At 68.2% G+C, this 113,354-nt stretch carries 107 protein-coding genes, 1 tRNA gene and 4 pseudogenes (2 of these 112 cut by a window edge); 40 read left to right on the top strand and 72 right to left on the bottom strand.

Going from position 1 to position 113,354, the window contains the following annotated elements:
- Nucleotides 1-1,144, bottom strand: partial view of a 30S ribosomal protein S1 gene (gene rpsA, locus OHB12_RS35460; protein ID WP_327114764.1) — the 5' portion only. 323 nt of this gene lie to the left of the window's left edge; the window shows 1,144 of its 1,467 coding nt (coding positions 1-1,144); the start codon lies at nucleotides 1,142-1,144; the stop codon falls past the left edge of the window.
- A gap of 241 nt (nucleotides 1,145-1,385) precedes the next feature.
- On the opposite strand from rpsA, the gene OHB12_RS35455 reads away from it, so the two are divergent.
- Entirely contained in the window at nucleotides 1,386-2,231 is an 846-nt protein-coding gene (locus OHB12_RS35455; RefSeq protein ID WP_327114762.1) for a class I SAM-dependent methyltransferase, read from the top strand.
- 145 nt (nucleotides 2,232-2,376) lie between these two features.
- On the opposite strand, the gene OHB12_RS35450 is transcribed toward OHB12_RS35455, so the two are convergent.
- The 3 genes from OHB12_RS35450 to OHB12_RS35440 form a co-directional block, all read right to left on the bottom strand.
- Nucleotides 2,377-2,535 (bottom strand): toxin-antitoxin system HicB family antitoxin, encoded by a 159-nt coding sequence (locus tag OHB12_RS35450; protein ID WP_327114760.1) that lies wholly within the window; start codon nucleotides 2,533-2,535, stop codon nucleotides 2,377-2,379.
- An 11-nt stretch (nucleotides 2,536-2,546) separates the two neighbouring features.
- Nucleotides 2,547-3,431, bottom strand: a complete 885-nt coding sequence (locus OHB12_RS35445; protein WP_327114758.1) for an SPFH domain-containing protein — start codon at nucleotides 3,429-3,431, stop codon at nucleotides 2,547-2,549.
- 87 nt (nucleotides 3,432-3,518) lie between these two features.
- On the bottom strand, nucleotides 3,519-4,871 hold the full coding sequence (locus tag OHB12_RS35440) for an FAD-binding oxidoreductase (RefSeq protein ID WP_327114757.1): 1,353 nt from the start codon (nucleotides 4,869-4,871) through the stop codon (nucleotides 3,519-3,521).
- 70 nt (nucleotides 4,872-4,941) lie between these two features.
- Between OHB12_RS35440 and OHB12_RS35435 the strand changes: the two genes are divergently transcribed.
- Nucleotides 4,942-5,841, top strand: a complete 900-nt coding sequence (locus OHB12_RS35435) for a LysR family transcriptional regulator (RefSeq protein ID WP_327114756.1) — start codon at nucleotides 4,942-4,944, stop codon at nucleotides 5,839-5,841.
- A gap of 65 nt (nucleotides 5,842-5,906) precedes the next feature.
- Here the strand turns inward: OHB12_RS35435 and OHB12_RS35430 are convergent, their stop codons facing one another.
- The 4 genes and pseudogenes from OHB12_RS35430 to OHB12_RS36575 all read right to left on the bottom strand — a co-directional run.
- Nucleotides 5,907-6,659 (bottom strand): amino acid ABC transporter ATP-binding protein, encoded by a 753-nt coding sequence (locus tag OHB12_RS35430; protein ID WP_327121779.1) that lies wholly within the window; start codon nucleotides 6,657-6,659, stop codon nucleotides 5,907-5,909.
- Nucleotides 6,660-6,691: 32 nt separating this feature from the next.
- Nucleotides 6,692-7,651, bottom strand: a complete 960-nt coding sequence (locus tag OHB12_RS35425) for an amino acid ABC transporter permease (protein ID WP_327114755.1) — start codon at nucleotides 7,649-7,651, stop codon at nucleotides 6,692-6,694.
- 3 nt (nucleotides 7,652-7,654) lie between these two features.
- Nucleotides 7,655-8,518 carry an ABC transporter substrate-binding protein gene (locus tag OHB12_RS35420; protein ID WP_327121777.1) on the bottom strand — a complete coding sequence of 288 codons (864 nt, stop codon included), beginning with the start codon at nucleotides 8,516-8,518 and terminating at the stop codon, nucleotides 7,655-7,657.
- Nucleotides 8,519-8,865: 347 nt separating this feature from the next.
- Nucleotides 8,866-9,325 (bottom strand): annotated as a pseudogene (locus OHB12_RS36575) (isocitrate/isopropylmalate family dehydrogenase); the annotation flags it as partial.
- A gap of 63 nt (nucleotides 9,326-9,388) precedes the next feature.
- Here OHB12_RS36575 and OHB12_RS35405 point away from each other — a divergent pair.
- A complete protein-coding gene (locus OHB12_RS35405) occupies nucleotides 9,389-9,919 on the top strand; it encodes a 2'-5' RNA ligase family protein (RefSeq protein WP_327114753.1) in 531 nt (176 codons plus the stop codon).
- 48 nt (nucleotides 9,920-9,967) lie between these two features.
- Complete coding sequence (gene trxA / locus OHB12_RS35400) at nucleotides 9,968-10,336, top strand: thioredoxin (RefSeq protein WP_327114751.1); 369 nt, start codon at nucleotides 9,968-9,970, stop codon at nucleotides 10,334-10,336.
- A 159-nt stretch (nucleotides 10,337-10,495) separates the two neighbouring features.
- Here trxA and OHB12_RS35395 read toward each other — a convergent pair whose 3' ends face one another.
- Nucleotides 10,496-10,933, bottom strand: coding sequence for a 2-keto-3-deoxygluconate kinase (locus tag OHB12_RS35395; RefSeq protein WP_327114749.1), 438 nt, complete (start codon nucleotides 10,931-10,933; stop codon nucleotides 10,496-10,498).
- A gap of 422 nt (nucleotides 10,934-11,355) precedes the next feature.
- On the opposite strand from OHB12_RS35395, the gene OHB12_RS35390 reads away from it, so the two are divergent.
- Nucleotides 11,356-11,664 (top strand): DUF6191 domain-containing protein, encoded by a 309-nt coding sequence (locus OHB12_RS35390; RefSeq protein ID WP_327121775.1) that lies wholly within the window; start codon nucleotides 11,356-11,358, stop codon nucleotides 11,662-11,664.
- Nucleotides 11,665-11,738: 74 nt separating this feature from the next.
- Here the strand turns inward: OHB12_RS35390 and OHB12_RS35385 are convergent, their stop codons facing one another.
- The 9 genes and pseudogenes from OHB12_RS35385 to OHB12_RS35345 form a co-directional block, all read right to left on the bottom strand.
- A complete protein-coding gene (locus OHB12_RS35385) occupies nucleotides 11,739-12,233 on the bottom strand; it encodes a beta-class carbonic anhydrase (protein WP_327114748.1) in 495 nt (164 codons plus the stop codon).
- 173 nt (nucleotides 12,234-12,406) lie between these two features.
- Nucleotides 12,407-15,151 (bottom strand): DNA polymerase I, encoded by a 2,745-nt coding sequence (gene polA, locus OHB12_RS35380; RefSeq protein ID WP_327114746.1) that lies wholly within the window; start codon nucleotides 15,149-15,151, stop codon nucleotides 12,407-12,409.
- A 124-nt stretch (nucleotides 15,152-15,275) separates the two neighbouring features.
- A complete protein-coding gene (locus tag OHB12_RS35375) occupies nucleotides 15,276-16,952 on the bottom strand; it encodes a DUF885 domain-containing protein (RefSeq protein WP_327114744.1) in 1,677 nt (558 codons plus the stop codon).
- 50 nt (nucleotides 16,953-17,002) lie between these two features.
- On the bottom strand, nucleotides 17,003-17,698 hold the full coding sequence (locus OHB12_RS35370) for an ABC transporter ATP-binding protein (protein WP_327121773.1): 696 nt from the start codon (nucleotides 17,696-17,698) through the stop codon (nucleotides 17,003-17,005).
- Between the two features lie 183 nt (nucleotides 17,699-17,881).
- Nucleotides 17,882-18,835 (bottom strand): annotated as a pseudogene (locus tag OHB12_RS35365) (ABC transporter ATP-binding protein); the annotation flags it as partial.
- Nucleotides 18,832-20,244 (bottom strand): branched-chain amino acid ABC transporter permease, encoded by a 1,413-nt coding sequence (locus OHB12_RS35360; RefSeq protein ID WP_327114742.1) that lies wholly within the window; start codon nucleotides 20,242-20,244, stop codon nucleotides 18,832-18,834. The gene OHB12_RS35360 and the pseudogene OHB12_RS35365, both read right to left, overlap by 4 nt.
- On the bottom strand, nucleotides 20,241-21,278 hold the full coding sequence (locus OHB12_RS35355; protein WP_327114740.1) for a branched-chain amino acid ABC transporter permease: 1,038 nt from the start codon (nucleotides 21,276-21,278) through the stop codon (nucleotides 20,241-20,243). The genes OHB12_RS35360 and OHB12_RS35355 overlap by 4 nt, the downstream gene beginning before the upstream one ends.
- 84 nt (nucleotides 21,279-21,362) lie before the next feature.
- Entirely contained in the window at nucleotides 21,363-22,604 is a 1,242-nt protein-coding gene (locus OHB12_RS35350) for a branched-chain amino acid ABC transporter substrate-binding protein (RefSeq protein ID WP_327114737.1), read from the bottom strand.
- A 189-nt stretch (nucleotides 22,605-22,793) separates the two neighbouring features.
- Entirely contained in the window at nucleotides 22,794-23,411 is a 618-nt protein-coding gene (locus tag OHB12_RS35345; RefSeq protein ID WP_327114735.1) for an ANTAR domain-containing response regulator, read from the bottom strand.
- 220 nt (nucleotides 23,412-23,631) lie between these two features.
- Here OHB12_RS35345 and OHB12_RS35340 point away from each other — a divergent pair.
- Nucleotides 23,632-23,718: transfer RNA gene (locus OHB12_RS35340), tRNA-Leu, on the top strand.
- 231 nt (nucleotides 23,719-23,949) lie between these two features.
- Nucleotides 23,950-24,462: a monooxygenase family protein gene (locus tag OHB12_RS35335; RefSeq protein WP_327114734.1), complete on the top strand. Its 513-nt coding sequence runs from the start codon at nucleotides 23,950-23,952 to the stop codon at nucleotides 24,460-24,462.
- A gap of 187 nt (nucleotides 24,463-24,649) precedes the next feature.
- Here OHB12_RS35335 and OHB12_RS35330 read toward each other — a convergent pair whose 3' ends face one another.
- Nucleotides 24,650-24,910 (bottom strand): hypothetical protein, encoded by a 261-nt coding sequence (locus OHB12_RS35330; protein ID WP_327114732.1) that lies wholly within the window; start codon nucleotides 24,908-24,910, stop codon nucleotides 24,650-24,652.
- Nucleotides 24,911-25,022: 112 nt separating this feature from the next.
- On the opposite strand from OHB12_RS35330, the gene OHB12_RS35325 reads away from it, so the two are divergent.
- Nucleotides 25,023-25,442, top strand: coding sequence for a hypothetical protein (locus OHB12_RS35325; protein WP_327114730.1), 420 nt, complete (start codon nucleotides 25,023-25,025; stop codon nucleotides 25,440-25,442).
- Nucleotides 25,443-25,449: 7 nt separating this feature from the next.
- On the opposite strand, the gene OHB12_RS35320 is transcribed toward OHB12_RS35325, so the two are convergent.
- The 11 genes from OHB12_RS35320 to OHB12_RS35270 all read right to left on the bottom strand — a co-directional run bounded on the left by OHB12_RS35320 (nucleotide 25,450) and on the right by OHB12_RS35270 (nucleotide 37,234).
- On the bottom strand, nucleotides 25,450-26,277 hold the full coding sequence (locus tag OHB12_RS35320) for an acyl-CoA thioesterase (RefSeq protein WP_442800168.1): 828 nt from the start codon (nucleotides 26,275-26,277) through the stop codon (nucleotides 25,450-25,452).
- Between the two features lie 92 nt (nucleotides 26,278-26,369).
- The gene (gene pyk / locus OHB12_RS35315; protein WP_327114728.1) at nucleotides 26,370-27,788 is read right to left on the bottom strand and encodes a pyruvate kinase; all 1,419 of its coding nucleotides are present in this window, start codon (nucleotides 27,786-27,788) and stop codon (nucleotides 26,370-26,372) included.
- Between the two features lie 75 nt (nucleotides 27,789-27,863).
- The gene (locus OHB12_RS35310; RefSeq protein WP_327114726.1) at nucleotides 27,864-28,532 is read right to left on the bottom strand and encodes an amino acid ABC transporter permease; all 669 of its coding nucleotides are present in this window, start codon (nucleotides 28,530-28,532) and stop codon (nucleotides 27,864-27,866) included.
- Nucleotides 28,533-28,544: 12 nt separating this feature from the next.
- Nucleotides 28,545-29,297 (bottom strand): amino acid ABC transporter substrate-binding protein, encoded by a 753-nt coding sequence (locus OHB12_RS35305; protein WP_442799915.1) that lies wholly within the window; start codon nucleotides 29,295-29,297, stop codon nucleotides 28,545-28,547.
- 194 nt (nucleotides 29,298-29,491) lie between these two features.
- The gene (locus OHB12_RS35300) at nucleotides 29,492-30,037 is read right to left on the bottom strand and encodes a TM2 domain-containing protein (RefSeq protein ID WP_327114724.1); all 546 of its coding nucleotides are present in this window, start codon (nucleotides 30,035-30,037) and stop codon (nucleotides 29,492-29,494) included.
- Nucleotides 30,038-30,433: 396 nt separating this feature from the next.
- Nucleotides 30,434-31,549 (bottom strand): prolipoprotein diacylglyceryl transferase, encoded by a 1,116-nt coding sequence (lgt, locus tag OHB12_RS35295; protein WP_327114722.1) that lies wholly within the window; start codon nucleotides 31,547-31,549, stop codon nucleotides 30,434-30,436.
- A gap of 243 nt (nucleotides 31,550-31,792) precedes the next feature.
- Complete coding sequence (gene trpA / locus OHB12_RS35290; protein ID WP_327114719.1) at nucleotides 31,793-32,593, bottom strand: tryptophan synthase subunit alpha; 801 nt, start codon at nucleotides 32,591-32,593, stop codon at nucleotides 31,793-31,795.
- Nucleotides 32,590-33,864 carry a tryptophan synthase subunit beta gene (trpB, locus tag OHB12_RS35285; protein ID WP_327114717.1) on the bottom strand — a complete coding sequence of 425 codons (1,275 nt, stop codon included), beginning with the start codon at nucleotides 33,862-33,864 and terminating at the stop codon, nucleotides 32,590-32,592. The genes trpA and trpB overlap by 4 nt, the downstream gene beginning before the upstream one ends.
- Nucleotides 33,861-34,679, bottom strand: coding sequence for an indole-3-glycerol phosphate synthase TrpC (trpC, locus tag OHB12_RS35280; RefSeq protein WP_327114715.1), 819 nt, complete (start codon nucleotides 34,677-34,679; stop codon nucleotides 33,861-33,863). Before trpC ends, trpB begins: the two co-directional genes overlap by 4 nt.
- Nucleotides 34,680-34,862: 183 nt before the next feature.
- Complete coding sequence (locus OHB12_RS35275) at nucleotides 34,863-35,672, bottom strand: TIGR02234 family membrane protein (RefSeq protein WP_327114713.1); 810 nt, start codon at nucleotides 35,670-35,672, stop codon at nucleotides 34,863-34,865.
- A complete protein-coding gene (locus OHB12_RS35270) occupies nucleotides 35,669-37,234 on the bottom strand; it encodes an anthranilate synthase component I (protein WP_327114711.1) in 1,566 nt (521 codons plus the stop codon). Before OHB12_RS35270 ends, OHB12_RS35275 begins: the two co-directional genes overlap by 4 nt.
- A 267-nt stretch (nucleotides 37,235-37,501) precedes the next feature.
- On the opposite strand from OHB12_RS35270, the gene OHB12_RS35265 reads away from it, so the two are divergent.
- From OHB12_RS35265 to OHB12_RS35250, 4 genes are all read left to right on the top strand, one after another.
- Nucleotides 37,502-37,726: a hypothetical protein gene (locus tag OHB12_RS35265; RefSeq protein WP_327114709.1), complete on the top strand. Its 225-nt coding sequence runs from the start codon at nucleotides 37,502-37,504 to the stop codon at nucleotides 37,724-37,726.
- 171 nt (nucleotides 37,727-37,897) lie between these two features.
- Entirely contained in the window at nucleotides 37,898-38,353 is a 456-nt protein-coding gene (locus OHB12_RS35260; RefSeq protein ID WP_327121767.1) for a peroxiredoxin, read from the top strand.
- Nucleotides 38,354-38,417: 64 nt separating this feature from the next.
- The gene (locus tag OHB12_RS35255; protein ID WP_327114707.1) at nucleotides 38,418-39,005 is read left to right on the top strand and encodes a permease; all 588 of its coding nucleotides are present in this window, start codon (nucleotides 38,418-38,420) and stop codon (nucleotides 39,003-39,005) included.
- 200 nt (nucleotides 39,006-39,205) lie between these two features.
- Complete coding sequence (locus tag OHB12_RS35250; RefSeq protein WP_327121765.1) at nucleotides 39,206-39,658, top strand: MarR family winged helix-turn-helix transcriptional regulator; 453 nt, start codon at nucleotides 39,206-39,208, stop codon at nucleotides 39,656-39,658.
- A 10-nt stretch (nucleotides 39,659-39,668) separates the two neighbouring features.
- Here the strand turns inward: OHB12_RS35250 and hisI are convergent, their stop codons facing one another.
- The 5 genes from hisI to OHB12_RS35225 form a co-directional block, all read right to left on the bottom strand.
- On the bottom strand, nucleotides 39,669-40,016 hold the full coding sequence (hisI, locus tag OHB12_RS35245) for a phosphoribosyl-AMP cyclohydrolase (protein WP_327114705.1): 348 nt from the start codon (nucleotides 40,014-40,016) through the stop codon (nucleotides 39,669-39,671).
- Between the two features lie 165 nt (nucleotides 40,017-40,181).
- The gene (hisF, locus tag OHB12_RS35240; RefSeq protein WP_327114703.1) at nucleotides 40,182-40,955 is read right to left on the bottom strand and encodes an imidazole glycerol phosphate synthase subunit HisF; all 774 of its coding nucleotides are present in this window, start codon (nucleotides 40,953-40,955) and stop codon (nucleotides 40,182-40,184) included.
- 4 nt (nucleotides 40,956-40,959) lie between these two features.
- Complete coding sequence (locus OHB12_RS35235) at nucleotides 40,960-41,775, bottom strand: inositol monophosphatase family protein (RefSeq protein WP_327114701.1); 816 nt, start codon at nucleotides 41,773-41,775, stop codon at nucleotides 40,960-40,962.
- Nucleotides 41,772-42,503 carry a bifunctional 1-(5-phosphoribosyl)-5-((5-phosphoribosylamino)methylideneamino)imidazole-4-carboxamide isomerase/phosphoribosylanthranilate isomerase PriA gene (priA, locus tag OHB12_RS35230; protein WP_327114699.1) on the bottom strand — a complete coding sequence of 244 codons (732 nt, stop codon included), beginning with the start codon at nucleotides 42,501-42,503 and terminating at the stop codon, nucleotides 41,772-41,774. The genes OHB12_RS35235 and priA overlap by 4 nt, the downstream gene beginning before the upstream one ends.
- A gap of 9 nt (nucleotides 42,504-42,512) precedes the next feature.
- Nucleotides 42,513-42,683, bottom strand: a complete 171-nt coding sequence (locus OHB12_RS35225; protein ID WP_327114697.1) for a hypothetical protein — start codon at nucleotides 42,681-42,683, stop codon at nucleotides 42,513-42,515.
- Between the two features lie 80 nt (nucleotides 42,684-42,763).
- On the opposite strand from OHB12_RS35225, the gene OHB12_RS35220 reads away from it, so the two are divergent.
- Both OHB12_RS35220 and OHB12_RS35215 read left to right on the top strand, forming a co-directional pair.
- On the top strand, nucleotides 42,764-43,288 hold the full coding sequence (locus OHB12_RS35220; RefSeq protein WP_327114695.1) for a nuclear transport factor 2 family protein: 525 nt from the start codon (nucleotides 42,764-42,766) through the stop codon (nucleotides 43,286-43,288).
- 174 nt (nucleotides 43,289-43,462) lie between these two features.
- Nucleotides 43,463-43,924 carry a hypothetical protein gene (locus tag OHB12_RS35215; RefSeq protein ID WP_327114694.1) on the top strand — a complete coding sequence of 154 codons (462 nt, stop codon included), beginning with the start codon at nucleotides 43,463-43,465 and terminating at the stop codon, nucleotides 43,922-43,924.
- A gap of 38 nt (nucleotides 43,925-43,962) precedes the next feature.
- Here the strand turns inward: OHB12_RS35215 and hisH are convergent, their stop codons facing one another.
- The 5 genes from hisH to OHB12_RS35190 form a co-directional block, all read right to left on the bottom strand.
- Nucleotides 43,963-44,598 (bottom strand): imidazole glycerol phosphate synthase subunit HisH, encoded by a 636-nt coding sequence (gene hisH / locus OHB12_RS35210; RefSeq protein ID WP_327114692.1) that lies wholly within the window; start codon nucleotides 44,596-44,598, stop codon nucleotides 43,963-43,965.
- Nucleotides 44,599-44,745: 147 nt separating this feature from the next.
- On the bottom strand, nucleotides 44,746-45,360 hold the full coding sequence (gene hisB, locus OHB12_RS35205) for an imidazoleglycerol-phosphate dehydratase HisB (RefSeq protein WP_327114690.1): 615 nt from the start codon (nucleotides 45,358-45,360) through the stop codon (nucleotides 44,746-44,748).
- A 45-nt stretch (nucleotides 45,361-45,405) separates the two neighbouring features.
- Nucleotides 45,406-46,539 carry a histidinol-phosphate transaminase gene (locus OHB12_RS35200; protein WP_327114688.1) on the bottom strand — a complete coding sequence of 378 codons (1,134 nt, stop codon included), beginning with the start codon at nucleotides 46,537-46,539 and terminating at the stop codon, nucleotides 45,406-45,408.
- Nucleotides 46,536-47,873, bottom strand: coding sequence for a histidinol dehydrogenase (gene hisD / locus OHB12_RS35195; protein ID WP_327114686.1), 1,338 nt, complete (start codon nucleotides 47,871-47,873; stop codon nucleotides 46,536-46,538). Before hisD ends, OHB12_RS35200 begins: the two co-directional genes overlap by 4 nt.
- 322 nt (nucleotides 47,874-48,195) lie before the next feature.
- Nucleotides 48,196-49,716 carry a serine/threonine-protein kinase gene (locus tag OHB12_RS35190; protein ID WP_327121763.1) on the bottom strand — a complete coding sequence of 507 codons (1,521 nt, stop codon included), beginning with the start codon at nucleotides 49,714-49,716 and terminating at the stop codon, nucleotides 48,196-48,198.
- Between OHB12_RS35190 and OHB12_RS35185 the strand changes: the two genes are divergently transcribed.
- Nucleotides 49,636-49,815 carry a hypothetical protein gene (locus OHB12_RS35185; RefSeq protein ID WP_327121810.1) on the top strand — a complete coding sequence of 60 codons (180 nt, stop codon included), beginning with the start codon at nucleotides 49,636-49,638 and terminating at the stop codon, nucleotides 49,813-49,815. The genes OHB12_RS35190 and OHB12_RS35185 overlap by 81 nt on opposite strands.
- A gap of 90 nt (nucleotides 49,816-49,905) precedes the next feature.
- Here the strand turns inward: OHB12_RS35185 and OHB12_RS35180 are convergent, their stop codons facing one another.
- The 3 genes from OHB12_RS35180 to OHB12_RS35170 all read right to left on the bottom strand — a co-directional run bounded on the left by OHB12_RS35180 (nucleotide 49,906) and on the right by OHB12_RS35170 (nucleotide 53,688).
- The gene (locus OHB12_RS35180; protein ID WP_327114684.1) at nucleotides 49,906-51,657 is read right to left on the bottom strand and encodes a penicillin-binding transpeptidase domain-containing protein; all 1,752 of its coding nucleotides are present in this window, start codon (nucleotides 51,655-51,657) and stop codon (nucleotides 49,906-49,908) included.
- An 85-nt stretch (nucleotides 51,658-51,742) separates the two neighbouring features.
- Nucleotides 51,743-52,612 (bottom strand): arylamine N-acetyltransferase family protein, encoded by an 870-nt coding sequence (locus OHB12_RS35175; RefSeq protein WP_327114682.1) that lies wholly within the window; start codon nucleotides 52,610-52,612, stop codon nucleotides 51,743-51,745.
- A 74-nt stretch (nucleotides 52,613-52,686) separates the two neighbouring features.
- Entirely contained in the window at nucleotides 52,687-53,688 is a 1,002-nt protein-coding gene (locus OHB12_RS35170) for an alpha/beta hydrolase family protein (protein ID WP_327114680.1), read from the bottom strand.
- A gap of 83 nt (nucleotides 53,689-53,771) precedes the next feature.
- Here OHB12_RS35170 and OHB12_RS35165 point away from each other — a divergent pair, with 83 nt between their 5' ends.
- A complete protein-coding gene (locus tag OHB12_RS35165; RefSeq protein ID WP_327114677.1) occupies nucleotides 53,772-54,950 on the top strand; it encodes a winged helix DNA-binding domain-containing protein in 1,179 nt (392 codons plus the stop codon).
- A gap of 176 nt (nucleotides 54,951-55,126) precedes the next feature.
- Here the strand turns inward: OHB12_RS35165 and OHB12_RS35160 are convergent, their stop codons facing one another.
- The gene (locus tag OHB12_RS35160) at nucleotides 55,127-55,906 is read right to left on the bottom strand and encodes an RNA ligase family protein (protein WP_327114675.1); all 780 of its coding nucleotides are present in this window, start codon (nucleotides 55,904-55,906) and stop codon (nucleotides 55,127-55,129) included.
- Nucleotides 55,907-56,032: 126 nt separating this feature from the next.
- Nucleotides 56,033-57,754: a hypothetical protein gene (locus OHB12_RS35155; protein WP_327114673.1), complete on the bottom strand. Its 1,722-nt coding sequence runs from the start codon at nucleotides 57,752-57,754 to the stop codon at nucleotides 56,033-56,035.
- Nucleotides 57,755-58,235: 481 nt separating this feature from the next.
- Here OHB12_RS35155 and OHB12_RS35150 point away from each other — a divergent pair, with 481 nt between their 5' ends.
- The 3 genes from OHB12_RS35150 to OHB12_RS35140 are packed head-to-tail and all read left to right on the top strand — an operon-like array spanning nucleotide 58,236 to nucleotide 61,181.
- Nucleotides 58,236-59,099, top strand: a complete 864-nt coding sequence (locus tag OHB12_RS35150) for a carbohydrate ABC transporter permease (RefSeq protein WP_327114671.1) — start codon at nucleotides 58,236-58,238, stop codon at nucleotides 59,097-59,099.
- On the top strand, nucleotides 59,089-59,910 hold the full coding sequence (locus OHB12_RS35145; RefSeq protein WP_327114669.1) for a carbohydrate ABC transporter permease: 822 nt from the start codon (nucleotides 59,089-59,091) through the stop codon (nucleotides 59,908-59,910). Before OHB12_RS35150 ends, OHB12_RS35145 begins: the two co-directional genes overlap by 11 nt.
- Nucleotides 59,907-61,181, top strand: coding sequence for an ABC transporter substrate-binding protein (locus tag OHB12_RS35140; RefSeq protein ID WP_327114667.1), 1,275 nt, complete (start codon nucleotides 59,907-59,909; stop codon nucleotides 61,179-61,181). The genes OHB12_RS35145 and OHB12_RS35140 overlap by 4 nt, the downstream gene beginning before the upstream one ends.
- 194 nt (nucleotides 61,182-61,375) lie before the next feature.
- Here OHB12_RS35140 and nadC read toward each other — a convergent pair whose 3' ends face one another.
- From nadC to nadA, 3 genes are all read right to left on the bottom strand, one after another.
- Nucleotides 61,376-62,236 (bottom strand): carboxylating nicotinate-nucleotide diphosphorylase, encoded by an 861-nt coding sequence (nadC, locus tag OHB12_RS35135; RefSeq protein ID WP_327114665.1) that lies wholly within the window; start codon nucleotides 62,234-62,236, stop codon nucleotides 61,376-61,378.
- A gap of 70 nt (nucleotides 62,237-62,306) precedes the next feature.
- Nucleotides 62,307-63,878 (bottom strand): L-aspartate oxidase, encoded by a 1,572-nt coding sequence (locus OHB12_RS35130; protein ID WP_327121761.1) that lies wholly within the window; start codon nucleotides 63,876-63,878, stop codon nucleotides 62,307-62,309.
- 16 nt (nucleotides 63,879-63,894) lie between these two features.
- Nucleotides 63,895-64,968, bottom strand: coding sequence for a quinolinate synthase NadA (gene nadA / locus OHB12_RS35125; RefSeq protein ID WP_442799914.1), 1,074 nt, complete (start codon nucleotides 64,966-64,968; stop codon nucleotides 63,895-63,897).
- Between the two features lie 47 nt (nucleotides 64,969-65,015).
- Between nadA and OHB12_RS35120 the strand changes: the two genes are divergently transcribed.
- Nucleotides 65,016-65,774 (top strand): NUDIX hydrolase, encoded by a 759-nt coding sequence (locus OHB12_RS35120; RefSeq protein ID WP_327114661.1) that lies wholly within the window; start codon nucleotides 65,016-65,018, stop codon nucleotides 65,772-65,774.
- A gap of 94 nt (nucleotides 65,775-65,868) precedes the next feature.
- Here OHB12_RS35120 and OHB12_RS35115 read toward each other — a convergent pair whose 3' ends face one another.
- Together OHB12_RS35115 and OHB12_RS35110 are read right to left on the bottom strand one after the other, a co-directional pair.
- Nucleotides 65,869-66,048: a hypothetical protein gene (locus OHB12_RS35115; protein ID WP_327114659.1), complete on the bottom strand. Its 180-nt coding sequence runs from the start codon at nucleotides 66,046-66,048 to the stop codon at nucleotides 65,869-65,871.
- 151 nt (nucleotides 66,049-66,199) lie between these two features.
- Nucleotides 66,200-66,466: a hypothetical protein gene (locus OHB12_RS35110; protein ID WP_327114657.1), complete on the bottom strand. Its 267-nt coding sequence runs from the start codon at nucleotides 66,464-66,466 to the stop codon at nucleotides 66,200-66,202.
- 63 nt (nucleotides 66,467-66,529) lie between these two features.
- On the opposite strand from OHB12_RS35110, the gene OHB12_RS36570 reads away from it, so the two are divergent.
- On the top strand, nucleotides 66,530-66,658 hold the full coding sequence (locus OHB12_RS36570) for an Rv1535 domain-containing protein (protein ID WP_442800167.1): 129 nt from the start codon (nucleotides 66,530-66,532) through the stop codon (nucleotides 66,656-66,658).
- 29 nt (nucleotides 66,659-66,687) lie between these two features.
- Here OHB12_RS36570 and OHB12_RS35105 read toward each other — a convergent pair.
- The 6 genes and pseudogenes from OHB12_RS35105 to bioB form a co-directional block, all read right to left on the bottom strand.
- A pseudogene (locus OHB12_RS35105) lies at nucleotides 66,688-70,836 on the bottom strand (HAD-IC family P-type ATPase); the annotation flags it as partial.
- A 134-nt stretch (nucleotides 70,837-70,970) separates the two neighbouring features.
- Nucleotides 70,971-71,399, bottom strand: coding sequence for a hypothetical protein (locus tag OHB12_RS35100; RefSeq protein ID WP_327114653.1), 429 nt, complete (start codon nucleotides 71,397-71,399; stop codon nucleotides 70,971-70,973).
- Between the two features lie 312 nt (nucleotides 71,400-71,711).
- Nucleotides 71,712-72,245, bottom strand: coding sequence for a DUF1353 domain-containing protein (locus OHB12_RS35095; RefSeq protein ID WP_327114652.1), 534 nt, complete (start codon nucleotides 72,243-72,245; stop codon nucleotides 71,712-71,714).
- 92 nt (nucleotides 72,246-72,337) lie between these two features.
- Entirely contained in the window at nucleotides 72,338-73,000 is a 663-nt protein-coding gene (locus tag OHB12_RS35090) for a DUF2567 domain-containing protein (RefSeq protein ID WP_327114650.1), read from the bottom strand.
- A complete protein-coding gene (bsaP, locus tag OHB12_RS35085) occupies nucleotides 73,000-73,209 on the bottom strand; it encodes a biotin synthase auxiliary protein BsaP (RefSeq protein WP_442800166.1) in 210 nt (69 codons plus the stop codon). The genes OHB12_RS35090 and bsaP overlap by 1 nt, the downstream gene beginning before the upstream one ends.
- Nucleotides 73,210-73,259: 50 nt before the next feature.
- Nucleotides 73,260-74,273 carry a biotin synthase BioB gene (bioB, locus tag OHB12_RS35080; protein WP_327114648.1) on the bottom strand — a complete coding sequence of 338 codons (1,014 nt, stop codon included), beginning with the start codon at nucleotides 74,271-74,273 and terminating at the stop codon, nucleotides 73,260-73,262.
- 104 nt (nucleotides 74,274-74,377) lie between these two features.
- Here bioB and OHB12_RS35075 point away from each other — a divergent pair, with 104 nt between their 5' ends.
- Nucleotides 74,378-74,962, top strand: a complete 585-nt coding sequence (locus OHB12_RS35075) for a TetR/AcrR family transcriptional regulator C-terminal domain-containing protein (protein ID WP_327121757.1) — start codon at nucleotides 74,378-74,380, stop codon at nucleotides 74,960-74,962.
- A 131-nt stretch (nucleotides 74,963-75,093) separates the two neighbouring features.
- Here the strand turns inward: OHB12_RS35075 and OHB12_RS35070 are convergent, their stop codons facing one another.
- From OHB12_RS35070 to OHB12_RS35050, 5 genes are all read right to left on the bottom strand, one after another.
- Nucleotides 75,094-76,443 carry an LLM class flavin-dependent oxidoreductase gene (locus OHB12_RS35070; RefSeq protein WP_327114647.1) on the bottom strand — a complete coding sequence of 450 codons (1,350 nt, stop codon included), beginning with the start codon at nucleotides 76,441-76,443 and terminating at the stop codon, nucleotides 75,094-75,096.
- On the bottom strand, nucleotides 76,440-77,192 hold the full coding sequence (locus OHB12_RS35065) for an ABC transporter ATP-binding protein (RefSeq protein WP_327114645.1): 753 nt from the start codon (nucleotides 77,190-77,192) through the stop codon (nucleotides 76,440-76,442). Before OHB12_RS35065 ends, OHB12_RS35070 begins: the two co-directional genes overlap by 4 nt.
- On the bottom strand, nucleotides 77,168-78,031 hold the full coding sequence (locus OHB12_RS35060; RefSeq protein WP_327114643.1) for an ABC transporter permease: 864 nt from the start codon (nucleotides 78,029-78,031) through the stop codon (nucleotides 77,168-77,170). Before OHB12_RS35060 ends, OHB12_RS35065 begins: the two co-directional genes overlap by 25 nt.
- A complete protein-coding gene (locus OHB12_RS35055; RefSeq protein ID WP_327114641.1) occupies nucleotides 78,031-79,122 on the bottom strand; it encodes an ABC transporter substrate-binding protein in 1,092 nt (363 codons plus the stop codon). The genes OHB12_RS35060 and OHB12_RS35055 overlap by 1 nt, the downstream gene beginning before the upstream one ends.
- Nucleotides 79,123-79,188: 66 nt before the next feature.
- Nucleotides 79,189-80,352, bottom strand: a complete 1,164-nt coding sequence (locus tag OHB12_RS35050) for an alpha/beta hydrolase (protein ID WP_327114639.1) — start codon at nucleotides 80,350-80,352, stop codon at nucleotides 79,189-79,191.
- A gap of 169 nt (nucleotides 80,353-80,521) precedes the next feature.
- Here OHB12_RS35050 and bla point away from each other — a divergent pair, with 169 nt between their 5' ends.
- Nucleotides 80,522-81,451: a class A beta-lactamase gene (gene bla, locus OHB12_RS35045; RefSeq protein ID WP_327114637.1), complete on the top strand. Its 930-nt coding sequence runs from the start codon at nucleotides 80,522-80,524 to the stop codon at nucleotides 81,449-81,451.
- Between the two features lie 431 nt (nucleotides 81,452-81,882).
- Entirely contained in the window at nucleotides 81,883-83,115 is a 1,233-nt protein-coding gene (locus OHB12_RS35040; protein ID WP_327114635.1) for an MFS transporter, read from the top strand.
- A 907-nt stretch (nucleotides 83,116-84,022) separates the two neighbouring features.
- Here the strand turns inward: OHB12_RS35040 and bioD are convergent.
- The 3 genes from bioD to OHB12_RS35025 all read right to left on the bottom strand — a co-directional run bounded on the left by bioD (nucleotide 84,023) and on the right by OHB12_RS35025 (nucleotide 86,500).
- Nucleotides 84,023-84,697, bottom strand: a complete 675-nt coding sequence (gene bioD, locus OHB12_RS35035; protein WP_327114633.1) for a dethiobiotin synthase — start codon at nucleotides 84,695-84,697, stop codon at nucleotides 84,023-84,025.
- Between the two features lie 114 nt (nucleotides 84,698-84,811).
- The gene (locus tag OHB12_RS35030; RefSeq protein ID WP_327114631.1) at nucleotides 84,812-85,966 is read right to left on the bottom strand and encodes an 8-amino-7-oxononanoate synthase; all 1,155 of its coding nucleotides are present in this window, start codon (nucleotides 85,964-85,966) and stop codon (nucleotides 84,812-84,814) included.
- Nucleotides 85,967-86,017: 51 nt separating this feature from the next.
- The gene (locus tag OHB12_RS35025) at nucleotides 86,018-86,500 is read right to left on the bottom strand and encodes a MarR family winged helix-turn-helix transcriptional regulator (protein ID WP_327114629.1); all 483 of its coding nucleotides are present in this window, start codon (nucleotides 86,498-86,500) and stop codon (nucleotides 86,018-86,020) included.
- A gap of 61 nt (nucleotides 86,501-86,561) precedes the next feature.
- Here OHB12_RS35025 and OHB12_RS35020 point away from each other — a divergent pair, with 61 nt between their 5' ends.
- On the top strand, nucleotides 86,562-86,933 hold the full coding sequence (locus tag OHB12_RS35020; protein WP_327114627.1) for a cupin domain-containing protein: 372 nt from the start codon (nucleotides 86,562-86,564) through the stop codon (nucleotides 86,931-86,933).
- Nucleotides 86,934-86,946: 13 nt separating this feature from the next.
- On the opposite strand, the gene OHB12_RS35015 is transcribed toward OHB12_RS35020, so the two are convergent.
- Entirely contained in the window at nucleotides 86,947-88,224 is a 1,278-nt protein-coding gene (locus OHB12_RS35015) for an adenosylmethionine--8-amino-7-oxononanoate transaminase (RefSeq protein WP_327114623.1), read from the bottom strand.
- A 278-nt stretch (nucleotides 88,225-88,502) separates the two neighbouring features.
- Between OHB12_RS35015 and glgX the strand changes: the two genes are divergently transcribed.
- Both glgX and treY read left to right on the top strand, forming a co-directional pair.
- Nucleotides 88,503-90,623 (top strand): glycogen debranching protein GlgX, encoded by a 2,121-nt coding sequence (gene glgX, locus OHB12_RS35010; RefSeq protein ID WP_327114621.1) that lies wholly within the window; start codon nucleotides 88,503-88,505, stop codon nucleotides 90,621-90,623.
- Between the two features lie 11 nt (nucleotides 90,624-90,634).
- Nucleotides 90,635-93,067: a malto-oligosyltrehalose synthase gene (gene treY, locus OHB12_RS35005; RefSeq protein ID WP_327114619.1), complete on the top strand. Its 2,433-nt coding sequence runs from the start codon at nucleotides 90,635-90,637 to the stop codon at nucleotides 93,065-93,067.
- Here treY and OHB12_RS35000 read toward each other — a convergent pair.
- Both OHB12_RS35000 and OHB12_RS34995 read right to left on the bottom strand, forming a co-directional pair.
- Nucleotides 93,064-94,230: a DUF2235 domain-containing protein gene (locus tag OHB12_RS35000; RefSeq protein ID WP_327114617.1), complete on the bottom strand. Its 1,167-nt coding sequence runs from the start codon at nucleotides 94,228-94,230 to the stop codon at nucleotides 93,064-93,066. The genes treY and OHB12_RS35000 overlap by 4 nt on opposite strands.
- 491 nt (nucleotides 94,231-94,721) lie before the next feature.
- On the bottom strand, nucleotides 94,722-94,967 hold the full coding sequence (locus OHB12_RS34995; protein ID WP_327114615.1) for a hypothetical protein: 246 nt from the start codon (nucleotides 94,965-94,967) through the stop codon (nucleotides 94,722-94,724).
- A gap of 87 nt (nucleotides 94,968-95,054) precedes the next feature.
- Here OHB12_RS34995 and OHB12_RS34990 point away from each other — a divergent pair, with 87 nt between their 5' ends.
- Entirely contained in the window at nucleotides 95,055-95,489 is a 435-nt protein-coding gene (locus OHB12_RS34990; protein WP_327114613.1) for a nitroreductase family deazaflavin-dependent oxidoreductase, read from the top strand.
- Nucleotides 95,490-95,549: 60 nt separating this feature from the next.
- Complete coding sequence (gene ilvA, locus OHB12_RS34985) at nucleotides 95,550-96,905, top strand: threonine ammonia-lyase IlvA (RefSeq protein ID WP_327114611.1); 1,356 nt, start codon at nucleotides 95,550-95,552, stop codon at nucleotides 96,903-96,905.
- 107 nt (nucleotides 96,906-97,012) lie between these two features.
- Here ilvA and OHB12_RS34980 read toward each other — a convergent pair whose 3' ends face one another.
- On the bottom strand, nucleotides 97,013-98,257 hold the full coding sequence (locus tag OHB12_RS34980; protein ID WP_327114609.1) for a serine hydrolase domain-containing protein: 1,245 nt from the start codon (nucleotides 98,255-98,257) through the stop codon (nucleotides 97,013-97,015).
- 113 nt (nucleotides 98,258-98,370) lie between these two features.
- Complete coding sequence (gene treZ, locus OHB12_RS34975; protein WP_327114607.1) at nucleotides 98,371-100,110, bottom strand: malto-oligosyltrehalose trehalohydrolase; 1,740 nt, start codon at nucleotides 100,108-100,110, stop codon at nucleotides 98,371-98,373.
- Nucleotides 100,111-100,133: 23 nt separating this feature from the next.
- On the opposite strand from treZ, the pseudogene OHB12_RS34970 reads away from it, so the two are divergent.
- Nucleotides 100,134-100,214 (top strand): annotated as a pseudogene (locus tag OHB12_RS34970) (SAM-dependent methyltransferase); the annotation flags it as partial.
- A gap of 14 nt (nucleotides 100,215-100,228) precedes the next feature.
- Here OHB12_RS34970 and OHB12_RS34965 read toward each other — a convergent pair.
- Nucleotides 100,229-100,657: a DUF6223 family protein gene (locus tag OHB12_RS34965; protein WP_327114605.1), complete on the bottom strand. Its 429-nt coding sequence runs from the start codon at nucleotides 100,655-100,657 to the stop codon at nucleotides 100,229-100,231.
- A 260-nt stretch (nucleotides 100,658-100,917) separates the two neighbouring features.
- Here OHB12_RS34965 and OHB12_RS34960 point away from each other — a divergent pair, with 260 nt between their 5' ends.
- From OHB12_RS34960 to OHB12_RS34945, 4 genes are read left to right on the top strand one after another with little or no spacing between them, the layout of a single operon-like run.
- Complete coding sequence (locus tag OHB12_RS34960) at nucleotides 100,918-102,024, top strand: sensor histidine kinase (protein ID WP_327114603.1); 1,107 nt, start codon at nucleotides 100,918-100,920, stop codon at nucleotides 102,022-102,024.
- A complete protein-coding gene (locus OHB12_RS34955; RefSeq protein ID WP_327114601.1) occupies nucleotides 102,021-102,683 on the top strand; it encodes a response regulator transcription factor in 663 nt (220 codons plus the stop codon). Before OHB12_RS34960 ends, OHB12_RS34955 begins: the two co-directional genes overlap by 4 nt.
- Nucleotides 102,684-102,732: 49 nt before the next feature.
- Nucleotides 102,733-103,362: a hypothetical protein gene (locus tag OHB12_RS34950; RefSeq protein ID WP_327114599.1), complete on the top strand. Its 630-nt coding sequence runs from the start codon at nucleotides 102,733-102,735 to the stop codon at nucleotides 103,360-103,362.
- Nucleotides 103,326-103,634, top strand: coding sequence for a hypothetical protein (locus OHB12_RS34945; RefSeq protein WP_327114597.1), 309 nt, complete (start codon nucleotides 103,326-103,328; stop codon nucleotides 103,632-103,634). Before OHB12_RS34950 ends, OHB12_RS34945 begins: the two co-directional genes overlap by 37 nt.
- Before the next feature lie 40 nt (nucleotides 103,635-103,674).
- Here the strand turns inward: OHB12_RS34945 and OHB12_RS34940 are convergent, their stop codons facing one another.
- Nucleotides 103,675-104,970: a phthiocerol/phthiodiolone dimycocerosyl transferase family protein gene (locus tag OHB12_RS34940; protein ID WP_327114595.1), complete on the bottom strand. Its 1,296-nt coding sequence runs from the start codon at nucleotides 104,968-104,970 to the stop codon at nucleotides 103,675-103,677.
- Nucleotides 104,971-105,098: 128 nt separating this feature from the next.
- Here OHB12_RS34940 and OHB12_RS34935 point away from each other — a divergent pair, with 128 nt between their 5' ends.
- Nucleotides 105,099-105,647 carry a TetR/AcrR family transcriptional regulator gene (locus tag OHB12_RS34935; protein WP_327114593.1) on the top strand — a complete coding sequence of 183 codons (549 nt, stop codon included), beginning with the start codon at nucleotides 105,099-105,101 and terminating at the stop codon, nucleotides 105,645-105,647.
- Nucleotides 105,648-105,776: 129 nt separating this feature from the next.
- On the opposite strand, the gene dnaE is transcribed toward OHB12_RS34935, so the two are convergent.
- The gene (gene dnaE, locus OHB12_RS34930; protein ID WP_327114591.1) at nucleotides 105,777-109,325 is read right to left on the bottom strand and encodes a DNA polymerase III subunit alpha; all 3,549 of its coding nucleotides are present in this window, start codon (nucleotides 109,323-109,325) and stop codon (nucleotides 105,777-105,779) included.
- Nucleotides 109,326-109,751: 426 nt separating this feature from the next.
- On the opposite strand from dnaE, the gene OHB12_RS34925 reads away from it, so the two are divergent.
- The 5 genes from OHB12_RS34925 to OHB12_RS34905 form a co-directional block, all read left to right on the top strand.
- A complete protein-coding gene (locus OHB12_RS34925) occupies nucleotides 109,752-110,192 on the top strand; it encodes a hypothetical protein (RefSeq protein ID WP_327114589.1) in 441 nt (146 codons plus the stop codon).
- A gap of 145 nt (nucleotides 110,193-110,337) precedes the next feature.
- A complete protein-coding gene (locus OHB12_RS34920; protein WP_327114587.1) occupies nucleotides 110,338-111,528 on the top strand; it encodes a sensor histidine kinase in 1,191 nt (396 codons plus the stop codon).
- Nucleotides 111,529-111,613: 85 nt separating this feature from the next.
- Nucleotides 111,614-112,411 carry a LytR/AlgR family response regulator transcription factor gene (locus tag OHB12_RS34915; RefSeq protein ID WP_327114585.1) on the top strand — a complete coding sequence of 266 codons (798 nt, stop codon included), beginning with the start codon at nucleotides 111,614-111,616 and terminating at the stop codon, nucleotides 112,409-112,411.
- Complete coding sequence (locus tag OHB12_RS34910) at nucleotides 112,408-112,773, top strand: hypothetical protein (protein ID WP_327114583.1); 366 nt, start codon at nucleotides 112,408-112,410, stop codon at nucleotides 112,771-112,773. The genes OHB12_RS34915 and OHB12_RS34910 overlap by 4 nt, the downstream gene beginning before the upstream one ends.
- A gap of 135 nt (nucleotides 112,774-112,908) precedes the next feature.
- On the top strand, nucleotides 112,909-113,354 hold the 5' portion of the coding sequence (locus OHB12_RS34905; protein ID WP_327114581.1) for a sodium/solute symporter. It continues 1,309 nt past the right edge of the window; only the first 446 of its 1,755 coding nucleotides appear in the window; the start codon lies at nucleotides 112,909-112,911; its stop codon lies off the right edge, out of view.

Here is a 113,354-nt window from a genome sequence, read left to right as displayed (position 1 = left end):
TGTCGGCCATGCCGTACTTCGACGGGTCGAACTCGGCGTGGTAGTCCTCGTTGGCCTGCTTGAGGCTCAGCGAGATCCGACGACGCTCCAGGTCGATGTCGATGACCTTGACCATCGCATCGTCACCGACCGCGACAACCTGGTCCGGAACCTCCACGTGGCGCTCGGCCAGCTCGGAGATGTGCACCAGGCCCTCGATGCCCTCTTCGACGCGCACGAACGCACCGAACGGAACCAGCTTGGTGACCTTGCCCGGCACGATCTGGCCGATCGCGTGAGTACGGGCGAACTGACGCCACGGGTCTTCCTGGGTCGCCTTGAGCGACAGCGAAACCCGCTCGCGGTCCAGGTCGACGTCGAGCACCTCGACGGTGACCTCGTTGCCGACCTCGACAACTTCGGAGGGGTGGTCGATGTGCTTCCAGGACAGCTCGGAGACGTGCACCAGACCGTCGACGCCACCCAGGTCCACGAAGGCACCGAAGTTGACGATCGAGGAGACCACACCCTTGCGGACCTGGCCCTTCTGCAGCTGGTGCAGGAACTCGCTGCGCACCTCGGACTGGGTCTGCTCCAGCCAGGCGCGGCGGGACAGCACCACATTGTTGCGGTTCTTGTCCAGCTCGATGATCTTGGCCTCGATCTCCTTGCCGACGTACGGCTGGAGATCGCGGACGCGCCGCATCTCGACGAGCGAGGCGGGCAGGAAGCCGCGCAGGCCGATGTCGAGGATCAGGCCGCCCTTGACGACCTCGATGACGGTGCCCTTGACGGCCTCGTCCTTCTCCTTGAGCTCTTCGATGGTGCCCCACGCACGCTCGTACTGCGCCCGCTTCTTCGACAGGATCAGCCGGCCTTCCTTGTCCTCCTTGGTGAGAACAAGCGCCTCGACCTCATCACCCACGGAAACGACCTCGTTAGGGTCGACGTCGTGCTTGATGGAGAGCTCACGAGAGGGGATGACGCCTTCGGTCTTGTAACCGATGTCGAGCAGGACCTCGTCGCGGTCGACCTTGACGATGGTTCCTTCGACGATGTCGCCGTCGTTGAAGTACTTGATCGTGGCATCGATGGCGGCGAGGAAATCCTCGGCGGAGCCGATGTCGTTGACGGCTACCTGCGGCGAGGTGACGGTGGTGGGCATATGTCGGTTTGCTCCGGACGGATTGTGGTCGGTTGCGGACATTGGAACTTTCGGTACGCTGCGAACTCACCGCGAGGTGTGAAGACGGACACTTAGGAAGGTACCGCACGCAACTCGCGTGGAATGCAGCACGGGTCGAACTTCGGTACGGTTGTACGGAAGACACTCGCGCGTTCAGCGTACGCGACCTCGGTCCGGCCGGGCAAACCGGCAGTACCACCACGCCGATAGGCTGACGGGCGTGTCGGAAGATCGCCATGCGCAAGCCAATGCACTACTCGGGACGGCGGGCACGACCCGGACCAGGATCGGATCGGACGCCAGCCAGCTGGCCAGCCGACGCTGGTGGGATGCCGACGCCGCGCAATACCACGAGACGCACGCGGATTTCCTCGGCGTCGACTCACCCGGAGGCGAGTTCGTCTGGTGCCCAGAGGGCCTGCACGAGGGCGACATGCACTTGCTCGGCGACGTGGCGGGCAAGGTCATCCTGGAGATCGGCTGCGGTTCCGCGCCGTGCTCGCGCTGGCTTGCCGGACAGGGTGCGGTGCCGATCGGACTCGATCTATCCCGAAGCATGCTGGAACGCGGGAAGGCGGCGATGGCGCGCGGCGGGCCGCGGGTGCCGCTGGTGCAGGCGGGCGCCGAGGCCCTTCCGTTCGCCGACGCCTCCTTCGACCTCGCGTGCTCGGCGTTCGGCGCCATCCCGTTCGTCGCCGACTCGGCGCTGGTGATGCGGGAGGTGGTCCGGGTGCTGCGGCCCGGCGGGCGCTGGGTGTTCTCGGTGAATCACCCGATGCGCTGGATCTTCCCCGACGATCCCGGCCCGGCGGGCTTGACGGCCAAGATCCCCTATTTCGACCGCACCCCTTACGTCGAGGTCGACGACGAGGGCGTGCCGACCTACGTCGAGCACCACCGGACCATCGGCGATCGGGTTCGCGAGATCGTCGCGGCGGGCCTGCTACTGGAGGACATCGTCGAACCGGACTGGCCGGAATGGCTCGACCGCGAATGGGGGCAGTGGAGCCCCCTGCGTGGCGAGCTCTTCCCCGGCACCGCCATTTTCGTCACGGGGAAGCCGTGAGCGATGCGGGGTGATGCCGATCGGAAGCCGATCGACGAACCGGCACCGTCGGCCGCCCTGGAGCGGTGGCGCGCCCGGCTCGCGGCCCGCGGCCGGCCGATGTCGGCCGCGGGCCACGAGTTCGAGGCCTACCGCACGCTGCACCCTACTTCGAATTCGGTTTGCGCCCGGCCTGTTCCAGCGCCAGCCGCAGCGCGTACTCGATCTGCGCGTTGATGCTGCGCAGGTCGTCGGCCGCCCACTTCGCGATGGCGTCGTGGACGGCCGGGTCCAGGCGTAGCAGCAGTTTCTTGCGCTCAGCCATGGGCTGCCGCCTCAGGAGTAGAGCGAACCGGCGTTGACGACAGGCTGGGTCGGCCGGTCACCACACAGGACGACGAGCAGGTTCGACACCATCGACGCCTTGCGTTCCTCGTCCAATTCCACCATGCCCTCCCGGGTGAGCCGCTCCAGTGCGAGACCGACCATACCGACCGCGCCATCGACGATCTGGGTTCGCGCCGCGACGACCTGGGCGGGCTGCTGGCGGACCAGCATGGCCTGGGCGATCTCGGGCGCGTAGGCGAGGTGGGTGATCCTGGCCTCCAGCACCTCGATGCCCGCCATCTCGGTGCGTTCGCGCAGTTCGACGGTGAGCTCCTCGGCGATCTCGGCGCCGTCGCGCAGGCTGGTGCGGTCGGCGTCGTGCGCGTCGTACGGGTGTGTGGTGGCGAGATGGCGCACAGCCGCCTCGGACTGGGTCTCGACGTACACCTCATAGTCGTCGACGGCGAACGCGGCCTTGAAGCTGTCCACCACTCGGTAGACGACCACGGCGGCGATCTCGACCGGGTTGCCGTCGGCGTCGTTGACCTTGAGCTTCTGGGTCTCGAAGTTACGCACGCGCAGCGAGATGCTCTTGCGGTCGGTCAGCGGGATCACCGAGAAGAACCCGGGCTCGCTCACCGAGCCGACGTACCGTCCGAAGAACTGGACCACCTTGGCCTCGTTCGGGTTCACCACGGTCAGACCGGTCGCGAGCAACAGCAACACGACCACGACGACCGTCGCGAGCACCGCGCCGATCACGGCGGGCACGTTGCCGTTCCTGGCTCCCGCGGCGAAGCCGAGCACGGCACCACCGCCGAACAGGACGGTGAGCACGAGCCACCCCAGCAGCACCACGAAGCCGTTGACGCGGAAAGCAGATCGAAACTGCATGACATCCTCCCAATATCAGAGTGATATCAGAAGGATAGCATCTCGGTCGCAGCGCCACACCAGGGTGCGACGGCGCGGTGCCCGTGCTCACCCTGCGGCGGGCCGGATGTTGCGGTTGAACCGGAACAGGTTGCGCGGGTCGTACTTCGCCTTGATCGCGGCCAGGCGCGCGTAGGTGCCGGGCAGGTAGCCCGCGCGGGTCTGCGCCTCGTCGGCATCGGCACCCGCGCCGTAGAGGAAGTTGAGACTGTGGCCGAGGGTCCACGCAGCCAGCGCGGCACGGACTCGAGCCTGCGCCGCAGTGCCTTCGGGCCCGGTGATGACCCGCACGATGTACGCGGCGTCGCGGTGGTCCACCGCGATGCCGACATCGCCCGACCGGGCCAGCGCACCGCCGAGATGGCGGACGTCGACCACCGCGTCGACGCCGGACTCCGGACCCGCGGCGGCCAGCAAGGCGGCGGCCACCTCCTCGGTGAACGCGCCGAGCAGCGCGTTGGTGGCCTCGTAGGCATGCGGGTGGTCGGGGTCGCTATGGATGGTGTGCGACTCGGTGTATGGCATCGCGCGCAAGTCGTCTTTCAGCCGTTCTCCGACGGCCCGCAGCGGCGCGACCAGGCGCTCACCCTCCTCGGAAGAGCCGTTGAAGGCGATCCGGAACGACGCCACATAACGGCCGCGGAGCGGCGCGGGGACCTGCGGGATGTCCGGAAAGGTGAGCATGGTGACCGTCGAGGTCAGTTCCTCCGGCACGGTCGCGGTCCACTGCCGCCAGGCGTCCAGTGCCCGCTCGATCAGCGGCGTGTCGAACACCAGCTGTCCGCCGTACACCATTGCGACCGACAACAATTCGACCTCGAGCGCGGTGACGACACCGAAGTTTCCTCCACTGCCGAGCACGGCGCCGAACAGCTCGTCACCGGGTACCAGCCTGCGCATCCGGCCGTCGGCGGTGACCAGCTCGATCGCCCGCACCCGCTCGGCCGCGTAGCCGAATTGACGCGCGAGCAGCCCGACACCGCCGCCGAGCAGATAGCCCACCACACCGACCGAGGGCGACGAACCGTTCAGCGGTGCCAACCCGTGTTCGGCCGCCGCCTCGACCAGCGCGCCCGCGCGCACTCCGGCACCGACGTGCGCGATACGAGTCGCCGGGTCGACCCGGAGGCCGGTCATCCGACGCGTGCTGATCAGCACTCCCCCATCGGCCGCGACCGACAGCCCGTGCCCGGTCGCCTGCACGGCGATCGGAAGGTCGTGGCGCGCGGCGTATTCCACGGCGGCACGGACGTCCTCGGCGTGCACAGCCCCGACGATCAGGGCGGGCCGGTGCGCATAGGCGGTCTGAAAACCGGCGATCTCTTCGTCGTAGCCCGGGTCGCCAGGGCGGAACACAGGGCCGGTGAAAGTGTCGATGGCCTGTACGGCGTTGTTTCCCATGCCTCGACGATGCTCCATCCGAAACAAGAAGTACAACAGATAGTTCTTCTGGAATCTATAATCAACAGTTATGGAACTGCGGCAGCTTCGCTATTTCGTGACGGTCGCGGAGGAGGCAAACTTCACCCGCGCCGCCGCCCGGCTACATCTTGCCCAGCCGGGGCTGAGCGCGCAGATCCGCCGGCTCGAACGCGAGCTCGGCCAGCCGCTGTTCGACCGCGGCGGTCGCACGGTGACGCTGACCGAAGTCGGCGCCGAAGTCCTACCCCATGCGCGGGCGGCGCTGGACGCGACCGAGCGCATGACCCAGACCGTGGACGAATTCACCGGCCTGCTGCGCGGACAGGTCCGGGTCGGCCTCATCTCGGGAGCGGCGGTCGACGAATTCGATGTCGCCGCAGTGCTCGCCGATTTCCACGACGACCATCCCCAGGTCGGCATCAGCCTCACCGAAGACACGTCCGAGCGGATGCTCGCCGCCCTCGCCAGAGGCGAACTGGATGTCGCGCTGATCGGATTGACCGGCGCGGAAATGGAACCCGGCATCGGCATCGATGTGGTGCTGGAGACACCGGTGGTCGCGGCAGTCGCGGCGACCGACACAACCTTCGATGCCCAGGTCCCGCTCACCGCGCTGCGCGATCGGCCCCTGATCTGTCTGCCCGCGGGCGCCGGAATTCACGGCATCTTCTCTCGCGCCTGTGCCGCAGCGGGATTCGAGCCGAGCATCGCGTACGAGGCGGCTGCGCCTCCGCTTTTGCTGCGCCTGGCCGCGCACGGGCTCGGCGTCGCCGTGGTGCCCGAACTCACCGCGCGTGAGGCGGCGGCCTTCGGAGTGCGGACGCTGCGTATCGTCGAGCCGGAGCTGCGTGGGCGCCTCGCCCTTGCCTGGCGCACCGACCGTCCCAGCGGCCCCGCCGCCAAGGTGCTGCTCGGCCAGCTACGAATCGGCTTGCACGCCAAGGCGTGACACCAACGCGGTCGGATGGCGGCACCGGTACTCGCCAAGTGCCATCCGACTACGTTCTTCCGGTGTCAGAGCAGTCGGGAGAGGAACGCCTTGGTACGTTCGTGTCGCGGGGCGGCCAGCACTTCGCGGGGCGGACCCGCCTCCACGACCACGCCGCCGTCCATGAACACCAGCTGGTCGGCGACCTCGCGGGCGAATCCCATCTCGTGGGTCACCACCACCATCGTCATGCCCGATTGCGCGAGTTCCCGCATGACGGTGAGCACCTCGCCGACCAGCTCCGGGTCCAGCGCGGAGGTCGGTTCGTCGAAGAGCATGAGCTTCGGATCCATGGCCAGCGCACGGGCGATGGCCACGCGTTGCTGCTGGCCGCCGGACAGCTGCGCCGGGTAGGCACCCGCTTTCTCCGCCAAGCCGACTCGGTCGAGCAGCTCCCGCGCCCTGGTCACCGCGTCCGCCTTACGGATCTTCTTGACCTGGGTGGGGGCCTCGATCACGTTCTCCAACGCCGTCCGATGCGGGAAGAGATTGAAATGCTGGAATACCATGCCGATTTCGCGGCGCTGCTTGGCGGCGTCGCGTGGGTGCAGCTCGTAGAGCTTGCCGTTCTTCTCCCGGTAGCCGACGATCTCGCCGTCGACGTACAACCGGCCCGCGTTCACCTGCTCCAGGTGGTTGACGCAGCGCAGGAAGGTGGACTTGCCGGAGCCGGAGGGCCCGATGACACACAGCACTTCGCCGCGGCCCACCTCGAGCGAGACGCCCTTGAGCACCTGCAGCGCACCGAAGTTCTTACAGACCCGGTCCGCGACGATCATCGGAGGGGGCGTGGTCTTCTCGATGTCGACGCTCATTTCGCCTTCACCACCTGCTGGGCGTCGGCGAGCTCCTGCAGCTGCCTGGCGGTCAGCTGCCGCGAGACGCCGCGCGAGTAGTAGCGCTCCAGATAGAACTGCCCGACCATCAGCACGCTGGTGATGGCCAGGTACCAGGTAGCGGTGACCAGCAGCAGCGGAATCGGCTGGAAGTTCACGCCGTAGATGTCGCGTGCCCGGCCGTAGAGGTCGGTGGACAAGGGGATGGCGGTGACCAGCGAGGTGGTCTTCAACATGCCGATCAGCTCGTTGCCGGTCGGGGGGATGATCACGCGCATGGCCTGCGGTAGCACGGTCCTGCGCATGGTCTGGCCCCAGGACATGCCGAGCGCGATGGACGCCTCGCGCTGCCCCTCACCGACGGAATTGATTCCGGCCCGGACAATTTCGGCCATGTAGGCGGCCTCGTTGAGGCCGAGACCGATCACGGCGAAGGTGAACGCGGCCTGCAAGCCCTGCACATCGAGCTGGAAGAACTGCGGCCCGAACGGAATACCGAGATCGATCTGGCGGTACAACGAGGGGAATAGTCCCCAGAACACCAACTGCACGAAAACCGGTGTGCCGCGGAAGATCCAGAGGTACACCCACGCCGAAGCCCGCAACACCGGGTTCGGCGACAGACGCATCACGGCGAGCGCCGTGCCGAGCACGACCGCGATGGCCATCGCGAGCACGGTCAACTCCAGCGTGACGATGGCGCCCGAGGTGATCCTGCGGTCGAACAGGTACCTCGAGTAGGTATCCCAGCGATACGCCGGGTTCGTCGCTGCGCCGTAGACGAACAGCGCCACCAAGACCAGGATGACCGCCGCTGTTATCCAGCGACCGGGTCTGCGCAACGGAACCGCTTTGATCGGCTCCGGCTCCCGCGTCGCGTCCGCCCCGCCGGCCCCTGATTCGCCAGGCGTCGGGCGAGTGTCGTTCGTCGCCATCGATCAGCTCACGGCGCCGTTGATGACGGACGTTGTGATCGCGCCTTCCTGGACACCCCAGTTCTTCGTGATCTCGAGATACTTGCCGTTGTCCATCAGGTGCTGGACCGCCTTCTGCAGCACGGCGGCCAGCGGCGCGCCCTTGGCGACCGCCCAACCGTAGGGTGCGGAATCGAACACGGGGCCCGCGTTCTGGATCTTGCCGTCGCTCTGCTTGATCGCGTACGCCGTCACCGGGGAGTCGGCCGACATGGCGTCGACCTGACCGAGCATCAGCGCGTTGGTCGCGCCGCTCTGTTCGTCGAACGGCTTGATGTCGATGGCGGGCTTGCCCTCCGCGACGCACTTGGCGCTCTTGGCGGGCACCTCGTCGGTGTGCTCCACCGTGGTGGCCTGCACCGCGACCTTCTGACCGCAGGCGTTGTCCGGGTCGACCTGCTTGCCCTTCTGCTGGGCCCATTGGACCCCCGCGTTGAAGTAGGTGGTGAAGTCCACCTGCTGCTCGCGTTCCTTCGAGTCGGTGATCGACGACATGCCCACGTCGTAGGTACCAGCCTGAATCGCCGGGATGATCTTCTCGAACGCCGACTCGACGTACTCGGCCTGCACACCGAGCACGGAGGCGATCGCATCCATCAGGTCCACGTCGAACCCGACGATCCGGCCGCTGGCGTCCTTGTATTCGTTGGGCTGGTAGGGGATGTTCACGCCGACGACGATCTTGCCGGACTGTTTGATCTTGTCGGGGAGCTGCGCCGCGATCTCGTCGACCTTGTCCACCTGCACCTTGGCCGCCGTAGGCCCGGACTCCTCGGTGTTCGTGGTACAGCCCGTCAGCACCAGCGCGCCCGCAGCGAGCACACCCATCACCCGCAGGGCGCGCCTGCCAAGTACCGATCGATCAGACACAGCAGCCCTCCACATTTCGGATATACGAAACCAGGGTGTCACCACCCGTTGGCAATCTAAGCGACCGAGGCGCTTTTTGCTGGACAGTAACGGAAGAGAAACACGAAGTCGTGGCAAACCCCTGGTGCCCGCGTGCGGTACGCCGCGGGAACACCCTACCTCGTCAGGCCTTGACCTGCAGTTTCGAGATGCAGCCCATCCGATGCGTCGGTCTCGGATAACCGCCATAGGACAGAGTCGTGCCGGCCGATGGGATGGAATCCAGCCGGGAGGTTTGCGGGATGGGGTGTTCTAGTTATCTCCGGAGCGGCCGGGTTCGCGCGATTGTGGCCGACTAGCGACGGTGCGGCGCCGTGCACTACCTGCGCCATGGCCTTGATCGCCGAGCAGTTCAGCGAGGCGGCCAAGCCGAGCGATCCACTCAACTCCCCCGCCAGGTCGGACAAGATTTGACTTCCTCCGGTTCACGCGCTCCACCGGCATTTTCCCCCCTCAGGGAACCGGAACGACGGTGGCCAGCGGCGAGACGACCGCCACGACACCCGCCAGGACCACTCGGGTAACCACGCCGACCGACATCGCGATGTCCGGGGTCGGCCGGAACTCCCTGACCCGGCGAACATCTTGCGGCCGGCGTCGAAGCCCTCGCTGTTCTCGCACGATTACCAGGTCGGTGTACGGCGTGGCCGCGTGCACGCCCGCGAATGCCCGCGCCGGACGGATGTTGGCGTAGAGGCCGAATCGCTTGCGGACTGCGCCGCCTGGCGCGACGGCGGCACGCCGGAACCGACCCGCGGGCACGACGGATGCGGCTACCTTTTGGAGACCATGGTGCAGTCGGTCGAACTACTCCTCGATGAGGCCGCCGACGCGGAGATCCGCCGTCAGTGGCGGTTGCTCGCGGAGGCGGGCCTTCCGAGCCAGGCCGCGAACACCGCCGAATCGAACCGCCCGCACATCACCGCCGCGGTGGCCAGGCAGATCTGGCCGCGCATCGAGCGGGCGCTGGACGAGCAGATCTTCCCGCCGATCCCGGTGCGGCTCGGCGGGCTACTTGTGTTCGGTGCGCGCCATCCGATCCTGGTGCGGATGGTGGTGCCCTCCGAGCCGCTGCTCGCGCTACATCGGCGGATCTTCCACGCGATCTCGCCATGCCCCGGCATTCCGGGCAACGTCCATCCGGACGCATGGACCCCGCACATCACGCTGGCCAGGCGGGTACCCGCGCCCCAGCTCGGCGAGGCGATTCACGCCGTCGCGCGCGATCGCGATTTTCCCGCCACCGTGCTGGGTATCCGTCGGTGGGACGGCGAACAGCGGCGCGAGTGGCGGATCGGTCGTGGCGGCCGTGGAAGATAACGAAAGCAGCCCGCGTTACAGCTGGCACACCGAATACGAGAGGACGTCATGGCCACCCAGACCCTGACCCAGCAGAACTTCGATGAGATCGTCACCGGAAACGACGTGGTACTCGTCGATTTCTGGGCCGATTGGTGCGGTCCGTGCAAGAGCTTCGCACCGACCTTTGAGGCATCCTCCGACAAGCACCCCGACGTGGTGCACGGAAAGGTCGACACCGAATCCGAGCAGGGCCTCGCGGCGGCCGCCAACATCCGCTCCATCCCGACCATCATGGCCTTCCGGGAGGGTGTGCTGGTGTTCGCGCAGCCCGGCGCGCTGCCGCCCGCCGCGCTCGAGGACCTGGTCACTCAGGTCAAGTCGCTGGACATGGACGACGTGCGCAAGCAACTCGCCGAGCAGCAGGCCGAAAAGTAGCTTCGCGGCGGCGCCGGAAATCCTTGCGCCGCAGTGGAACCGAGTCGGGCACGGACGCGGATGCCCTACGGCACAAGCCGTACCCGGGCCCGACTCATGTCTCGACGCCAACAGCAAGCGCCGCGGGCGTTTCGCGGGCCCCACGCACCGCGGCCTATATCACTGAGCGCCGAGCAAGTTGACGCCCGCGATCATGGCACGGACCGTCGATTCAGCGCCGTCGTCGGCGAGCGCCGCACCCCAGCCGCGCCTGCCATCGCACTCGCACTGCACGAACGTAGCGGTGCCTTCGGCGGTGCGCCGCTGGTGAAACTGCAGGATCTCCACTGGGTAGCCCTCCTCATAGAGAGCCGAGGTCATCGCCGCGACCGGGCTGCCGGTGGCGATGACAGTCTTCGGATAGCCACCGAATTCCAGCGTCGCGGTGAACTCGGCGGTGCGGCTACCCGCGGGAGACCAGTCGCCGAGCCGAATCGGACCGCCGTGGTCGCAGTAGCGACTGTGGAACTCCGCCGAGGTCAGACCAGTGCATTCAGCGCGAAGGCCCTTCGGTGCGGCGGTATGGAACGTGTCTGTATCCAGAGTCAGGATGGTCATTGAAAGTAGGTCTTCCCGAAGAATGTCGCGGTTCAGTTGACAGAGGGGACCAGCACTAACAAGTCGAACAGCCCGCAGCGAGGGGCCGGCCCGAATCAGACCCCGCTACGGCGGGCTACTACGAGGAGTCGCCGCCACGTCACCATCGCGGTGAGCGGATCTAGCCCGGCGCCGGCCCCGGGCTCGGAGGCGGTAGCCTGCGAAACCACAGAGGGCCCGGTGAGCGACGCCATCGGCTCAACGCTGTCGCGGTCTGCGACATGGAGCGCTGCGCTACGGCGGGCGGCGGGATTCGGCACGCGCTTGAGAATAGGGACATCGCGCCGCGATGGCAACTACATTCTGCGCCCGATTTGTCTACTGGCGAGTATCGTTCGCGCAGTTCAGGCGACCGCGGGACTGCGAAGGTACTGTCAGTGGACATGGGTCTCCTCGCCATGACCATCCCTGGCCTGTCCATCCTGCTCATCGGGCTCGCCTTTGTCGAAGTCACCTGGAACAAGCTCACCGGAAGCCGCGTTCTGCCCTGGACCCGCAAACGATCGGGCCGCCCGGTCTCGGCCGTGGGCTTCGAGGAGGTGACGGCGGTATTCCAGGGTTCGAAGCAGCACGAGTTCGAGCAGCGGATGACGACACTGATGCACAAGGAAGACAAGTCCGACGGCGCGCCGCCACGTGACGAGGTGGATCTCACCTCTGGTTCGGCGCGCCTGGTCCGGCATCAGCCGTAGCGAAACATCGCACATGGCAGCGAGTTCCGGGCGCCTCCACCCGGAACCCGCTCTCGCACTGTGGTGTTCGTCGCTCAGCGGGCGATGACCTCGTTCAGCTTGCCTGTGGCGACATCGAAGACGAAGCCGCGGATCGAGGCCTTATGCGGCACGAATGGGCTGGACACGATGCGCGCGATCGACTGGCGCACATCGGTTTCCGGGTCCGCGAACGCCTCTGCCGACCACTCCGGCTCGAGCCCGGTCTCCTGCTCGATGGCGGCCTTGAAATCATCGTCGGTGAAGGTGAGCATGCCGCAATCGGTGTGGTGAATCAGAATGATCTCCCGGGTGCCGAGCAGCCGCTGACTGATGGCCAGCGAGCGGATCTCGTCGGCGGTGACCACGCCGCCCGCGTTGCGAATGACGTGCGCCTCGCCCTCGGCGAGGCCGAGCACGTCGTAGACGTTGATCCGCGCGTCCATACACGCCACCACGGCGACGCCCTTCGAGGGCGGCAGCGGCAGCGGGCCTTGGAAGGTACTCGCGTAGGCCGCGTTGTTCTCCAGGTACTGATCGGTGACAGTCATCGGCAATCCCTCCGCTTGGCATGCATGCCTCTCTACATGTGACGTGCCTCACGGTAGGTGGTCGAGCATAGCGGGACACGGGTCATGCTCATCGTGATTCGTTTACTGGCGCGGCGGTCTCGACGAGGCGGACCGGTCCGATCGGATCCGGCCTGCCGCGTTGATCGATGGGCTCAGTGCGCGGCGGCGTCCCAGCTGCGGCCGACACCGACGGAGACCTCGAGCGGCACCGACAGGCTGATCGCCGAGGACATCTGCTCGCGCGCCAGCGCCTCGAGCGTCTCCCGCTCCCCCTCGGCGACCTCGAACAGCAATTCGTCGTGGATCTGCAGCAGCATTCTGGAGCGCAGTCCGGCGGCCCGGATCGCGTTGTGCACGTTGATCATCGCGACCTTGATGATGTCGGCCGCAGTGCCCTGGATCGGGGCGTTGAGCGCCATCCGGTCAGCCGACTCGCGGCGCTGCCGGTTGCCCGAGTCCAGGTCGGGCAGATAGCGGCGGCGCCCGAACAGCGTCTCGGTGTAGCCGACCTTGCGCGCCTGCTCGACCACCTCGTACAGGTAGTCGCGGATCCGGCCGAAGCGGTCGAAGTAGACATCCATCTGCTCCTTCGCCTCGGTGTTGCTGATCTTCAGTTGCGCGGAGAGTCCGTAGGAGCTCAGACCGTAGGCGAGGCCGTAGGACATCGCCTTGATCCGGCGGCGCAGCTCCGGGCCGACCTCGGCGATCGGGATGTCGAACGCCTTCGACGCGACGAAGCTGTGCAAATCCTCGCCGGAGTTGAACGCCTCGATCAGGCCCGCGTCGCCGGACAGGTGCGCCATGATGCGCATCTCGATCTGGCTGTAATCGGCGGTCATCAGCGACTGGTAGCCGGAGCCGACGACGAAGGTGTCGCGGATCTGCCTGCCGGTGTCGGTGCGGATCGGGATGTTCTGCAGATTCGGCTCGGTCGAGGACAAGCGACCGGTGGCGGCGATCGTCTGATTGAACGTGGTGTGGATGCGGCCGTCGTCGGCGACGCATTTGAGCAGGCCGTCGACGGTGACCTTCAACCGGGTGGCGTCGCGGTGCGCGAGCAGATGTTCCAGGAACGGGTGCTCGGTCTTCTCGAACAACGACTCCAGCGCGTCCGCGTCGGTGGTGTACCCGGTCTTGGTGCGCTTGGTCTTCGGCATGTCCAGCTCGTCGAACAGCACCACCTGCAGCTGCTTGGGCGAGCCGAGATTGATCTGCTTGCCGATCACTTCGTAGGCCGCGTCGGCGGCCTCGTTGACCCGGTCGGCGAACTGGCGCTGCAGTGTCTGGAGTTGCTCGGTGTCCACCGCGATGCCCGCGTCCTCCAGTGTGGACAGCACGCCGAGCAACGGCAGCTCCATCTCGGCGAGCAGCGGCGTGGATTCGATCTTGCGCAGCTCCTCGTCGAGCGCGTCGGCGAGATCCGCGACCGCGCGGGCGCGCAGCATCTGCGCCCGCGCCAGCTCGGCGTCGACGGTGTCCTCGTCGTCGAGCAGCGACAGCTGTGGGGTCTCATCGGTTTCGGCGCGCAGCTCCCGATGCAGATAGCGCAGCGAAAGGTCGTCGAGGTTGAAGGTGCGCTGGCCCGGACGGACCAGGTAGGCGGCCAGCGCTGTGTCGCTGGTCAGGCCGCCGAGAGTCCAGCCGCGCCCGCGTAGGGCGTGCACGGCGGCCTTGGCCTCGTGCAGCGCCTTGGGCACGGCCGGATCGGCCAGCCAGGTGCCCAGCGCGGCCTCGTCTTCCGGGGTGAGCACGGTGACGTCGATATAGCCGCTCTCGCCGTCGCCCGCCGCGATCGCGAGCGCACGCGCGTCACCATGTCCGGGCGTGCCGGCGCCGATGATCGAGACACCATGGCGCACACCAGGTTTCGCGTGGTCGGCGAGCCAGGCGGCGACCGCGCCGATCTCCAGCGCGCCGCCACTGATCTCGAAACCGGCGTCGGCCTCGGGCGCCGGCGGGGCCAGCGTCTCGAACAGCCGGTCGCGCAGCACGCGGAATTCGAGGTCGTCGAACAGCTGGTGGATTTTGCCGCGGTCCCACGGCGCCTGCGCCAGCTGGTCGGGCGTGTAGGGCAGCGGCATGTCACGGATCAGCTCCGTCAGCTGCCGGTTGAGCACCACGCTGCTCAGGTTGGCGCGCAGCGCGTCGCCGACCTTGCCCTTCACCTCGTCGACCTTGTCGACCAGCGTGTTCAGATCACCGTACTCGCGGATCCACTTGGCGGCGGTCTTCTCACCCACGCCGGGGATGCCGGGCAGGTTGTCGCTCGGGTCGCCGCGCAGCGCCGCGTAGTCCGGGTACTGGTTCGGGGTGAGGCCGTATTTGGCCATCACCTCCTCGGGGGTGAACCGGGTGAGGTCGGAGACGCCCTTGCGCGGGTACAGCACGGTGACGTTGTCGTCGACCAGCTGGATCGAGTCCCGGTCACCGGTGACGATGAGCACCCGGAAGCCCTCGGCCACCGCCCGGGTGGTGAGCGTGGCGATGATGTCGTCGGCCTCGAAGCCGTCGATCGCCATCACCGGGATGCCCAGCGCCCCGAGCACGTCCTTGGTCAGCTCGACCTGCCCGCGGAACTCGTCCGGCGTGGTGCTGCGGTTGGCCTTGTACTCCGGGTATGCCTCGGCGCGGAAGGTCTGGCGCGACACGTCGAACGCGGCGGCGACGTGCGTCGGTTTCTCGTCGCGCAGCAGGTTGATCAGCATCGCGGTAAAGCCGTACACCGCGTTGGTGGTCTGCCCGGTGACCGTCTTGAAGTTCTCCGCCGGTAGCGCGAAAAACGCGCGATAGGCGATTGAATGCCCATCCAGCAACAGCAGCGTCGGCTGGTCACCCGACGCGGGATCGCTGGAGCCGGAGGCGGGGGCGGGACGCGAAGCGGTCGTGGGTGAACTCACGCCCCAGAGTCTAAGGACCGCCACCGACACGGCGGTACGGCGACACCCACCAGCCACACGCCGCTGTGGGGAAGGACCGCACACGCGGAAGCGTGCCCAGAATCGACGGCGCGCGTGGCGCCGCTCACAACATCGCGACCAGCTCGCGCAGGACGGGCAGGCTCACCGACCCCGACCCGAGCACCACATCGTGGAATGACTTGATGTCGAAGTCCGCGCCGAGCCGTTCGGTAGCCGCCACCCGCTGGCGCCGGATCTCCAGCTGGCCGACCTTGTAGGCAACCGCCTGCCCCGGCATCGCGATGTAGCGGTCCACCTCCACGGTGATCTCGCCGAGCCCGACCGGCGCGTTGGCCACCATGAAGTCGATAGCCTGCTGCCTGCTCCAACCCTTCACGTGCAAACCGGTGTCGACCACGAGACGGCACGAGCGCCAGGAGTCTCCCGCCAGCATGCCGAGGCGTCCGAGATCGTCCTCGTACAAACCCATCTCGTCGGCCAGCCGCTCGGTGTAGAGCGCCCACCCTTCGACAAACGCGGTGTTGGCGAACGATTGGCGCTGGAAGCGTGGCAGGTGGTCGAGCTCGTTCGCGATGGTGAGCTGGAGGTGGTGGCCGGGAATCGCCTCGTGGTAGGCCACCGACGCCGTCTCGTAGCGGCCGCGGCCGGTGGGATGGTGCTGGTTGACGAAGTAGGTGCCCGGCCGCGACCCGTCGGCGGCGGGCGGGAAGTAGTACGCCGCCGGCGAATCCGCGGCGAGGAACTCGGGTACCGGCACGATGTCGCAGGATTCCTTCGGCAGCCGGCCGAACCAGTTGTCCATCTCGGCCGTGGCCAGCGACAGCGCCCTGCGCGCGTCGAACATGATCTGCTCGGCGTCGGCATAGCACAGCTCGGGATCGTCACGCAGCCTGGCGAACACCTGGCCGAGGTCCCCGGTGCCGAACAGTCGCGCGCCGACGGTGGCGTACTCTTCGCGCAGCTTCGCCAGCTCGGCGAGGCCGAGTTCGTGGATCTCCTCGGCGCCGAGGTCGGGCAGCGTGGTGTGGTGGCGCAGCAGCCGCCCGTAGATGTCCTCGCCGTCGGCGCCGAGCCAGCACAGCCCTGGCTTGTCGTCGGGGCGGCTCACGGGCAGCAGCTCGTCGTACAGCGCGTCGCGGTAGACCTGGAACGCGGGCCGGATGACATCTCGTGACACCTCGGCCAATTCAGCGCGCCAGTCGGCCTCGCCATCCCAGCCTTCCGGTCCCGCGAAGGTGACGAACGGGTCGGCGGTGTGGTCGGAGGCCAGGTAGCCGTCGAGCTGGTTCAGCGAGCGCTCGATGGTGATCCGCGCGGGTGTGCGTCCTGCCGCCAGACCCGATCGGAACCGATCCACGGCCTGCCCGAGCAGGTCACCGAACTGCCGGTAGCGCCGCACCAGCGCCAGTGCGTTCTCCGGCCGGGGTGCGTTGATCTGCGGCGCCACCATCAGCATCAAAGCGTGCACGCCGTTCATCTGGTCGGACGCCAACTCCACCGGCCGCCACTCCAGGTGCTCCACCGCGCCGCTCAGCTCGGTGCGCAGCAGGCTGCGGGTGATGCGGTCGGTGCGGCCCAACCGGTCGGCGTCGAGGGCATCGACCGCGTGCAGCAGGTCGCGCCAGGTCGACAGCAGCCGCTGCTCCGCCTCGACGGACAGATCCTCGATCCGGTCGTCGAATCGGCGGTCGCCGAGCAGGGTCGCTTCGCTCGGCGCCGCCTCGAGCACGCTGTCCCAGTACCGCTCGGCCAGGCCCATCAGCTCGTCATGACCATCCATGATCACGATCATGCCTCGAGCAAGGCCGCGCGGCACCGAGGTTCGCAGCCCTACCCGACGCCGAGGTAGGCCGACTTGACGGCGGGATCGGTGAGCAGTTCGCGGCCACCGCCGGTCTTGGTGACCGCACCGGTCTCCATGATGTAGGCACGGTGGCTGCGGACCAGCGCCTGCTGCGCGTTCTGCTCGACCAGCAGCACGGTGGTGCCCTGCTGGTTGATCTCACTGATGATCCGGAAGATCTGCTGGATCACCATGGGTGCCAGGCCCATCGACGGCTCGTCGAGCAGCAGCAGCCGCGGCCGGGCCATCAGTGCACGGGCGATGGCCAGCATCTGCTGCTCGCCGCCGGAGAGCGTGCCGCCGACCTGTTTGCGCCGCTCGCGCAGCCGCGGAAACAGATCGAACACCCATTCGAGCGTCCGGTCGTACTCGGCCTTCTGCTTGAAACCCCGTCCGTAGCAACCCATATCGAGGTTCTCCTGCACCGTCATGCCGGGGAAGACACCCCGGCCCTCCGGCGCCTGGATCAGCCCGTGGGTCACCCGCTCGTGCGCCTTCATCTGGGTGATGTCGCGGCCCTCGAACAGGATTCGGCCGCGCGTCAACGGCAGCAGCCCGGACATCGCGCGCATGGTCGTCGTCTTGCCCGCGCCGTTGGCACCGAGCAGGGTGACCAGCTCGCCCTCAGCCACCCTCAGCGAGATCCCGTGCAGCGCTTGGATTCTGCCGTAGTTGACGACCATGCCCTCTACCTCGAGCAGCGGGGCGTCCGCACCGGCGTCGCGCTCGTCCGGTTTGCGGAACACGCCGGCCCGCGGGCGCGGCTCCGCGGCCGTCGGCGGCATGCCCGTGGCCTCGTCCGGCCGGGGCGCCGCTCCCACAGCGGGCGCGCCCTGCTCTTCGCTCGCCTCCCTGCCGGATTCGATGACCTCGGTGTCCGGGACACCGAGGTACGCCGCGATCACGGCCGGATTGTCCCGGATGTACGCGGGCAGCCCGTCGGCAATCTTGCGGCCGAACTCCAACACCACGATCCGGTCGGTCACGCCCATGACGAGCCGCATGTCGTGCTCGATCAGCAGCACCGTGAACCCGTCGTCGCGGATCTTGCGGATCAGGTCCATGAGCGCGGACTTCTCGCTCGGGTTGAACCCGGCCGCCGGCTCGTCGAGGCACAGCAGTTTCGGCTCGGTGGCGAGCGCGCGGGCGATCTCCAGCCTGCGCTGATCGCCGTAGGATAGATTGCGGGCTTTCTCCACCGCCCGCGGCGCGATGCCGACGAACTCCAGCAGCGCCATGCCGCGCTCGATCGCGTCGCGTTCTTCGCGCCGATGCCGCGGTGTGCGCAACGCCGCACCGGGCACCGAGGTCTTGTGCCTGGCGTCGGTACCGACCACAACGTTCTCCAGCGCGGTCATCTCACCGAACAGCCGCACGTTCTGGAACGTGCGCGCGATGCCGAGCCGGGTGATCGTGTTGCGCTTGGTCTTCGTCAGCGGCTTGCCGTCGAAGTACACCAGTCCCGACGCGGGCTGGTAGATACCGGTGATCGCATTGAAGCAGGTGGTCTTGCCCGCGCCGTTGGGTCCGATCAGGCCGAGGATCTCGCCACGGCGGATCTCGAAACTGACGTCGTCCAGTGCGGTGAGGCCGCCGAACTTCACCGTGAGGCCGTCCGTCCGCAGCAGCGGAGCACCGACGGCGGTCTCGATCTCCCGACGCGGCGCGACGACTTCCGCGACGGTCTCGGCATCGGCCAGACCAGGGACCACGGCGGTCACGTCGACCGTGCCCGCGCTCTCCACCTCCGGCTCGGCCGCGTAGCCCGCTGCCATATCCTCGTTGTCGAACAGCGCGTCACCCGCGCCAGGCCCGGTCATCGTCCCGCTCCGATCGGCTCGCTCGGGACCGGTCTGCGTACGGCCTGGTACACCTGCCTGCCGTAGGTGAGCAGCTTCTGCCGCACCGGGAACAGACCCTGCGGACGCAGAATCATCATCACCACCAACGCGAGTCCGAAGTACAGATACTTGAGGTCACCCAGCGACTGCGCACCGCCCTTGCGGAACAACAGCACGCTACCGAGCAGCAGCAGCGCCAGCACGCCGGTGACCACCATGCCGGTGATCACCCCTCGTCGCGGCCACCCGCCGAGCCGGTCGCCCAGCAGCTTCCAGCCCGCGAACAAGGCGACGAACACCACGGCGTCGATGATCAGCAGGAGATACCCGGTCGACTCGTTGCTCACCAGATTCACCGACTGCAACCGCGCGGGCAGATAGGCGATGACGAATGCGCCGAAGATCACCCCGAGTTTGTTGCCCTGGCCACCGATGACCACCGCGCACAGAAACAGCATCGAGTTGATGATGTTGAATCCGGTCGGGTTGATGAACTGCACCTGACCGGCATAGATCGCGCCGGACATGCCGCCGACCGCGGCGCCGATCATGAAGGCCCACAGCTTGAACTTGAACGTCGGAACGCCCATGATCTCGGCCGCGTCCTCGTCCTCGCGGATGGCGACCCAGGCGCGGCCGACCCGGCTCCGTTCCAGGTTGCCGACCAGCAGCAGCACGAGGATCACCAGAACCATGCCGAACCAATACCAGTAGGTGCCGTAGCTGGCGCGATCCAGGATGTTCGCACTGTCCGGGTTGCCGCTGTTGCCGCCGGAGAACACGCCTTCCGGCTTGCTCGCGGACGCGCCGACGTGCGGATAGGCCACGCCGGACAGGCCGAGGCTACCGTTGGTGAGCTCGGTGAGGTTGTCGGCGAGCAGCCGGACGATCTCACCGAAGCCCAGCGTCACGATCGCCAGGTAGTCACCGCGCAGGCGCAGCGTCGGCGAACCGAGGATCAGACCCGAGACCGCGGTCACCGCGACCGCGATCGGCAGGCACGCCAGCCATGCCCACTTCGGATCCAGCCAGCCGCCATCGGTCTGATTCCACGGACTGTTGGGGCTGGTGAGCAGGCCGACGGTGTAGGCGCCGACGGCGTAGAAACCGACATAGCCGAGGTCGAGCAGGCCAGCCTGCCCGACCACTACATTCAGGCCAATGGCCAGCAACGCGTACATCGCCACCTGAGCCATCACCAGACCGAAGTTGTAGGACGGGGTATCCAACAGCGGCGGAGGGAACAGCGGGAGCAGCGCGAGCAGAAAGAGGATCGGGACGCCGACGCCCCACTGCGCGGGCCTGCTGAGACCATCCCACCAGGTACGGAGCGTGTCGCCGAGGCCGTGTCGCCCGGGTTCCGGCGCGGTCTTGGTCGTGTCGGTCATGCGCGTGCCCTTCCGAGACTCTCGCCGAGGATGCCGGTCGGGCGAACCATCAGCACCAGGACGAGCACCACGAACGCGACCACATCTCGCCACTCGGTGCCGAACAGGATCTGGCCGTACTGCTCGACCACGCCGAGCACGAGACCGCCGAGCAGCGCGCCGCGCAGGTTGCCGATTCCGCCGAGCACCGCAGCGCTGAACGCCTTGATGCCGAGAATGAACCCGCCGGAGTAGATGACCCCGTTCGGGATTTTGAGTGTGTACAGCATCGCCGCCGCTCCTGCGAGCACGCCGCCGATGAGAAAGGTCAGCATGATGACCCGCTCCCGCGACACGCCCATCAGCGTCGCGGTGTCCGGGTCCTGGGCCACGGCGCGGATGCCGCGACCGAACTTGGTCCGATTGATCAGAACCTCGGTGACGATCGCGAGCACCACCGCCGCGATCACGATGAGCAGCATGATGTTGGTGACGTCCGCGCCACCGAAGCTGAACTGCACAGTCGGCTCGACGAGCCGAATCGTCTGTTGCGCGTTGGTGCCACCGAGATCGGGATCGATCTTCGGCAGCACGAAGTGCACCAGTTCCTGGAGCACGAACGACATGCCGATCGCGGTGATCAGAAAGCTCAGCGGTTTGGCACTCCGCCTGCGCAACGGGCGATAGGCCACCCGCTCCAATCCGACGGCCGCACCGCCGGATATCGCCATACCCACGATCATCGCCAGCCCGAGATATATGACGGTCAACACGACACCCTGGGTATAGACATCGGGACTGGCGACGAATCCGAAGATCATCAACCCGATCAATTGCCCGAACAATCCGAGCATGAATATCTCCGAGTGGGCGAAATTGATCAGCCGCAATACGCCGTAGACCAAGGTGTAGCCAACGGCGACCAAGGCATAGATAGCGCCGTAGGTCACTCCGTCGACGGTCAGTCGCCAGAAACTATCGATCAACCCTTGATAGTTGAAGTCGATCGAGCCGCCGACGAGTTGTACTGTGTCGGCCAATGCCATTGAATTCATTCGTTTTCTGCCCTCATCCATCGGCCCACCGAACAACAGCACGTATGGGGATTCGCCCCATACGTGCTGTGTCGGAATTCGGGGCTACTTGACCTCGTACACCCAGATCAGTGCGTTCGACAGCTCACCGTTCGGGTCCCACCTGTACTGACGCGCGAGGCCGGCACCGTCGTACGTCCGCACATACTCGAGCAGATCGGGGCGGGTCACCTTGCCGCTGTCGATGCCCTTGGACAGGATCGTGGTCAGGTCGTAGGCCTCGACCGAGTAGACGCCCGGCGCCTGACCGTTGGGCGCCTCGTAGTCCTTGGCGAACTCCTCCGGCGCAGGACCACACGGGCACGACAGCTTCGCGCCCTTGGCCGCACTACCCGCCTGTGCGACGAACTGCGGGTCGTTGGTGCCGTCAGCGGAGACGAAGACCGCCTTCACACCGCCGGACTTCAGCTGCTGGGCCAGCGGGGCGGCCTCGGAGTAGTAGCCGGAGTAGAAGATGGCGTCCGGATTCGCGCCCGCCACCTTCGTGACCGTCGCGGAGAAGTCCTTGTCGCCCTTCTTGATGCTGGCGGCGCAGGCCGGGTCAGCGGCGGAGCCGAGTCCCTCGGTGATCGACCTCGCCAGCCCGGTGCCGTAGTCGGTGTTGTCCTGGATGACGCAGACCTTCTTGTAGCCCTCGGTGTTGACCAGGTACTTCGCCACCGAAGGGCCCTGCACGTCATCATTGGCCAGACCGCGGAAGAAGCTGGTCCAGCCGTTCTGGGTCAGCGTCGCGTTGGTCGCCGACGCGGTAACCGAGACCAGGCCCGCGTCGCTGAGGATCTTTCCGGTCGCCTTCGTCTCCCCGGAGAACCCGGGACCGACCAGGCCGACGATCGACTTGTCGTTGACGATCTGCGGGATCACCTGGGTGGCCTTCTGCGGGTCACCCTCGGTGTCGAACTGCTTCAGCTCGACCTTGCACCCAGGGTTCGCCTTGTTGTGCTGGTCGAGGGCGAGCTTGACGCCGTTCACGATATTGATGCCGAGCGCGGCATCCGGGCCGGTCAGCGCGCCCGCCATGGCGATGGCCGTGCCGGGGGCGCAAGTCGCCTTGCCGTCGCCTGCGGGATCGGCTGCCTTGGCCGTGTCAGCCTTCGGCACTTCCTTGCCCTGCTGGTCGACCTGCATGACCGGCTGGATGGACAGACCGCCCGAACCATTGCTGCCCGACGAATCCGAACTACTGCTCGTGGATTTGTCGCTACAGCCTGTCAGCACCAGCGCGGCGGCAGCGCCGATGACCAGAACACTTCGCGTCGTACGACTCCGGCATGTCGAACTAAGCACGTTTCACCTCTAAGTTCTGTGCTCCCCCGGGATCACCGAGGAGGCCGACCACGTCAGCCCGGTCAGAACATAGCGTTGGTACGTTATTTCCGCATCACATTCGCATCATGCGCGGGACATCGTGTCGAACTCTTGTTCACGATCGTGTTTCGTCCGAGTAAATTCTTCGGCCGATGCCACAAGCCGATGTCACTTGGGAGTCAGATTCTCCAACACGACCTCGGCGACGGCCTTCATCGTCGTCCGCCGATCCATTGCCGTGCGCTGAATCCACTTGAACGCCTGTGGTTCCGAAAGGCCTTGGGTCTGCATCAGAACACCCTTGGCACGCTCCACCAGCTTGCGCGTCTCCAGCCGATCGGCCAGATTCGCCACCTCGCTCTCCAGCGCCGTGATCTCGTGGAAGCGGCTCGCCGCCAATTCGATGGCAGGCACCAGATCCGATTTCGTGAACGGTTTCACCAAGTAGGCCATCGCACCCGCGTCGCGCGCCCGCTCCACCAGATCCCGCTGACTGAACGCGGTCAGAATGACCACAGGGGCAACACGTTTCGACGCGATCTCCGCCGCCGCATCGATACCGTCCCGGCGCGGCATCTTCACATCCATGATGACCAGATCCGGCCGGTGCTCCACCGCGAGATCGACCGCCTGCTGGCCATCGCCCGCCTCGCCGACGACCTGATAACCCTCTTCGGTGAGCATCTCGACCAGATCCATGCGAATGAGCGCCTCGTCCTCGGCGACGACGACCCGCTTCGCCCCGGCGCCCCGCTTCGTGCCGGCGCCCCCAGCTGCTGTGCTCATAGGTAGACCCCTCTGGTTCCGATGCCTGTCCCGACACACCGTGAGACCGCTGTCGCACCACACGACCAACGGCCGGCCATCAGGCTGTCGAGTGATGTAAAGAGTACCTTTCACTTCGGCACAGAACGCATATACCCTGCGCAAACCGCGCCCCTCGCGCTGCCGAAGACAGCCCATTCGCTTCCGGAGCGCAGTACCCGCTATAGTTGCCACCCGGTGCGCCGAGTTGGCGGAACTGGCAGACGCGACGGTCTCAAAAACCGTTGTCCGAAAGGACGTGTGGGTTCGAGTCCCACACTCGGCACCAAGGTAGAACGCGGGTTTTATGATTTCGCCCATGCGCACGCAGACCGCAGCTGCCCGGACTCCCGCGTCCATCGCATCGGCCACGGCGTCGGGATCGCGGCAGGGATTCGTTCGTTGTCTTCGCAGGCGGCCGCGAGGGGTGGACCAGCTCCTCGTCCCTCATCGAACCGTTTCGGCGGCTGGATCGTTGTTCCGCGTAGGGTGAGCGGTAGACCCCCGGCGGAGGTATGCGATGAGGGTGAACAGGACGACTGTCGATCTGTCCGACTATCCAGAACTGGTCGTCATCTACCTGGGGATGCGGGTCAGACGACCACGGGGCATGCTGCGACTGCTCGGACTCGGGCCCAAACTGTATCGCTCACATCAGGATCGACCGGACGGACTGCTTCTGCACGAAGACGTCGTCTGGTCGCTGTTCCCACCACACTGGGGGGCTCGGCAGTACTGGCGCGACCTCGACAGTCTCGAAGCATGGACCCGCTCGGCGCCGCACCGGGACTGGTGGCGGCGGTTCCTGCACGACTCCGGCGGCACCGGATTCTGGCACGAGGCATACTTCGCGCGCGGCGGAATCGACGCCATGTACGACGACATGGACACCCCGACCGGGCTTGCCCGATTCGCGCCTGTGATCGCCTCGCGCGGGCGGGCGTTCTCGACCCGGGGACGCGTCGAGGACAAACCCGCCAAGGTCGCGCCCGTGGTGCCCGAATCCGCACTGTACGACAACGAATCCGAGTAGTCCCGCAGTCACGACAAAGGAACTGCGGCAACTCCACAGTGACGTAAGCCACAGGCCATAGGGCCGCAGGGGCGCCTTTCGACCAGGCCATCGAGCTGGGCTTCGGTGCGGGGCCGCGCACCTTCACGCTGCTGGAAGCGCAGCGGATCGCCCACGTCACTGGCGCACGCACGATCGGCGAGCTGCATCAAGCGCGCAACGACCTGTCGCTGGTCGGCCGAGAGAACATCGCCGACCTGGTCGGGTTGTCGGCGCTGGTTTCTGCGAGGTCGGCGACAGTATCGCCGAGGCGCTCATCCCGCTGCTGCTGGCGCTCGGTTCGCACGAGCAGCCCCGTCCGCGGAATGACGACCGTTCCGGGCTGGTGATCCGGCCCGGTGCGGCGCCCGCGCCGCCAGCGGCCTTTCTCGCCGCGCAGCGCACGCGCTGACCCGCGCTCGGACGCCATCGAAAACACCAGGCAGCACCCCGGCTGCATTTAGTTCCTGCCCCGAGGGTTTACACTGCCCGCGGACAACAACTTCCACCGTTGATGGTTCGACACACGACAGGAATCAGACATGCCGAAACGAATTTCGGATGTTTCGCTCCATGTTTATGTGACACCGCAGACACTCGAACGTGTCGTCGAGACCGTTCGCGAGGTGGTGGACGACCACCTCGCCGAGCGTGACGTGTTCGCCTGGCGCTTCACCCTGCCGGTCGACACCGACGACCCGGCCCACGTGGCCCTCGAAACCCACTGGCGCGAAGTACATCTCGACCGAGTGCCGGAAACCCGGTTCACCTACGAGATCGCACTCAGCCTCGTCGGCGCGCCCGACGAACTGACCGACGACGACGTGGCCGCGCTGGAACGGCAATTGCTGCACGGAATCCACGCCGTCGCGCGGACCGAGCCCGGACAGAAGATCCCGGTCTCGATCCGCGCCTCGCAACGCACCGACGTGGATCTCGACATCGATCTCGAACTGCTGTAGCGGGAACCTACTCCGCCGATTCCCGCCTGCGCACGGGGAAGTGGCGGATGAGCCCCTCCTGCACCGTAGTGGCGAGCAGGTCGCCGCTGCGGGAGTAGAAACGTCCGGTCGCCAGTCCGCGGGAGCCCGCGGCCACAGGAGACTCGGTGGCATACAGCGCCCACTCGTCGAAACGGAAGGGGCGGTGGAACCAAATCGAGTGGTTGATCGTCGCCGCCACGATCCGGTCCAGTCCCCAGGAGAGTCCGTGCGTGGTGATGATCGAGTCCAGCACCGTGGTGTCGGATGAATAGCCGAGCGCGGCAACGTGAATCAGCGGGTCGTCAGGCAATCGGCCGTCCGCGCGCATCCACACCCGGTTGTGGTTGAGCCGCTCCCCCGTGCCCTTCAGGATCCACGCCGGGTCGTTGGTGTAGCGCATGTCGATCGGGTGCGGCGCATTGACGAACATCTCCAGCTTGTCCTCCAAGCCTTCGAAGCTCTCCTCCACTCGCGGCAACGTCTCCGGATCGGGCACGTCCGGCTGCGCGTGCGCGTGTTCGAGTCCCTTGCCCCACTCCTGGAACGCGGCGAGCATGACGAACAGCTCGTTCCCGTCCTGGCTTGCGGTGACTGTCCGGTTGGCGAACGCGCGGCCGTCCCGGTGGCGGTCCACCCGGTACTCGATCGGCTTCTTCACGTCGCCGCCCCGCACGAAATGCGCGTTGACGGCATGCACCGGACGGTCACCGACCGTCCGGCCCGCCGCCATGATCGCCTGCGAGACGAGCTGGCCGCCGAAGGTCCGGCTCCACACCTTCGCGGGGTGCTGACCGACGAACACGTCCTCGTCCATCTGCTCCAGATCGAGCAGGCCGAGCAGCACGTCCAGGTCGGAGCCCTCCGCGGGCGCCTCCTCGATGCCGACGCTACTTAGGGAAGCAGTCACTAATGGTCCTCCTCGCCGATGCGGTGCACGTGGATCAAGTTGGTGGAGCCGACGGTACCGGGCGGGGACCCGGCCACGATGACCACCAGGTCACCCTTTTGGTATCGCTCCATCGACAGCAGTGCTACATCCACCTGGTGGATCATGGCGTCGGTGCTGTTCACCGTCGGCACGATGAAAGTCTCCGTGCCCCAGGTAAGCGCCAGTTGGCTGCGCACTTCCGGCAGTGGCGTGAACGCCAGCAGCGGCAACGGGGTGTGCAACCGCGCGAGGCGGCGCACTGTGTCGCCCGACTGGGTGAAGGCGACCAGCGCCTTGGCATTGAGCCGCTCACCGATGTCGCGGGCGGCGTAGGAGATCACGCCACGCTTGGTGCGCGGCACGTGGGTCAGCGGGGGCACCTGGGTCGACTCGGTCTCCACCGCGTGCACGATGCGCGCCATGGTGCGCACCGTCTCGATCGGGTACTTGCCCACCGAGGTCTCGCCTGACAGCATCACCGCGTCGGCGCCGTCGAGCACCGCGTTCGCCACGTCCGATGCCTCGGCGCGGGTCGGGCGGGAGTTCTCGATCATCGACTCCAGCATCTGGGTGGCCACGATGACCGGCTTGGCGTTCTCGCGGGCCATCTGGATGGCGCGCTTCTGCACGATCGGCACCTGCTCGAGCGGCAGCTCGACGCCGAGGTCTCCGCGGGCGACCATCACCGCGTCGAAGGCCAGCACCACGGCCTCCAGGTTGTCGATCGCCTCCGGCTTCTCCAGCTTGGCGATCACCGGCACCCGGCGGCCCACCCGGTCCATCACGTCGTGCACCAGCTCGACGTCGGACGGGGACCGCACGAACGACAGCGCGATGAAGTCGACGCCCAGCTTGAGCGCGAACTCCAGGTCCTCGATGTCCTTCTCCGACAGCGCGGGCACCGACACGTCCATACCGGGCAGCGAGACGCCCTTGTTGTTCGAGACCGGACCGCCCTCGGTCACCCGGCACACCACGTCGTTGCCCTCGACCCCGGTGACGGTGACCCCGACCTTGCCGTCGTCGACCAGCAGCCGGTCGCCGGGCTTGGCGTCCTTGGCCAGCTCCTTGTAGGTGGTGGAGACCCGGTCGTGGGTCCCTTCGACGTCGTCGACGGTGATGCGGACCTCTTCACCCGTCGCCCAGACGGTCTTGCCCTCGATGAAGCGGCCGAGGCGAATCTTCGGCCCCTGCAGGTCGGCAAGAATGCCCACCGCTCTGCCGAGGTGGTCAGAGGCCTGACGCACCTTCTTGTAGTTCTCGGCATGGTCCGAGTGTTCGCCATGGCTGAAGTTCAGCCGAGCCACGTCCATACCGCTCTCGACGAGTTCGCGGATACGGTCCTCGGTGGCAGTGGCCGGGCCGAGCGTGCACACAATCTTCGTCCGTCGCATCACGGGTAGAGCCTAGTCCCGCCTGATACCTGGGTCGTCGCCCGGCCATGGTGAAAGCTTGATGAAAAATATGAACTATCATCGCGCGACGTGGCGGGCAAGCCGAGTTTCCAGCCGGGTCTGCCCGAATCCGAGGACCAGGCAGATGACCCAGTAGTAGATCGCCGCGACGCCGTACAGCGCGAAGAAGTCGAAGGTCGGCGCGGCCGCCAGCTGCGCGACCCGTAGTAGCTCGGTCACCAGGATGGTCGAGGCCAGCGAGGTGTCCTTCACTAACGAGATGAGTGTGTTGGACAGCGGCGGCACCGCGATCCGCGACGCCTGCGGCAGGATGATCAGCCGCATCATCATCGGGTACGACATACCCAGCGCCTTGGCCGCTTCCCACTGCCCGTCCGCGACACTGAGAATGGCGGCGCGCACCACCTCGGCCGCGTAGCCGCCGACGTTGAGGCTGAACGCGATCACCGCCGCAGGGAACGGGTCGATCACGATGTCGAACTGCGGCAGCGCGTAGAACACGATGAACAGCTGCACCAGCAGCGGCGTGCCGCGAATGATCGAGATATAGAAGCGGGCCGCCGCCGACAACGGCCACATCGGCGACATCCTGGCCAGCGCGACGAACAGCGCGATCACCAGGCCGATGGCGAAGCTGATCGCGGTCAGCGGAATGGTCTTGGTGACCGTGGCCTGCAGCATCGGCCACAGGTTGTGCCAGATGAGATCTCTCGTGGCGGCGTCCATGAACGGTGTCGGCTACCGGCTGACGTCGGTGCCGAAGTACTTCTCGGAGATCTTCGCCAGGGTGCCATCGGCGCGCAGCTCGTCGAGCGCCTTGTCCACGTCGGCGATCAGCGCGTCGTCCTTGCGGGCAGCGAAGGCCTGCCGGCTCACCGCTCCGGTCTTGCCCGCGACCTTCATGCTGGTGTCGCCGGTCTTCTTGGCGTACTCGGCGACGGCGAGGTTGTCGTTGACGGTGGCGTCGACACGGCCGTTCTTCAGCAGCTGGATGGCCTGCACGAAGCCCTCCACGGCTTCGACCTTCGCACCCGCGTCGGTGGCGACCTTGCTCCAGTTGCTCGTGGCCGACTGCGCGCAGGTCTTGCCGTTCAGATCGGCGAGGGTGGTGATGGCGTTGTTGTCGGCGCGGGTGATGATCACGCCCGCCGAGGTGGTGTAGGGCGTGGACAGCGCATACTTGTTTTTGCGCTCGTCGTTCACCGTCACCTGGTTGGCGACCAGCTCGAAGCGCTTGGACTCCAGACCGGCGAAGATGGCGTCCCACGGCGTCTGCACGAACTCGACCTTCTTGCCGAGCTTGTCGCCGACCGCCTGGATCACCTCGACGTCGTAGCCGGTGAGCTTGCCGTCGGAACCCTGGAAGCTGAACGGCGCGTAAGTGCCCTCGGTGCCGACCTTCAGCACGTTCGGGTCGCTACTGCCGCAAGCGCTGAGCCCGCCGGCGGCGACGATGGCGAGCATTGCGGCGGCGAACAGCTTGCGACGCACGGGGTATCCCTCTCTTCGGTGCGTGGAGCTCCACACACGACACGCAAAATCCGGCCCATGCTACGCCCGGACCCGCGCGATGGACAGTATCTCGATCATCATGCGCCGCAGGGTTGTGCTCATTGCTTTCGCACCCACATACGCGGAGAGGCGGGCACGTCGCGCCCGCCTCTCCGTCGTATCGATGCCCGCGGTCAATCTCGCAGCGGGCGACCGTTGGGATCGGGCACCTTGCCGACGAGGATCATGATGCCGTCGATGAGGCCCCAGATGCCGCCGAGGCCGCAGGTCACGATGGTGACCAGCAGCTGGGCGACGCCCAGGCCGGTGTAGCCGAGGTAGAAGCGGCCGACGCCGAAACTACCGAGGAAGATCTGCAGCAGGCCCGCGATCAGCTTCTGCTTGTCCGACAGCGGCACACCGTAGGGGTCCCGACCCCACGGCGCCTCCGGGTCGTTCGGGTTGTAGCCCTGCGGGCCGCCGACGTACGGCGCGGGTGCGTAGCCGCCGGGCTGCTGACCGTACGGGTCAGCGGGCTGACCGTACTGCGGCTGACCGTATTGCGGCTGACCGTACGGGGCAGCAGGTTGGCCGTACTGCTGCTGGGCGTAGGGGTCCGGCGGCGGACTGTACTGCGGCTGACTCGGCGCGTCCTGCGGCTTGTTCAAGTCCGGACCCGTACCGGACGGGCCGTACTGCGGACCGCCGACTCCTGGGTTCTGCTGGTAAGGGTCGGTCACTCATGTCCTCCTCATTCGTGCGGGCACCCTTCTCGGCCCCCGATCTCGATGAACCGCCGAGTTACCGATCCCGACGATCACGAGTCATTGTTACCGGGATCGACCGGGATTGTCGCCTCTGGGCATTCAGCAGTCGCAGGGGTATCGCGGCGCGTCTCTGGTTCGTTGCCGTAGCGGGAAATCCTGGGCATCGGCGGTAGCGGATCCGCGCGTGAGCCGGGTTCGCATCGACCCCGGCTCGGCGGATCAGTTCTCGTCCGAACCCGCCTTGTCGGACTCTCTGCCTCGTCGATCAGTCTCGTCGGAACCGGTCCTGTCGGGTTCGACCGGCTTACCCGATTCGACGGTCTCGCCGGGCGCGGGCGCCTCGGCGTCGGCGGACTCGTTCGCGCGGGACTACTTGTCGGTCTGCGCGCCAGCCTGGGCATCGGACGTCCCCGAGCCGTCGTCGCCCCCGCTGTCGGCTGTGCCCGCGCCCTCGGCTGAGGCGGCTGTGTCCGACGCCTTTTCCGACGCCGCCGTAGCATCGGTTGCCGCAAGCTCCGCCGACGTGGCGGTCCCTACGGCTCGCAGTGCGCCGATCTGCCACGGCCACGGGCGCGGGCTCGCGCCGGGCTGCAACTGCGCGGCGGTCTCGCGTCCCTTCGTCGCGAAGACGAAGTAGGCCACAGCGGCCAGGAACACCACCGCGGAGGTGAACGAGTTGATCCGGATGCCCGCGATCTTGGTCGCCTCGTCGTCGCGCATCAGCTCGACGAAGAACCGTCCCAAGCAGTAGCCGACGACGTATAGCGCGAACAGGCGACCGTGCCCGATCCTGAAGCGCTTGTCCACGAACACCAGCAGCGCGACGACGAGCAGATTCCAGATCAGCTCGTACAGGAAGGTGGGATGCACGATCTTGTCGACCACACCCGTCGAGACGCCGTTCATCAGGTCGAGCTGTCCGTCGTCGCCGACCCGGCGGAAGATCTGCAGTCCCCATGGCACGTCGGTTTCGCGGCCGTACAACTCCTGGTTGAAGTAGTTGCCGAGCCGGCCGATGGCCTGGGCGAGCAGGATCGGCGGAGCGATCGCGTCACCCAACGCGGGCAACGGGATTCGGTACACCCGGCAGCCGATCCACGCGCCGACCCCGCCGAGCAGCACCGCGCCCCAGATGCCGAGTCCGCCCTGATAGATCTTCAGCGCATCGATCGGATGCCCGCCCGAGCCGAAGTACTTCTGCCAGTCGGTGGCCACGTGGTAGAGCCTGCCGCCGACCAGACCGAACGGCACAGCGAACATGGCGACATCCAGAATCGCGCCGGGCTGCCCGCCGCGTTCGCGCCAGCGCCGCTCGCCCCACCAGATGGCGACGATGATGCCGAGGATGATGCACAGAGCATAGGCTCGCAGCGGGAACGGCCCGATATGCCACACACCCTGCGAGGGGCTGGGAATGTAGGCCAGCACGGCGCCGCTGACGCCACCGTCGGCCAGGACACTGTCTGCCAGGACTCGTAAGGTCACGGGGCCACCGTAGCGGAGATCCGCACCCGCGCCGCCACCACCGCACCGCCCCCGCCGCGGCGAGGCTCAGCGCCGCGACTCCGAACGCGGTGCGGATGGTCGACTGACCGCGGGTCGCGACGGCGAGCATCGGTGCGAGTGCAGAATACGACGAGGCTCGCTGCCGGAGCGTGCGGACGGTCGAGGCACAATCGGGCCTGCGAGGGTGGAGGCGGCGCGGTTCGCCGCCTTGCGCTGAGTGCGCTACGACGCAACGGTCGCCGAGCGCACACCGTCGGCAAGCTCGGCGGTGAGGGCGCGGACCGCGTCCAGCCCCTCGCCCGCGGCGCTCACCAGCGCCGAGCCAACGATGACTCCGTCCGAGTACGAGGCGATCTCCGCGGCCTGGGCCCCCGAGCGCACGCCGAGGCCGACGCCGATCGGGATGTCGGAGTTGGCGCGGATACGCGCGCACAGCGCGGGCGCTGCCGAGGACACCACGTCGCGGGCACCGGTGACGCCCATCGTCGAGGCCGCATATACGAAGCCGCGGCTGGCCTCGAGCGTCTTCACCAGCCGCTCCTCCGTGGATGACGGCGCGACCAGGAAGATGCGATCCAGGTTGTGCGTGGCCGAGGCGACGAACCAGTCGTCGGCTTCCTCCGGGATCAGATTCGGGGTGATGATGCCCGAGCCACCCGCGGCGGCCAGATCGCGCGCGAAGCGGTCGACGCCGTATTGGAGCACCGGATTCCAGTAGCTCATCACCACGGCCTGGCCTCCCGCGCCGGTGACCGCCTCGACCACAGCGAACGCGTCGCGGACCCGGACACCACCGCGCAGCGCCTGCTCGGCGGCGGCCTGGATGGTCGGGCCGTCCATCACGGGATCGGAGTAGGCGACGCCGACTTCGATGATGTCGCAACCGGATTCGACCATCGCGCGGACGACCTCGATCGAACCGGCCAGATCGGGGAAGCCCGCGGGCAGATAGCCGATCAGCGCGGCACGGGCATCGGCGCGGCAGGCCGCGAAGGTGTTGGCGAGGCGGGACTGCTGACTCACTGGTGCGTTTCCTTCGGCTCGTTCTCGTCGTCGAACAGCCGGAACCAACGCGCCGCCGTGTCCATGTCCTTGTCGCCCCGGCCGGAAAGATTCACCAGGATGATCGCGCCTGGGCCGAGCTCCTTGCCCAGTTGCAGCGCGCCCGCTACCGCATGTGCGGACTCGATCGCCGGGATGATGCCCTCGGCGCGGCTGAGCAGCAACAGCGCGTCCATCGCCTCGGCGTCGGTGACCGGCCGGTACTCGGCACGCCCGATGTCTTTGAGGTAGGCGTGCTCGGGGCCGACGCCCGGGTAGTCCAAGCCCGCCGAGATCGAGTGCGACTCGATGGTCTGGCCGTCCTCGTCCTGCAGCAGGTAGGAGTAGGCGCCCTGGAAGGCGCCCGGCGTTCCGCCGGTAAAGGTGGCCGCGTGGCGTCCGGTTTCGACGCCCTCACCGGCCGCCTCGTAGCCGATCAGACGGACCTCGGGGTCGTCGAGGAAGGCGTGGAAGATGCCGATGGCGTTGGAGCCGCCGCCGACACAGGCGGCGACCGCATCGGGCAGCCTGCCGGTCGACGCCTGCACCTGGGCGCGGGCCTCCAAGCCGACGACGCGCTGGAAATCGCGCACCAGCGTCGGAAACGGGTGCGGGCCCGCGGCGGTACCGAAGCAGTAGTAGGTGTCGTCGGCGTTGGTCACCCAGTCGCGCAGCGCCTCGTTGATGGCGTCTTTCAGGGTCTGCGAGCCGGAGCGCACCGAAACCACTTCGGCGCCGAGCAGCCGCATGCGGGCCACGTTCAGCGCCTGGCGCGCGGTGTCGACGGCGCCCATGTAGACCACGCAGTCCAGGCCTAGCAGCGCACACGCGGTCGCGGTGGCCACACCGTGCTGGCCGGCCCCGGTCTCGGCAATCACCCGCGTCTTGCCCATGCGCTTGGCGAGCAGGGCCTGGCCGAGCACGTTGTTGATCTTGTGCGAACCGGTGTGATTCAGATCCTCGCGCTTGAGCAGGATGCGCGCGCCGCCCGCGTGCTCGGCAAGACGCTTGCACTCGAACACCGGCGAGGGACGGCCGGTGTAGTCGCGCTGCAGCCGATCGAGCTCGTTCAGGAAGGACTCGTCGATGCGCGACTTCTCGTACTCGACGGTGACCTCCTCGATCACCGCCATCAGCGCCTCGGGGACGTGACGCCCGCCGTAGACGCCGAAGTGCCCGCCCGAGTCCGGCTCGTGACCGCTGCGCTGTGCCACGCCGTCGCTCGCCTGAGGTAGCGACCCCACTCCTGTCACCGGCCCCGCCGCGCGGGCTTGGGGCAAGACGGATGGGTACCCGCGGTCACCAGCTCGGACACAGCGGCCCTTGGATCGCCGCTGGTCACCAGGCCCTCGCCGACGAGAACGGCGTCCGCGCCCGCGCCCGCGTATGCCAGCAGGTCAGCGGTGCCGCGGATGCCGGACTCGGCGATCCGGATGACCTCGGTGGGCAGGCCGGGCGCGATCCGCGCGAACACATCGCGGTCGACCTCGAGCGTCTTGAGGTCGCGGGCGTTCACGCCGATCACGGAGGCGCCCGCCTCGAGCGCACGATCGGCCTCCTCCTCGGTGTGCACTTCCACCAGCGCGGTCATGCCCAGCGATTCGGTGCGATCGATCAGCGAGGTCAGCACGTCCTGCTGCAGCGCAGCGACGATCAGCAGGATGACGTCCGCGCCGTGCGCGCGGGCCTCGTGGATCTGGTACGGGCCGACGACGAAGTCCTTCCGCAGGATCGGGATGTTCACCGTCGCACGGACCGCGTCCAAATCGTCCAGTGACCCGTTGAAGCGGCGGCCCTCGGTGAGCACGCTGATGATCCTGGCGCCACCGTCCTCGTAGGCTTTGGCCAGGCTCGCCGGGTCCGGGATGTCGGCGAGCTCGCCCTTGGACGGGCTGGCCCGTTTGACCTCGGCGATGACGCCGATGCCGTCTTCGAGGAGCGCGGCGCGGGCGTCCAACGGCGCGGACGCCGCGGCGGCCTTGGCCTTCACCGCCTGGAAGTCGAGAAGGGCTTCCCGAGCGGCCACATCCGCGCGGACCCCGTCGAGAATCGAGTCGAGTACCGTCATCTGGCTCGAATCCTTTCTGGGGAGACGGACTTGCTACCTGAGAATCCCCCCAGGCGCTGTCTCACCGATGCTGACAAAGAATAAATGGAAGGACCCGCCGCCTTTGCGCCGGGGTTTGTCTTGGACCACGCAGAAGGGCCTGGCACAAGGTAAGACCCGTCACAGCCGCCACGCGGGAACAGCTCAGCGTTCATGTCTGCCCGCTTTGCCGGAGTCCGGATCGCCCGGAGGCGCTGACTCCTCGGTCGGATCGGTGCCCGCGTCCAGCGCGTCCCACAACACGCGCTCCGACAGCTGAGGCGGCGGCTCGGGGTCCGCGGTCTCCGCACGCCGCTGCGTGACCTCCGCCGTGGCGGCGGCGCGCCGGAAGACCGGGTTGTCGTACTTACCGGACAGGCGTCCGGTCTCGGCGGGCATGCGGGTCAACAGTGCGCCCGCCACGAACGCGGCGATCGCGCCGAGTAACGCGAGCGCGGCCGGGAACACCGTCGGCGTCACCTCCCCCACCTGCGCGCGGGCCGGTAGTTCCGCGAGTTTCGCGGCCCGTTCGGCGATCTTGCCGGAGTTGGTCAGCAGCGCGAACGCCGGAACCGCGGTCACCGCGGCGACCAGCGTGATGAGCACGCCGATCACGCGGCGCAGCCAGCCCCTCGTGGCCAGCACGGCCGCGATCGAGGCGAGCAGAACCAGTGCCATCGGCGTCAGCACGCCGAACCACACGCCGCCGTTGAGGTGGTCGGTGCGCGGCTGGGTGAGGCCGTCGGAGGAGGTGAGCGTCACCCAGGTCATCCGGGAGGAGCCCCAGAGCGCGGCGGCGGCCAGGGCGAGCAACACGACGGTGCCGACCGGATACCTGCGGCGGGACCCGGTGTGGGCGCTGGCGGCCGCCCCGGATCCGTGTGGCGGCGGGACGGATGCCCGCCCGGCTTCGGCGTTCACCTCGGTCGCGTGCTCCCTGGCGGTGCCCGGTTCGCCGTCGGGGACGGCCGTCATCGGGCTCCGCCGTTCGCCGCACCCGGAGCCGGAGCCGCACCGTAGGCCCGGACCGTCTCGGCCGCCGCGATCGCCTTCAATACCGCCATCGCCTTGTTGCGCGATTCGACGTCTTCGTAGTCCGGGTCCGAGTCCGCGACAACGCCCGCGCCTGCCTGGACGTAGGCCGTACCGTCCTTCAGCAACGCCGTGCGGATGGCGATCGCGGTGTCCGCGTCACCGGCAAAGTCCAAGTAGCCGACGACTCCGCCGTAGATGCCGCGGCGGGTCGGCTCCAACTCCTCGATCAGCTCCATCGCCCGCACCTTGGGCGCACCGGAGAGCGTGCCTGCCGGGAAGCAGGCCCGCACCGCGTCCAGCGCGATCCGGCCGGACGCCAGCTGACCCGACACCGTCGACACCAGGTGCATGACGTGGCTGTAGCGCTCGATGTGCCGGTACTCGGTGACCCGCACGGTGCCCGGCTCGCACACCCGGCCCAGATCGTTGCGGCCGAGATCGACGAGCATGAGGTGCTCGGCGTTCTCCTTCTCGTCGGCGAGCAGCCCCTTCTCCAGCAGCAGGTCCTCCTCCTCGCTGACGCCGCGCCAGCGGGTGCCTGCGATCGGATGGGTCGTCGCGACGCCGTCCTTCACGGTCACCAGCGATTCCGGGCTGGACCCGACGATGGAGAACGCGGTGCCGCCCTCGCCGTCCGGGATGTGCAGCAGATACATGTACGGGCTCGGGTTCGACGCGCGCAGCATCCGGTACAGGTCCAGCGGCGCACCGTTGTAGTCCATTTCGAAGCGCTGGGACAGCACCACCTGGAACGCCTCGCCCGCCTCGATCTCCTTGACCAGGCGACGAACGCCTGCGCCGAACTCCTCGGTGGTACGCCTGCGCCGGTACCGCGGTTCGGGCTGGTCGAACACCGAAACGGTGGAATCGGCCGGCGCGCCGAGCGCCGCGGTCATCCGGTCCAGCCTGGCCACCGCGTCGTCGTAGGCCGCATCGGCCCGCTCGGCGCTGGCGTTCCAGTTCACCGCGTTGGCGATCAGCGTGATCGCGCCCTCGTGGTGGTCGAAGGCGGCCAGATCGGTGGCCAGCAGCAGCACCATTTCCGGCAGTCGCAGGTCGTCCAGCGTCAGGTTCGGCAGGCGCTCCATCCTGCGCACCGCGTCGTAGCCGAGGTAACCGACCATGCCGCTGGTCAGCGGAGGAAGGCCGGGCAGCCGCTCGGTCCGCAGCAGCTCCAGGGTCTCGCGCAGGGCGACCAGCGGATCGCCGCCGGAGGGCGCGTCGGCCGGGATATGGCCGAGCCAGGCGGCCTCACCATCGACGACGGTCAGCGCCGACGGGCTGCCCGCGCCGATGAACGACCAGCGTGACCAAGACCTTCCGTTCTCCGCGGACTCGAACAAGAAGGTGCCCGCCCGGTCGCCAGCCAGCTTGCGGTAGGTCGACAGCGGAGTTTCGGAGTCCGCCAGCACCTTTCGGGTCACCGGGACAACCCGGTGCTCCGCGGCCAGCTGATGGAATTGTTCGCGGGTCGTGGTGGTGGGAGTGGACGCGCCTGGCATGCGCCCATCATCCCAGGTCGGGCTGACACGCCGGTCGGCGGTGTCGGTGATTACGACAGCACGGTCAATGATCACGACAAATCGGACAGTCGACCGTCCGGTTCCTACGCGACCGCAGGACCTGTGGCGGCCGTCACTACACTCGCTGCGTTCGACGTCGCATGCGGTATCCACCTCGAGAGGAAACAACTGATGTACCCCTCGCAACCGGTAGCGCCCATCCCGGGCCACGGTGCCCCGCCTACCCACGCTCCACGGATGGCAGGCATGAGTCAGATGGGCCACCAGCAGACCACCGGTTCGATCAACGCCCTCGCGTCTTTCGTCACCTATGTCAAAGCGCTGGAGTCCTTGGACAAGAACCACTTTCCTGATGAGTACGCCACGCACAGTGATCGCATCAAGGAACTGAGGCCTTTCCTGCGCGCGCACGGCATCCTCGACGTCATGGCGATCAAGAATCCCGAGGTGGCCGCGCTGATCGGCGCGTAGCCGCACCGCGGCGGACGCGCCGCGCACCCCTCGGCTCGTGCCCGGCCACCGACGCAGGCGATCGCATCGCAGCGGCTCGTCGGCGGGCACGAGCACCAGGAAGCCCCCGTGCGGGCACGGCACCGGCCGCCGAATATCGAATCGGCCGAGCACCCGGTAGTGTTCTCGGTCATGCAGCCAGGACAGCTCGCTCCGCACTTCGAGCTTCCCGACCAGTCCGGCACCCCCCGCTCGCTCGATGCGTTGCTGGCGAACGGCCCGCTGGTTCTTTTCTTCTATCCCGCGGCAAACACCCCGGTCTGCACGGCCGAAGCCTGTCACTTCCGTGACCTGGCCGCCGAATTCGCCGCCGTCGGCGCCACCTGCGTCGGCATCAGCACCGACAGCGTGGAGACCCAGGCCGGGTTCGCCGACAAGCAGCGCCTCGGCTATCCACTGCTCTCCGACTCCGACGGCGCGGTCGCGGCGCAGTTCGGCGTCAAACGCGGGCTACTCGGCAAGCTGGCGCCGGTGAAGCGGCAGACGTTCGTCATCGACACCGACCGCGCGATCAGCAAGATCATCGCCGGCGAGCTGCGCGCCACCGTGCACGCCGACGAGGCCCTGAAGTTCCTGAGCACCAAATAGACGGCGCGACGCGCCGCGTCCACGGAGCCCGGTCGGCACCGATGGTCCGGCTTACGCTGGATTCATGACGTCGACCGAGGTTCAGCCAGGCGGGCGGAAGTCCGTGTGGGCCACGTGGCGCGCGCGGATCATCGGTGGACTCGCGATCCTCGCGGTCCTCGTCATCGCCTACTTCATCCTGGCCGCGTTCATCCCGCGCTGGTGGGCGCAGCGGCTCGCGGACCTGATGGGGGGCAGCTTCGCCAAGGGCATCGGCTGGGGCCTGGTCTACGGCGGATTGGGTACCGCCGTGCCGCTTTTTCTGTTGCTGTCCGCCGTGCTGGTCTGGCGCCGCAGGGCGGGCAGATTCCTCGCGGGCGCTGCCGTGGTCGTCGCGACGCTGGCCGCGATCCCCAATCTGATGACCCTGACCATCGTGTTGGGCGGCAGCAACGCCGCCCATGCCGGAGAACGGATCCTGGACGTCGACGCGCCCGCGTTCCGCGGCGCCTCGCTCGTCGGCGCGATCGTGGCGGCGCTGGTTTTTCTCGCCGTGGTCGGCCTGGTCCTGCTGCGCAAGTGGCGACGCAGGCACCCGAAAAAGTCGACCGGGCAGCCCACCGCACCGGCGCCCACGGCAGACCCCAGCCCGACACACCCCGAGGGCTTGTGAGTGAACACATGTCATACGCCCATCTTTATGACGGTCGAGCGAAGTCATGGCAAACTCGATATCGCGGGTGACTGTGAAGCACGTTTTCAATAATCACTAGCTGACTACAAAACCACGTCACTTGGCTTGAAAGAAGGCACACAGTGACGAAGTGGCTCGACCCCGTCGAACAACGAGCTTGGCGTGCGACTGTGGCGCTGATGACTCGTCTACCAGGCGCTTTGGACACCCAGCTGCAGCGCGAATCCGGCGTGACACATTTCGAGTACTGGGTGCTTACCCTGCTGTCCGAGGAACCGGGGCACCGGCTGCAGATGAGTGAGCTTGCCAACAAAGCAAATGCATCGCTATCACGGCTGTCCCATGTGGTGTCGAAGCTGGAGCGCATGGGCTGGGCGCAGCGGTCGGCGACCGCCGGTCGGCGCGGCGTCCACGCCGTGCTGACCGACGACGGATATCTGAAGGTCGTCGAGGCCGCGCCGGGATATCTGGACGCGGTCCGGAACATGGTGTTGGACGGCCTGGACGACGAACAGACGGCTCAGCTCGCCGAGCTCGGCGAGCGGCTGGCCGAGCACTTGGCCGGCGCACTGAACCAGCCCGCCGGGCTCACCTCTTCCGGTAAGGACGACCAGCGGCCGTCCGGATCCTAGGCAGGCGCGTTCAGGACCGGGCAGACAGCAGCACATCCGAGTCGAAGCAAGTGTGCGTGCCGGTGTGGCAGGCGGCGCCTTCCTGATCGACGACGAGCAGGATCGTGTCGCCATCGCAGTCGAGCCGCACTTCGTGCACGTACTGGGTGTGGCCGGAGGTTTCCCCCTTGACCCAGTACTGTCGCCGCGAGCGCGAATAGTACGTCGCCTTGCGGGTTTCCAGCGTCCGCGCCAGTGCCTCGTCGTCCATCCACGCGACCATCAGCACGTCACCGGTGGCGCGCTCCTGCGCGACGGCGGACACCAACCCGGCGTCGTTGCGCTTGAGACGGTCGGCGATGGCGGGATCGAGACTCATAGCACGGTTATAACAGGCACGCCGTGCGGTGGACGCAGGAGGTTCTCGCTCAGTTCGCGCGGGACCGCCGCAGCTCGCCGAGGACCTGCCAGGTGCGCTGTTCCGCCTCTCCGAGTATTCAGACCGTGCTGCACGCCTTCCCGCGCGGCGGATTTCCGCCAATCGCTACCGGACGACGATTTTCTCCGCCCGCATCGAATCTTTGACCTGGCCGATGGTCAGGTCACCGAAGTGGAACACGCTGGCCGCCAATACCGCGTCGGCGCCCGCGTGGACGGCCGGCGCGAAGTGTTCGACCGCGCCCGCTCCACCGCTGGCGATCACCGGCACCGTCACCGCCGCCCGCACTGCGCGGATCATCGGCAGATCGAAACCGGCCTTGGTTCCGTCGGCGTCCATCGAGTTGAGCAGGATTTCGCCGACGCCGAGTTCGGCGCCGCGCACCGCCCATTCGACCGCGTCGATACCGGTGCCGCGCTTGCCGCCGTGCGTGGTCACCTCCCAGCCGGAAGGAGTGCCGGGCCGGCCGTCCGGCACGGTCCGCGCGTCCACCGACAGCACGATGCACTGCGAGCCGAACCGCTCGGACATCTCGCGCAACACCTCGGGGCGCGCGATCGCGGCGGTGTTCACCGAGACCTTGTCGGCGCCTGCGCGCAGCAGCCGGTCCACGTCGTCGACGGCGCGCACGCCGCCGCCGACGGTGAGCGGGATGAAGATCTGCTCGGCGGTGCGGGTCACGACGTCGATCATGGTGCCGCGGTCGCCTGCGGAGGCGGTGACGTCGAGGAAGGTCAGCTCGTCGGCACCTTGCGCGTCATAGAGGGCGGCCAGCTCGACGGGATCACCCGCGTCGCGCAGGTTTTCGAACTGCACGCCCTTGACCACCCGGCCTGCGTCGACGTCCAGACACGGAATCACGCGTACTGCCAACGTCATTGCCTCACTCCTCCTCCGTGGCCGCAGGGTCGGCGACCGTGCAGATCATCTCGAGCAGTTCTTCGTGCACGCCGGGCGCGGCCGCGAGCACCGAGCCGGACGTGATCGTCCACGGCGCGCCTGCCAGGTCGGTGACCACGCCGCCCGCCGCGCGCACCAACGCGACGCCTGCCGCGTTGTCCCACGGATGGTGCCCGAAGACGATCGCGCCGCCGAGCACGCCGGAGGCGGTGAACGCCAGATCGATACCGGTGGAGCCGTGCATGCGAACCCGGGAGGACAACCTGCTCAGCGGGCCGAGCAGATCGAAGCGGAACTGGCCGGGGATGCGGCCGCGCGAATCCACGTTGAAGGCGCCGAAACCGATCATCGCCTCGGCCAGCTTGCCTTGTGGCAGCGGCGGCAGCGCACGGCCGTCCAGCAGCACCGGGCCACCGGCCACGGCGGCGTAGCGGCGGCCGAGCAGCGGCAGCCAGGTCAGACCGAGCACCGGCTCGCCGTCGCGCACCAGCGCGAGCAGCATTCCGGAGAGCGGATGCCCCGACGAGTAGTTGAACGTGCCGTCGATCGGGTCGAGCACCCAGGTGGCGCCCGAGGTGAGCTGGGGTCCGCCGAATTCCTCGCCGTGCACCTCGATTCCGGTGCGCCGCTCCAGCTCGGCGGAGATGGTGCGCTCCAGCTCCAGGTCGAGCTCGGTCGCGAAGTCGTTGCGGCCCTTGGTGACCGCGCTCGGCGCGCCGATACCCTCGACGAACCGCGGGCTCACCGAATCCAGGATCTCACTCGCCACGGCGAGCATGGACCTCAGCTCGCGGCTCATCTCACCGCGGCCAGCGCCTCGGGCAGGGTGAACCGGCCCGCGTAGAGCGCCTTGCCGACGATCGAGCCCTCGACGCCTTCTGGCACCAGCTCGGCGATCGCGACCAGGTCTTCGATGGTGGAGACACCACCGGAAGCGATCACCGGCGCGTCGGTCGCCGCGCAGACCTCGCGCAGCAGGTCGAGGTTGGGACCGGTGAGCGTGCCGTCCTTGGTCACATCGGTTACCACGTAGCGCGAGCAGCCGTCGCGCTCGAGGCGCTCGAGCACCTCCCACAGGTCGCCGCCGTCACTGACCCACCCGCGGCCGCGGAGCCGGTGCTCGCCGTCGACGATGCGCACATCCAAGCCGACGGCGATCCGATCGCCGTGGCGTGCGATCGCCGTGGCGCACCAGACCGGGTCCTCCAATGCGGCGGTGCCGAGGTTCACCCGGGCGCAGCCGGTGGCCAGCGCCGCCTCCAGGGTCTCGTCGTCGCGGATGCCACCGGACAGTTCCACCTTGACGTCGAGTTCACCGACGACGCCCGCGAGTAGTTCCCGATTCGAACCGCGACCGAAGGCCGCGTCCAGATCGACCAGATGCACCCAGTCCGCGCCGGCTTCCTGCCACGCCAGCGCCGCCTCGCGAGGCGAGCCGTAGCTGGTTTCGCTACCGGCTTCCCCCTGCACGAGGCGCACGGCCTCTCCATTGGCGACATCGACGGCGGGTAGCAGCACAAGACTCACGAGAGCAGCTTAGTGGTTGGCTGCCCGCGTTCGAGCCCCGGGCCTGCGCTGATGGGACCTCGACCACCGGCGCCGGGGCCTGCCGCCGTGCGCGTCCAGGATGCGGGTGAGCAGCGTGGCCAGCGTGCGACGGTCCGCGGAGGAGAACCCGGCCAGCGACTCGTCCTTGGCGCCCACCATTTATTGGCGACACCCACAATCTGATACATTGGCGGTACCAACATTGGAGTAGCCAACTTTCAGTTCGAAAGGCACCATCGATGAACAAGATTCGCCGGACCCTCCCCCTGCTGGCCCTCCCACTGGCCGCCATCGCCGCCGCCTGCACCACCCCGGCCGCCGCGAACACCCCGGCCCACGAGCTGCGCGACCTGCTGGACCGCCACCAGATCACCACCCTGGTCGACCGGCTCGGACGCACACTGGACGAGGGCCGCTTCGACGACCTGCGCGCGATCTACACCTCCGACGCCACCGCGAAGACCCCCGGCGGCACGGCCGACGGCCGCGACGCACTGATCGCCCAGGCGAGCCGGAACCACACCGACGACAAGCGGATTCAGCACTTCATCAGCAACGTGATCATCGATCTTCGCGGCGACGCCGCGGACATCCGGGCCAACCTCATCGCTACTTTCGCGCCGGCGGCGACGAACGGGACGATTCCACAGCCGCAGTACACCCTCGGCGAGATCTACCGCTTCGCCGCGGTCCGCACCGCGGAGGGCTGGCGGCTGTCCCGGGTGGAAACCACCCCGATCTGGTCCACCGGCACCCGTCCGTGATCTGCGCGCGGCGAGCACGCGCGCGGTAGCAGGCCAGGGCGGCGAGCCGCTGCGAAGCCGGGTAGAACCCTGCGGACGGCCGGTGCGGTCGGCCACGAGATCGCCGCGGACCGGTATCGTTTCCGCGCGGCGATCACCCCCGGTCGCCGCTTCCACCTCGCACTGAGGAACTGAATGTCACGAACGACAATCGCTGCCACACTGCTACTTTCGGCAGCCACCTGCTCCGCCGCACTCACGGCCGCGCCCGTCGCCGCCGCGGCGCCGCCCGAGGAGGCACGCTTGGCCGGATGCGAATTCGGCACAGCGGCAACGACATACGACTACGCGCGGTTCGGCGACCACGCCCGCAGAGTGCGTGAGCTGAGCACCGGCGACTTCCGCGCCGAGTTCGAGAACTTCCGCCCCAACATCCAGTCCGGCGCGGAGGCCGCGCACGCGCGGGCACAGGCCGACTCGGCCGACTGCCGCGTCGTCTCCGGCGACGACAACCGAGCCGAGGTGGCCGTCGACGTGGTGCGGACGGTGACGAGCGACGAAACCGACGGTATGCCCCAGACCGGCCGCGTGTCGATGACCGTCACGGTGGACAACGTGGACGGACGCTGGCTGGTCAGCAAGGTCCAGTCGAACTGAGCCGGTGGCGATCCCGCGCGCCAGGCGCGCGGGATCGTCTACAGCGACCGCACCCAGTTCGCCAGCAGGTGAGCGCCCGCGTCGCCGGACTTCTCCGGGTGGAACTGGGTCGCCGACAGTGCGCCGTTCTCCACCGCGGCCAGGAACGGCACTCCGTGCTCGGCCCAGGTCAGCTTGGGCGCGGCGAAGTGCTCGCTGGGCGGCAGATCCCAAGCCTGCGCGGCATAGGAGTGCACGAAGTAGAAGCGCGTGGCGGAATCCAGGCCCGCGAACAGGACACTGTCGGTCGGGGCCGAGACGGTGTTCCAGCCCATGTGCGGCAACACCGGCGCGGACAGCCGTTCGACGGTGCCCGGCCATTCGGCGCAGCCGTCGGTTTCCACGCCGAACTCGACCCCGCGTTCGAAGAGGATCTGCATGCCGACGCAGATACCGAGGACGGGGCGCCCACCGGCCAGCCGCTGGCCGATCATGCGCTCGCCCCGCACTTCCCGCAACCCCGCCATGCACGCGGCGAAGGCGCCGACACCGGGCACGACCAGACCGTCGGCGGCCAGCGCGAGTTGCGGGTCGGCGGTCACCTCGACCCGCGCGCCCACCCGGGCCAGCGCCCGTTCGGCGGAGTGCAGGTTGCCGGAGCCGTAGTCGAGCAGCGCGACCGATTTCGTGGTCATGCCTCCGCCTCGCTGGCGCTCGGCTCCGACATGACCACGATCGTGGCTGCGTCGATGCTTCGCTCGCTTCGCTCACTCATGCCTCCGCCTCGCTGGTGCTCGGCTCCGACATGACCACGATCGTGGCTGCGTCGATGGTTCGCTCGCTCACAGCGTTCCCTTCGTCGACGGGACACCGCTGACCCGCGGGTCGAGTTCCACCGCGGCGCGCAATGCCCGTGCCACCGCCTTGAACTCGGCCTCGGTGACATGGTGCTGGTCGCGGCCGTAGAGCACGCGCACATGCAGGGCGATGCGTGCGTTCAGCGCGATCGACTCGAACACGTGCCGGTTCAGCACGGTGGAATACGGCGCTCCGGGGCCCGACCCCGGAATCACGGCGTGCAGCAGGTGTTCCGGCTCACCGGTGTGCACACAGTAGGGACGGCCGGACACGTCGACCGCGGCGTGCGCCAGCGTCTCGTCCATCGGGATGTAGGCGTCACCGAACCGGCGGATACCCGCCTTGTCGCCCAGCGCTTTGCCCAGCGCCTGCCCGAACACGATCGCGGTGTCCTCCACCGTGTGGTGCGCCTCGATCTCGATGTCGCCCTCGGCGCGCACGGTCAGATCGAAAGCGGCATGCGCGCCCAGCGCCGTCAGCATGTGGTCGTAGAACGGGACGCCGGTGGCGATCTCGGTCCTGCCGGTGCCGTCCAGATCCAGCTCGACGACGATGCTGGATTCCTTGGTGACCCGCTCCACCCGTGCGGTCCTACTCATACTCAATTCCAATCGCGTTGTCGCCGAAGGTCTCCCGGCGCTGGTTCATCGTGACGTGAGGTCCGTGCCGACCAGCGTGCCGCTGATCTTCAGCAGTTCGTCGTTCTCGGCGGCGAGGCCGATGGTGGTCCTCAGGTAGCCGGGAATGCCGACGTCGCGGATCAGCACGCCGTGGTCCAGATACCGCTGCCAGGTGCGCGACGCGTCGGTGAAGCGGCCGAACAACAAGAAGTTGGCGTCGCTGGGGATCACGTCGAATCCCATGTCCCGCAATGCCCCCGCGACCCGGTCGCGCTGCGCGGCCAGTTCGGTGACACTTCCGAGGGTTTCGTCGGCATGCCGCAGCGCCGCGCGCGCGGCGGCCTGGGTGACCACAGACAGGTGGTAGGGCAGCCGCACCAGCAGCATCGCGTCGATTACCGCGGGCGCGGCGACCAGATAGCCGAGGCGCCCGCCGGCGAACGCGAAGGCCTTGCTCATCGTCCTGGTCACCACGAGCTTGGCCGGGAACTGATCGATCAGCCCGATGGCGCTGGGCTGCGCGGAGAACTCGCCGTAGGCCTCGTCGACCACCACCATGCCCGGGGCGGCCGAAAGGATACGGGCCAGGTCGTCCTGCGGAATGCTGTGCCCGGTCGGGTTGTTCGGGCTGGTCACGAACACCACGTCGGGGGCGCGGTCGGCGATGTCGACCAGCGCGCGGTCGATGTCGAGGGAGAAGTCGTCATTGCGCTTCGCCTCGACCCACTCGGTGTCGATACCCTCGGCGATGATCGGGTGCATCGAGTACGAGGGCACGAAACCCAGTGCGCTGCGGCCCGGTCCGCCGAACGCCTGCAGCAGCTGCTGCAGGATCTCGTTGGAGCCGTTGGCCGCCCAGACGTTGCCGGTGTCCACCGCGACACCGATCTGCCTGGTCAGGTACTCGGCCAGGTCGGTGCGCAGGGCCACCGCGTCCCGATCGGGGTAGCGGTGCAGATCGGCGGCGGCGGCCCGGATCGATTCGGCGACGTCGTCGATCAACGCCCGGCTCGGCGGGTGCGGGTTCTCATTCGTGTTGAGCTGCACGGGCACCGTCAATTGCGGTGCGCCGTAGGGCTTCTTCCCGCGCAGATTCTCCCGCAGCGGCAGATCGTCCAGGCTCACGGTCGCACCGGGCGCGTGCACCGAGCCGGTCACGACAGCGCCTCGAAACGCGCCTGCACGGCCTGGCCGTGCGCGGGCAGGTCCTCGGCATTCGCCAGCGCCACCACGTGGCCGGCGACATCCTTCAGCGCGGCCTCGGTGTACTCCACCACGTGGATGCCGCGCAGGAAAGTCTGCACGCTCAGGCCCGAGGAGTGCCGCGCGCAGCCGGCCGTGGGCAGGACGTGGTTGGAGCCCGCGCAATAGTCGCCAAGGCTCACCGGCGCGTACGCACCGACGAACACCGCTCCGGCACTGCGGACCCTGGCCGCCACCGCGGGCGCGTCGGCGGTCTGGATCTCCAGGTGCTCAGCGGCGTAGGCGTTCACCACGCGCAGGCCCTGCTCGATGTCGTCGACGAGGACGGTGCCGGACTGCTTGCCGCGCAACGCCTCGCTCACCCGGTGCGCGTGCTTGACCACGACCAGCTGCGCGGTCAGCGCCGCGTCCACCGCGTCGGCCAGCCGCGCGCTGTCGGTGACGAGCACGCTGGCGGCCAGCACGTCGTGCTCGGCCTGGCTGATCAGGTCGGCGGCGACGTGCACCGGATCGGCGGTCGCGTCAGCGAGGATCGCGATCTCGGTGGGGCCCGCCTCGGCGTCGATACCGACCAGGCCACGGCACAACCGCTTGGCCGCGGTGACGAAGATGTTGCCGGGCCCGGTGATCAGGTCGACCGGCTCCAGCGCGGCGCCGTTGGTGTCGACACCGCCGTAGGACAGCAGCGCGACGCCTTGGGCTCCGCCGACCGCCCACACCTCGTCGACGCCGAGCAGCCGCGCTGCGGCGAGGATGGTGGGGTGCGGCAGCCCGCCGAACTGCGCTTGCGGCGGCGAGGCCACCACAAGCGAGCCGACGCCCGCGGTCTGCGCGGGCACCACGTTCATCACGACGCTGGACGGGTAGACGGCGTTGCCGCCGGGCACGTACAGACCGACCCGCTCGACGGGCACCCAGCGTTCGGTGACGGTGCCGCCCGGCACCACTTCGGTGGTCTTGTCGCGGCGCCGCTGATCCGCGTGCACCTTGCGCGCCCTCGCGATGGATTCCTCCAGCGCCGCGTGTACCGCCGGGTCGAGCCGATCCAGCGCGGCTTCCAACTCGGCGGCGGGCACCCGCACCGTCGCCGGGATCACGCCGTCGAAGCGCTCGCCGAGCTCCAACGCGGCCGACACTCCCCGATCCCGGACCGCCTCGACCATCGGCCGAACCTGATGCAGCACCGAGTCCACGTCGACTCCCCCGCGCGGCAGCGCGGCGCGCAGCTCGGCAACGGAGGGAGTGCGACCGCGCAGATCGACGCGGGCGAGCTCGATGCGGGTTGTCATGTGGGTTCGATCCTTGTCTCCAGAAGATCCGCAACAGGAAAGTTGCAGCTACCAGCCTAATGGTCCGGCGCCAGCCGTTATCGGTGTGGTCGGCGCGGTCGGCCTGCTTCGAAGCCGTGTTCCCAGGTCGGCCGCGCCGGCGGGCTTCTCAGGGGGCCGCGAAGTGTGGTGGCGCTCTCTCCCAACGAACACGACAGCATCGAAAGGCGCTGATCGACAGGACAGCGAAGTACGGCGACCAGAGCGGGTGGGCCTCCACCGCGAGCACGCGCCGGAAGCCGCGGTGGCCGACCGAACAGCCACGCGCCGAGACGACCGGCGGCTAGCGGGTGTCGCTATCGATGAGCAGACGTCCCGCAGAGCTGACCACCCGCAGCGTCAAACTCTTGGTCTGGCCTTCGATGGTGAGGCTGGCCAGTCGCATGTCGACCGACCCGTCAGCGTTGTTCGTCCTATTGGCCGCCTCGATGGTGGCGAAGTTGTCGATGGTCCGCGAGCCCCAGTACTGACGGAAACTCTGCTCACTGCCGTACACCTTCTGCGCGGCCGGTGTCAGTAGTGACCAGGAAGCACTCGTGTCGCTGTAGAACTGCTCTATCAGGCTACCGGCCGCCCCGATATCGACCCGCTCCCCAGAGTTGGCTGTCCGACCCGGCTCGGTCGGAACGGTCGAGGACCTACCGGTATTCGGCGTAGCACTCACCGACAGCGAGCTCGCCTGCGCGCTCGGCGAATCGGAGCCGGAATCGCTGAACGCGCTGATCAGCAGTGCCGAGACGGCGGCAACTGCGCCGACAAGCGCACCGATCAGCACCGCGCGCCGTTTGCCGCCCGAACGCTGCGAGGGGCTCGGACGCGGATGAGCCATGGTGCGCGGATGAGCCGCGGTGTCCAGCTGCGCGGCGGCACGCGACGGCGAGGGTTGCGGACGCTGATGGCGCTCGGTCGGCGTGTACGGCGCCGACGGCATCGCCGATGGACGCAGCGCGCGGGTCCGCGATTCGGGCTCGCCCGCCCTCGGACGCGCGAAAGCCTCACTGGCCGGGACGAATCCGGCGGCCACCGGCGCGGGACCGGAGTCGGCCAACGCGGCGAGTTGCTCGCGCGCCGCGCGCATCGTCGGACGTTCGGCGGGCTCGGGACTGAGCAGGTCGAGGAGGAAATCGGTAGCGGGACCCGCGTTTCGCGGCTGGCTGACCTGACCGTTGGCGGCCGCGTACAGCACCGCGAGCGGATTGGCACTCGCGCCGTAGGGCGGTTCGGCCTCCAGCGCGTGGAACAGCGTGGCGCCCAAGGCGAAAACGTCCGACGCGGGCGTGGGATCGGCACCGCGGGCCATCTCCGGCGCGAGATAGGCGGCAGTGCCGCAGATCAGGCCGGTTTCGGTGAGCGTGACATCGCCGGTCGCGCGGGAGATGCCGAAGTCGGTGATCTTCACCGTGCCGTGGTCGTCGAGCAGGATATTGCCCGGCTTGACGTCGCGATGCACGATACCCGCCTGGTGCGCGGCGATCAGCGCCGAGGCGACCTGTTCGCCGATCCGCGCGACCTGGGTCAGCGGCAGCGTGCCCTGCGCGGCGATCACCGCGGCGAGGCTACTGGACTTCAGGTACTCCATCACCAGGCAGGGGTCGCCCTCGTGCTCGGTGATATCGAACACGACGATCGCGTTCGGATGCTGGAAGCGGGCGGCGTTGCGTGCCTCCCGGATCGCGCGCTGGCGCACCACGTCCCGCTCGGCCTCGGGCAGGCTTGGTTGGATGTGGATCTGCTTGACGGCCACGGAGCGCTGGAGGCGTTCGTCGACGGCACGCCAAACTACGCCTGTGCCGCCGCTACCAATCCGCTCGACCAGGCGGTAGTGCTCCGCGATCAACTGACCGGTATCGATGGCGCCTACTCCGAACCTTCTCGAAATCGTGACATCCCGCATATTGATTAAGCACGCGGGTCGGGGACGAGTGTAGCCTGCGCCGGAACTTCGGCACGCGCCAGCCGGGGCTTGTTCTCCGCCCAAAACGCCCCGAACGGACTAACGCGGCGTCCGCAACATCCGGCCCGCCGCGTCTACCGCGGGACCCGAACTGCCCGCGTCGCTGACGAACACGGCAAACGCCAAGTCACCGTCGATACCGACGAACCAGCCGTGCGCGTGGGTGTCCTCGATGTACTCCGCGGTGCCGGTCTTGCCGAGCAGACCGGGAATGTCGCGCAGCCGCGTCGCGGTGCCGTCGGTGATCGTCTCGCGCATCATGGATTTCAGCTGGTCAGCGATGGCCTGCGGGAGCGCGGCCGGAGCCTGGTCCTTGGTTCCCCGCTGTCCTTGGACCAGCGCGGGCACAGGTACCGCGCCGTGCGCGATGGACGCGGCGACCAGCGCCATCCCGAACGGAGACGCTGTCACCTGCCCCTGACCGATCGCGGATTCCACCCGCAGTGCGGACGTATCGGCGGGCGGCACCTTCCCGGTGACGGTGGTGAGGCCCGGTGTGACGAAGTCGATCCCAAGCCCGAGCTGTGCGGCGGCTTTCGTCAGCGCGTCGGCGGGAAGTCGCACCCCGAGCACGCCCATCGTGGTGTTGCATGAGCGGGCGAACGCAGTGTGCAGCGGAACCTCGCCCAGGTCGAAATTATTGTCGTTGGGAATACGACGGCCCTCGATGTTCGCGGTGCCCGGACACGGCAGGACTGTGTCGGGAGTCACTGTGCCCGCCTGCAGCGCGGCGGAGACAGTGACTGTCTTGAACGTCGAACCCGGTGGGTATAGGCCGGTCAGCGCGATCGGCCCCTGGGTGTCGGCGGCGCCGTTCTGCGCGACCGCGACCACGTCGCCGGTGGACGGTCGCAGGGCGACGATCGCGGCGGGCTGGGTAATCGGCGCGAGCGCCGCCTCCGCCGCGCGCTGCAGGCCGATGTCCAGGGTGGTCGCGATGTCGGCGGTCGGCGTCGGATCGGTACCGGCGACCCGCTGAGTGCCCTGCGGAGTCTGGGCCCGCACCGCCCAACCCGCATTCGCGTCCGCAGACTTCTGCCACAGCTCGGTGAGCCCGGACATGGTCGGGGCGGCAAGCGCCTTGTCGTTGGTCAGCACCCGGGCCTGCGGCGCGAGGGTGACGCCAGGCACCGCGGCGAGCAGGTCCTGGATCGGGGCGATGTCGGTGCCGCGCAGCGCGATCGCGGTGATCGGCTTACCTTGCGCCGCGGCCAGATCCGATTGCAGCGACTGCGCCGTGATGCCAGGGGCGAATGGACCGAGTAGATCCGCCAGCGCGGGAAGGTCGGTGCCGGGGGCGACGTTCACCAGCGTGACGACCTGCTCGGTCATCAATTCGCCCCCGGCGGAGTCGAGGATGCGGGCCGGTGCCGGAGAGACCACGCTGTAACTCAACGGCCCCGCGGCCAGCCCAGGGGCGATGGTGGCGGGATCCCACTTCACCTTCCACCCCTCTCCGGTGTCCCTCGCGGTCCCGTTGGTGGTGTAGGTCCACTCGGACTTGCCGTCCTTGCTCAGCTTCCAGGTCGCGGCCAGCGAGAAATTGTTCTCGTCGGCCGAGCGGACCTCGAAACGCACGTCCTTGCCGAGCCCGTCGTAGAGCTTGCCGAGCGTGTCGGCCGCGGTGACCGGATTGTCGGTGAGGGCGGCCGCCGCGGCGACGTCGTCGCGGTTCAGCGCGTCGGCGAGCTGCCCGGCCACGGTGTCGGGCTGTTCGGGTCCGGACGAACAGGCGGCGAGCACGAGTGCTGGTGCGACGAACAGGACGAGATACTTCCGTTGGGTACGCACCCCGACGACACTATCGGCCCGACGCGACAGGCCGGGGCAAGTCGCGCCGCCGGACCGCGTCCGAGCCGTCGAGGGGCCCGAACGCTCAGCGCCTCAGGCGCTGCACAAACAAACACAGCGCGGCGGCATCGGCCTCGGTGAGGTCGATGTCGAATACTTCGGTGAGGATTTCGGGGAGGTCGGCCGGGTCCAGTTCACGCACATCGCTCGTGCCGTCCGGACGCTCCGTGGTCAGGGCGGTGCCGTCCAGCACGTGGTGCACGTCCGGGAGGAAGCGCTGCACGTACGGCCGCATGGTGAATGGTGAACGCGGCGAGGTGGACATGAAGTGGTTGCCGACGGCGTAGTCGATGCGATATTGCGGGTTCGAGGTGAAGGTGTGGCGGTCGATCCAGCCCTCCCTACCGAACTGGTGCAGCACCCACAGGTCCGACACCAGCTCGCCGACCGTGCGCTCCAACCGGAACTTCCACGCACCCGCCGCGAATTTTCCTGTCCGCGTGGACAATTCGAATGGCTCGAGCGGGCCGGAACCGAACCCCACGTCGCACAGCCAGACCCGGTCGTCCTCGGCGGTCGTCACGCGCAGCAGGGCATGCGTAGCGGGACGAAGCCCCGCGCCCGCGCCCATGCTCACCCGGCCGCTGAGGCCGGTGACGCCGAAACCGAGCCGTTCCAGCGCCGCCGCGAACAGCCCGACGTTCTCGTAGCAGTAGCCGCCGCGGCGGCGACGGACCATCTTGTCCTGCAAGGCCGCCAAGTCCAGCTCGATCGACCGGTCGAGAATGATCTCCAGGTTCTCGAACGGGATCGAGGTGGTGTGCGCACGCACCAGCGCGCGCAGCGTAGCGACGGTGGGCGCGTACTCGCCGTCGAACCCGATCCGTTCCAGGTAGGCGTCCAAGTCCAGGTCGGCGCCGTTCCAGTGGTATGCCGGGTCTGTCGGCTTGCTCATCGCGTCCTCACTTCGTTGCCGGTGTCCCCTGGATCAACCGTGCCGCGACGCGCTCGTGTTCCCCGCTCGTCCGCTCAGGCGGCGCATTTGGCGTCGGGCGGGGCAGGTGGGGCGGTCAGCACGCCGCCTGCGACGTCCACCACGTAGTCGCGGTCCGAATCCTCGACCGGTTCGGTGCCGACCAGCAGGCGCTCGACGACGCAGCCGCCCTCGAAGAAGGCCGGGCCGATGCTGTGGTTGCCGGGGACCACCTGTCCGTTCAGACCGCGGCCGGTGACGATGGTGTATGTCGAGGTCGGCTTGCCCGCCGCGAGCAGCCCGGCACGCATCTCCAAGGTGGTGGCATACGGCACCACCCGGTCGCCGGTGCCGTGGACCAGGAAGGCGCGGCGCACGTCGATCCGGTTCGCCAGCAGCACCGGGGAACGTTCGGCGTAGGCCTGCGGGCAGGCCGCAGGGGTGCACCCGCCCGCGTCCCTTTCGATCTGCGCAGGCAGAGCGGGGTCGACCGTCACCGCGCCCAGCCACATTGTGAAATCGTCCGCGGGACCGTAGTTGTCGACCCAGTAGTCGAACAGTCCGCGCGGGCCGTGCGCCGCCGCGAGCCCGCTGGTGATACCGCCCTGGCTCCAGCCCCACAGCACGGTGCGCGCGATGGAACGATGCGCGTTCTTATACCACCGGGTCGCGGCGACGATGTCGTGCCAACCCGCCCAGAGGTTCCATTCTCCGGCGCGCCAGACGCTGGTGGCCGAGCGCAGGTCCATGGACAGGATCGGAGTTCCGGTCCGCCGGGAGATCGAGGTGAGGTAGTCGGCGAAGTCCGCGGACGACCCGTCGTGTCCGTGCACGGCGACCACGAGCCCCTGTGGTGTCAGGTCGCCCTCCGCGCACCGGTACGGCTCGTAGACCCGGCCGGTCGCGTCCTCACCGTCGACGTTGAGCGTCACCGGCCGCACGGCCACCCCGACAGCGCACTCCGGCTCCGCTGAAACAGGCGGTGCGGCAACACTTGTCGTCACGACCAGGCTCGCGAGCATCCAGCACGCCGCCAGCACCGGATATCCGCGCCTCATGCTCGAATGATGTCATGGGTCGCGGGCGCTCACGCAGCGGGCTTCGGGCTCTGCGCCACCACGACGAACGCTAGGATTCGCCTATGCGTTCGATTGATGCTGCCGAGCGTCGCGCTCGGCTGGCGGTACGGCACCGGTTGGCGACGACGGAGCGGTCCAACCGGGTCGCCGAGATCGCCCGCTCGCTGGTGGCCCTGCACGCGACCGATCCGGCTACCGTATTTCTCTCGGTCGCGGCCCGCGGCGGCGACCTCGAACCGGCAGCTGTCGAGCGGGCGCTCTACGAGGACCGAACACTGCTGCGCATGCTGGCCATGCGCCGCACCATGTTCGTGGCGCCAGTGGACCTCGTTCCGATCCTGCAGGCATCGTGCGCGGATGCGTTGGCGCACAAGCAGCGTCGCACCTACGGCAAATACCTGGAACAGGCCGGCATCGGCGACGGCGACGCCAGGGGCTGGCTCGCCGAGGTCGAGGCCGAGACACACAAGGCACTGCTGGCCAGGGGTGCGGCGACCGGCGTGCAGCTGAGCAAAGACGTCCCGCGCCTGCGCACGCAGGTGAATACCGCGCCAGACAAGGCTTATTCGAAGCCGACGAACATCACCACCTGGGTGCTGGTGACGCTGGGCTGCGAGGGCCGCATCGTCCGAGGCAGGCCGAACGGCAGCTGGGCCAGCAGCCAATACACCTGGGCACCAGTCGAATCGTGGCTGCCCGACGGCGTCGCGGCGGTCGCCGTGGCGGACGCCCGCGTCGAGCTGGTCCGCCGCTGGTTGCGGGCGTTCGGCCCCGCACCGGTGGCCGATATCAAGTGGTGGACCGGCTGGACTCTCGGCGAGGTGCGCACGGCCATCGGGACTCTCGACCTGGTAGAGGTCGATCTGGACGGCACCACCGGCGTGCTGCTCGCCGACGACCTGGACCCCGTCGCGGCGCCCGAACCCTGGGCGGCGCTGCTGCCCGCCCTCGATCCGACACCGATGGGCTGGCAGTCACGGGGCTGGTTTCTCGGACCGCATGCGCCGAGCCTGTTCGATCGCAACGGCAATATCGGCCCCACTCTCTGGTGGGACGGGCGGATCGTCGGTGGTTGGGCGCAGCGCAAGGATGGCGAAATCGTCTACCGCCTGCTGGAAGACGTGGGGACCGACGCCGAGGCGCTGATCGCCGCGGAAGCGCAGCGGACCACCGCGTGGTTCGGCGACATCCGTGCCGTTCCGCGGTTCCGGACACCACTGGAACGCGAACTGACCGCCTGAACACGGGGACGGTTCCGTACAGAGCCGCATGGGTTTCACGGCCTACGGTCCGGAGCCGTTGTGCCGGACCTGCGCCACCGCGGCGCCCGGGTTCACCAGCGCACGATGGTGCGCGACGTCTGACCTCGTCCCCGTAACCCACTGAACCGCTAGCCGGATCGGTGTGCGGCACACCCTTATCCGGCGGCTGGGCGTCGTCGGCGCAGCGTCCGGTCGTAGTCCTCGAACCGGGCCTTTGCGATGGCGGACCGGTCCAGGGTACGCAGGACGATCCCCTCGGGGCGGCCTGCCGCGCCGTCGTCGAGCGCGGATCGGGTCACAGGAAGGTGAGCGGCGAGGAACTCCCGGGTCGTGTCGATCTCCCGGGGTAGGTCGGCGCAGTCCAGGGTGAACAACCGGGGCGTGAGCTCGACACCGCCGCGCACTGCGGCCGCGGCCAGCTCAGTCTCGGCGAGAAACGGTTGCCCACCCGACTCGCGCCAGGCCGAGATCTCCGGCACCGGCATGGCCGACACCGCCTCGTAGTCTCGCAGCACCATCATGTCGAACAGGCGGTAGCCGACGGCTCGGTCGCCGGTGTACTGCTTGCTTGCCGCCGTGATCTTCCCGCCGTAAACCTCCAGATAGAACACCCGGACGACGCCGTCGACCGGCGTCAGCGTGTTGGCGAACTCCCGCAACGCCGCCACGATGCCCTGGGCCGGGTTTCCGATCAGATCGCCCTTGGCACACAACAGCTCCTCACGGCTGCCCAACAACCAGGAGCCGTCGGGCAGGCTGATCACCCGCGCGTTGGTACCGTCGACCTTCTCGGTCCCGATGACCGGGCCCTGGAACTCGGTGACGGCATCGGTCAGCGACCCGCGATCACCGAGCTGGTGGTAGGTGGGGATGGACGGATACTTCGTCGCACTGTTGATCGCCTCGAGGTCGGCTGAACGCAGATCAAAACTCACCGGTGCATCGTGCGCGCCGACGCCGACATTTGTCCATCCGATTTTCCTGCGGCCGGACACATCTCGCGACTCTCAGAACTGCCGCCGAGGCACCGCCGCGGCTGCGATCCCTACGCTGTTTCACTGTCAGTCGTAGGACGCTACGCCGACGGGACCGACCCCGACACATAGGTCGAGTCCTGTTGTGCGGGAACTGATCCGAAGCGCAGACCCGTCGCCAACTATCCGGACGAATACCGTATTCAGACCTTTTCGGACCGGAGCCGCGACGGTGGCGCCGTGTTCGAAGGCAACGGTGATCTGACCATCCTGGTTCGCGAGGTAGTTGAGTTGTGCCGTCCATTCATGCTCGAGCATCGGGCCGTCGAGGGGTAGGTGGACCGGCTCGGCACCGCGGATTCGATAGCCACAGTCAGGCTCTGGTCCGGGGCGGATACTTCGGTTCCACCAGACCGTCGCATCGACGATCTCGCCGGTGTCGGTGATCATCCGCAGGCGTGGCGTCGAGTCGGCGAATGTGCCTGGAGCTGCGAGGGGTGCCAGCACCCGACTGGTCAGATTCTGCGGATACGCCAGCGGGTTCAGGACATTCCACGGCACTTCCTGCTCGAGCAGGGGTGCGCCATCCCAACCCGCCAGCGCCGACTTCACGTTCGTGATATAGGTCCTGGTCGGGCCGGCGCGCCACGATCGCGTGAAAGTGTAGGTGGACACCAGGCTGCTCACGAGGAACACCACCATCAGCGCGACCACCGCGCCCGGGCCAGAAAGCACCGTGTGTGTCCGACCACACCGCGACCGCGGACGGGCACGCAACAGCAGCGCACCCGCCGCGGTCAGCACCACCCCGATGTCGGCAAAGTAGCGTAGGGACTGCGTCAGCTCTGCCGCGGTATTCGGTCCACTTCGGACCAGCGCCACCGGCAGCAGGGCCACCAGAATATAGGCCGACACCGTCAGCCAGACCGGCAGCACCCGGAGCCTGCAGCGCACCGACAGCGCCACCAGAGCACCCAGCACAACCCAGACCGACACCACTGCCCAACTCGGCGCGACCGCCCACGGAGTCGACGGTAGCCACCGTTCCCACATCCATGGACCGCCGAGCACCGTAGGCACGGCGCCCAGCGATGTCGCCCCGGGCAGCAAGTTCCGCACTTCTCCCGGACTGCTGTGCACGGTGGAAACGTCCACCACCGTGAGATATCCGATCAACCAGCAAGCGAGCACCGAGCCGGACCCGATCCACAGCGCCGCACCCCGTCGTGCCACCACCCGAATCGCTGCCCCGCGACCGTCGACGTATCGAGCGAGTGCGGCAACTGCGAACGCGACGAACGGGACGATCACCGACTTCTCGAAGAACAGCAGCGCCACCACCAGCACCGCGATCCCCGATAGGGCGTACCGATGCCGACCACTGCCGACCAGCAGCACCGCGTCGCCGATCACCCAGGCGAGGGCGAATTGCAACGGCAGCGCGTTCAGGGCAGCCGCCCACCACGCGAACGCCGGAAGCGTCAATGGGCAGAACAGGTAGAAGACCAGCGGAACCAAGATCGTCCACCGCGCACCCACCAGCACGATCAGCATGCGCACTATGGCCACCGATGCCCCGAGCTGCAGTACCAGCAGCGACACCACCGGTCCGGTCCACGCCAGCGGCGCCACCGCGGTCACCACCCACGCCGTGGCGAATGCCAATGGCATGAAATGCCCGTCATGGTTGTACAGCAGCAGATCCGTGGACCACAGCGGGTACCTGGCCGCCCGGCCGACCAGGATGAGATCGTCCCAATAGAAGTAGCCGCTGTCGGCGACCCACCATCGGATCGCCAGCTGCAGCATGATGAGACACCCGGCCGCGAGGACCACCGGCCGCGCATTCCGTATCGTCGGCGGAAGCCGGAGCTTCCCCGACGACGATGCCGGCGCCGGGATACACGTTTGCCCCGGTAGGGCGGCCGCGGCGGTGTCCATGACATCCCACCGTAGCGCCGATCGGGTATGGGACGTGTCCACAATCGAACCACGGCGTTTGCCTCCGGGATCGGCACAACCTCGATAATCGGCACGATCCACATCGGGATGCGGTCCGCTCGGCGACGCACCCGGAACACAGTTCATGGGACACGCGCTGTCGGCGGCGAGGATGTAGTTCGAATAACGCTCGAGGTGGGTGCAGGCGCGGTCGTAGCGCATGATGGTTCGCGGGTCGGCGTGCCGCGCGGCGATCTGGACATCGCCAGATCGGACGGCGGCGTCGAGCATATTGCGACGAAGGTGCGCCGCGGCATCGGATTCCGGGTGACGGGTAGCGTAGCGGGACATGAATCGGCGTGGGGCTCGTGTCGTGACGAGCTATGTGTTGTTACTGCCGAGCCTGATCGGCGTCGGAGGGTTCCTGGTACTGCCGATTCTGCTCGTGGCCTGGCTCAGTGTGCACAGCTGGAACTTGCTGGGGCCCATGGAGTTCGTGGGGCTGCGGAACTGGCGCTCGGTGCTGGAGGATCGGACGTTCGGCCACGCCCTGCTGGTGACGCTGGCGTTGACAGCGATCGTGGTGCCGGTGCAGACCGTGCTGGGATTCGCGGTCGCGGCGCTGCTGGCGCGGCGGCGCGGTGCGACGGGCCTGCGGGTGATGTACGCGCTGCCGTGGATGTGCGCGCCGGTGGCGGTGGGTGTGGTGTGGCAATGGATGTTCGCGCCGACCGGGGGCGCGATCGACGCCGTGCTCGGCCACCGCGTCGAATGGCTGTCCGATCCGGCGCTGGCGCTGCCCGCGGTGTCCGCCGTGAGCGTCTGGGCGAACTTCGGGTACGTGGCGTTGTTCTTCGTGGCCGGGATCCGGGCGATACCGCGCGAAATCCTCGACGCGGGCGCGCTGGACGGCGCCACCGGCTGGCACCGGATCCGCTGGCTGATCCTGCCGCTGCTGCGGCCCACCATGTTCTTCGTCCTCGTCACCGGCGTGCTGACCGCATTCCAGACCTTCGACATGGTGTACGCGTTGACCAAAGGCGGACCGGGCGATCGCACGGATGTGGTTGCTATGCGGATGTTTTCCGAGGCGTTCGACGCGGCGCGGCCGGGCCGGGCCGCGGTGATGGCGATCGTGGTGTTCGCGCTGGTGTTCGCGATCACCGTCGTGCAGCACCGCTACTTCCGGAATCGAACCACCTATGAATTCTGATCGCCTGCGCTCGGCCGCGGCCTACGCGGTGCTGCTGGCCGGGGCATTGCTGACCGTGGCGCCGTTGTTGCTCAGCGCGCTGACCGCGGTCAAGACGCCCGACCAGTTCGCCACCGGATCGCCGCTGGCCCTGCCACATCCGGTGACCACGGACAATTTCCGGACCGTGCTCGACCACGGGCTCGGGCGAGCGGTGCTGGTGACCGCCCTGATGACGGCGTTCATCACCGGCGGTCAGCTGACCACGTCGGTGCTGGCGGCCTATGCGTTCGCGCGCACCGACTTCCCGGGCCGAGATGTCCTGTTCTGGGGCTATCTCGGCACCATGATGGTGCCACCCATGGTGACGCTGATCCCGCTGTATCTGATGTTCGCGAAACTGGGGTTGCTCAACACCTTCTGGGCGCTGGTGCTGCCGTATGTGTTCGGCTCGCCGTACGCGATCTTCCTGCTGCGCCAGTACTTTCGTGCGATTCCGCAGGAGCTGATCGGCGCGGCGCGGCTCGACGGCGCGAACACCCTCGACATCATCGTGCACGTGATGGTGCCGATGAGCCGACCGGTGCTGGCGACGCTGACGCTCATCACGATCGTTTCGCAATGGAACAACTTCATGTGGCCGTTGGTCGCGAGTAGCGGCCGCAGGTGGCAGGTGCTGACCGCGGCGACGGCGAATCTGCAGACGCAGTACAACGCGCAGTGGACCCTGGTGATGGCGGCGACGACTCTGGCCATCGCGCCGCTGGTGGTGCTGTTCGTGGTCTTTCAGCGGCAGGTGCTGCGCTCGATCGCGTGGACGGGGGGCAAATGAGGACATCGACCCGAGGGGTGCTCGCCGTCGCGCTCACCGCGGCGCTGCTCGTCGCGGCAGCCTTGTGGCTCGGCCGCGTCGATGACGGGTCCGGCCGCACCGTGGTGGGGCTGCGGATCTGGGACGAGAATTTCGTGCCCGTCTACCGTGCCTCGCTCGAGCGGTTCCAGCGCGCGAATCCGGACGTCGAGGTACGAATCACGGTGGTGCCGTGGTCGTCCTATCAGCAGAAGCTGCGCCTGGACGTGGCCGGTGGCACCGCCGACGACCTGTTCTGGACCAACTCGTACGAGGACTACGCCGACGCCGGACGGTTGATCGACGTCGGGTCCGCCCTCGGTCCCGACGCGGCACAGTCCTGGGACCCGTCGGCGGTCGCGCAGTACACCCGCAACGGAACCCTATGGGCTGTACCGCAATTCGTCGACGGCGGCACGGCGGTGTACTACAACCGCGAACTGCTCGCAGCCGCACACATCGATCCCGCCGAACTGAAGGCAGTGCGGTGGAGCCCGGGTGACGACGACACGTTCCGCCCGCTGCTGCGCCGACTGGCCGCGGTCGCGCCATGGGCCTACAACGCGGCCCACGACTTCCAGTCCATCGAGCTGCCGTATCTCGGCTCGGCCGGGGGACAATTCCAGGACGACCGCGATCGCTTCGTCTTCGACAGCCCGCAGGGGATCGCGGCGTTCGAATATCTGGTGCGGTTGATCAGCGACCGGCTCGCGCCCTCGCCGGCCGACACCAACACCAACCCCGATTTCGCCAAGAACGCCTTCCTGCAGCGCAAGCTGGCGCTGTTTCAGTCCGGGACGTTCACTCTCGCGCAGATCTCCCAGCAGGCTCGTTTCGGGTGGGGCGTGGTGCTGCTGCCGGAAGGGCCGGCAGGGCGGGTGAGCACGAATAATGCGGTCGGCGTCGCCGGAAACGCCGCAACTCGGCACCCGGATGCGGTGCGGCGGGTGCTCGCCTGGCTGGGCAGCGGCGAGGGCAATCGTTATCTGGCCCGCGACGGCGCCACCATTCCGGCGGTCGTCTCCGAGCAGCAGGGCTACCGCGACTATTGGGCCGGGAAGGGAGTCGATGTGTCCCCGTTCTTCGACGTGCTCCGCGGGCCGCGCATCTCTTCCGGCGGCGGCCCAGGATTTCCGGCCGCGCTGCGGGCCATCGACCCGATCTTCGCCGAGATGTATCCGGGGCGAATTCCGGTGCCCGAGGCCCTGTCCGGCGCCCGCGCCGCAGCCGAAGCCGCCGTCGCCCGACACTGAGCAGGATCTGCCGAAACGCACTGCACGATGCCGGCAACCCGCCTTCGGCCGATCACCGATTGGACCGCTATCGCTCGATCAACCCTTCGCCCCGACCGCGGGACGACGTGGGCCACGCTGCCGGCCAGGAATAGCCGCCGGTCCGGACGTCTGCCGCGGCACGGACAGGGTGGCGGCCGAATCGGCGCATGCGCCTACATGTCCAAGCCGAGGTCGAGCACCCGCACCGAGTGGGTGAGTGCGCCGACGGCGAGGTAGTCGACGCCGGTGCGGGCGTAGTCGGCGGCGACGTCAAGGCTCAGGCCGCCCGAGGACTCCAGTTTCGTTGTCGGCGCCGCGGCGTTGCGGCGCTGCACGGCTGCCTGTGTCTGCCAGAGCGGGAAGTTGTCCAGCAGGACGAGTTCCACGTTCTCGGCGAGCACGGCGTCGAGTTGTTCGAGGCTGTCGACCTCGACCTCGCAGGCGATGTCGGGAGCGACGGCGCGGACCGCGCGCAGTGCCTCGACCACCGATCCCGCGGCGACGACGTGGTTGTCCTTGATCAGCGCGGCATCACCGAGGCCCATGCGGTGGTTGACGCCGCCGCCGACCCGGACCGCGTACTTCTGCAGGGCGCGTAGTCCCGGCAGGGTCTTGCGGCTGTCGCGGATGCGGCACCCGGTGCCCGCGACCTCGTCGACCCAGGCGGCCGTCGCGCTCGCGATGCCGGACAGATGGCAGACGAGGTTGAGCATGGTGCGCTCTGCGGTGAGCAGGCCGCGGGTCGGCGCGACCACGGTCAGCACGGACTGCCCCGGCGTCACCCTGGTTCCGTCTCCGACACGGTCGGTGACCTCGTAGTCACCCACGCCGAGCACCTCGTCGAGCACGAGCAGCCCGACATCGAGCCCCGCCACAGTCCCCGATTGCCGCGACACCACCGACGCCTTCACGACCGCGTCGGCGGGCACGGTGGCCGCCGTGGTGACATCGGGGCCGTAGCGCAGATCCTCGTCCAGTGCCGAACGGATGATCCGCAGCAGCTCGTCACGATCCAAATCGGAATCCAGAGGCATCGAAGCACTCCTCTCTTTGCCGAACGGGATGGGTGGCATGCCACCGCGAAGTCCCGCTCGACGGCTGTGGTCAGGGGGTTGGTGTGGTGTGTTCGGGGGCACCGTCGGAGTTCAGGCGCATCGGGAGGCTGTACCGCAGGGCACGCACGGGTTCCGGATGGTCCGATCGGGTGTGGCAGCCACGGCTTTCGGTGCGGGCGACGGCGGCGAGCAGCAGGGTTCGCGCCGCGAGAGTGAGTGCGGCGTCCTCGATCCCGGCGATCGGATGTGCGGTGCCGGAGAGCGTTTCGCGCCGGATCACCACGTCGTCCAGCCGTTTGAGCGCTTCGTCGAGACCGGCGCCGTCACGGACGACCGAGGCGTGCGTGGTCATCGACTGCTGCACCGAGTCGCGGTCGGCGTACTCGGTCACGCGGGCGCCGACCTCGGTCACCGTGGCCCGCTCACCGAGCCGCTCGGCCGCGGCGGCCCCGGCGCGCTCGCCGACCACCAGGCCCTCGAGCAAGCTGTTGGAAGCCAACCGGTTCGCACCGTGCAGGCCGGTGCGCGCCACCTCCCCTGCCGCGTACAGACCGGGTACGCCGGTGCGGCCGTGGGTGTCGGTCACGAGGCCGCCGCACTGGTAGTGCGCGGCCGGCGCGACCGGGATCAGGTCCGTGCGCGGATCGATGCCCGCGGCCAGACACGAGGCGGTGATCGTCGGAAACCGTTGCGGGAAGCTGTCGATCGCGCGCGCGTCGAGATAGACATGGTCGGCGCCCAGTGCTCGCATCCGCCCGGCGATGGCGCGGGACACCACATCGCGTGGCGCGAGATCGCCGCGCGGATGCACGCCTGCGGTCACCGCGTTGCCCTCGGTGTCGACGAGCGTCGCGCCTTCGCCGCGCACCGCCTCGCTGATCAGCGGTCGACGCCCTGTTCCGCCCGGCGTGTACAGCACGGTCGGGTGGAACTGCACGAACTCGAGATCGGCCACACTCGCGCCGGCCCACAATCCGAGCGCGATGCCGTCGGCGGTGGCACCGGGCGGGTTGGTGCTCAGCGCGTAGAGTCGGCCGAGCCCACCGGTGGCCAGCAGCACAGCAGGCGCGTGAACTACGCCGAATCCCTGGTCGGACACCGCGACAACACCCTGCACACCGCCGGGCCCGGTGACGATCTCGGCGACCGCGCTGCCGAACAACACCGGCAGACCTGCCTCGTTCAGCGCCCGTTGCACCTCCGCGCCCGTGGCGTCGCCACCGGCGTGGATGATCCGTCGCGTGCTGTGCCCGCCCTCGCGGGTCCGCGAGATCTGGCCGTCGCGGCCCAGGTCGAAAACCGCGCCCAAGTCGGTCAGCGCCGTCACCGCGGCTCGACCGCCCTCGACGATGGAGCGCACAGCGTCCGCGTCACACAGCCCGGCGCCCGCCTCCACGGTGTCGTGCATGTGTGATTCCACCGAATCGCCATGCGGTGCGACAACGGCGATACCACCCTGTGCGTACTGCGTGGACGTGTCGGTGGGCCCGCCCTTGCTGAGCGTGAGCACCCGCAGGCCACGCAGTGACGCGGTCCGCGCCGCGGTCAGGCCTGCGACGCCGCCGCCGATCACGACCAGGTCGGCCTCGGCCTCCCAGCCGATCGAAACCCGGGTGGTCATCGGCCCGGGCCCGAGCTCATTCACCACCGCCCGAATTGCCGATCTCGATCATCCGCTGCACCGAGTTACGGCCGAGTGCGGCGGTCTCCGGATCGACGTGAACCTCGTCGCGGCCCTCGACCAGGCAGCGAAGCAGCGCCGCCGGGGTGATCATCTTCATGTACTTGCACGAGGCCCGGTCGTTCACGGCTTGGAAGTCGATGCCGGGGGCTGCCTTGCGCAGCTGGTGCAGCATGCCGACCTCGGTGGCCACCAGCACCTGGTTCGACTTCGCCGCCTTGGCCGCGTCGATCATGCCGCCGGTGGACAGGATGTGCACCCGATCGGCCGGGAAGGCGCCCTCGCCCGCGAGGTACAGCGCCGATGTCGCGCAACCGCATTCGGGATGCACAAACAACTCCGCGCCCGGGTGGGTGCGCGCCTGTTCGGTCAGCTCGTCGCCGTTGATACCCGCGTGCACGTGGCATTCACCCGCCCAGATGTGTATGTTCTCCCGGCCGGTGACGCGCTTGACGTGCGCGCCGAGGAATTGGTCCGGCAGGAACAGCACCTCGCGGTCGAGGTCGATCGAAGCGACCACGTCGACCGCGTTGGACGAGGTGCAGCAGATGTCGGTGAGCGCCTTCACCTCGGCCGTGGTGTTCACGTACGAGACCACCACCGCGTCCGGGTGCTCGGCCTTCCAGGCGCGCAGCTCGTCGGCGGTGATGGAGTCGGCGAGCGAGCACCCCGCCCGACGGTCCGGGATGAGGACCGTCTTGGCCGGGCTCAGGATCTTGGCGGTCTCGGCCATGAAGTGCACACCGCAGAACACGATCGTGTCCTCGGGCGCCTCCGCGGCGATCCGCGACAGCGCCAGCGAATCGCCGACGTGGTCGGCCACGTCCTGGATCTCCGGCAGCTGATAGTTGTGCGCGAGAATGGTCGCGTTGCGCTCCCTGGCCAGTCGCTTGACCTCCTGCGCCCATTCCGGCGTCGCCTCGACTCCGGTGAACCCGGCGGGCCCGTCGAATATCTGCCCCATCAGCGGGGGCGCAAGTTTCACACCCGTCGTCGCCATGGATGGCTCCCTTCCTCGTGCGGTCGGCATGACCACCGATTCGCACCAAACCAGGTTTTCGACTTATAATCGAAAACGTGCCCCATAGTAGCACCATCCACGAATCGCTCACCGCGGTGTTCCAGGTTCGCCGCTTCCCGGCAAATATCGCCGCAGGTCCGCGCCCTGCCGGGCGCGCGGAAAGCATGCCGCGACGATGCCCGCCCGACCAGAGGACCGAACTGGCGGTGTTGCTGTGGGAACGCGCACTCGACCCACAGAAGGACACCTGGTCGCTACCCGGCGGACGACTGCGCGACGACGAGGATCTCGACACCTCCGCGCGCCGTCAGCTCGCCGAGAAGGTCGACGTGCGCGAGCTGACCCATCTCGAACAGCTCTCGGTGTTCAGCGCCCCGGACCGGGTGCCGAGCCCCCGCCGCATCGCATCGGCCTACCTCGGCCTCGTGCCGCTGACCGCCGACCCGCAGCTGCCGTCGGACACCGCGTGGCATCCGGTCTCGGCGCTGCCGGCCATGTCCTTCGACCACTGGACGGTCGTCGACCACGCCCGCACCCGACTGGCCGCGAAGCTCTCGTACACCAATATCGCCTTCGCGTTGGCGCCGGACCGGTTCACTATGTCGACCTTGCGTGAAATCTATTGCGCCGCACTCGGATACGACGTCGACACCACAAACCTCCAGCGAGTTCTCTCCCGCCGAAAGGTGATCACCCCCACCGGCGCCACCACCGCTCCGGGCCGCGCCGGCGGCCGCCCCGCCGCGGTCTATCGTTTCTCCGACTCCGGCCTGCGTGTGACGGACGAGTTCGCGGCGCTGCGCCCACCCACCTGAGCGGGCCTTGTGCCCGCCCCGCCTACCGCTTCACCCACTCCGGCCTGCGCGCGACGGACGAATTCCCGGCGCCCACCTGAGCCGGCCTTCCCGCTCAGCAGTCGGTCGCTGCTTTGCGGTGCTTTCGCCCGCGCCGATACTGCCGTTTGCTCGGCACCGGCCGCGCGGCATTGCTGCGCCGCAACGCATCCCGGCGTCGCCACCCGGTCAGATCGGCCCGCTCACCGACCGTCGCAGAGGGCACATCCGCCGCCTGCGGTACGCGGTTCACCACTGGACCTCCCTTCGACGCGTTCTCCACTGATCCGCCGGATCACGGTACCGGCGAAATCCCCCCGCCACCATGTGTTTTCCGCAGCCGAGTGACGGCCTCCACGTGGCGGACCGCAGGCCTGGCGTCGCAGGCCTGGACAGCCGCCGTTCAGCTAAGTGTGTTCGAGGGCTTCGCCGATCTCGTGGGCGACGCGATTGTGCTGATTCTCCACCAACCAATGACCGCTCGCGAGGACCAGCGCGACGGGCCATTCGATGATCTCCGCCGCGGCCAGCGCACCGAGCGCACCGTAGTACGCCAACTGCTCGGGCCGAGGGAGACGGACCCGGCCGACCACCGGCAGGTCCACCGCGAAACCCTGCGCAGCCAGCACCCGATCGACGGCGTTTCGGTGCGTGGTAGGCAATTCTTCGGCCATTTGTTGCCTCCCGGTCATGGTGTGTTCGAGAGTTCGACGTCTGACGTCCGCACGGTGTCTTTCATGATGACAACTGGGGTAGGCGTCGGCTCGGATCCGTTGACGGGCGCGCTGACGCAGGTACTGACCGTGCCGTTGCGCGAGTTGTACGCGGTGCTGTGGCGCCTGGGGGTCATCGAGATCGTCGGCTGATCATCCGGTTGCCGACCGCCCGCGGCGAACAGACGCGGAGCGACGGCGGCGACGGCGGTCGCGACGGCGGCCGTCGACAACGCCTGCCACCAGCCGACCGGACCGAGCGGCGTGCTGCCGACCAGTTGGCTCACTCCCGGCGTGCTGATCAGCGCGCCGAGCACCAACAGTGAGCCTGCCGCGGTGCCGACCACCAGCGGGCTGTGCGAGTCGATGAGCGTCTGTCCCAACTGCGTTGCGACCAACGCCACCAGCGCCACCGTCGACGCGCGCCGCCGACGGCCCGTCAACCTCGCCAACACCCACGCCGCCGTCGCGGCGGAGGCGGTCGTCGCACCGCGCACCGCCACCGTCCGCCACAACGCGGCTCGGTCAGGCCCCCGGCCGGTATAACGCAGATCGGCCCTCGGCGGGCTGACCGCAAGGGCCGCGGCAGGCAGCGCATCGGTGAGGATGTTGACCAGCAGCAATTGGCGGGTGTTCAGCGGCGATCGGCCGGTGAGCGCGGTGCCGGCGATCGCAAAAACCACCTCGCCCGCGTTGCCGCCGAGCAGCACGGCCACGGCCGCCTGCACCCGCCGCCACAGTTGCCTGCCTTCGTCGAGGGCGTCCAGCAGCGAACGGATCCGCCCGTCGAGCAGCATGACGTCCGCCGCGATGCGGGCCGGGTCGCTGCCGCGCGCGGCCACGCCGATGCCGACGGTTGCGGTGCGGATGGCCGCCGCGTCGTTGGAGCCGTCGCCGACCATGGCGCACACGTGACCCAGCCGCTGGATTGTCTCGACTACCTGCACCTTGTGCTCGGGTGACATCCGGGCGAACACCCGCAGGCTCTGCACGGCCTGCTCCTGCTCGCGCCGGGACAGCGCCTCCCATTCGGGCCCGCTGATCACCTGATCGTCGTCGACGGGCATGCCCACCGCGGCGGCGATCGCGGTGGCCGTCACGGGGTGGTCACCGGTGACAAGCCGCACCCCGATGCCGCGGTCGGCCAGCTCGGCCAGCACCTCGGTCGCGTCCGCGCGCGGCGTATCCGACAGGCCCAGCAAACCAGTGAACCGCAGTCCGTCGCTGCACAATTCGGCGAAGGCGTCGGCGTCGTCACGTACCGATCGGGCACGTGACGCCGAAAGCTGCCGTGTGGCAACGGCAATCACCCGCAGCCCGTCGGCGGCCATCTTGCGCACCTGCCGCCATACCGCCTCGTCGGCGTCCGCGCACGCCGCGAGCACCACCTCCGGCGCGCCCTTGATCGACAACTGTTCACCGCACACGGATGCCGAGAACGGGCGACCCGACCGGAACGGCAAATGCGCCGCCGACTCGCCGCGGTCCAGGTGTCGCCCGGCTTCGGCGACCGCGCGGTCGGTTGCGTGTTCGTGCGACTCACCGTTGGCGAGGGGTGTGGCCCGGACGGCGTGGACGAGCACATCATCGTCGGACAATCCGGTCGCGGCATGCACCATGGTCACCCGCAGCCGGTTCTCGCTGAGCGTCCCGGTCTTGTCGAAGCACACCACGTCGACACGGCCGAGCGCCTCGACCGAGCGCGGACTACGCACCAGCGCGCCCGCGCGGGTCAGTCGCCGCGCCGACGCCTGCTGAGCCAGCGTCGCGACCAGGGGCAGCCCCTCCGGAACGGCGGCCACGCTGACGGCCACACCGCTGCTGACGGCCTGCCGCAGACCGGTGAGCCGCAGCAGCCCGAGCGCGGTGACCAATCCCCCACCGACAAGGCTGAACGGCCACGCCTTGTTCGTCAGATCTTTGAGCTGGGTTTGCAGGCCGACGGCTGAGCCGTCCGCGTGTGGGGTCGCGGCGGCACGGCGCGCCTGGGTCTGCTCGCCGACGCCGATGACGATCGCGACCGCGGTGCCCGCGACCAGTGTCGTGGTGGCGAACAACAAGCAAGCCCGCTCGGCGACGGGCGCGGCAGGTGTGGCGTCGACCTGCTTGGGCACCGGCAGCGATTCACCGGTCAATGACGACTCGTCGACTTCCACGTCGAGCACGTGGGTGAGCCGCGCGTCGGCGGGCACCACTTCACCGGGCCGCACCTCGATGACGTCTCCGGGGCGCAAGTCGGCGGCATCGACCGTCACGTAGCGATCGCCGACCAGCTTGCGGGCCGGTGGGGCCTGCGCGGCCAGCAGTCGCCGCAGCAGCCGTTCGGACCGGATCCGCTGGGTCGCCGCCAGGGCCGCGTTCCCGGCGAGCACCGACCCGACCAGGATCGCGTCGACGGGCGAGCCCAGCACCGCGCTGGCCGCCGATCCCACCGCCAACACCGGGATCAACGGATCGGACAACTCGTCGCGCATCGCGCCGACGAGATCCCATACCACCCGGCGCACCGGATCGACGACCGAGCGCGCGGGGTGGGCAGCGGTTACCAGCCGCGAGCGCTTGGGCGCTTGGGCGGATTGCGGCGGCTGCAGCACGCGAGACACCTGTTCGACAGACATGGCGTGCCACTCGTGCACGCTCGCGGCCGGCGGCGGTGACGCCCCGAGCGCTCCGCCGGCGATCCGGTATCCCGTCCATGCGCCGGCGGCGGCCCCGGCGGTGACCGGAGCCGAGCCGTGGCCCCGCACCCCGGGAACCATCAGTAACGCACCCAGAAGGGAAGCACCGGTGGCGATTTCGACGCCGCGCTCACTGGCGCGACGGGCCGCGGGCAACGCGTGCACGATTCGCCACACGCTGTCCAGGTCGTCGACGAGCACGTCGGCGTGCCACGGCGGCGGCCCGTCCGCGGCGATACCGATCGCGACGTCGGCATCGGCCAGTGCCTGTGCCGCGGAACTCGACACCACCGCCACCGTGCGGCCATCCCGCTGCAACCGGTGCACCGTGCGGGCGAGCGCTTCGTCGAGGGACCCGTTCACCGGATCGAGGTCGTCGAACGACGAGCGAAGCTCGTCGAGCGTATCGACGTCGACCGACACCACCTCGGCGCCGCCGCGGCGCACTTCGCCGAGCACCGCCGACGCCAGTCGATGGTGCGCGAACCGCACCAACACCGCGCTGCCCCTGCCATTGCCGGACAGCGACCGCGCCACCGGCTGCCACCCGGGTCGCAATGCGCCGCGGTCCAATTGGTCCTGTGCCCACTGCCATACCACCGCCCGCTCGTGCTCGGGCACGTCGCGGATGCGCGCAACCCGCAGTTCGTCGCAGCACAATGCCCGAGGGTCGAGCACCACGGCGTCGACCCGGTCGAGGCGCCGGAACACCTGGGGCCGCAAGGGCAGCACGCCGTGGCGGTCGGCCAGACCGCGGGCGAGTGTCGCGGCGAACGACTCCCGGCTGATGCGGGCCGCTTTAGGCGCGGCAACCATGACGGCGGTGGCGGCGGCGTCGAGGCCGGCGGCGAGAATGCCGATCGCCGGTGCGGCAGCCGCCTGCGCCAGTCCGCTGCGGTTCCCGTGGCGCTCAACCGGTCCCGGCGGCAGCGGCCTCGGTCGGTCACCGGGCCGGACACCGTCGTTACACGTCGCGTGTGCGGCAAGCCCGGGCTCGCGGCGTTGCCAGAGGGCGGCCGCGGCGCGGATCTCGGCGGCCTTCGCGAGGTGGATGTGCAAGTCCACGCCCAGTGACGCCGGTAATTGGGTGACGGTGTTAGCGGCGGCCGTGGCAAGCGCGATCGCGGTATCAGCGGCGTTGATGCCGAGGCGCTGTTCGACGGCGCGACGCAGCCGCGGCTGGCAATCGACGAGCGCGACAACAGCGTTGAGTCCCGCCGGCAGCCGCCGCACACCGACCACCCGGCCGGCCAACGCGATACCCAGCCCGGCGGCGTTCATCGCCGCCGAGACCATGCTGCCTGCCAGCACGATGCCGTCGGCGGGCAGGTCGACCGGACGATGGCCGGAATCGGGGTGCCGATTTTCGGCAGCGGTTACCACGCCGCACAGCTCGTCGACGGTGGTCGTGTCGTCCACCTGGGCGATCACGCGCGACAGCGGATAGTTGAGGGTCGCCGAGATCACACCACGATGCGCGCGGAGGGCAGCGAGTACCGCGGGACCGACATCGTGGTCCGGCTCGCGCTCGGAGAGGCCGCGCACTTCGACCCAGCAGCGGTCGTCGCCGCGCCAACGGCGCCGGGCCGGCTTACCGCCGAGCAGTTCCGTCGTGGCCTCGGTGATCGCCTCGACCACGCGGCAGGCGGGCATCGTGCGCACCGGCAAGGTTGCGAGGTCCACGCCAGCGGCGGTGACGACCGCAGCCGACCGCACGCCCGTGTCGATGGCGCGCCGGGGTATCGACACGGAGGTCCGTATCAGTCGGCTCAGGTCCACGTCGACGGCTAACGCTTACTCGGGGAGCGCCGTGACCGTGCCGCGGTCTTACGCGCGGGGGTCACGCCTTCGTCGCTTCGGCGGGGCGCTCGATCGCCTTCCGAGTGCGACTCGAGTTGTCCGGGACCACCGGCAGCGTCGGGCGCCGAGTGCCTGCCCGACCGCTGACTGAGTTGCCGGACCACCAGGGCGGCGCCTCCGACGCCCAGCAGCACAGGCCAGTCCACCAGACCCGCGGCGCCGACCGCCGCCAATGTCAGCGCGGCCGCCGGTGTCGAGTGGCTGCCTCTGCTCAACCCGCTCTTCACGCCGGCCACGGCACCTTGCATGCCACCGATCACGCCGTTCACCGCGGCACCGCCAACGGCCCCCGCCGCGGCCGTCGTCGCGTCGGCCGTCCAGGTAATCACATCCGCCGCACCTTCGGAAATGTTCATTGTCACTCCGTCGTGGTCACCGCTCGGACACCAATCAGCAAACCGAAGTTTACCCCCGGGATAGACCCATGTCGTTCGGAGCGCCAAAGAAGTACCCGCCAGCTTGCTGATCTATTTTGCGGGCACTACTAGGCATAACCACAAAAACCCAGGCATGTCGCTATACAGCCACGACCCGAACTGCCGCCAGGATAGATTGGTTTGCGATCCGCTACCCGACGACTTCGACCCATATGGCAATCTTTTAGCAATCATTCAGGCGCAGGCAGCCCCGTTCCGGCACCAGCACGCCGTGACCGCGCACAGGGCAGGTCAGGCCGCTTTCATCTGCGGCTCGGGTGGCGGAGCCTCGGTGCGCTGACCCCACCGGCCCCCTGCCCAGAACGCCAGCTCGACCACCCAGAACAGCACGAGGAACACCGTCACGACGACAACGGGGATGGCGAGGAAGATCACCGAGGGCACGGCGGTGAGCAGGAACGAAACAATGTCCCGGATGCTCGCGCCGCGCAACCGGCTGGCCGCACGCACAGCCGCCCACATCATCCAGCGTCGCGGCACCGACACCCCTAGTTCGCGCAGGCAGCGGCGGAAGAGGCCGTCGGCGTCCGCGACGCTCACGACGTGTGAACTGAGCAGATAATCGTGCAGAATGGCGGCGCGGGTGTACCGGCCGTAGCGCGGAATCAGCCAGACCAGCGGGCGCGGCACCGAGGCGAAGTCGGTGCGGAACCCGGCGGGGATCACGAATTCCTCGGTGTCGCCGCTATATACGAGCGGCTCGGTTACCCGCCAGAATTTGGCATCGATTTCCTCGACAACCGGCCCGCTCCCGACGAAGGTCACGTCCTGTTCCTTCCCGCCCACAGCATGATTCCCACTTTAGGGTGGTTTCGATACCCATAGGACGCCACTGCGGCAACGGTTCGGACAATGCGTCAGCGGCGGAACTCGGGCAGCGCATCGGCGGCCGGTTCGTAGCCACGATAGGGCAACTCGCCGCCGCGCGCGGCATCACCATAAGGCGTGAACGCGCCTGCGGTGCCGAAGGATCCGCCGTCGGCCCGATCGGCACGGGTTCCGGTGCCGAGATCCGCCGAACTGCTCAGCGCGGCGAGGAACAGCATGACCAACGACGCCACCAACGGTTGCACGATCAGTGCCAGCGTGCTGCCCAGCTCGATCGGCAGCGCGACGATCTGCCCGACCGGCGGGTTGTGCGGGCGCGGATGCAGCCACTCGGCGACCCGTTCGCCGAGCCGCGCCATCACCACCGCGCCCACACCGGAACCGATCAGCAGGCCGATCTGCAGCAGCGGTCCGCGCGCGGACCGCCACCGCCATGCGGCGATCGCCGAGAGCAGACCGAGCACCGCCCCGGCGAGGAGGAACAGCGCCATCGCGTCGAACTGGTGCGCGCTCTCGCCGGTCAGCACGGAGCCGCGGCCGGGTTCGACCACGAGCAGCCGCTCGGTCGGGGCCAGCCAGCCCCACCCGACGCCGCCGACCGCGCTCGCCACCACCACTGCGACGGCGATCACCGCCGCGGCACGCATCTCGCGCCGCACCCCGGAGCGAGTCGGCGCCACCACCGCCACCATCAGCGACGCTCCAGTTCGGCCGAGTCGAGCACCCCGTGCCGTGCGCACTTCGCCCACCAGCCGTCCGGGCTCACCTGCACGATCATGCGGCGGCCGCACTGTTCGCAGAACCGCGGCGGCTCCAAGCCCAGCGCGGCGGCCGTCGAAATCGCGTCGTCGAGCCCCGGCACGATCCGCTTGCCGGTGAACGGGTTGTATCGCTCGTCCATGCCCATGACAGTACTCACGGTCGGAGCCTCTTTCGTCGCACCGAGCCGGGTCAGAGGGTTTCGTTGAGCGCCTTGATCGGCATCTTCAGCTCGCCGAGCAGATCGAGGTCCTGTTCGGCGGGGCGGCCGAGGGTGGTCAGATAGTTGCCGACGATGACGGCGTTGATGCCGCCGAGGATGCCTTGCTTGGCGCCGAGGTCGCCGAGGGTGATCTCCCGGCCGCCCGCGAAGCGCAGCATGGTGCGCGGCAGCGCGAGGCGGAACGCGGCGACCGCGCGCAGCGCGTCGGAGGCGGGCAGCACCTCGAGGTCGCCGAACGGGGTGCCCGGCCGCGGGTTGAGGAAGTTCAGCGGAACCTCGTCGGGCTCCAGCTGGGCCAGGTTCGCGGCGAATTCGGCGCGCTGTTCCAGGGTTTCACCCATGCCGAGGATGCCGCCGCAGCACACCTCCATGCCCGCCGCGCGGACCATGCTCAATGTCTCCCAGCGCTCCTCCCAGGTGTGTGTGGTGACCACGTTCGGGAAGTAGGAGCGGGAGGTCTCCAGGTTGTGATTGTAGCGGTGCACGCCGATGGCGGCGAGCTGGTCGACCTGGTCCTGGGTGAGCATGCCCAACGAGCACGCGACCTGGATGTCGACCTCGTTGCGTATCGCCTCCACACCGGCGGCGACCTGGGCCATCAGTCGCTCGTCCGGGCCGCGGACGGCGGCGACGATGCAGAACTCGGTGGCCCCGGTCTTCGCGGTCTGCTTAGCGGCCTCGACCAGGCTGGGAATGTCCAGCCACGCGGCGCGGACCGGCGACTGGAACAGGCCGGACTGCGAGCAGAAGTGGCAGTCCTCGGGGCAGCCGCCGGTCTTGAGGCTGATGATGCCCTCGACCTCGACCTCGGGGCCGCACCACTTCATCCGCACCTCGTGGGCGAGGGCTAGCAGCTCGTCCAGCCGGTCGTCGCCGAGCCGGAGCACCTCGAGGGTCTGCTCCTGGGTCAGTCTTTCGCCGCGCTCGAGCACTTGCTCGCGGGCGATCGACAGAACATCGGTGTCAACGGGTGCCTGGGTCACTGCACGAATCCCTTCGTCCGGCCGAGGTGGCCGTGCAACTTGAACGGTGTTCAGGCTAGGGTAGCGGTAACAGTGAGTCAAAACACCACGGGGAAGGAATGCCAGTGCAGTTGCACCGGGCGGACGTGATCGACGGCGCCATCGCGATTCTGGACCGATATGGTCTCGCCGACCTCACCATGCGCAGGCTGGCGGGTTCTCTCCAGGTGCAACCCGGCGCACTGTACTGGCACTTCCCGAACAAACAGGCGTTGCTCGGCGCGGTCGCCGACAAGATCCTCGCACCGATGGAAGACCCGATCGTGGCCGAGGACTGGTCGGAGCAGATCACCGAATTGGCGCACCGCCTGCGCGACTGCCTTCTGGCCTACCGGGACGGCGCCGAATTGGTCTCGGCGACATACGCTTCCCGACTCACCACGAGCAAGGGTCGGGAACGGCTGGTGAGCACAGCGATTCGCGCGGGTATGCCGCAGGCCGAGGCCGAGCTCGCGGCGTTCACGCTGCTGTACTACGTGCTCGGCCAGACCGTGGACGAACAGTCCAGGATGCAGATGGACTCCGTCGGCGCGCTCCCCGACGACGCCTCGCCACTGGACGAAACCCCCGACGCCACCGCGCGTTTCGACTTCGGCCTGCAGCTCTTCATCGCGGGCGTGCGCCACCTGCTCGGCACCCGCGTCCGCTGACCCACCCTGCGCGTGCCATCCGTCAGGTCTCGGGCGGCGGCCGATCCGCGATCGCGGGAGTACGGCGCCGGGCGGCTGTTCCAGGATTCCGACCAGTTGCGCAGCGGGACAGTCAGTTTCGCGAGCGCTGCTCACCTGGTCAGCGCGTGCTGACGGGCGAACCGGCTCTCCGGGCGCGGCAGGCCGAAGTGGTCGCGCAGGGTGGTGCCGGTGTACTCGGTGCGGAACAGTCCGCGTTCCTGCAGGATCGGCACGACCGTTTCGGCGAAGACCTCGAGTCCGCCCGGGTAGTACGGCGGCATCACATTGAATCCGTCGGCGGCACCGTTGCGGAACCACTCCTCGATGGTGTCGGCGACCTGCTCGGGGGTTCCGGCGAACACCCGGTGCCCGCGCGCACCCGCGAGACGATGCAGCAGCCCGCGGACCGTCGGCCGCTCCCGCTGCACGATGCCGGCCACCACCTGCAACCTGCTCTGCCCGTTGTCGGTGACATCACCTGCCGAGTCGAACAATTCGACCGGGATCGGCTCGTCCAGCGGCAGATGCCGCAGACTGATCCCGACGATCCCCTCCAACTGGGAAAGCCCGTACTCCGGCACGGTGAGCTCGTTGAACTCCCGCTCCAGCCGCTTGGCCGCCGCCTCGGTGTCGGCGATGAACGGGCTGATGCCGGGCAGGATCTTGACGTGCTCGGCATCGCGGCCGAAACCCTGTGCCCGCGCCTTGATGTCGGCATAGAACGCCTGCGCGTCGCTCAGGCGCTGGTGGGCGGTGAAGATCGCCTCGGCGTACTTGCCGGCGAACGCGCGTCCGTCGTTCGACGCGCCCGCCTGCACCAGCACCGGGTACCCCTGCGGCGTGCGCGGCGCGTTGAACGGCCCACGCACCCGGAGGTACTCGCCCGCGAAGTCGATCGGGTGGATCTTGTCGGTGTCGGCGTATACCCCGGCGCCCTGGTCCAGAACGATGGCGTCGTCTTCCCAGCTGTCCCACAACGCGACCACGGCATCGACGAATTCCCGTGCCCGCGCATAGCGTTCGGCATGGTCCGGGTGCTTGTCGAGGCCGAAGTTGGCCGCGGCGAGATCGGTCCCGGTGGTGACGATGTTCCAGCCCGCCCGGCCACCGGAGAGGTGGTCCAGCGTGGAGAACAGCCTGGCCAGGTTGTAGGGCTCGTAATACGTCGTGGACGCAGTGGCGATGAGACCGAGATGGGTTGTCGCCGTGGCGATCGCGGTGAGCAGGGTGATCGGCTCCAGCCCGGAGGCGGCGTTGTGCTTCACGTTGGTGCGCAGCGCGGGCCCGTCGGCGAAGAACACCGCGTCGAACTTAGCCGCTTCCGCGGTGCGGCCGATCTCTTGGTAGTAGGCGACGTCGTAGATGCGCTCGGGTCGGCTCGACGGATGCCGCCACGCGGCTTCGTGGTGGCCGGACGGGTAGATGAACGCGTTGAGACTGAGCTGACGCGGTGCGGTCATGAGGCTTTCTTCTCTCCATCGTCGGCCGGTGTCTCCGCGACACCGAGGCTGGCCAGCAGCAGGGACCGGTGCCGCAGGAACGCTGGGTCACCATGGTGGCGTGGACGTTCCAGGTCGATGCGCTGGTCCACCGCGATACGCCCGTCGTCGAGCACAAGGACGCGGTCGGCGAGCAGCACCGCCTCATCCACGTCGTGGGTGACCAGCAGGACGGCGGGCCGATGCTTGGCGCACAGGTCCTGCAGCAGCGCGTGCATCCTGATCCTGGTCAACGCGTCCAACGCGCCGAAGGGTTCGTCCGCCAGCAGCAGCTCCGGCTCGCGCACCAGCGAACGGGCCAGCGCGACGCGTTGTTGCTCACCGCCGGAAAGCTCCTTGGGCCAGGCCTTTTCCCTGCCCGCCAGGCAGACCTCGGCCAGGGCGGCGCGGCCACGCTCGGCTGCACCCGGCCCGCCGAGCCCGAGCGTCACGTTGTCGAGCACCCGCACCCACGGCAGCAACCGGGAGTCCTGGAAAACCACCGAGCGCTCGGTGGGCACGCTCATCTCACCGGATCCCGGCACGTCGTAGTCCAGTTCGGCAAGAGCACGCAGCAGCGTGCTCTTGCCGGAGCCGCTGCGCCCGAGCAGCGCGACGAACTCGCCGCGGGCGATGTCGAGGTCGAGGTCGCGCAGCACGACCCGGTCGCCGAAGCCACGCCGCAGCTCGCGGGCGCGGACAACGGTCAGTCCGCCAGTGTCTGTCGCCATGACAGCGCCTTCCTTTCCACCGCGCGCACGAGGAGATCGCCGAACAGGCCGAGCAAGCCGTAGATCACCAGGCCGACCACGATGACGTCGATCTGTCCGTAGGTGCGAGCCTGGGTCATCAGGTAGCCGATCCCGCTGGTCGCGTTGACCTGTTCCACGACGACCAGCGCCAGCCACGAGATCGTGACCGCGAGCCGCAGCCCGGTGAAGAACCCGGGCAGCGATCCGGGCAGCGCGATCCGGCGAACGAACCCCCAGCGCGACAGGCCCACTGTCTGGGCGAGTTCCACATACCTCGCATCGACGCTGCGCAAGTGCGCGTGCGTGTTGAGATAGATCGGGATCGCGACACTGGTGGTGATGACCAGCAGCTTCATCTCTTCGCCTATGCCGAACCAGACGATGAACAGCGGGATCAGCGCGAGCGTCGGAATCGCGCGCTTGATCTGGATCGGCCCGTCCACCAGTGCTTCACCGATCCGGCTCAGCCCGGCCAGCAGCGCGAGCACCAGGCCGATGGCGACCCCGACGCCGAGTCCGAGCCCGGCCCGCTGCACCGAGGTGAGCAGATTGGATTGCAGTCTGCCGTCGGCAAGCAGATCCCCTGCGGTCTCCGCGACCGTCCACGGCGCGGGCAGAGTCTCTGGATCCAGTGCGCCCGAGGCGGATCCCGCCACCCAGGCGGCGATCAGCAGGGTCGGCCCGAGCGCGGCGCCGAACGGGATCGGGCGGCCGGGGCCGAGGCGTGGCCGGGCGAGCTTGCGTTCGGCCAGCACCGGTTCCGACGCGGCGCGGCCGAGACCGATGCGGTGGAGAACGCCGACGTCCAGGGTGGCCATCACCGTGCCTTCGTCTCGAACGCGGCGCCGCTCGCACTGGCCGCCTCGGTGATCGGGGCGTCGAAGCGCAGGTCGAAGCCGTTGGCGGCCTGCACCTTCTTGGGCAGCTCGCCCGCCTTGGCGATGGCGTCGATGGTGGACTGCTGACGGTCGACGAGCTGCTGGTCCAGATGCGGGAAAATATAGCTGCCGAGCGAGTCGACGATGCGCTTGGCGTCGTCCGCGCTGACCTTCTGGTTCTCCACGTAGTACCGGCGCGCCCACTCCTCCGGGTGGGTGTTGGCCCACTGGTAGGCCCGCACGAACGCGGCGACCAGGGCACGGGTCGCGGCCGCCTTCGCCGGGTTCTGCACAACAGCGCGGCGAGCGTACAGATAGGCGAGACCGCCATAGATGCCCGCGGTCTCGGAGTCCTGGAGCAGCGTGGTGCCCGGCGTGCGCAGGAAACGGGTGACGTTCGGTTCGATCAGCGGGGCGACGTCGACCTGGCCGGTGCGCACCGCGTCCAGGAACTCGGCCAGTTGCAGCCGTACCAGTTGCACATCGGAGGTTTTCAGTCCGACCTTGTCGATCGCGCGCAGCACCGCGGCCTGCTGGGCCGTGCCCTCGGCGTAGGCGATCTTCTTGCCCTTCAGATCCGCCAGCGTGGTCACCGGCTTGCCAGGGGCCACGGCGAGTTTCAGCGAGGTGGTGCTGGTCTGGTAGGCCGCGACGATCGGAACGTCCTGCCCGGCCACCAGCGCGTGGATCGGCGGGACGTCGCCGACCTGCGCGACGTCGGCAGCGCCCGCGCGGAACGCCTCGAGGATGGCTGGACCGCCGACGAAGTTGGCGAACTCCACCTTGAACGGAAGTTTGTCGAGCTCACCGGAGAGGCGCAGCACGGACTGCAGGCGTTCGGACTGGTCGGCTACTACTAGGATGGTTCCGGCCGGAACCTCGGTTGGTAAGGGGCCGTCGGCGGTGGGACCGACCGGCTTGTCGTCGTTCGAGCAGCCGGTGAGTCCGAGGGTCGCAACGGCTGCCACGGCGAGCAATGCGGCGGTCGCGCGGCCGCGGAGGCCGGACCGGAACGTGCTTGGTCGGTACATGGTGGGTATTGAAACAACCCGAAACGGGCACGAACACGGTTTGTCTCAGCCTGGTTCGAACTCGCTTCAGCGCGGCGCCGACGCCGACACCGTGGCACGTATCTGCTGCTGATAGCGCTGGATGAACGGCAGGATCTGCTGCTCGATCACCGTGTTGTACTCGCGCGGACGCTGCATCGGGTTGGCGTGCCCGGTGTTTCGGGCGAGCACCACGAGCAGCGTCCCGTCCACGCCGCCGGACCGCTCGATCAGCACCTGGTGCGAGTATTCGACGTCGACGACGCGATCCCGGCTCGGGTCGCGTGGCCGGATGAAAACAATGGCAGGACGCGGCTTGTCGTCCGCGGGCCGGGCGAGGGCGCGCAGGTCGTCGAGCGCACCGCCCGCCACGATGGCGGTGAACTGGGATTCGATCAGACCGTTACTCGCGGCGTCGCGCGAGAGAATCTTCTCCCGGACCACCTCCCCCAGAACCCCGCGCAGCTTGTCGAACCGGATGCCGGGCAGCCCGCCGCCGCGGTCGAGGAACCGATCCCGGCGGGCATAGGTCTCCACGGCCAGGCGCAGGGTGCGGCTCTCGCGCGCCCCTGGCAGCCAGCCCATCCAGCGCAGCATGTCCTCGCCGCGGCCACGGCTCTCCGGACGGACGGCGTTCAGATCCATCGGCGTGCAGTCCAGGATCACCCCGACCAGCCTGCGGTCACTGTCCAGGTGGATGTGTTTGGCGACCTCCAATGCGATCACGCCGCCCATGCTGTGCCCGACCAGCACGACGTTCTTCAGCCCGGACTGCTCGGCGGCGCGGACGATCAGGTCGGCGATCACCTTGGTGTCGATACCTTGATTGTCGTAACGGATCGCCCACACCATGCCCATCGTGCGCAGCGAGGGCAGCGCAGCGGCGGTGTCGCCGGCGTCCAGGCCGCCGAGGCCGACCATGTCCACCACCACGGTGTCCCAGTCTTTCGGGTCGACGGGCGGTGCGACAGGAAGGATAGCCGGGTCGGTGCGTGCCAGCCGCGCCTGTTCCGGCGCGACGTCGTACTTCCAGTACTGCGCGAACACCACAAGTCCGGCCAGTAGCAGTGCGGCGACCCGCAGCAGCATCACCCTGGTGCGGCGCAACGTCTTCCACTCGTGCCCCAGGTGCTTGTCCCGCAGCCGAGCTCGGCGTCGCGCGTCGTCCCAGTCGGAGACGGTGGACGGGTGCCGATCGTCCAACGGCGACATCTCTCCCACTCTAGGCACGGGTGCGGACGGCTGCCATCATGTGGCCACCGCCACACTGGAATCAGACTGCCTGTCTCCGGCGTCCGCCCCGCTACGACGCGATCCGCTGACCGGTACGTCGCACGGACCGTTGATCTCGGCCGAGCTCTACTTGGTAACCTCCCCCGACATGGGCATTGTTGTATCCGCCGAGATCGCGCCGATACCGACCATCACTCGCCGCGCTCTTCTAAGGGCGGCAGCACTTTTGCCGTTGGCCGCATGCACGAAGGGCAACACGCCCGTTTCCGCTCCCTCCGCTGCCGCGGCGAATGATCGCCACGATCGCCTGATCGAGTTGGAACGAAATTTCGACGCACGCCTAGGGGTGTATGCCCTCGCCACGGGCACCGGCACCACCATTGCCCACCGGGCGGACGAACGATTCGCGTTCTGTTCGACGTTCAAGGGCCTTGCGGCAGCGGCGGTCTTGCATCGTAACCCCCTGTCGCATTTGGATACGGTCATCACGTACACCGAAGGCGATCTCATGAAGAACGCCTCCATCACCGAGCACCATGTGGCCACGGGGATGACAATTCGTCAGCTGTGTGATGCCGCAATCCGTTACAGCGACGGCACGGCCGGCAATCTCCTGCTGCGCGATCTCGGCGGGCCGCCCCAGCTGACGGAGTATGCCCGTAGCCTCGGCGACACGGTCACCCGGATGGACCGGATCGAGCCGGCGATCACGGAAGCCACCCCGGGAGACCCCCGCGACACAACTTCACCCCGGGCATTCGGCGCCATTTACCACAAAATTGTGGCGGGGGATGCCTTGCCAACCGACAAGCGCGCTTTTCTCCGTGACCTGCTGGAACACAACGCCACCAGCGCCGGCGCGCAACGCATCCGGGCTGCCGTACCGCAGGGATGGACCGTGGCCGACAAGACCGGGACCGGCGACTACGGCACACTCAACGACATAGCTATCGTCTGGCCCCCGAATTCCGCGCCACTCGTCATCGCGATCATGTCCAGCAAAGCCACCAAAGACGCCGAATACAATCAGGCCCTCATCGCCGAGGCCGCCAGATATGTCGTAGCCACTCTCACCTGAGCAGGGTTGATTTCTGCCCGATGCGCTGCGCACTGGCGGCGCAGTCCCGCCACTACTCTGGCACCTCATCCCACCTGCTACCCGCTCGCGTTCGAACGGAAGTTGGCCGCTACCACCGCACTCCCACCAATGGGAATCTATTTTCGCTGTGCCGCAATATGATTCGTACTCGAATTCACCCCTCCCTGCCGTGAAGATCATCCCTCATGCTGACGGCGGGAATTGTCAGGTGCCAGCTCGGTGCTGCGAAACCGGCGGTGTCACGACCGGCGACGAGGGATCGAAGAGAGGCATTGGATGCGCCCGAAACGCCACTGCCGAGACGCTGTCGACTCCCCAGTAATCGGACGGAGATCGGGCCGTCCGCTCAGGTATCGACGATGCGGAGTTCACCGAGCTGCCGCAGTGGTTGTGGAGCACCTCGGGCGACGATGAGTAGGTCGCGCCTCTACACGGACCGGAACTTCATGCTGCTGTGGTCCGGAAACGCCCTGTCGCTGACGGGGTTTCACGGCGTCCGAATCGCCTACCCGATGCTTGTGCTCGCAGTGACCGGTTCGCCGGTGGCGGCTGGGTGGGCCGGATTCGCGCTGAGTATTCCGGGCCTGATCTTCCAGATTCCGGCAGGCATGGTCGCCGACCGGGCCGATAGGCTACGAATTCTTCAGCTGTGCCAAGTCCTCGGGTTGGCCGGAACGTGCCTAGCCGCCGCGGCGGCCTCGGCCCGGCCTCCTGGTCTCGGCCTGATCCTCGCCGGTACGGCATTCGTCGAGGGCAGCGCGTATGTCTTCGTCAGCCTGAGCGAGCTGGGCATGGTGCGCGATCTGGTTTCAGTCGAACAGCGCCCGGCCGCATTCTCGTTCCTCGAGGCTCAGCAATCGATCGCCAATCTGGTCGGGCGAGCGACCGGGGCCGCAATGTACGGTGTCACCCGCTGGCTGCCGTTCATCGCCAACGCCGCGTCCTACCTGTACTGTTTGGCCGCGCTGTCCCGGATCCGATCGAAGTCCGCTGCGTCGAGGGAATCCGCGGAGTCCACCGGCCGTACGAACGGGCGGGATATCGCGGCGGGTATGCGCATCGTGTGGGCCGATCCGCTGCTTCGAACCTCGACGTTGCTGATCGGGGCCTCGAACGTCGTCATCCAGGTCGTGCTGCTGTTGATCCTGGTAGAGCTGAAAACCAACGGCCGGCCGGCCTGGGTCGCCGGTGTCGTGCTCGGCATGTCCGGGGTAGGCGGAATGCTCGGCGCAGTCATGGGGACATGGATCACCGCCCGCTTCTCCGCGGAACGTGCCTATCGAGGAGCCCTATGGATGTGGACCGCGCTTCTCGTGCCGATTGCGTTGAGCGCCAACCCTATTCTGCTTGCCATGAGTTGGGGCGGCATCGGCGGCGTCACCGTCGCCAGCTATATCGCACTGACCGTCTACCGGGTGAGCGTCATCCCGGAGCAGGTCCTCGGACGCGCGCTCGGGACGATATCGCTGGTCTCCGAGGGCGCCGTGGCACTCGGCGCGCTCGGCGCGGGCTACCTGGTTTCCACCCTCGGGATCGTTGCCACCCGGTGGGCGATGCTTGCCGCGATGCTCGTCCTTGCGGTGCGCGGGAGTACTGTCACCCCTACCCCATCGCCCGAAATGGCAGTCGGTCGTGCGCGCTGACGGTGCCGGGCCCGCGCCGAGGTGGACACCGGGCCGGAAAGTCGGTTCCGTTGGCGACGTCAGCGGCCGCCATTCGAGGATCGGCCGGCTTCGACAGCGAATGCCGAAGCCGGCCGAACAGTCTCGGCTACCTCACCCGATGGGCGGCGGCGCAAATGGCGGCGGCGTCACCGGCGGCGGGGCAATCGGCGGGGGGACGATCGCGTCGGGTGGAGGTGTCATCGCGCTGGGGGGCGGGGCAATCTCAATCATCGGAGGTTCCTTCCTCTTTGATCAGCCTGAGACCAGTCGTATCCCAGGCAGTCTCAGAACCCGGGCGGAATTTCCCGCCTGAGTACACAGGGGACCGGCGTCATGCGAAATGCCGCCGCAATGAAATTTCGGTCAGTACCGCGGACACCGACGATGTCCCGCGTGATGTTTGGTTGCTATCGATACTCGCCAGCACGATGCCGAGCCGACCGCGATCACACCCAGCACTGTTTTGCCCGAGGTAAGGTGCACTGCCGTAACGAACTGGCTCATCGAAGTCTCCACGTTCCGCTCGGACCAACGTGTCACCTATTGTGCCCCAGGCAATCTGGGCTCCTTCCCACATTTGGGTACAGAGCAGACATTTCCGGTAAGTCCCGCAGACAGGGCAAGACCCCGTCCCGTCGTCGGCTTTACGATCCCGAATCGGTCCGCGATGCTCGAGGGATCCACCGGCATGCCATCGACCAGACGAAGCCGTCGAGATCGGGAAGGCATTCGGCGCCTTCTTTACCTTGTGCGCCAACCTCATTGCCGCCAAACCGACACTTCGGCACGCATGGTCGAAATTCCATGAAGAGACCTGGCAAATGTTCGCCGCGAATGCCTGCGCCGAAGGTCTTGGCCTGCTCGGCGTGCTCATGACAAGCGGATTTCACAAGGGCGACCAGGCGGGCTCGAACCAACTGGCCGCGGCGGTCATGAACCGCTCGCGGTCCCAGCGGCCCGCGCCCGCGGGCACCGCGCCGACCAGATCGACGCCGGTCACCCGTGGCAGGTCTGTCCGGTTGCACTCGGCCGCAAGGTCCGGCTCGGTCGGCCAGGCGCCGATCACCAGGCCCGCGCAGCGCACGCCCGCCGAATACAGGGCACGAGTGGTCAATTCGGTGTGGTTGAGCGTGCCGAGTCCGGCCGCGGTGACCACCAGGACGGGTGCGCCGAGTTTCTGCGCGAGGTCGACGAGGGTGAAATCGCCTAGGCGGACCAGCAATCCGCCCGCGCCTTCGACCAGGACGAGGTCGGCGGCGGCGGCGAGGGAGTCGACGGCGGCGGCGGTCTCGGCGAGGGTGAGTTCCGGCAAACCGGCCCTCCGGGCGGCGGTGTCGGGCGCCAGCGGGTCGGGGTAACGGGCGAGTTCGACCGTCCGCATGACACCGCTGAGACGCTCTATCTCGGCGAGATCGCCGGGTTCACCAGGGGCGACGCCGGTTTGGCCCGGTTTGCACACCGCGACCGAGCGACCGCCCGCCAGCGCGGCGGCGGCGATCGCGGCGGTGACGACGGTTTTACCGACGTCTGTGGACGTTCCGGTGATCAGCAGGACACTCATGCGAACATCACTCGCGACCGGCGAATCCCACTGCGCAACAAGGCGACAACCCGGCTCGTCCCGCGGGACGTCGGGGCGCCGATCGCCGCGCCTGTAGTCGCTCGCTGCGCTCACTCATGCTGGCACCGCATCCAGATCACGTACCTCGGCCAACACGTCGCCGAGCACCGTCGCGATGATGTCGAGTTCGGCCGCGGTGAGGTCGGCACGCGCCGTCAGCCGTAACCGGGAGGTGCCCTCCGGGACCGACGGAGGACGGAAACAGCCCACGTCGAGCCCCCGCGCCCGGCACGCCTGCGCGGCGTCGAAGGCGACCTCGGCGGCGCCGAGCACGACCGACACCACCGCCGAATCCGGGGCGGGCACACCGGCGATCCGGGCGATGTCGGCGGCGCGCTCGAGTACCCGGCCGGCGAGTTCGGGTTCATTGCCCAGCAGGCGCAGCGCGGCCCGCGCCGCGCCGACGGCGGCGGGCGCGAGGCCGGTGTCGAAGATGAACGTGCGCGCGGTGTCGATCAGGTGGGCACGCACCCGTGCGCCGGCCAGCACCACGCCGCCTTGCGCGGCAAGGGATTTCGACAGCGTCGCGGTGATCACCAGATCCGGCGCACCGGCCAAGCCGACTTCGTGCACGAGCCCACGCCCGCCCGTGCCGCGCACACCGAGGCCGTGCGCCTCGTCCACGAGGAGCACCGCGCCGTTCGCCCTGGTCACCCGATGCAGCTCGGCCAGCGGCGCGAGATCGCCGTCGGCGCTGAACACCGAGTCGGTGAGCACGAGCGCGCGCTCCTCCGTGCGGGCCGAGAGCAGCCGGTCCACCGCCGTGACGTCGCAGTGCGGCGCGACCTCCACCCGGGCCCGCGAGAGCCTGCACGCGTCGACGAGCGACGCGTGACTACCCACGTCGGAGACAACGAGCGAGCCACGTCCGGTCAGCGCGGTGACCGCGCCGAGGTTTGCCGCATACCCGGAGGCGAACACGAGTCCCGCTTCGGCGCCGACGAATTCGGCCAGTTCGGCCTCTAGCAGCTCGTGCTCGGCGGTGGTGCCGGTGACCAGGCGAGACCCCGTGGACCCCGCGCCCCAGCGGCGCACCGCCCCGATCGCGCCCTCGATCACCTCGGGATGGCGCACCAGACCGAGGTAGTCGTTGGAAGCGAGGTCGATCGACGGCGCCCGCGGGGCACGGGGGCGTAGCTCACGACGCAGTCCCGCGCTCACCCGCGCGGCGGCGCGTTCGTCCAACCAGCTCAACGGATCGGTAGTCACAGCTCCGCAGCATACTTGAACACCGTTCAGGGTGGACAGTCGCGGGCCGAGTCACTGACCGTTGAACCAGTTCGGCGTATCGAGCCGGAATACCTCACCGGGGGTCAGCGTGCGCAGATCCCGCTCCATGGCAGCGAGCTGGTCCGCGCCGAGCAGGTCGGCCCAGCGGTCGTGGATCCGGTCGAAGACGCGTGCCGATCGAGTCAGCGCGTCGAGGGCGCGATCGGTCAGTAGGTAGGCTTTCCGCCGGGCGTCGGTGGGATCGTTGCCCCGACGCAGATATCCCAGCCGTTCCAGCACCTCGATGTGCTTGCCCGCGGCCTGTTTCGAGATGCCGAGCGCGCGCCCGAGGTCGGCGGCCGTGCACCCGTTGGGCCCGCTTGCACGGCCGACGGCCTGAAAGAGGAAGCCGTGCATGGGCCGCAACTCGGGGTGGCCGTGCCCCGCCAGGTCCGCATGCACCTCGTCGATCACCGCACGGAAGCCGAGCAGCATCCGCAATGGCAGCTCGTAGCCGCCGGCATCACTTGACATAGTGGACAACCTCGTTGACTATATGGACAACTTAATTGTCTATCTTAGAGGTGCTACCCCGATGACTGTCATCCCCCGTGCCGACACCCGCCGCACCGAGACCCCCGGCGGGGTCATGACCACGCTCGCCTCCCCCACGCAGGGGGGCGCCTCGCTCGCGCTCTGGCGAGTCGATGTGCCCGCGGGCACCACCGGACCGCGGCACTTCATCGATACCGAACAGGTCTGGACGGTCGTCGCGGGCCGGATCGACATCGCTCTCGACGGCTCGGAAATCACGGCCGCCGATGGCGATACCGTGATCCTGCCGGCGAACGCGCTGCGGCAGGTGCGCACCGACGAGGGCTTCGCGGCCATCGTCGCCGCGCCGGCGGGCGCGCGGGCAGGCACGCCGGACAGCGACAGCACGGTCGTGCCGCCCTGGATCGCGTAGCGACCGCAGGCCACTAGCCTGACGGCGTTGCGACAGCGGCGCGCATGCCGGCAGTGATCGTCGCGATGTCGTCGGACGTGCTGACGAACGGCGGCATCGTGTACACCAAATTCCGGAACGGACGCAGCCAGACGCCTGCCGCGACAGCGGCGTCGGTCGCGGCGCGCATGTCGACCGGATGGTCCAGCTCGATCACGCCGATCGCGCCGAGCACGCGCGCCTCGACAACCCCGGGCAGGCCCCGCACCGGGGCAAGGCCCGCCTTCAGTTCGGCCTCGATCCGACCGACCTCCCCGCGCCAGTCGCGCGACCGCAGCAGCTCGATCGATGCGACCGCGAGCGCGCAGGCCAGCGGGTTGCCCATGAAGGTCGGCCCATGCATCAGCCCACCATGCACCGCGCTGATCGTCTCGGCGATCCGCGCAGTGCACAGCGCGGCGGCCAGCGTCAGGTACCCGCCGGTGAGCGCCTTGCCCACGCACATCACATCCGGGCTCACCCCGGCCTGGTCGGCTGCGAAAAGTGTTCCGGTGCGGCCGAATCCGGTGGCGATCTCGTCGAAGACCAGCAGCACGCCGTGTTCGTCGCACAGCCTGCGCAAATCGGTGAGATAGCCGGGGTGGTGCCAGCGCATCCCGCCCGCGCCCTGCACCACGGGCTCCACGATGACCGCCGCCAGCTCGTCGGCGTGCGACGCGATCAGCCGTTCCAGCTCGGCGACGTACTCGGGCTGGTACTCGCGCGGCGGCACCGGCGCGAAGAACTGGTTCGCCAGGATGTCAGTCCATAGCGAGTGCATGCCGCCGTCCGGGTCGCACACGCTCATCGGGGTGAAGGTGTCGCCGTGGTAGCCGCCACGCCAGGTGAGCAGCCGCCGCTTCTCCGGCCTGTCCAGCGAGCGCCAGTACTGCAGGCACATCTTCACCGCGACCTCGACCGACACCGAACCGGAGTCGCACAGGAAGACCTTGTCCAGTGCGGCGGGTGTCGACTCGACCAGCAGCCCGGCCAGGCGCGCCGCGGGCTCGTGGGTGAGCCCGCCGAACATCACGTGACTCATCCGCTGCGACTGGGCGACGAGCGCGGCGTCGAGCGCGGGGTGCCGGTAGCCGTGGATGGCGGCCCACCAGGAGCTCATACCGTCGACCAGTTCGCGCCCGTCCGCCAGGGTCAGCCTGGTACCCGCGGCGCTCGCCACTACCAGCGGCTCGGTCGTCGCGGGGAATCCGCCGTAGGGATGCCAGACATGCTTGGCGTCGATGGCGGTGATCTCGTCAGGGGTCAATCCCACAGCAATCCTCGCGGTCGAGCGTCGGCCCCGGCCAGCCCGGAGCGGCTTGAACGGCGTTCAAGTTACCACTCGAGCTGGATCGCGGAATCCGCCGGTCGCGATCCAGCGCGCGTTCATAAGCCGTAGTGGCCTGGCTGAGGAGTTTCAGAAGCGTCGCATCACGTAGAGCGCTGCGGCTACCGGCGCCGCCGGCTGGAAAGCGGCTCCGACCTCCGATGACTCTCCTGGCCACAACCACCCCCGGAAGCACGTGCGCCGCTGCCGCTAGTGTCGTTGCCATGGCTCAGCCCGACGCAGCGCCCAGCGACGCGACACCACTGGGTGTCTGGCCCGGCACCGCCTATCCCCTGGGTGCGACGTACGACGGCGCGGGTACCAACTTCTCCGTGTTCTCGGAGGTTGCCGACGCAGTCGAACTCTGCCTGATCGCCAGGGACGGCACCGAAAGTCGCGTCGAGCTCGACGAGGTCGACGGCTATGTCTGGCACGCCTATCTGCCCGCGGTCGGCCCCGGTCAGCGTTATGGCTTCCGAGTGCACGGGCCGTACGACCCCGAGCACGGATTGCGCTGCGACTCGAGCAAATTGCTGCTCGATCCCTACGGCAAGGCGTTCGACGGCAACTTCGACGATCACCCCTCGCTCTACACCTATGGGCTCGACTCGCTCGGGCACACCATGGCGGGCGTGGTGATCAACCCGTACTTCGACTGGGGCGCCGACCGATCGCCGAACCGGCCCTACCACGAGACGGTGATCTACGAGGCGCACGTCAAGGGCATGACGATGACTCATCCCGAGGTGCCCGAGGAACTGCGCGGCACCTACTCGGGCATCGCGCACCCGGCGGTCGTCGACCATCTGAAAGCGCTGGGCATCACCGCGATCGAGCTGATGCCGGTACACCAGTTCCTACACGACCGGGTCCTGCTCGATCAAGGCTTGCGGAACTACTGGGGCTACAACAGCTTCGGGTACCTGGCGCCGCACAACGAGTACGCCACGATGGACCGCGCCGGTTCAGCCGTGACCGAGTTCAAGGCGATGGTGCGGGCGCTGCACGCGGAGGGCATCGAGGTGATCCTCGACGTGGTCTACAACCACACCGCAGAGGGCGATCACCGGGGGCCGACACTCGGGTTCCGAGGTATCGACAACGCCGCCTATTATCGCCTGGTCGACGACGACCCCTCGCACTACATGGATTACACGGGCACCGGCAACAGCCTCAACGTGCGCCATCCACACACCCTGCAGCTGATCATGGACTCGCTGCGCTACTGGATCGTGGACATGCACGTCGACGGGTTCCGCTTCGACCTGGCCGCGACGCTGGCACGCGAACTGCACGACGTGGATCGACTGTCCACGTTCTTCGATCTGGTGCAACAGGATCCGGTGGTGAGCCAGGTGAAGCTCATCGCCGAGCCGTGGGACGTCGGCGAGGGCGGCTACCAGGTCGGGAACTTCCCCGGACTGTGGACGGAGTGGAACGGCAAATACCGCGACATCGTGCGCGACTACTGGCGCGGCGAACCGGCGACGTTGGGCGAGTTCGCCTCTCGGCTCACCGGCTCCTCCGACCTGTACGAGGCCACCGGACGCAGGCCGAGCGCCAGCATCAACTTCGTCACCGCGCACGACGGATTCACCCTGCGGGACCTGGTGTCCTACAACGAGAAACACAACGAGGACAACGGTGAGGACAACCGCGACGGTGAAAGCTGGAACCGGTCGTGGAACTGCGGCGTCGAAGGTCCCACCGACGACAAGGAGATCTGTGCCCTGCGCGCACGGCAGAGCCGCAACCTGATGGCGACGCTGGTGCTCAGCCAGGGTGTACCGATGCTCGCGCACGGGGACGAAATGGGCCGCACCCAGTACGGCAACAACAACGTCTATTGCCAGGACTCGCCGCTGGCGTGGATGGACTGGTCACTGCGGGAGACGAACGCGGACCTGCTCGCATTCACCCGCAGCGTGATCGCGCTGCGCACCGAGCACCCGGTCTTCCGGCGCCGCCGCTTCCTCGCGGGCGGACCGATCCGCCCGACGGACCATGCGCGCGACATCGCGTGGCTCACCCCGTCCGGCGAGGAGATGACCGCGGCCGACTGGGACAGCGGATTCGGCAAGTCGCTGGTAGTCTACCTGAATGGTGCGGGCATTCCCGAGCCGGGCCCGCGCGGCGAGCGGATCACCGACGACTCGTTCCTGCTCTGCTTCAACGCCCACGACGCGGCCATCGACTTCGCCTTACCCGGAATAGATTACGGTGCCGAGTGGTCGGTCGCGCTGGATTGCTCGACGCCCACCGGTCTGGCCGAGGCCACCTATCCGGCGGGCGCTACCGTCACCATCGAATCTCGCTGTCTCCTCGTCCTCCGCCACGCCGCATGACCGAAATGCCGATGCCCACACCCACTTCCACCGAGATACACGTGACCGCCCCTGCCTCCCTGCGCCGGAGGCCGACGCGTCAGACGACGATCCGCAGCACCTACCGGCTGCAACTGCGCCCCGACGCGCTGACCTTCGCCGACGCCCGTGCCATCGCGGAATACCTACAGCAACTGGGCATCTCACACCTGTATCTGTCGCCGCTGCTGACCGCGGCGCGCGGTTCCACGCACGGCTACGACGTCACCGACCCGACCACGGTGTCGGCGGCCCTCGGCGGACCGGCCGGGCTCAAGGCCCTCGCCGACGAGGTGCGCCGCCGCGGCATGGGGCTGATCGTCGACCTGGTGCCCAACCACGTCGGCGTCGCCGACCCGCGACAGAACCCCTGGTGGTGGGATGTGCTGCGGAACGGCCAAGAGTCCAGGTTCGCGCGGTACTTCGACATCGACTGGAGCCAGGGCAACGGTGCGGGCGGCAGGCTGGCGTTGCCGGTATTGCAGAGCGAGAACGACCCGGCCGCGTTGACCGTCGACCGCTCGGGCGCGGAACCCATGCTGGCACTGCATGAGCTGCGCTTTCCGATCGCGCCGGACACCGACGGCGACAACGCCCTTCGCATCCACGACAAGCAGCACTACCGCCTGGTGAGCTGGAAGGCAGGGTTGTGCACCTACCGCAGGTTCTTCGCGGTCAGCAGCCTGGCCGCGATCCGCCAGGAGGACCCCGAGGTCTTCGAGATCACCCACCGCGAACTCACCGCCTGGTGCGAGCACGACATGATCGACGGCGTGCGGGTCGACCACCCGGACGGACTGTCCGATCCCGCCGGGTACCTCACCCGGCTGCGCCGCCTCATCGGCCCGCACCGGCTGCTGCTGGTGGAGAAGATCCTCGCCAACCGCGAGCCACTGGACGCGACACTCCCGATCGACGGCACCACCGGCTACGAGGCGCTGGCCGACGTCAGCGGTGTGCTGATCGATCCGGAGGGCGAACAGGCGCTTACCGAGCTGTCGCGCCGGGTCGCCGGGCACGGCAGCGATCGCGCGTGGGTCGGCGAGACGGAGCATCGGATCAAGCGGGCGGTCGCCGAAAGCGTTCTGGCGCCGGAGATCCGGCGGCTGGTGGCCGCGATCAAGCAGGACGCCGACGCCGAGTGCTTCGACACCATGGCATTGACCAACGCCACCATCGAGGTGCTGGCGTTCATGCCGGTGTACCGGGCCGACTATGCGCCGCTGGCCGGCATGATCGGCGCGGTGATCGCCGAGGTGGAAAAGCGCAACAGCGAACTCACCGCACCGCTCGCGGTGCTGGCTGCGGCGCTGGCCTGCGCCGGCGCCGCCGCGGTGCGATTCAGCCAGGTGTGCGGTGCGGTCACCGCCAAGGCGGTCGAGGACACCATGTTCTACCAGGCCGCGCGGCTGGTCTCGCTCCAAGAGGTCGGCGGCAACCCGGCCAGGTTCGGCCACTCACTCAACGAATACCACCTGTCCAACAGCGAACGCGCACAGCGCTGGCCCGCGACCATGACGACGCTGTCGACACACGACACCAAGCGCGGCGAGGACGTGCGCGCCAGGATCGGCGTGCTCTCCCAGGCCGCGGAGACCTGGGCGCGTAGCGTCGACTCCTGGTTGGAGACCGCCCCGGCCCCGGACGGCGCGACCGCGCTGTTCCTGTTGCAGAACATGTTCGGCGTGTGGCCCGCGGACGGCCGACCGGCCGCATCGGTGCCCGGCCTGCGCGAACGCCTGCACGCATTCGCCGAGAAAGCGATCCGCGAGGCGAACACCAAGACCTCATGGGAGGAGCCGGACGCCGAGTTCGAGACCGCCGTGCACGGGTGGCTCGACACGGTGATCGACGGCCCGGTCGGATCCGAGCTCGGCGACCTGGTGCACGAACTGGCCCCGCATGCGTGGTCGGACGCGTTGTCGCAGAAGCTGTTACAGCTGTGCGGCCCCGGCATCCCGGACGTCTACCAGGGCTGCGAACTGTGGGAGGACTCCCTCGTCGACCCGGACAATCGCCGACCGGTGGACTTCGCCGCACGCGCGGGCATGCTCCAATCACTCACCGGCACACCGGCACTGGATACCACCGGCGCGGCGAAGATGTGGATCGTCGCCTACGCACTGTGGTTGCGTCGGGAGCGTCCCGATTGCTTCGTCGGCGGCACCTACCTGCCGCTGTTCGGCTCCGGCGAGCAGGCCGGCCGGGTGGTGTCCTATGCCCGTGGCCGCGCGGGCGAAGCACCGGAGGTGATCGTCGCGGCCACCCGCCACAGCGTTGGCCTGACCGAAAGCGGTTGGGGCGATACGTTTCTCGAACTGCCCACGGGTACCTGGACCGACCGGCTGACCGGTCACACGTTGCAGGGAAAGGCCCGGCTGGAGAAGCTCTTCACACGGCTGCCGGTCGCGCTACTGGTTCGCTAGAGCTTGGGCACGGTCGCTGCGGACACCGCGCCGACCTTCTCGAAAAGGCCCTCAGGGAACATGCCGCCGAGCTGCTCGCGCCACCGCCGCAGGTTCACGGGGTCGTAGTTCATCTCGTCCTGGGCGCTGGAGGCCAGCCGGACGCACTGGTCGACCGGCGTGGACATGCGGCGCCAGGAATCCCAGTGGAACCGGCGGCTGCGCGGGTTCCGCAGGGACCGCAGCACATTCAGGACGCGGTAGCCCATACCGAGGGACTCGTGCAACCGCATATGCTCTCCGCCCGCGGTATTGCAGCGCTTGGACAGCTTCGCCAGCCGTTTCCGGTCGAAGGCCAGGCCGACCGACTCCGCCTCTTCGACCATCCACTGCAACGTGATGTCGGATAGCCCGCACTCGACGTAGCCGCCACCGATATCGCTGTGTACGCCGGGGAACCACACCTGCTTGACCCGTTCGAACCCGCGACGGTACTTCACGTTCGGTTCGATCGGCACCTCCCACAGGCAGGGTTCGAAGTTGCGCCGCCGCTCGTCGATGGCCAGCGCCTGGCGCGCGCAGTGCACATCACGCGTGAGTTTCACGTCGTGGAACCGGTGCCGCAGCGAGGTGAGCCCGGGCACCCCCAGCGCGCCGACGGTGTCGAACACGCCGAGGAAGTCGATTTTGGCTCTCTTGCAGTGCTTCCGGCGGAACTCGTGCCATGCCGGCGGCTCGGGTGGATCCGGATTCTGCGGCGTCTTCGCCGGGGGCCGCTGCCGATACATCCGCAGCGCCTCCGGGTACTTGCCCGCGATCATCGCCTCCGGGGTCATGATCCCGATGCGACCGATCAGCGCGGCCAAGCTGCGGGCGGTGAACGCGCCGCGGCTGAAGCCGAAGATGTAGATCTCGTCGCCCTCTTCCCAATTCAGCGCCAGATGCCAATACGCGGACGAGAGGTTCGCCTCGAGGCCGAGTCCGAACGCGCCGCCCATCAGGCGGTCGGCGAGGAATCCGCGCGCGCCGGGGCCGGAGACGTACGTGACCCACTGCTGAACCGTCTTCCCCGCGGGCCCCGGTGCGTCCAACCTAATCGTCTGCGCGATCTTGATGATGTTCGATACCGTGCCGCTCGACTCGGCCTTCCACGTGCCGTCGCAACACACAACCAAGCGTTTCATGGCCCACATCCTCCCGCCGATCTCGCGTCGAGACCTACGTACTCGACTACTCGAATTCATCGCGGACCGGGCAGTCGAATGTCAAGGGAATAAGGGCATTTCAGCACGGCCGGGGCCAGGTGGGATTCCCGAACACCGCGCCGGAATCGCTCATCTCCGGCCACTCATCGGTGTTCTGCCGGACCTGTACCGGTTCGTGACCGGACTCGGCGCGTACGACATCCCGACAGCCGAGGTGACCATCGTGGCAGAGGCCGTGAGCCGGGCGCGGCGGAGTTCCTGACCTGTGGAAAGGCTGCCGGGTAGACGTGCCCCTTGGGTGCGCGGTGGCAGGTCGGCGCGGTGGGCTTGTGCGCACGAGCTGGGCACGACCGCCGGTGACGGCTCCCGGGACCGCCCCGACGGCGCCGGACGCGCTGTGTGCCGCAGGCGCGCATCAAGCGGGCGATCACGGGCAGCGGCCGTACGGGGCGCACCGTACGGGTGGAGATCTAGCGGGTGCCGAAAACCCGAGCGGACTGTCGAGCTCGGCGACGGGCGGCCGGCAGACCGACGATCCAGCGCGCCGCGCCGACCGCGGCCGCGGCCAGCACCGCGATCTGCGGCGAACCGGTGACGAGCACCAGTATCAGGCCGATCACCAGCCCGGCAGCCAGCGCTTCGAGCTTGTACACGGGCCATGCGGTACCGGCGATCTCGATCGTCGCCGAGGGAGCCGCAGGATGCACAACCGCCATATACTCAGGGTAGTCGGAATCGGAAGTTCGGGCCAGCGAACTTTTATCGCCGGGAACACAGCCGTTCATTCCTGCGTTGCCGCAGACATGCCACTCACAGGTGAATACGAACCGAGTACATCCGACTGGGCCCGCGAGCAAGCCGAGAAGTACGAGAATTCCGGCGGCACCGAGGGCGCGACACTGCAGGGCAAACCCATCATCCTGCTGACCACCAAGGGCGCGAAGACCGGCAAACTCCGCAAGACCCCGCTGATGCGGGTGGAGCACGACGGGGAGTACGCCGTGGTCGCCTCGCTGGGCGGCGCGCCGAAGCACCCCGTCTGGTACCACAACATCAAGGCCGAACCGCACGTCGAACTGCGCGACGGCACCCTGCACAAGGACTACACCGCGCGCGAGGTCTTCGGCGACGAGAAGGCGCAGTGGTGGCAGCGAGCGGTCGAGGTGTGGCCGGATTACGCGAACTATCAGACCAAGACCGACCGGCAGATCCCGGTTTTCGTCCTGACACCCAGGTAACCAGGGTTTCTATGCCACCCGCCGCAGCACGCCGACGCGGCGGGTGGCAGCATATTTCGGGTGTCCAATCCGCTTGATGTCCTCGACGCACTGTCCGGTTCTCGTCCCGCACTCAGCGCGGACGAGATCGATGCTGCCGCCAAGCGAATTGCCGACATCATCGACCCGACCCCGCTGCAGCACAGCGAACGGCTGTCCACGCTGACCGGGGCGAAGGTCTACCTCAAGCGTGAGGACCTGACCGCGGTCCGCTCCTACAAGCTGCGCGGCGCCTACAACCTGGTGATGCAGCTGTCCGAGGACGAGCGCGCGGCGGGCGTGGTCGCGGCCAGTGCGGGCAACCACGCGCAGGGCGTGGCGTTCGCGTGCCAGGCGATGGGGATCGCGGGCCGCATCTATGTGCCTGCCACGACACCGAAGCAGAAGCGCGACCGCATCCGGGTGCACGGCGGCGAGTTCGTGGAGCTGATCGCTGTCGGCGATACCTACGACGCCGCCGCGGCGGCAGCCGCCGACGACGTAGTCCGCACCGGCGCGACCATGGTGGCCCCGTTCGACGACACGCGCACCGCGGCCGGCCAGGGCACCATCGCCCCGGAGATCCTGGAGCAGCTCGGCACCTCCCCCGACCTGGTGATCATCCCCGTGGGCGGCGGCGGCTGCCTGGCCGGTGTCGGCACCTACCTGCGCGAGCGATCCCCGCGCACGGCCATCCTCGGCGTGGAGCCCGCGGGCGCGGCCTCGATGACCGCCGCGCTGGTGGCGGGCGGCCCGGTGACACTGCCGGAGATCGACCCGTTCGTGGATGGCGCGGCGGTGCGCCGGATCGGCGCTGTGCCATTCGCCGCGGTGTCGGGCTTCGGCGGGCAGGTGGTCTCGCACGCCTCGCTGCCTTTACTGACCACCACCGAATCTTCCAGTGGCGCAGGTTCTTTCGGGATGATGCAGGTCAACGAGGGCGCGATCTGCACGACCATGCTTGATCTGTACCAGAACGAGGGCATCATCGCCGAACCGGCGGGCGCGCTCGCGGTGACGGCACTCGCCGAGATCCCGGTGGAGCCGGGCTCGACGGTGGTGTGCCTGGTGTCCGGCGGCAACAACGACGTCTCCCGCTACGGCGAGATCATCGAGCGCTCGCTGGTGCACCGCGGCCTCAAGCACTACTTCCTGGTCGACTTCCCGCAGGAGCCGGGCGCGCTGCGCCGCTTCCTCGACGAGGTGCTCGGCCCCGACGACGACATCACGCTGTTCGAGTATGTCAAGCGCAACAACCGGGAGACGGGCGCGGCGCTGGTCGGCATCGAGCTCGGCGCGCCGGAAGGGCTCGGGCCACTGCTGGAACGGATGCGGGAGGCGCCGATCCAATGCGAGCGGCTGGACCCCGGATCGCCCGTCTACCGCTATCTGACCTGAGCCAACCGCGACGACCGCACCGACGATCCGCGCGAGCAGTAGCCGAGCCGCGACTGCGCACTGTGCCCTCGTTCACCCGCTGACCGCTGTGCCCATGGTTTGCTCGTTCACGCCGCCTTCGGCATCTCCTGCACCGCCACGCGGCGGGTCGCACGCAGGCAGTTCAGCATGAGCGGCAGCAGCCAGAAGGCCGCGGACTGGTCGTAGCTCAGCTGGCTTGCCGAAAGCCGGTTGTGCACGAAGCCGACCGACAGACCCAGGCGCGGTTCGGCCCAGCCGAACGAGCCCCCGAGGCCGATGTGCCCGAAACCGGCTCTGGCACCCGGCATCGGCATCGAGTGGTAGCCGAGGCGCCACAGCATCGGCACGTACAACAGCGCACGGTCGAGCTGGTAGCTCTCGATACGGCGCAGCGCCTTGACCGTGTGGCCACCGAGGTACCTGCGCTCGGCCACGAGACCGCCGTTGGCGAGCGCGCCGTACATCGTGGCCAGCGCGGGCGCGGTGCACACGCCGTTGCCCGCGCCGAGTTCGGTGTGCAGAATCGGCGGATCTGTGCCCTCCAGAATGGCTTCCAGACCGGGCAGGAACAGACAGCGGGTCGCGGCCCCCAGCGCACCCGGGATCCGATGACTGCGACCCAGAACCGCTGCGCCGAGCGGCTTTCCGAGCATGCTCAGCTGAGAGCCCGCCAGCGGCGCGTAGCTGATCGACGCGTCCGCCGGTGGCCTGCCGAGATGAATGCCATCGATACCGAGCGGCTCGGCGACCTCGGTGCGGAACAGGTCCGCCATGCTCATTCCGGTGATCGCGCGGGCCAGCCCGGCCATCAGCCAGCCGAAGGTGAGCGCGTGGTAGGCGGGAACACCGAGCAGGCGGTCGGGTTTCGCGGCGGCCAGTCGCTCCTCCATGAGCTGGTGGTCGAGCACGTCGGCCAGGCAGGTCGCGATCGGGGCCAGCGCGGACAGTCCCGCCCGGTGCGTCATCAGCTGGCGGACGGTGATCGCGTCCTTGCCGTTGGCGCCGAACTCCGGCCAGTACTCGGCGACCGGGGCCGAGTAGTCGAGCAGCCCGCGATCGGCGAGGCGGTGTATGACCGTGGCGGAGATGCCCTTGGTGGCGGAGAAGATGATCGTGCCGGTGTCCTCGGTCCACGGGGCGTCGCCCCGGGAGCCGATCCAGATGTCCACCAGCGGCTCCCCTTGCAGGTGCACCGCGACGGCAGCGCCCGCCCCCTTGCGGTTACCGAATGCCCGCGCGAAAGCTCGAACAAATGGTGCGAATTCGGCGGCCGCGCTGCCACCCATCCCCGGGGGCAGAACCGCCAGGTCCCCGGAAGCCTCGTTGCTCATCTATCCACGGTAATGGCGTGCATTACACACGGCAATAATTCTGTCTCGGACAGCTGCGGGCGCGTTCTCGGACGGGCGCCGAAACCACGCCGCATCTTCGCCTTCCACCGAGCTCACCGCGACCCGGGCAGCGCCGTCTCCAACAGTGCGAACGAGTGGCCGGGAACGGTTGTCGTGGAAGGACCTACCGTCGGAGGCTCCCAGGACAGCACCGGTATGCCCGCGATGGGCACGGCGATGTGGTCCTCGGCGAGGTTGCACAGCAGGGCCAGAGTGCCGCGGTGCACGACGATCCAGCGCGCCGCCTCGTCGTAGTCGACCGAGATGTGCGTCAGCCACGGGTCGCTCAACTCCGCCCGCTCCCGGCGCAGCGTCAGCAATGCGCGGTAGCAGGACAGTAACCGCGCGTGACGAGGTTCGTCGGGCTCGTCCCAGTCCAGCTTGGAGCGCAGGAAAGTCCGCGGGTCCTGGGGGTCGGGGACCTCGTCGGTGTCCCAGCCGTGTGCGGCGAACTCCTCTTTGCGCCCGGTGGCGGTGGCCGCGGCGACCACCGGATCGGTGTGCGAGGTGAAGAACAGGAACGGTGTGTGTGCGCCCCACTCCTCCCCCATGAACAGCATCGGCGTGAATGGCGCGCACAGCACCAGCGCGGCCTTGATCGCGAGCTGGCCCTCGGTCAGGTAGGTGCTCGGCCGGTCGCCGATCGCGCGGTTGCCGATTTGGTCGTGGTCGCAGGTGTAGGCCAGCAACGCGCTGCCCGGGATCAGGCGTTGGTCGACCGGACGGCCGTGTGTGCGCCCGCGGAAGCTGGAAAATGTTCCGGCATGGAAGAAGCCGTGAGTGAGCGTCTGGGCCAGACAGCGCAGCGAGCCGAAATCGGCGTAGTAGCCCTGGCGTTCGCCGGAGACAACGGTGTGCACGGCGTGGTGCAGGTCGTCGTTCCACTGCCCGGTCAGCCCGAAGCCGCCCGCGGCCCGCGGGGTGATCAGTTTCGGATCGTTGAGGTCGCTCTCCGCGATCAGCGTCAGCGGCCTGCGCACGTGGGCGGCGAGACGTTCGGTTTCGACGGCGAGCTCGGCGAGCAGGTGGGTGGCGGTGTGGTCGACCAGGGCGTGCACGGCGTCCAGACGCAGCGCGTCGATATGGAACTCGCGCAGCCAGCGCAGCGCGTTGTCGATGATGTGCCTGCGCACTTCGTCGGACTGGGGTCCGTCCAGGTTGACGCTCTGGCCCCAGGTGTTGCGACCGTCTGTGAGGTAGGGCGCGAAACGCAGCAGGTAGTTGCCCGACGGACCGAGATGGTTGTAGACGACGTCGAGGCAGACAGCCAGTCCGCGGGCATGGCAGGCGTTCACGAACCGCTGCAGCCCGTCGGGCCCGCCGTAGCTTTCCTGCACCGCGTACCAGAGCACGCCGTCGTAACCCCAGTTGTGTGTGCCGTCGAAGGCGTTCACCGGCATCACCTCGACCACCGTGACGCCGAGCCGGACCAGATGGTCGAGCCGCTCGATCGCGGCGTCGAACGTGCCTTCCGCCGTGAACGCACCGATGTGCAGCTCGTAGTAGATCGCACCGGCCAGTGGCCGCCCGGTCCACTCCGCGTCGGTCCATCCGGCCGGGTCGAGGGCGTGCAGCGCCGAACGGGCATGCACCCCGTCGGGCTGGCGCGGCGAGCGCGGATCGGGTAGCACGGTGGGATCGTCATCGAGCAGAAACCCGTACCGGGCTCCGGCCGCGGCGGGTAGGTCGGCGCGCCACCACCCGTCCGGCGACCGCGTCATCGAGTGGACGACTCCGTCCAGGTCCAACCGCACCAGCTCCGGCCCTGGCGCCCACACCTCGAACACAGTCACCGCGCCAGCATCCCATGCACGCCGATATCGCGACGGCTTTGGCCGAGGTGCGCCTGGTGCTCGTTCACGGAGGGACCCTGCACTTCGTCGAGCATGGGCTCGCGCGACGTGGCTGCGGTCAGCCGGTCGGCTGAGTGCGGCGGGAGCGGGCCAGAGCCAGTCCGCCGAGAACCATGCCGATCAGCCCCAACACCATGGCCGCCCAGGACGCGACTATCCCGTTGCCGGTGCCGGGACCACCGTCGGCGGTGGCCGCTAAGACCCCCCCTACGACCACGCCGATCAGCCCCGACACCATGGCCACAATGGCCATTCTTCCCCTGTTGCCGGTGCCGATACGACCGGTGGAGCGGGCCAGCGCCAGCCTGCCGATGACCACGCCGGCCAGCGCCACCAGCGCGGTCAGGGAGGGCCCGATTCGCCCGGAGGTCATGCCGGTGACAGCGGCGGCGGGCTGGACCGAGACCTGCGCGACTGCCGGTGCGGCAAGTGCGAAACCTGCGAGCATGGCGGCTGCTACAGCGGCAGGCAGATGACGGATGGACATGGGGTGCTCCTTCGTCGAACGACTGGACGTCGCTTCATCATCTCCGCTGGATCCGCCACCGATCATCCTGCGGGCGTAGACAATTCGCGCTGCCGCCGATGCTGTAGCCAACTACCGCAGATACCGTCGGAATCGCGAAGGTACCGCGTGTGCGGTAGGCGGCTGATCATCCGTGCGCAGGAGTTGTTCGCGCGAAAATCCGGCTAGGGTTCAGGCATGACCGAGCGCATGCCGGAACCGAGCATCAGCGAGATGCAGGCATGACCAGGGGGCGGATCGGAGACTGGGCCATCGCCGTCGGCGTGGCGGTGATTCTGCTGGTCACCGGACTGTCCAAGCAATACTCCCCCACGAATCTCGCCCCGCTGGGCTACGCGTTGTCGATAACCAGCGGTCTGGCGCTGGCCGCGCGCCGCTGGGCTCCGGTCACCACGCTGGCCGTGACCGGATTGTGCGCGCTGGGTTACCAAGCCGTCGGTTTCGACGTGCCTGCCGTCGCGTTCCTGTTCGCGGTGTACGCCGCCGTGCGGGCGGGACACCGCGTGATCACGGTGACGGCGTCGGTGACCATGTTGGCCGCCCTCCCGGTCGCGGCCTTGGCCTCCCTGCACGACACGGGCGAGGCGTTCGCGCAGGCCCGAAGCGCCCTCGAGCTGGCCTGGTTGATCGCGGCCGGTGCGGCGGGGGAAGCACTGCGGCAGGCCGAGCGGCGAGCGGACGAGGCCGAGCGCACCCGGGAGGAGACCGCGCGGCGCCGCGCCGACGAAGAGCGGCTGCACATCGCGCGGGAGCTGCACGATTCGCTCACCCACCAGATCTCGGTCATCAAGGTGCAGTCCGAGGCTGCCGTCCACGTGGCCCGCAAGCGGGGCGAAGAGGCGCCGGAGGCCCTGCTGGCGATCCGGGAGGCCGGTCGCGAGGCGGCCCGGGAACTGCGCGCGACCCTGGAGGCGCTGCGCGACGACGGCAGCACCCCGCCGCAAGGGCTCGCCCACGTCCCGGACCTGGTGGAACGGGCCCGGATAACCGGTCTGGACGCGACGCTGACGATCGAAGGACAATGCCAGGACGTGCCCGCCGCGGTAGACCGGACCATCTACCGAATCGTTCAGGAGTCGCTGACCAACATCGGCCGACACGCCACCGCCGCTACGGCGTCGGTCCGGATCCACTACCGTCCCGACGCCCTGGTCATACGGGTCGACGACGACGGCAAGGCCACCCAGGACACCGCCCCAGTGGCGGGCGTCGGGCTGCTCGGGATGCGCGAACGAGTCACCGCCCTCGGCGGCCGCCTGCGGGCGGCACCGCGCAGTGAGGGCGGCTTCTCTGTACAAGCCGAACTACCCGTGGACCGAACGTCATGATCCGTGTCCTGCTGGTCGACGACCAGCCGCTCATTCGCAGCGGATTCCGCGCGCTCCTCGACATCGAGGACGACATCGAGGTCGTGGCCGAGGCCGCCAACGGAAGCGAGGGCCTGGCGCTGGCCAGGGAACACCTGCCCGACATCGCGCTCATCGACATTCAGATGCCGGTCATCGACGGCATCGAGGCGACCCGGCGCATCGCCGCGGACCCAACCCTGGCCGGGGTGCACGTCGTCATCCTGACCAACTACGGCTTGGACGAATACGTGTTCCACGCGCTGCGCGCCGGCGCGGCCGGATTCCTCGTCAAAGACATCCAGCCGGAAGACTTCCTCCACTCCGTCCGCGTCGCCGCGCGCGGCGACGCCCTGCTCGCACCGTCGATCACCCGCCGGCTGATCAACCGGTACGTCACCCAAACGCTCAACACCGGCACCGGCACGGAGCTGAAAGAACTGACCAACCGCGAACGCGAGGCCGTAGCCCTGGTCGCGCATGGCCTGTCCAACGACCAGATCGCCGACCGCATGGTGATCAGCCCGCTGACCGCGAAAACCCACATCAACCGAGCCATGATCAAGCTACACGCCCGCGACCGCGCCCAACTCGTAGTTCTCGCTTACGAATCCGGCCTGGTAACCCCGCGCAACTCCTGACCTTCACAGTCCGGGTGCAGACCTACCTGCCGGAGCGCAAGCACACGCCTTGCACTACGTCCTGGGTCTCTCGATCTTCGCCCAGGGCACCTCGGAGCTGATGCTCGCGGGCCTGCTCACCGAGATGGCAGGCGACCTGGGCGTCTCCGTGCCGCAGGCCGGCCTGCTCATCTCGGGGTTCGCCCTCGGCATGCTGGTCGGCGCACCGGTGCTCGCGGTGGCGACGCTGCGCTGGTCGGTCGCGCTGCTGTCCGCGGCCGCCATGCTCGGCATACTGCTGAAGATTCCCGGCGGGCGACCGGCCGCAGATTCGCAGATCCGGAAAGAGTTGCGCACCATGGTGCGTCCGCAATTGTGGCTGTCCTATGGCACCACCGCACTCGCCATCGGTGCGCTGCTGGTGAGCTTCGCCTACCTCGGCGCATTGCTGTCGGACACCACGCGACTGGCCGACGACTGGATTCCCGTGGTGCTGGCGATCTACGGGCTCGGCGGATTCGTCGGCATCGTCGCGGGCGGCCGGACCGCCGACGCCCATCCACTCACCAGCCTGTACGTCGGCATGACCGGGGTGGTCGTCACCTCAGCTCTGCTGGCCATGACCGCCGAGTACGCGGTCCCGTCGTGTTGCTGTCATTCCTGTTGGGCGCTTTCGGTCTCGGCATCAACCCGACCCTGAACAGCCGAGTCTTCACCCTCGCGGGCGACGCGCCGCCCCTGGCCGGCGCCACCAACATTTCGTCGTTCAACGTCGGCATCACCGCGGGCCCCTGGCTCGGTGGCCTCGCCATCGGGGCGGGCATGGGCTATGCCTCGGTAGCCTGGATCGGCGCGGCTCTCGGTGTCGCCGCACTCGGCACCATCGCGTGGAGCCATGCCCTGCAAAGCAATCGGACCGCCGAGGATCCGTTCGCCGCGACCGACCTCACGGCGGCCGATGCGGGCCGCTAGTAACCACCAGCATCCCGCCGAAAGCGCTTCCACCTTGGACCTATTCGGCAGGGATCTCCTGCAGTGCCGCGAACAGGGCGAGGCCGATCTTGCCCATCTGCGCGCGACTGTGCAGGGCGGTGTCGTATTCCACCTGAATGGTGAGTCGTCCGCCGACGGTGAAAACGGTGAGTTTCGGTGGCATTCCCGGCCCCATCGCATAGACGTCGTCACGGATGATTCGAATGCCTTCGGGTGCCGAATGCGCCGGCAGCCTACCGATATTGGAGATCGCGAGAGTGGGGGCGGCAGCCAGGATCGCCGCGGTCACCTCGTCGTGAACGCGCCGCGCGACGAGCGGGAAACGCGCCGCTTCGCGCCGCTCGAGCGTTGCCCGCATGCCTGTCGAAACCTGATGCCCGACTTCGACCGCGCTCGAGTCGTGCGAAACGATCGCGGGCGTGCCGACACCCGAGGCACAATTGAGGATCGTACGGGCGGGCAACGGCGGAACCAGCTCGGATCGCACATCCACCGCGTGCCCACAGATCATCGGCAGCGGGCCCGTCGCAGGCTCGAGCTGCGAACGGACTGCGACCAGAGCGGCGCCGCTGAGCAGGCTGTTGACCGAAAGACCGTGTACGCGAGCGGCATCGATGATGGCACCGGTTTCCTTGGCGTCCAGCTCGATCCGCTGCACGGCGAAGCGGCCGAGCGGATCGTTGCCGATACCGTCGTCCGGCAGGGTACGCGGCGCCGATTCCGGGCCCATCAGCGCGATGCCCGCCCGTACCTGCTCGAGCCACTCGGTGACCTCCGCGTCGCTGATGACGGCTGCCAGCTGGTCGTCGATGGCCTCCGGCAGTTTTCGATCGGAATTCGACTGCGGCACCGCAGTTCCCGTCGCGTGCGCGGTGTAGCGCCGCCACATCTCCTCCAATAGCGCGAAAGCCGATCGGCCGTCCGCGATCCCGTGGTGAATGACCAGGACGAGCCGATCGCGGTCCCCGTCACGCAGCAGATGGGCGCGGAACAGCCCGTCCCGCCAATCCCTCGGCCCATTCACCAGATTCAGGTATTCGACTTCGCCACCGTCAGCGATGTCGAGCCGAGGGCGGTATGCATCGTCTCGGTGAAACCACATCGTGCCATCGGGATCGGTCACCGGCTCACTGGACAGCAGCGGATGCTCCGCCGCCAGTTCATCCAGCACCCGGCGGAGGATCTCGACGTCGAGTGAACCGTGCACGGTAGAGCCGATGAACAGTGGCATCCCGCCGGTCGGCACACTGCCGAGCTTGGTGTCAGAGCCGAAGAAGCTGAGCTCGAAGGGGGAAATCGGTCGCTGTGCGGTCATCTCATCTCGTACTTCCGTGTGTTGGAGCAGCCCGCCTTCAACATACAGATGTTTCAAACGCTTGTCATATACAAGTGTTTGAAACAACTGCCACAAACGGATGTATGCCGCGCTGATAGGGTGCGAAGGTGGGAACCCGAGAAGATCTGCTCGCCGCCGCCAAACGATGCCTGGCCGAACGCGGCTACGCGCGCACCACGGTGCGGGATATCGTCGCCGCCTCCGGCTCCAACCTGGCGGCCATCAACTACCACTTCGGCACCCGCGACAAGCTGCTCAACCAGGCGATGATGGAATCCAGCGCGGCCGCAGTCCAGCAGATCCTCGACTCGCTCCCCACCGACGCCGAGGACCCCACCGACCGCTTACATGCCTTCTTTCAGCAGCTCATCACATCGTTCACCGAAGACAACGCCCTCTGGTCGGCCAACGTCGAAAGCCTGGCTCAAGCCCTGCACTCCCCCGACCTCCGCAAGGAATTCGGCGCTGCCCAAGCCCTCGCCCGCACCGAGCTTGCACGCCGATTCGCCCCGGCCGACAAGGACTCCCACCTCGGCGCCGTCCTGCAAACCATGATCGGCGGCCTACTCGCCCAACACCTGGTAGACCCCGACCACGCCCCCACCGCCGCCGACATCACCTCCGGCCTCCGCGCCCTCGCCCAACTCGCCCTCTAGCCCCGATACCGGGTGGTCGAGGCGCTGGGCTCGTCGTCGAGAGGAGTCCGGCCCGGCACACAAAGCTCGGGTCGGCACCCCCGGCAGTTCCGGTGGACGCGGACCCGATCCGGTCTGTGCGGTGCCGCCTCAGGCGGTGAGGCAGCTGGGGCCCAGCAGTGCCTTCAGGTCACCCATCAGGGCCGATGACGGCGAAACCCGCAGTTTGTCATCGAGTTTCAGCAACGTGGTCTTGTCGCCCGCGCCGACGAGGCGCAGGTGCACATCCGAGGTGCCCGGGTGGCTGGTCAGCACCCGCTTGAGCGCGCCGACCTTGTCCGGCGTGCACATGCGGGTCGGAATGGTGACCGCGAGCGGCTTGGCGACGCCGATGGCGGACAGGTCGGGGACGGCGAGATCATTGGCGATCAACGAGATCCGATCGTCGCGGACCGAGACGCGGGCCTTCACCAGCACCACCGCGTCCTCGACCACGTCCATGCCGTACACCGAGTAGGACTGCGGGAAGAACAGCACCTCGATGCCACCGGTGAGGTCCTCCAGCTGCGCGGAGGCCCAGGCCAGGCCGTTCTTGTTGATGCGACGGTTCACCGAGGCGAGGATGCCGCCGATGGTCACCTGGGTGCCGTCCTTGATGTCGCCTTCCAGAATGGCGGGGATCTGGGTATCCGCCTGTGCCGCGAGCACATGCTCGATGCCGTTGAGCGGATGCCCGGACACATACAGCCCGAGCATCTCCCGCTCCAGCGCCAGCCGGTGCTTGGATTCCCACTCCTCATCGGGCACCTTCACGTTGAACACCGAGGTCACCGACTCGTCCGCGTCCATACCGCCGAACAGGTCGAACTGACCTATCGCCTCGGCCTTCTTGGTGGACATGACGGCGTCGATGGCGTCGGAGTGGATCAGCAGCAGCCCCTTGCGCGGATGCCCGAGCGAGTCGAAACCGCCCGCCTTGATGAGGGATTCGGTGACCTTCTTGCTCGCCGCGATCGCGTCGATCTTGTTCAGGTAGTCGGAGAAGTCGGTGAACTTCGACTTCTCCTTGCGCGCTTGGATGATCGAGGCGACGACGTTCGCGCCGACATTGCGCACCGCGCCGAGGCCGAAGCGGATGTCTTTGCCGACGGAGGCGAAGTTCTGCTCGGACTCGTTGACGTCCGGCGGCAGCACGGTGATGCCGAGGCGGCGGCAGTCGGAGAGGTAGACCGCTGCCTTGTCCTTGTCGTCCCCGACGGAGGTGAGCAGGCCCGCCATGTACTCAGCCGGGTAGTTGGCCTTGAGGTAGGCGGTCCAGAACGAGACGAGGCCGTAGCCCGCGGCGTGCGACTTGTTGAACGCGTAGCCGGCGAACGGAAGAATGGTGTCCCACAGCGCCTTCACCGCGCCCTCGGAGAATCCGTTCGTGGTCATGCCCTCGTGGAAACCCTTGTACTCGGCTTCGAGGACCTCGAGCTTCTTCTTACCCATCGCCTTGCGCAGCGCGTCGGCCTTGCCCATGGAGTAGGAGGCGACCTTCTGCGCGATGAACATGATCTGCTCTTGGTAGACGATCAGACCGTAGGTCTCGGCGAGGATGTCTTTGAGCGGCTCCTCCAGCTCCGGATGGATCGGTTTGATCGGCTGACGCCCGTTCTTGCGGTCGGCGTAGTCGTTGTGCGCATTCATGCCCATCGGGCCGGGGCGATACAGCGCGAGGACTGCGACAATGTCGTTGAAGCCGGTGGGCTGCATGCGGCGCAGCAGGTCGCGCATGGGACCACCGTCGAGCTGGAAGACGCCGAGAGTGTCACCGCGCGAAAGCAATTCGTAGGTGGCTGGGTCGTCCAGCGGCAAGTTGTCCATGTCGAGGTCGATGCCGCGGTTGGCCTTGATGTTGTCCAGCGCGTCACCGATCACGGTGAGGTTGCGCAGGCCGAGGAAGTCCATCTTCAGCAGGCCGATGGCCTCGCAGGACGGGTAGTCCCAGCCGGTGATGATCGCCCCGTCCTGCGGCCGCTTCCACACCGGGATGGCGTCCATCAGCGGCTCGGAGGACATGATCACCGCGCAGGCGTGCACGCCCGCGTTGCGGATCAGGCCCTCCAGCCCGCGCGCGGTCTCGTAGATCTTGGCGACATCGGGGTTGTTGCCGATGAGTTCGCGGACCTCGGCGGCTTCCTTGTACCGATCGTGGTCCGGGTCCATGATGCCCGAGAGCGGGATGTCCTTGGCCATGATCGGGGGCGGCAGCGCCTTGGAGATCTGGTCGGCGATGGCGAAGCCGGGCTGGCCGAACTGGACCCGCGCGGAGTCCTTGATCGCGGCCTTGGTTTTAATCGTGCCGAACGTGATCACCTGGGCAACCCGGTCCGTGCCCCACTTCTCGGTGGCGTAACGGACCATCTCACCGCGACGGCGATCGTCGAAGTCGATATCGATATCGGGCGCGGACGGGCGCTCCGGATTCAGGAACCGCTCGAACAGCAGTCCGTGCGGCAGCGGGTCGATGTTGGTGATGCCCAGCGCGTAGGCCACCAGCGAGCCTGCCGCCGAGCCACGGCCGGGGCCGACCCGGATGCCGACCTCCTTCGCGTGCGCGACCAGGTCGCCCACGACGAGGAAGTAGGCCGGGAAGCCCTTCTGCTTGATGACGTCGAGCTCGAAATAGGCGCGGGTGTAGTACTCCTCGGGCGCCCCGTCGGGGAAGCGACGCGCCAAGCCGCGGTCGACCTCTTTGCGCAGCCAGGAATCCTGGTCCTCGCCCGCGGGCACGGGGAACACCGGCATCCGGTCCTTGAAGGCCCACACGTCGTCGTAGGGCTGGACCCGCTCGCCGATCAGCACCGTGCTGTCGCACGCGCCGGGCACCTCGGCGTCCCAGAGCGCGCGCATCTCCTCGGCGGACTTCAGGTAGTAGCCGTCACCGTCGAACTTGAACCTGGTCGGGTCCGAGAGCGTCTTGCCGGTCTGCACACACAGCAGCGCCTCGTGGTTGCTGGACTGATCCTTGGTGACGTAGTGGCAGTCGTTCGTGGCCAGCGGCCGGATGCCGAGCTGCTTGCCGACGTTCAGCAGTCCCTCGCGAACCCGGCGCTCGATCGACAGCCCGTGGTCCATCACCTCGAGGAAGAAGTTGTCCTTGCCGAAGATCTCCTGCCACTTGGCCGCGGCCTCCAGCGCCTCGCGCTCGTGGCCGAGGCGAAGGCGGGTCTGCACCTCGCCGGACGGGCAGCCCGTCGTCGAAATGATGCCCTCCGCGTACTGGGCGATGATCTCCTCGTCCATGCGCGCCCACTTGCCGAGCTGACCCTCAATGGAGGCCAGGGAGGACAGTGTGAACAGGTTGCGCAGGCCGGTCGCGGTCTCGGCGACCATGGTCATATGGGTGTAGGCACCCGAACCCGAGACGTCGTCGCCCTTCTGGCTGGGGTCACCCCACAGCACTCGCTTGGTGTCGAACCGGGAGGCGGGCGCGATGTAGGCCTCGATGCCGATGATCGGTTTGACGTCGTGCTTCTTGGCGGAGTTGTAGAACTCCGACGCCCCGTACATGTTGCCGTGGTCGGTCATTCCGACCGCGGTCATGCCCAACCGTTTCGCCTCGGTGAACAGCGGGGAGATCTTGGCCGCACCATCGAGCATCGAGTACTCGGTGTGGTTGTGCAGGTGAACGAACGATCCGGACGAGGCGGCCAAAATGGTCCTTCCTCCCAAGGTCTCGACGGGGGTTGGCTGGACCGATTCTAGGGGGCGCCACCGACTGGTTCGTCCAGGCTCGCTGGCGCATCGTGGGCGCCCGGCGTGTCGGTGGCGAAGATCACCGGCGCGTCCTGCCGACTCGCCGTTTGAGTGGCTGATTTCCGCGAATGTCGGGTTGTCCGAGCGGTCCTGCGCCGGAGGAATTTCCGGCCGGACCGATCATTGTCGGGCACGGCCACCTGCACGTCGGCCACACCGGTCGGCAGCGGTCCGCGCGGATCGCTCGGAGTTCCGGCGAACCGACATTGTCGTGGCACGACTGTAGGCTCGGTCTCCCTCCCCGACGACGGTGTCGGGCGCGTTGTGCGGGGATGGACGCATGGCATGACAGACGCTGATGTCCCCAAACTTGTGGAGGTGTCCATGAATTCGACGAAAGCACTGTTCGTACTTTCCGCTACGGCCTTCGCGGCCCTGCTCGCGACGGCCGCGCCCGTCGCGGCGGCCCCGGAGGGTAAGTTCGCCACCATCTATACCCTCGCCCAGGGACCCTGTGTGGGGCAGGTCGACGCCTCGATCAACGGCAATGCCTACCCGAACCAAGCGGCGTTCACCGTGAGCTCGACGCTGGTCGGCGTCGGGCCGTGCACCCTGCCGATCACGCTGAACTGGCGCAACGTCGACACCGGTGCGACGGGCGCGTTCGCTGTGACTGCGCAGGGGCCGGGATACTGGGGCAACAGCGGGCACTCCGCGCTGTTCGCGCCCGGCCCCGGCCGGTTCACCGCGACCGCCACCATCGGCGCGGTGCATGTGCCCGAGCTGGGCCCAATCGAGTTCACTGTGCCGCCCTACCAGGGCTAGCCCACTCCATAACGAACCGCGTCCGTAGCGGTCGGCGGCGTCCGGGTTCCGCCGCCCGCTCCGCGCGGCGGAACCCGACACCGCACGGCACGCGGGTCCGCTACCGCGATAATCGGCGCATGGACTCCCTCCGCCAGTGCCCGCGATGACCACCGCGCTCGCCGTCGTAGTCGCCGCGGCGCTGATCGCCGGTGCGCTGCTGATCTGGCTGCGCACCCGTCGGGTGGTGACGACGCCTGCCGAGCGGGCGGTACATTCGGCGCTGCACACCGCGTCACTCGCGGCGGTCCCGCTGCGGCGCGGGCTCACGGGGGAATCGGCGCGTGAGGCTGCGCCGCATCTACGGGCACTCACCGGCGCCGAGGCACTCGCCATGGCCGACGCCGACGGCACGCTGCTGGCCTGGGAAGGACCGCACGCCGAGCTGGCGGAGTACTTCACCGAAGCCGCCGAGCGGGCCGTCGCCGGTGAACGGCCGGTGCTGATAGCCGGGCCCGGGCGCGGCGAGCACGCCGGACGCACCCTGATCGCGCAGCCGCTGCTGATCGAGTCCACCGGGGTTGCCGGGGTGCTCGGCGTGGTGACCAGCGGACAACCCGGTCCCGGCTGGCTCGGCGCGGTCGCCGAGGTGGCGCGGTATGCCTGCGGCCAGCTCGAACTGGCCGAGCTGGACGCGTCGCGGGCCCGGCTCGACCGCGCCGAGGTGCGCGCGCTGCGCGCCCAGATCAGCCCGCATTTCATCTACAACGCGCTGAACACCATCGCCTCATTTGTCCGCACCGACCCGACGCGGGCCCGCGAGCTGATCCTCGAGTTCGCCGACTTCACCAGGTACTCCTTCCGCGCCGCGGGCGAATTCACCGTACTGGCCGACGAACTGCGCAATATCGAGCGGTACCTGGCACTCGAGCGGGCCCGCTTCGGCGACGCGCTCGAGGTGCGCCTGCGGATCGCGCCGGAGGTGCTCGGCGTCGTCCTGCCCTTCCTCGCGCTGCAGCCGCTGGTGGAGAACGCGGTACGGCACGGGTTGGCCGGTACGGTGCAGGGCGGCGGTACCGTCAGTATCGTCGCCGCCGACGCAGGCACCGACTGCGTGATCAGCGTCGAGGACGATGGCGTCGGCATGGACCCGGACCTGCTGCGCTCCGGCGCGCTCGACGCCGCGACGGGCACGGCACAGTCTGGCGAGTCCGCGCACGTCGGGCTGGCCAACGTCGACGACCGGCTGCGCGCGGCGTTCGGCAACGACTACGGCCTGGTCGTCGAAACCGCGCCCGGTGCGGGCACGAAAGTCAGCCTCCGCGTCCCCAAATTCCGCGCGGGCATCCGGGCATGAGTCCCGTGCACCCCCAGGAAGCGGCGGGTCGTGGCATGGATACCCGCGCCACGGCCGGAAACCCAACGCCTACGATGGACCGACTGTGACCCGCGCGACCGGCAACTCGACGGGCGCGCTGCGCGTGCTCGCCGTGGACGACGAGAAACCCGCTCTCGACGAGCTGGTGTATCTGCTGCGCGCGCGATCCGAGATCAGCGCGATCCACGCGGCGGGCGACGCGACGAGCGCGCTCCGGGTGCTACGGGTGCATCCGGTCGACGCCGTGTTCCTGGACATCAATATGCCCGGGCTCGACGGTATGGAGCTGGCCGGGATCCTGTCGGAGTTCGCGAATCCGCCCGCGGTGGTGTTCGTGACCGCGCACGACGATCGCGCGATCGCGGCGTTCGACCTCGGCGCCGCGGACTATCTGCTCAAGCCGCTGCGCGAGGCGCGGCTCGCCGCAGCGGTACGGCGGATCGCCATTGCGCGCAGCGCGTCACACCATCCCACCGGGGAAGCGCAGTCCGATCCGAGCGAGGTCATTCCCGTCGAACTGGGCGGGGTGACCACGCTGGTGCCGCGCTCGACCGTGAGCTGGGTAGAGGCGGACGGGGACTACGCCAGGCTGCACACCAGCGGCGGCTCCCATCTGGTGCGGATTCCGTTGTCGGCATTGGAATCCCGATGGCAGAACGCGGGGTTTCTCCGGGTGCACCGGTCGTATCTGGTCGCGCTGCGGCTGGTGACCGGGATGCGCACAGTCGGCAGCGGGACCGTCGTGTGCCTTCGTGCCGAGGGCGACGCGGCGGCGGTCGAATTGCCGGTCAGCCGCAGACAGGTGCGTGAATTGAAACAGCGGCTGGTGCACGACCCCCGGCAAAGGTGGGGCAACCAGTGACCGGGCCGCAGCGTCCGGCACGGCAGCGCGTCGTGCTTTCGCAGCGGCGCGGGGCTCGGCGAGTGCGCACCAGGGTGGAGGTGGCCGAGCAGACCGGGATCGGTGAGGCGCTCATCGGTGGCCTGATCCGCGCACAGCTCGGGCTCGCACTGCGGCTCGGCCTTGTGACGGTCGCCGTGTTGTGCGCGCTACCGGTGCTGTTCGAGATCGGCCCGGTCGGATCGGTGGTGGTGCTCGGAGTGCGGTTGCCATGGCTACTACTCGGCGGCGCTGTGTACCCGCTGCTGTTTCTGATCGGCCGATCGTATGTGCGCCAAGCCGAGCGCAACGAGCAGGATTTCCTCGAGCTGGCCGAGGATTGACATGCGCTCGTACCGAACCGTCCACACGATGCCGCCGACACGAACCACCGGATACCTCCGCGGCCGCACCGGCACGGAATCTGCCCGGATCCCCCAATCCGTTTCGGTGCGGGCCGCGTCGCGCCGGGGTTCGGCGTGACCCCCGGACCCGCCCCCGCGCTGACGGTGGCCGCGTTGGTGCTCGCGGCGCTGGCCACGGTCGCGATCGGCGCGTATGGAGTACGCCTCGCCCGCACCACCTCCGACTTCCTGGTCGCCTCCCGCAGCGTGGGACCGCGCTGGAACGCCGCCGCTATTTCCGGCGAATACCTTTCGGCTGCTTCGTTTCTCGGTGTCGCCGGGTTGATCGCCAAGTACGGCGCGGACGCGCTGTGGTACCCGGTGGGCTTCACCGCCGGATATCTCGCGCTGCTGTTGTTCGTCGCGGCCCCGCTGCGGCGCTCGGGCGCGTACACGGTGCCCGACTTCGCCGAATTCCGCTTGGGCTCACTGCGCTTGCGCAGGCTGGCCGCGACCGTCGTCGTGCTGGTGTGCGCGGTGTATCTGATCCCGCAGTTCCAGGGGGCGGGATTGACGCTGCA

The sequence above is a fragment of the Nocardia sp. NBC_01730 genome, from assembly GCF_035920445.1.
Classification (GTDB): domain Bacteria; phylum Actinomycetota; class Actinomycetes; order Mycobacteriales; family Mycobacteriaceae; genus Nocardia.
Note: the sequence above shows the minus strand (reverse complement) of the source record. Positions and strands in the feature narration are given on the sequence as shown.

Coding starts and splice junctions, on each gene's coding strand:
- OHB12_RS35450 (WP_327114760.1), bottom strand. CDS start 2,535: ATGGCTGAGCGCAAGAAACTGCTGCTACGCCTGGACCCGGCCGTCCAC.
- OHB12_RS35445 (WP_327114758.1), bottom strand. CDS start 3,431: ATGCAGTTTCGATCTGCTTTCCGCGTCAACGGCTTCGTGGTGCTGCTG.
- OHB12_RS35440 (WP_327114757.1), bottom strand. CDS start 4,871: ATGGGAAACAACGCCGTACAGGCCATCGACACTTTCACCGGCCCTGTG.
- OHB12_RS35435 (WP_327114756.1), top strand. CDS start 4,942: ATGGAACTGCGGCAGCTTCGCTATTTCGTGACGGTCGCGGAGGAGGCA.
- OHB12_RS35430 (WP_327121779.1), bottom strand. CDS start 6,659: ATGATCGTCGCGGACCGGGTCTGTAAGAACTTCGGTGCGCTGCAGGTG.
- OHB12_RS35425 (WP_327114755.1), bottom strand. CDS start 7,651: ATGGCGACGAACGACACTCGCCCGACGCCTGGCGAATCAGGGGCCGGC.
- OHB12_RS35420 (WP_327121777.1), bottom strand. CDS start 8,518: ATGGGTGTGCTCGCTGCGGGCGCGCTGGTGCTGACGGGCTGTACCACG.
- OHB12_RS35405 (WP_327114753.1), top strand. CDS start 9,389: ATGGTGCAGTCGGTCGAACTACTCCTCGATGAGGCCGCCGACGCGGAG.
- trxA (WP_327114751.1), top strand. CDS start 9,968: ATGGCCACCCAGACCCTGACCCAGCAGAACTTCGATGAGATCGTCACC.
- OHB12_RS35395 (WP_327114749.1), bottom strand. CDS start 10,933: ATGACCATCCTGACTCTGGATACAGACACGTTCCATACCGCCGCACCG.
- OHB12_RS35390 (WP_327121775.1), top strand. CDS start 11,356: ATGGGTCTCCTCGCCATGACCATCCCTGGCCTGTCCATCCTGCTCATC.
- OHB12_RS35385 (WP_327114748.1), bottom strand. CDS start 12,233: ATGACTGTCACCGATCAGTACCTGGAGAACAACGCGGCCTACGCGAGT.
- OHB12_RS35375 (WP_327114744.1), bottom strand. CDS start 16,952: ATGGATGGTCATGACGAGCTGATGGGCCTGGCCGAGCGGTACTGGGAC.
- OHB12_RS35370 (WP_327121773.1), bottom strand. CDS start 17,698: ATGGTCGTCAACTACGGCAGAATCCAAGCGCTGCACGGGATCTCGCTG.
- OHB12_RS35360 (WP_327114742.1), bottom strand. CDS start 20,244: ATGACCGACACGACCAAGACCGCGCCGGAACCCGGGCGACACGGCCTC.
- OHB12_RS35355 (WP_327114740.1), bottom strand. CDS start 21,278: ATGAATTCAATGGCATTGGCCGACACAGTACAACTCGTCGGCGGCTCG.
- OHB12_RS35345 (WP_327114735.1), bottom strand. CDS start 23,411: ATGAGCACAGCAGCTGGGGGCGCCGGCACGAAGCGGGGCGCCGGGGCG.
- OHB12_RS35335 (WP_327114734.1), top strand. CDS start 23,950: ATGAGGGTGAACAGGACGACTGTCGATCTGTCCGACTATCCAGAACTG.
- OHB12_RS35330 (WP_327114732.1), bottom strand. CDS start 24,910: ATGGCGTCCGAGCGCGGGTCAGCGCGTGCGCTGCGCGGCGAGAAAGGC.
- OHB12_RS35325 (WP_327114730.1), top strand. CDS start 25,023: ATGCCGAAACGAATTTCGGATGTTTCGCTCCATGTTTATGTGACACCG.
- OHB12_RS35320 (WP_442800168.1), bottom strand. CDS start 26,277: ATGGACGAGGACGTGTTCGTCGGTCAGCACCCCGCGAAGGTGTGGAGC.
- OHB12_RS35310 (WP_327114726.1), bottom strand. CDS start 28,532: ATGGACGCCGCCACGAGAGATCTCATCTGGCACAACCTGTGGCCGATG.
- trpC (WP_327114715.1), bottom strand. CDS start 34,679: ATGACGGTACTCGACTCGATTCTCGACGGGGTCCGCGCGGATGTGGCC.
- OHB12_RS35275 (WP_327114713.1), bottom strand. CDS start 35,672: ATGACGGCCGTCCCCGACGGCGAACCGGGCACCGCCAGGGAGCACGCG.
- OHB12_RS35270 (WP_327114711.1), bottom strand. CDS start 37,234: ATGCCAGGCGCGTCCACTCCCACCACCACGACCCGCGAACAATTCCAT.
- OHB12_RS35265 (WP_327114709.1), top strand. CDS start 37,502: ATGAGTCAGATGGGCCACCAGCAGACCACCGGTTCGATCAACGCCCTC.
- OHB12_RS35260 (WP_327121767.1), top strand. CDS start 37,898: ATGCAGCCAGGACAGCTCGCTCCGCACTTCGAGCTTCCCGACCAGTCC.
- OHB12_RS35255 (WP_327114707.1), top strand. CDS start 38,418: ATGACGTCGACCGAGGTTCAGCCAGGCGGGCGGAAGTCCGTGTGGGCC.
- OHB12_RS35250 (WP_327121765.1), top strand. CDS start 39,206: ATGACTCGTCTACCAGGCGCTTTGGACACCCAGCTGCAGCGCGAATCC.
- hisI (WP_327114705.1), bottom strand. CDS start 40,016: ATGAGTCTCGATCCCGCCATCGCCGACCGTCTCAAGCGCAACGACGCC.
- hisF (WP_327114703.1), bottom strand. CDS start 40,955: ATGACGTTGGCAGTACGCGTGATTCCGTGTCTGGACGTCGACGCAGGC.
- OHB12_RS35235 (WP_327114701.1), bottom strand. CDS start 41,775: ATGAGCCGCGAGCTGAGGTCCATGCTCGCCGTGGCGAGTGAGATCCTG.
- OHB12_RS35225 (WP_327114697.1), bottom strand. CDS start 42,683: ATGGTGGGCGCCAAGGACGAGTCGCTGGCCGGGTTCTCCTCCGCGGAC.
- OHB12_RS35220 (WP_327114695.1), top strand. CDS start 42,764: ATGAACAAGATTCGCCGGACCCTCCCCCTGCTGGCCCTCCCACTGGCC.
- OHB12_RS35215 (WP_327114694.1), top strand. CDS start 43,463: ATGTCACGAACGACAATCGCTGCCACACTGCTACTTTCGGCAGCCACC.
- hisH (WP_327114692.1), bottom strand. CDS start 44,598: ATGACCACGAAATCGGTCGCGCTGCTCGACTACGGCTCCGGCAACCTG.
- hisB (WP_327114690.1), bottom strand. CDS start 45,360: ATGAGTAGGACCGCACGGGTGGAGCGGGTCACCAAGGAATCCAGCATC.
- hisD (WP_327114686.1), bottom strand. CDS start 47,873: ATGACAACCCGCATCGAGCTCGCCCGCGTCGATCTGCGCGGTCGCACT.
- OHB12_RS35175 (WP_327114682.1), bottom strand. CDS start 52,612: ATGAGCAAGCCGACAGACCCGGCATACCACTGGAACGGCGCCGACCTG.
- OHB12_RS35170 (WP_327114680.1), bottom strand. CDS start 53,688: ATGAGGCGCGGATATCCGGTGCTGGCGGCGTGCTGGATGCTCGCGAGC.
- OHB12_RS35165 (WP_327114677.1), top strand. CDS start 53,772: ATGCGTTCGATTGATGCTGCCGAGCGTCGCGCTCGGCTGGCGGTACGG.
- OHB12_RS35155 (WP_327114673.1), bottom strand. CDS start 57,754: ATGCTGCAGCTGGCGATCCGATGGTGGGTCGCCGACAGCGGCTACTTC.
- OHB12_RS35150 (WP_327114671.1), top strand. CDS start 58,236: ATGAATCGGCGTGGGGCTCGTGTCGTGACGAGCTATGTGTTGTTACTG.
- OHB12_RS35145 (WP_327114669.1), top strand. CDS start 59,089: ATGAATTCTGATCGCCTGCGCTCGGCCGCGGCCTACGCGGTGCTGCTG.
- OHB12_RS35140 (WP_327114667.1), top strand. CDS start 59,907: ATGAGGACATCGACCCGAGGGGTGCTCGCCGTCGCGCTCACCGCGGCG.
- nadC (WP_327114665.1), bottom strand. CDS start 62,236: ATGCCTCTGGATTCCGATTTGGATCGTGACGAGCTGCTGCGGATCATC.
- OHB12_RS35130 (WP_327121761.1), bottom strand. CDS start 63,878: ATGACCACCCGGGTTTCGATCGGCTGGGAGGCCGAGGCCGACCTGGTC.
- nadA (WP_442799914.1), bottom strand. CDS start 64,968: ATGCCGACCGCACGAGGAAGGGAGCCATCCATGGCGACGACGGGTGTG.
- OHB12_RS35110 (WP_327114657.1), bottom strand. CDS start 66,466: ATGGCCGAAGAATTGCCTACCACGCACCGAAACGCCGTCGATCGGGTG.
- OHB12_RS36570 (WP_442800167.1), top strand. CDS start 66,530: ATGATGACAACTGGGGTAGGCGTCGGCTCGGATCCGTTGACGGGCGCG.
- OHB12_RS35100 (WP_327114653.1), bottom strand. CDS start 71,399: ATGAACATTTCCGAAGGTGCGGCGGATGTGATTACCTGGACGGCCGAC.
- OHB12_RS35090 (WP_327114650.1), bottom strand. CDS start 73,000: ATGGTGGCGGTGGTGGCGCCGACTCGCTCCGGGGTGCGGCGCGAGATG.
- bsaP (WP_442800166.1), bottom strand. CDS start 73,209: ATGGACGAGCGATACAACCCGTTCACCGGCAAGCGGATCGTGCCGGGG.
- OHB12_RS35070 (WP_327114647.1), bottom strand. CDS start 76,443: ATGACCGCACCGCGTCAGCTCAGTCTCAACGCGTTCATCTACCCGTCC.
- OHB12_RS35065 (WP_327114645.1), bottom strand. CDS start 77,192: ATGGCGACAGACACTGGCGGACTGACCGTTGTCCGCGCCCGCGAGCTG.
- OHB12_RS35060 (WP_327114643.1), bottom strand. CDS start 78,031: ATGGCCACCCTGGACGTCGGCGTTCTCCACCGCATCGGTCTCGGCCGC.
- OHB12_RS35055 (WP_327114641.1), bottom strand. CDS start 79,122: ATGTACCGACCAAGCACGTTCCGGTCCGGCCTCCGCGGCCGCGCGACC.
- OHB12_RS35050 (WP_327114639.1), bottom strand. CDS start 80,352: ATGTCGCCGTTGGACGATCGGCACCCGTCCACCGTCTCCGACTGGGAC.
- bla (WP_327114637.1), top strand. CDS start 80,522: ATGGGCATTGTTGTATCCGCCGAGATCGCGCCGATACCGACCATCACT.
- OHB12_RS35040 (WP_327114635.1), top strand. CDS start 81,883: ATGAGTAGGTCGCGCCTCTACACGGACCGGAACTTCATGCTGCTGTGG.
- bioD (WP_327114633.1), bottom strand. CDS start 84,697: ATGAGTGTCCTGCTGATCACCGGAACGTCCACAGACGTCGGTAAAACC.
- OHB12_RS35025 (WP_327114629.1), bottom strand. CDS start 86,500: ATGTCAAGTGATGCCGGCGGCTACGAGCTGCCATTGCGGATGCTGCTC.
- OHB12_RS35020 (WP_327114627.1), top strand. CDS start 86,562: ATGACTGTCATCCCCCGTGCCGACACCCGCCGCACCGAGACCCCCGGC.
- glgX (WP_327114621.1), top strand. CDS start 88,503: ATGGCTCAGCCCGACGCAGCGCCCAGCGACGCGACACCACTGGGTGTC.
- treY (WP_327114619.1), top strand. CDS start 90,635: ATGCCCACACCCACTTCCACCGAGATACACGTGACCGCCCCTGCCTCC.
- OHB12_RS35000 (WP_327114617.1), bottom strand. CDS start 94,230: ATGAAACGCTTGGTTGTGTGTTGCGACGGCACGTGGAAGGCCGAGTCG.
- OHB12_RS34995 (WP_327114615.1), bottom strand. CDS start 94,967: ATGGCGGTTGTGCATCCTGCGGCTCCCTCGGCGACGATCGAGATCGCC.
- OHB12_RS34990 (WP_327114613.1), top strand. CDS start 95,055: ATGCCACTCACAGGTGAATACGAACCGAGTACATCCGACTGGGCCCGC.
- OHB12_RS34980 (WP_327114609.1), bottom strand. CDS start 98,257: ATGAGCAACGAGGCTTCCGGGGACCTGGCGGTTCTGCCCCCGGGGATG.
- OHB12_RS34965 (WP_327114605.1), bottom strand. CDS start 100,657: ATGTCCATCCGTCATCTGCCTGCCGCTGTAGCAGCCGCCATGCTCGCA.
- OHB12_RS34960 (WP_327114603.1), top strand. CDS start 100,918: ATGACCAGGGGGCGGATCGGAGACTGGGCCATCGCCGTCGGCGTGGCG.
- OHB12_RS34955 (WP_327114601.1), top strand. CDS start 102,021: ATGATCCGTGTCCTGCTGGTCGACGACCAGCCGCTCATTCGCAGCGGA.
- OHB12_RS34940 (WP_327114595.1), bottom strand. CDS start 104,970: ATGACCGCACAGCGACCGATTTCCCCCTTCGAGCTCAGCTTCTTCGGC.
- OHB12_RS34925 (WP_327114589.1), top strand. CDS start 109,752: ATGAATTCGACGAAAGCACTGTTCGTACTTTCCGCTACGGCCTTCGCG.
- OHB12_RS34920 (WP_327114587.1), top strand. CDS start 110,338: ATGACCACCGCGCTCGCCGTCGTAGTCGCCGCGGCGCTGATCGCCGGT.